General features: G+C 74.4%; 109 protein-coding genes and 1 pseudogene (1 of these 110 cut by a window edge). 28 read left to right on the top strand and 82 right to left on the bottom strand.

The window, feature by feature from the left end:
- Both yczR and DT076_RS04405 read left to right on the top strand, forming a co-directional pair.
- Positions 1 to 562, top strand: partial view of a MocR-like transcription factor YczR gene (gene yczR / locus DT076_RS04400; protein WP_199538956.1) — the final stretch only. The gene continues 881 nt to the left of window position 1, outside the view; the window shows 562 of its 1,443 coding nt (coding positions 882–1,443); the start codon falls outside the window, past its left edge; its stop codon occupies positions 560 to 562.
- 76 nt (positions 563 to 638) lie between these two features.
- A complete protein-coding gene (locus tag DT076_RS04405; RefSeq protein ID WP_199538957.1) occupies positions 639 to 2,993 on the top strand; it encodes a beta-N-acetylglucosaminidase domain-containing protein in 2,355 nt (784 codons plus the stop codon).
- 18 nt (positions 2,994 to 3,011) lie between these two features.
- On the opposite strand, the gene DT076_RS04410 is transcribed toward DT076_RS04405, so the two are convergent.
- Both DT076_RS04410 and DT076_RS04415 read right to left on the bottom strand, forming a co-directional pair.
- Positions 3,012 to 3,725 carry a GntR family transcriptional regulator gene (locus tag DT076_RS04410; RefSeq protein ID WP_158548038.1) on the bottom strand — a complete coding sequence of 238 codons (714 nt, stop codon included), beginning with the start codon at positions 3,723 to 3,725 and terminating at the stop codon, positions 3,012 to 3,014.
- Positions 3,726 to 3,774: 49 nt separating this feature from the next.
- Positions 3,775 to 4,566 (bottom strand): sulfite exporter TauE/SafE family protein, encoded by a 792-nt coding sequence (locus DT076_RS04415; protein ID WP_114125433.1) that lies wholly within the window; start codon positions 4,564 to 4,566, stop codon positions 3,775 to 3,777.
- Between the two features lie 155 nt (positions 4,567 to 4,721).
- Between DT076_RS04415 and DT076_RS04420 the strand changes: the two genes are divergently transcribed.
- Positions 4,722 to 6,164: a glycine hydroxymethyltransferase gene (locus DT076_RS04420; RefSeq protein WP_114125434.1), complete on the top strand. Its 1,443-nt coding sequence runs from the start codon at positions 4,722 to 4,724 to the stop codon at positions 6,162 to 6,164.
- 7 nt (positions 6,165 to 6,171) lie between these two features.
- Here the strand turns inward: DT076_RS04420 and DT076_RS04425 are convergent, their stop codons facing one another.
- The gene (locus DT076_RS04425; protein ID WP_114125435.1) at positions 6,172 to 7,074 is read right to left on the bottom strand and encodes a helix-turn-helix transcriptional regulator; all 903 of its coding nucleotides are present in this window, start codon (positions 7,072 to 7,074) and stop codon (positions 6,172 to 6,174) included.
- Positions 7,075 to 7,163: 89 nt separating this feature from the next.
- On the opposite strand from DT076_RS04425, the gene DT076_RS04430 reads away from it, so the two are divergent.
- Together DT076_RS04430 and DT076_RS04435 are read left to right on the top strand one after the other, a co-directional pair.
- The gene (locus DT076_RS04430) at positions 7,164 to 8,069 is read left to right on the top strand and encodes a phytanoyl-CoA dioxygenase family protein (protein ID WP_114125436.1); all 906 of its coding nucleotides are present in this window, start codon (positions 7,164 to 7,166) and stop codon (positions 8,067 to 8,069) included.
- A gap of 76 nt (positions 8,070 to 8,145) precedes the next feature.
- Positions 8,146 to 8,577 carry a hypothetical protein gene (locus DT076_RS04435; protein WP_147264047.1) on the top strand — a complete coding sequence of 144 codons (432 nt, stop codon included), beginning with the start codon at positions 8,146 to 8,148 and terminating at the stop codon, positions 8,575 to 8,577.
- Here the strand turns inward: DT076_RS04435 and DT076_RS04440 are convergent.
- Entirely contained in the window at positions 8,543 to 11,020 is a 2,478-nt protein-coding gene (locus tag DT076_RS04440) for a glycoside hydrolase family 2 protein (RefSeq protein ID WP_114125438.1), read from the bottom strand. The two genes, DT076_RS04435 and DT076_RS04440, sit on opposite strands and share 35 nt — an antisense overlap.
- A gap of 58 nt (positions 11,021 to 11,078) precedes the next feature.
- Positions 11,079 to 12,764, bottom strand: a complete 1,686-nt coding sequence (locus DT076_RS04445; protein WP_147264048.1) for a DUF2207 family protein — start codon at positions 12,762 to 12,764, stop codon at positions 11,079 to 11,081.
- 119 nt (positions 12,765 to 12,883) lie between these two features.
- Between DT076_RS04445 and DT076_RS04450 the strand changes: the two genes are divergently transcribed.
- A complete protein-coding gene (locus tag DT076_RS04450; RefSeq protein ID WP_114125440.1) occupies positions 12,884 to 13,972 on the top strand; it encodes a neutral zinc metallopeptidase in 1,089 nt (362 codons plus the stop codon).
- Positions 13,973 to 13,992: 20 nt separating this feature from the next.
- On the opposite strand, the gene ispF is transcribed toward DT076_RS04450, so the two are convergent.
- The 3 genes and pseudogenes from ispF to DT076_RS04460 form a co-directional block, all read right to left on the bottom strand.
- On the bottom strand, positions 13,993 to 14,457 hold the full coding sequence (ispF, locus tag DT076_RS19560; protein WP_199538984.1) for a 2-C-methyl-D-erythritol 2,4-cyclodiphosphate synthase: 465 nt from the start codon (positions 14,455 to 14,457) through the stop codon (positions 13,993 to 13,995).
- A gap of 30 nt (positions 14,458 to 14,487) precedes the next feature.
- Positions 14,488 to 15,144: pseudogene (gene ispD / locus DT076_RS19565) on the bottom strand (2-C-methyl-D-erythritol 4-phosphate cytidylyltransferase); the annotation flags it as partial.
- A 41-nt stretch (positions 15,145 to 15,185) separates the two neighbouring features.
- The gene (locus DT076_RS04460; protein WP_114125442.1) at positions 15,186 to 15,671 is read right to left on the bottom strand and encodes a CarD family transcriptional regulator; all 486 of its coding nucleotides are present in this window, start codon (positions 15,669 to 15,671) and stop codon (positions 15,186 to 15,188) included.
- Positions 15,672 to 15,882: 211 nt separating this feature from the next.
- Between DT076_RS04460 and DT076_RS04465 the strand changes: the two genes are divergently transcribed.
- Positions 15,883 to 16,446: a hypothetical protein gene (locus DT076_RS04465; RefSeq protein ID WP_147264049.1), complete on the top strand. Its 564-nt coding sequence runs from the start codon at positions 15,883 to 15,885 to the stop codon at positions 16,444 to 16,446.
- Between the two features lie 48 nt (positions 16,447 to 16,494).
- Here DT076_RS04465 and DT076_RS04470 read toward each other — a convergent pair whose 3' ends face one another.
- Genes DT076_RS04470 through DT076_RS04480 form a run of 3 tightly spaced genes read right to left on the bottom strand, consistent with a single transcriptional unit; the run spans position 16,495 to position 19,264 of the window.
- The gene (locus DT076_RS04470) at positions 16,495 to 17,451 is read right to left on the bottom strand and encodes a ribose-phosphate diphosphokinase (RefSeq protein ID WP_114125444.1); all 957 of its coding nucleotides are present in this window, start codon (positions 17,449 to 17,451) and stop codon (positions 16,495 to 16,497) included.
- On the bottom strand, positions 17,451 to 18,128 hold the full coding sequence (locus DT076_RS04475; RefSeq protein WP_114125445.1) for a response regulator transcription factor: 678 nt from the start codon (positions 18,126 to 18,128) through the stop codon (positions 17,451 to 17,453). Before DT076_RS04475 ends, DT076_RS04470 begins: the two co-directional genes overlap by 1 nt.
- The gene (locus DT076_RS04480) at positions 18,125 to 19,264 is read right to left on the bottom strand and encodes a sensor histidine kinase (RefSeq protein ID WP_114125655.1); all 1,140 of its coding nucleotides are present in this window, start codon (positions 19,262 to 19,264) and stop codon (positions 18,125 to 18,127) included. Before DT076_RS04480 ends, DT076_RS04475 begins: the two co-directional genes overlap by 4 nt.
- 292 nt (positions 19,265 to 19,556) lie before the next feature.
- Between DT076_RS04480 and phoU the strand changes: the two genes are divergently transcribed.
- On the top strand, positions 19,557 to 20,219 hold the full coding sequence (phoU, locus tag DT076_RS04485) for a phosphate signaling complex protein PhoU (RefSeq protein ID WP_114125446.1): 663 nt from the start codon (positions 19,557 to 19,559) through the stop codon (positions 20,217 to 20,219).
- Between the two features lie 20 nt (positions 20,220 to 20,239).
- Here phoU and DT076_RS04490 read toward each other — a convergent pair whose 3' ends face one another.
- The 10 genes from DT076_RS04490 to DT076_RS04535 form a co-directional block, all read right to left on the bottom strand.
- Positions 20,240 to 20,674, bottom strand: coding sequence for a hypothetical protein (locus tag DT076_RS04490; protein WP_114125447.1), 435 nt, complete (start codon positions 20,672 to 20,674; stop codon positions 20,240 to 20,242).
- Between the two features lie 28 nt (positions 20,675 to 20,702).
- Positions 20,703 to 21,716 carry an ABC transporter ATP-binding protein gene (locus tag DT076_RS04495; protein ID WP_114125448.1) on the bottom strand — a complete coding sequence of 338 codons (1,014 nt, stop codon included), beginning with the start codon at positions 21,714 to 21,716 and terminating at the stop codon, positions 20,703 to 20,705.
- Between the two features lie 13 nt (positions 21,717 to 21,729).
- Positions 21,730 to 22,530, bottom strand: coding sequence for an ABC transporter permease (locus tag DT076_RS04500; protein WP_114125449.1), 801 nt, complete (start codon positions 22,528 to 22,530; stop codon positions 21,730 to 21,732).
- Complete coding sequence (locus DT076_RS04505) at positions 22,523 to 23,350, bottom strand: ABC transporter permease (RefSeq protein ID WP_233493633.1); 828 nt, start codon at positions 23,348 to 23,350, stop codon at positions 22,523 to 22,525. The genes DT076_RS04500 and DT076_RS04505 overlap by 8 nt, the downstream gene beginning before the upstream one ends.
- Positions 23,351 to 23,392: 42 nt before the next feature.
- Positions 23,393 to 24,049, bottom strand: a complete 657-nt coding sequence (gene pyrE / locus DT076_RS04510; protein ID WP_233493634.1) for an orotate phosphoribosyltransferase — start codon at positions 24,047 to 24,049, stop codon at positions 23,393 to 23,395.
- Complete coding sequence (locus tag DT076_RS04515) at positions 24,049 to 24,807, bottom strand: phosphoglyceromutase (RefSeq protein WP_114125450.1); 759 nt, start codon at positions 24,805 to 24,807, stop codon at positions 24,049 to 24,051. The genes pyrE and DT076_RS04515 overlap by 1 nt, the downstream gene beginning before the upstream one ends.
- A 43-nt stretch (positions 24,808 to 24,850) precedes the next feature.
- Positions 24,851 to 26,074 carry a 4-alpha-glucanotransferase gene (locus DT076_RS04520; protein WP_199538959.1) on the bottom strand — a complete coding sequence of 408 codons (1,224 nt, stop codon included), beginning with the start codon at positions 26,072 to 26,074 and terminating at the stop codon, positions 24,851 to 24,853.
- A 33-nt stretch (positions 26,075 to 26,107) separates the two neighbouring features.
- Complete coding sequence (locus DT076_RS04525) at positions 26,108 to 26,596, bottom strand: ribose-5-phosphate isomerase (RefSeq protein WP_114125451.1); 489 nt, start codon at positions 26,594 to 26,596, stop codon at positions 26,108 to 26,110.
- Positions 26,597 to 26,674: 78 nt separating this feature from the next.
- A complete protein-coding gene (locus tag DT076_RS04530; protein WP_199538960.1) occupies positions 26,675 to 28,009 on the bottom strand; it encodes an MFS transporter in 1,335 nt (444 codons plus the stop codon).
- 4 nt (positions 28,010 to 28,013) lie between these two features.
- On the bottom strand, positions 28,014 to 29,111 hold the full coding sequence (locus DT076_RS04535; RefSeq protein WP_114125452.1) for an alcohol dehydrogenase catalytic domain-containing protein: 1,098 nt from the start codon (positions 29,109 to 29,111) through the stop codon (positions 28,014 to 28,016).
- Between the two features lie 152 nt (positions 29,112 to 29,263).
- Here DT076_RS04535 and DT076_RS04540 point away from each other — a divergent pair, with 152 nt between their 5' ends.
- Together DT076_RS04540 and DT076_RS04545 are read left to right on the top strand one after the other, a co-directional pair.
- Positions 29,264 to 30,238, top strand: coding sequence for a sugar-binding transcriptional regulator (locus tag DT076_RS04540; protein WP_114125453.1), 975 nt, complete (start codon positions 29,264 to 29,266; stop codon positions 30,236 to 30,238).
- The gene (locus tag DT076_RS04545) at positions 30,231 to 31,010 is read left to right on the top strand and encodes a GolD/DthD family dehydrogenase (protein WP_114125454.1); all 780 of its coding nucleotides are present in this window, start codon (positions 30,231 to 30,233) and stop codon (positions 31,008 to 31,010) included. Before DT076_RS04540 ends, DT076_RS04545 begins: the two co-directional genes overlap by 8 nt.
- Before the next feature lie 13 nt (positions 31,011 to 31,023).
- Here DT076_RS04545 and DT076_RS04550 read toward each other — a convergent pair whose 3' ends face one another.
- Entirely contained in the window at positions 31,024 to 31,512 is a 489-nt protein-coding gene (locus DT076_RS04550; RefSeq protein ID WP_114125455.1) for a type III secretion system chaperone family protein, read from the bottom strand.
- A 75-nt stretch (positions 31,513 to 31,587) separates the two neighbouring features.
- Here DT076_RS04550 and DT076_RS04555 point away from each other — a divergent pair, with 75 nt between their 5' ends.
- Positions 31,588 to 33,396 (top strand): glycoside hydrolase family 35 protein, encoded by a 1,809-nt coding sequence (locus DT076_RS04555; RefSeq protein WP_114125456.1) that lies wholly within the window; start codon positions 31,588 to 31,590, stop codon positions 33,394 to 33,396.
- Between the two features lie 241 nt (positions 33,397 to 33,637).
- The gene (locus tag DT076_RS04560) at positions 33,638 to 34,045 is read left to right on the top strand and encodes a VOC family protein (protein WP_114125457.1); all 408 of its coding nucleotides are present in this window, start codon (positions 33,638 to 33,640) and stop codon (positions 34,043 to 34,045) included.
- A 14-nt stretch (positions 34,046 to 34,059) separates the two neighbouring features.
- Here DT076_RS04560 and DT076_RS04565 read toward each other — a convergent pair whose 3' ends face one another.
- From DT076_RS04565 to clpS, 11 genes are read right to left on the bottom strand one after another with little or no spacing between them, the layout of a single operon-like run.
- A complete protein-coding gene (locus DT076_RS04565) occupies positions 34,060 to 36,003 on the bottom strand; it encodes a penicillin-binding transpeptidase domain-containing protein (RefSeq protein WP_199538963.1) in 1,944 nt (647 codons plus the stop codon).
- Positions 36,000 to 37,127: a GTPase family protein gene (locus DT076_RS04570; protein WP_114125458.1), complete on the bottom strand. Its 1,128-nt coding sequence runs from the start codon at positions 37,125 to 37,127 to the stop codon at positions 36,000 to 36,002. The genes DT076_RS04565 and DT076_RS04570 overlap by 4 nt, the downstream gene beginning before the upstream one ends.
- An 11-nt stretch (positions 37,128 to 37,138) precedes the next feature.
- Entirely contained in the window at positions 37,139 to 37,993 is an 855-nt protein-coding gene (locus DT076_RS04575) for a class II fructose-bisphosphate aldolase (RefSeq protein WP_114125459.1), read from the bottom strand.
- Positions 37,990 to 39,435 (bottom strand): dihydrofolate reductase, encoded by a 1,446-nt coding sequence (locus DT076_RS04580; protein ID WP_158548039.1) that lies wholly within the window; start codon positions 39,433 to 39,435, stop codon positions 37,990 to 37,992. The genes DT076_RS04575 and DT076_RS04580 overlap by 4 nt, the downstream gene beginning before the upstream one ends.
- Before the next feature lie 2 nt (positions 39,436 to 39,437).
- Positions 39,438 to 40,247, bottom strand: a complete 810-nt coding sequence (locus DT076_RS04585) for a thymidylate synthase (RefSeq protein WP_114125461.1) — start codon at positions 40,245 to 40,247, stop codon at positions 39,438 to 39,440.
- Positions 40,244 to 40,882, bottom strand: coding sequence for an RdgB/HAM1 family non-canonical purine NTP pyrophosphatase (gene rdgB / locus DT076_RS04590; RefSeq protein WP_114125462.1), 639 nt, complete (start codon positions 40,880 to 40,882; stop codon positions 40,244 to 40,246). Before rdgB ends, DT076_RS04585 begins: the two co-directional genes overlap by 4 nt.
- Positions 40,883 to 40,885: 3 nt before the next feature.
- The gene (gene rph / locus DT076_RS04595; RefSeq protein WP_114125463.1) at positions 40,886 to 41,632 is read right to left on the bottom strand and encodes a ribonuclease PH; all 747 of its coding nucleotides are present in this window, start codon (positions 41,630 to 41,632) and stop codon (positions 40,886 to 40,888) included.
- A 10-nt stretch (positions 41,633 to 41,642) separates the two neighbouring features.
- Positions 41,643 to 42,467: an MBL fold metallo-hydrolase gene (locus tag DT076_RS04600; RefSeq protein WP_114125464.1), complete on the bottom strand. Its 825-nt coding sequence runs from the start codon at positions 42,465 to 42,467 to the stop codon at positions 41,643 to 41,645.
- Positions 42,448 to 43,299, bottom strand: a complete 852-nt coding sequence (gene murI / locus DT076_RS04605; RefSeq protein WP_233493635.1) for a glutamate racemase — start codon at positions 43,297 to 43,299, stop codon at positions 42,448 to 42,450. Before murI ends, DT076_RS04600 begins: the two co-directional genes overlap by 20 nt.
- Positions 43,296 to 43,877 carry a DUF2017 domain-containing protein gene (locus tag DT076_RS04610; RefSeq protein ID WP_158548040.1) on the bottom strand — a complete coding sequence of 194 codons (582 nt, stop codon included), beginning with the start codon at positions 43,875 to 43,877 and terminating at the stop codon, positions 43,296 to 43,298. Before DT076_RS04610 ends, murI begins: the two co-directional genes overlap by 4 nt.
- A complete protein-coding gene (clpS, locus tag DT076_RS04615) occupies positions 43,874 to 44,188 on the bottom strand; it encodes an ATP-dependent Clp protease adapter ClpS (protein ID WP_114125663.1) in 315 nt (104 codons plus the stop codon). Before clpS ends, DT076_RS04610 begins: the two co-directional genes overlap by 4 nt.
- A gap of 119 nt (positions 44,189 to 44,307) precedes the next feature.
- Here clpS and DT076_RS04620 point away from each other — a divergent pair, with 119 nt between their 5' ends.
- The 3 genes from DT076_RS04620 to DT076_RS04630 all read left to right on the top strand — a co-directional run bounded on the left by DT076_RS04620 (position 44,308) and on the right by DT076_RS04630 (position 47,565).
- Complete coding sequence (locus DT076_RS04620; RefSeq protein WP_114125662.1) at positions 44,308 to 45,606, top strand: nicotinate phosphoribosyltransferase; 1,299 nt, start codon at positions 44,308 to 44,310, stop codon at positions 45,604 to 45,606.
- Positions 45,603 to 46,190 carry an isochorismatase family protein gene (locus tag DT076_RS04625; protein WP_114125466.1) on the top strand — a complete coding sequence of 196 codons (588 nt, stop codon included), beginning with the start codon at positions 45,603 to 45,605 and terminating at the stop codon, positions 46,188 to 46,190. Before DT076_RS04620 ends, DT076_RS04625 begins: the two co-directional genes overlap by 4 nt.
- Positions 46,191 to 46,632: 442 nt before the next feature.
- Positions 46,633 to 47,565 (top strand): hypothetical protein, encoded by a 933-nt coding sequence (locus DT076_RS04630; protein ID WP_114125467.1) that lies wholly within the window; start codon positions 46,633 to 46,635, stop codon positions 47,563 to 47,565.
- Positions 47,566 to 47,860: 295 nt separating this feature from the next.
- On the opposite strand, the gene DT076_RS04635 is transcribed toward DT076_RS04630, so the two are convergent.
- The 13 genes from DT076_RS04635 to DT076_RS04690 form a co-directional block, all read right to left on the bottom strand.
- A complete protein-coding gene (locus DT076_RS04635) occupies positions 47,861 to 49,567 on the bottom strand; it encodes a hypothetical protein (protein ID WP_147264051.1) in 1,707 nt (568 codons plus the stop codon).
- On the bottom strand, positions 49,564 to 51,282 hold the full coding sequence (locus tag DT076_RS04640) for an outer membrane protein assembly factor BamB family protein (protein ID WP_147264052.1): 1,719 nt from the start codon (positions 51,280 to 51,282) through the stop codon (positions 49,564 to 49,566). Before DT076_RS04640 ends, DT076_RS04635 begins: the two co-directional genes overlap by 4 nt.
- A gap of 57 nt (positions 51,283 to 51,339) precedes the next feature.
- Positions 51,340 to 52,026 (bottom strand): GAF and ANTAR domain-containing protein, encoded by a 687-nt coding sequence (locus tag DT076_RS04645; RefSeq protein WP_114125470.1) that lies wholly within the window; start codon positions 52,024 to 52,026, stop codon positions 51,340 to 51,342.
- Positions 52,027 to 52,223: 197 nt separating this feature from the next.
- Complete coding sequence (locus tag DT076_RS04650; protein WP_114125471.1) at positions 52,224 to 52,949, bottom strand: RDD family protein; 726 nt, start codon at positions 52,947 to 52,949, stop codon at positions 52,224 to 52,226.
- 60 nt (positions 52,950 to 53,009) lie between these two features.
- Positions 53,010 to 53,264, bottom strand: a complete 255-nt coding sequence (locus tag DT076_RS20490) for a ribosomal protein L7/L12 (protein WP_114125472.1) — start codon at positions 53,262 to 53,264, stop codon at positions 53,010 to 53,012.
- Positions 53,265 to 53,273: 9 nt separating this feature from the next.
- The gene (gene cobA, locus DT076_RS04660) at positions 53,274 to 54,545 is read right to left on the bottom strand and encodes a uroporphyrinogen-III C-methyltransferase (protein ID WP_233493636.1); all 1,272 of its coding nucleotides are present in this window, start codon (positions 54,543 to 54,545) and stop codon (positions 53,274 to 53,276) included.
- Positions 54,546 to 54,659: 114 nt separating this feature from the next.
- Positions 54,660 to 56,027: a GTP-binding protein gene (locus DT076_RS04665; RefSeq protein ID WP_199538965.1), complete on the bottom strand. Its 1,368-nt coding sequence runs from the start codon at positions 56,025 to 56,027 to the stop codon at positions 54,660 to 54,662.
- Positions 56,027 to 56,959 carry a sulfate adenylyltransferase subunit CysD gene (gene cysD, locus DT076_RS04670; RefSeq protein ID WP_233493674.1) on the bottom strand — a complete coding sequence of 311 codons (933 nt, stop codon included), beginning with the start codon at positions 56,957 to 56,959 and terminating at the stop codon, positions 56,027 to 56,029. The genes DT076_RS04665 and cysD overlap by 1 nt, the downstream gene beginning before the upstream one ends.
- Positions 56,960 to 56,991: 32 nt before the next feature.
- Complete coding sequence (locus tag DT076_RS04675) at positions 56,992 to 57,717, bottom strand: phosphoadenylyl-sulfate reductase (RefSeq protein ID WP_114125474.1); 726 nt, start codon at positions 57,715 to 57,717, stop codon at positions 56,992 to 56,994.
- Positions 57,714 to 57,893 carry a hypothetical protein gene (locus tag DT076_RS04680; protein ID WP_114125475.1) on the bottom strand — a complete coding sequence of 60 codons (180 nt, stop codon included), beginning with the start codon at positions 57,891 to 57,893 and terminating at the stop codon, positions 57,714 to 57,716. The genes DT076_RS04675 and DT076_RS04680 overlap by 4 nt, the downstream gene beginning before the upstream one ends.
- The gene (locus DT076_RS04685) at positions 57,890 to 59,569 is read right to left on the bottom strand and encodes a nitrite/sulfite reductase (protein WP_114125476.1); all 1,680 of its coding nucleotides are present in this window, start codon (positions 59,567 to 59,569) and stop codon (positions 57,890 to 57,892) included. The genes DT076_RS04680 and DT076_RS04685 overlap by 4 nt, the downstream gene beginning before the upstream one ends.
- Before the next feature lie 135 nt (positions 59,570 to 59,704).
- Positions 59,705 to 59,791: a putative leader peptide gene (locus DT076_RS20410; protein WP_407642706.1), complete on the bottom strand. Its 87-nt coding sequence runs from the start codon at positions 59,789 to 59,791 to the stop codon at positions 59,705 to 59,707.
- Positions 59,792 to 59,859: 68 nt separating this feature from the next.
- Positions 59,860 to 60,780, bottom strand: coding sequence for an alpha/beta hydrolase (locus DT076_RS04690; protein ID WP_114125477.1), 921 nt, complete (start codon positions 60,778 to 60,780; stop codon positions 59,860 to 59,862).
- Between the two features lie 95 nt (positions 60,781 to 60,875).
- Here DT076_RS04690 and DT076_RS04695 point away from each other — a divergent pair, with 95 nt between their 5' ends.
- Positions 60,876 to 61,316 carry a MarR family winged helix-turn-helix transcriptional regulator gene (locus DT076_RS04695; RefSeq protein WP_114125478.1) on the top strand — a complete coding sequence of 147 codons (441 nt, stop codon included), beginning with the start codon at positions 60,876 to 60,878 and terminating at the stop codon, positions 61,314 to 61,316.
- A 66-nt stretch (positions 61,317 to 61,382) separates the two neighbouring features.
- Here the strand turns inward: DT076_RS04695 and DT076_RS04700 are convergent, their stop codons facing one another.
- Together DT076_RS04700 and hppD are read right to left on the bottom strand one after the other, a co-directional pair.
- Complete coding sequence (locus DT076_RS04700) at positions 61,383 to 61,943, bottom strand: hypothetical protein (protein WP_114125479.1); 561 nt, start codon at positions 61,941 to 61,943, stop codon at positions 61,383 to 61,385.
- 101 nt (positions 61,944 to 62,044) lie between these two features.
- On the bottom strand, positions 62,045 to 63,268 hold the full coding sequence (gene hppD / locus DT076_RS04705) for a 4-hydroxyphenylpyruvate dioxygenase (RefSeq protein WP_114125480.1): 1,224 nt from the start codon (positions 63,266 to 63,268) through the stop codon (positions 62,045 to 62,047).
- A gap of 103 nt (positions 63,269 to 63,371) precedes the next feature.
- On the opposite strand from hppD, the gene DT076_RS04710 reads away from it, so the two are divergent.
- The 3 genes from DT076_RS04710 to DT076_RS04720 are packed head-to-tail and all read left to right on the top strand — an operon-like array spanning position 63,372 to position 64,833.
- Entirely contained in the window at positions 63,372 to 63,857 is a 486-nt protein-coding gene (locus DT076_RS04710) for an Lrp/AsnC family transcriptional regulator (RefSeq protein ID WP_233493637.1), read from the top strand.
- Positions 63,854 to 64,570: a serine/threonine-protein kinase gene (locus tag DT076_RS04715; protein ID WP_114125482.1), complete on the top strand. Its 717-nt coding sequence runs from the start codon at positions 63,854 to 63,856 to the stop codon at positions 64,568 to 64,570. The genes DT076_RS04710 and DT076_RS04715 overlap by 4 nt, the downstream gene beginning before the upstream one ends.
- Before the next feature lie 23 nt (positions 64,571 to 64,593).
- Complete coding sequence (locus DT076_RS04720; RefSeq protein ID WP_158548041.1) at positions 64,594 to 64,833, top strand: hypothetical protein; 240 nt, start codon at positions 64,594 to 64,596, stop codon at positions 64,831 to 64,833.
- 154 nt (positions 64,834 to 64,987) lie between these two features.
- Here the strand turns inward: DT076_RS04720 and DT076_RS04725 are convergent, their stop codons facing one another.
- The 8 genes from DT076_RS04725 to DT076_RS04760 all read right to left on the bottom strand — a co-directional run bounded on the left by DT076_RS04725 (position 64,988) and on the right by DT076_RS04760 (position 77,184).
- Entirely contained in the window at positions 64,988 to 66,532 is a 1,545-nt protein-coding gene (locus DT076_RS04725; protein WP_233493638.1) for a sulfatase-like hydrolase/transferase, read from the bottom strand.
- Positions 66,529 to 68,178, bottom strand: coding sequence for an alpha-L-arabinofuranosidase C-terminal domain-containing protein (locus DT076_RS04730; protein ID WP_114125484.1), 1,650 nt, complete (start codon positions 68,176 to 68,178; stop codon positions 66,529 to 66,531). The genes DT076_RS04725 and DT076_RS04730 overlap by 4 nt, the downstream gene beginning before the upstream one ends.
- A 48-nt stretch (positions 68,179 to 68,226) precedes the next feature.
- The gene (locus tag DT076_RS04735) at positions 68,227 to 69,120 is read right to left on the bottom strand and encodes a carbohydrate ABC transporter permease (protein WP_233493640.1); all 894 of its coding nucleotides are present in this window, start codon (positions 69,118 to 69,120) and stop codon (positions 68,227 to 68,229) included.
- The gene (locus DT076_RS04740) at positions 69,117 to 70,091 is read right to left on the bottom strand and encodes a carbohydrate ABC transporter permease (RefSeq protein WP_158548042.1); all 975 of its coding nucleotides are present in this window, start codon (positions 70,089 to 70,091) and stop codon (positions 69,117 to 69,119) included. Before DT076_RS04740 ends, DT076_RS04735 begins: the two co-directional genes overlap by 4 nt.
- A complete protein-coding gene (locus DT076_RS04745; protein WP_158548043.1) occupies positions 70,088 to 71,584 on the bottom strand; it encodes an ABC transporter substrate-binding protein in 1,497 nt (498 codons plus the stop codon). Before DT076_RS04745 ends, DT076_RS04740 begins: the two co-directional genes overlap by 4 nt.
- Before the next feature lie 128 nt (positions 71,585 to 71,712).
- Positions 71,713 to 72,882, bottom strand: coding sequence for an ROK family transcriptional regulator (locus tag DT076_RS04750; RefSeq protein ID WP_114125486.1), 1,170 nt, complete (start codon positions 72,880 to 72,882; stop codon positions 71,713 to 71,715).
- Between the two features lie 254 nt (positions 72,883 to 73,136).
- Positions 73,137 to 74,915, bottom strand: coding sequence for a DEAD/DEAH box helicase (locus DT076_RS04755; protein WP_114125487.1), 1,779 nt, complete (start codon positions 74,913 to 74,915; stop codon positions 73,137 to 73,139).
- 40 nt (positions 74,916 to 74,955) lie between these two features.
- Positions 74,956 to 77,184 (bottom strand): outer membrane protein assembly factor BamB family protein, encoded by a 2,229-nt coding sequence (locus DT076_RS04760; protein ID WP_147264054.1) that lies wholly within the window; start codon positions 77,182 to 77,184, stop codon positions 74,956 to 74,958.
- A gap of 216 nt (positions 77,185 to 77,400) precedes the next feature.
- On the opposite strand from DT076_RS04760, the gene DT076_RS04765 reads away from it, so the two are divergent.
- A complete protein-coding gene (locus DT076_RS04765) occupies positions 77,401 to 77,931 on the top strand; it encodes an AMIN-like domain-containing (lipo)protein (protein ID WP_114125489.1) in 531 nt (176 codons plus the stop codon).
- 25 nt (positions 77,932 to 77,956) lie between these two features.
- On the opposite strand, the gene DT076_RS04770 is transcribed toward DT076_RS04765, so the two are convergent.
- The 6 genes from DT076_RS04770 to DT076_RS04795 are packed head-to-tail and all read right to left on the bottom strand — an operon-like array spanning position 77,957 to position 84,950.
- Positions 77,957 to 78,604: an SIS domain-containing protein gene (locus tag DT076_RS04770; protein ID WP_114125490.1), complete on the bottom strand. Its 648-nt coding sequence runs from the start codon at positions 78,602 to 78,604 to the stop codon at positions 77,957 to 77,959.
- Positions 78,601 to 79,533 (bottom strand): S66 peptidase family protein, encoded by a 933-nt coding sequence (locus DT076_RS04775; protein ID WP_114125491.1) that lies wholly within the window; start codon positions 79,531 to 79,533, stop codon positions 78,601 to 78,603. The genes DT076_RS04770 and DT076_RS04775 overlap by 4 nt, the downstream gene beginning before the upstream one ends.
- The gene (locus DT076_RS04780) at positions 79,530 to 81,224 is read right to left on the bottom strand and encodes a dipeptide ABC transporter ATP-binding protein (protein WP_114125492.1); all 1,695 of its coding nucleotides are present in this window, start codon (positions 81,222 to 81,224) and stop codon (positions 79,530 to 79,532) included. Before DT076_RS04780 ends, DT076_RS04775 begins: the two co-directional genes overlap by 4 nt.
- The gene (locus DT076_RS04785) at positions 81,224 to 82,123 is read right to left on the bottom strand and encodes an ABC transporter permease (RefSeq protein WP_114125493.1); all 900 of its coding nucleotides are present in this window, start codon (positions 82,121 to 82,123) and stop codon (positions 81,224 to 81,226) included. The genes DT076_RS04780 and DT076_RS04785 overlap by 1 nt, the downstream gene beginning before the upstream one ends.
- Positions 82,120 to 83,142, bottom strand: coding sequence for an ABC transporter permease (locus tag DT076_RS04790; protein WP_233493642.1), 1,023 nt, complete (start codon positions 83,140 to 83,142; stop codon positions 82,120 to 82,122). Before DT076_RS04790 ends, DT076_RS04785 begins: the two co-directional genes overlap by 4 nt.
- The gene (locus tag DT076_RS04795) at positions 83,139 to 84,950 is read right to left on the bottom strand and encodes an ABC transporter substrate-binding protein (RefSeq protein WP_114125494.1); all 1,812 of its coding nucleotides are present in this window, start codon (positions 84,948 to 84,950) and stop codon (positions 83,139 to 83,141) included. The genes DT076_RS04790 and DT076_RS04795 overlap by 4 nt, the downstream gene beginning before the upstream one ends.
- 163 nt (positions 84,951 to 85,113) lie before the next feature.
- Between DT076_RS04795 and DT076_RS04800 the strand changes: the two genes are divergently transcribed.
- On the top strand, positions 85,114 to 86,472 hold the full coding sequence (locus DT076_RS04800) for a M20/M25/M40 family metallo-hydrolase (protein ID WP_114125670.1): 1,359 nt from the start codon (positions 85,114 to 85,116) through the stop codon (positions 86,470 to 86,472).
- Here DT076_RS04800 and DT076_RS04805 read toward each other — a convergent pair.
- Complete coding sequence (locus DT076_RS04805; protein ID WP_158548044.1) at positions 86,447 to 87,301, bottom strand: serine hydrolase; 855 nt, start codon at positions 87,299 to 87,301, stop codon at positions 86,447 to 86,449. The genes DT076_RS04800 and DT076_RS04805 overlap by 26 nt on opposite strands.
- A 132-nt stretch (positions 87,302 to 87,433) precedes the next feature.
- Here DT076_RS04805 and DT076_RS04810 point away from each other — a divergent pair, with 132 nt between their 5' ends.
- Entirely contained in the window at positions 87,434 to 88,480 is a 1,047-nt protein-coding gene (locus DT076_RS04810; protein WP_114125496.1) for a glycoside hydrolase family 172 protein, read from the top strand.
- 13 nt (positions 88,481 to 88,493) lie between these two features.
- Here the strand turns inward: DT076_RS04810 and DT076_RS04815 are convergent, their stop codons facing one another.
- Together DT076_RS04815 and map (DT076_RS04820) are read right to left on the bottom strand one after the other, a co-directional pair.
- Entirely contained in the window at positions 88,494 to 89,882 is a 1,389-nt protein-coding gene (locus DT076_RS04815) for an MFS transporter (protein ID WP_158548045.1), read from the bottom strand.
- A 76-nt stretch (positions 89,883 to 89,958) separates the two neighbouring features.
- On the bottom strand, positions 89,959 to 90,726 hold the full coding sequence (map, locus tag DT076_RS04820) for a type I methionyl aminopeptidase (protein WP_114125498.1): 768 nt from the start codon (positions 90,724 to 90,726) through the stop codon (positions 89,959 to 89,961).
- Positions 90,727 to 90,844: 118 nt separating this feature from the next.
- Between map (DT076_RS04820) and DT076_RS04825 the strand changes: the two genes are divergently transcribed.
- Positions 90,845 to 91,078, top strand: a complete 234-nt coding sequence (locus tag DT076_RS04825) for a DUF3039 domain-containing protein (RefSeq protein ID WP_407642707.1) — start codon at positions 90,845 to 90,847, stop codon at positions 91,076 to 91,078.
- A gap of 5 nt (positions 91,079 to 91,083) precedes the next feature.
- Here the strand turns inward: DT076_RS04825 and map (DT076_RS04830) are convergent, their stop codons facing one another.
- Positions 91,084 to 91,860: a type I methionyl aminopeptidase gene (gene map / locus DT076_RS04830; RefSeq protein ID WP_114125500.1), complete on the bottom strand. Its 777-nt coding sequence runs from the start codon at positions 91,858 to 91,860 to the stop codon at positions 91,084 to 91,086.
- A 63-nt stretch (positions 91,861 to 91,923) separates the two neighbouring features.
- Between map (DT076_RS04830) and DT076_RS04835 the strand changes: the two genes are divergently transcribed.
- Complete coding sequence (locus tag DT076_RS04835) at positions 91,924 to 92,223, top strand: helix-turn-helix domain-containing protein (protein WP_114125501.1); 300 nt, start codon at positions 91,924 to 91,926, stop codon at positions 92,221 to 92,223.
- On the opposite strand, the gene DT076_RS04840 is transcribed toward DT076_RS04835, so the two are convergent.
- The gene (locus DT076_RS04840; protein WP_114125502.1) at positions 92,220 to 93,221 is read right to left on the bottom strand and encodes a stage II sporulation protein M; all 1,002 of its coding nucleotides are present in this window, start codon (positions 93,219 to 93,221) and stop codon (positions 92,220 to 92,222) included. The genes DT076_RS04835 and DT076_RS04840 overlap by 4 nt on opposite strands.
- Positions 93,222 to 93,276: 55 nt before the next feature.
- On the opposite strand from DT076_RS04840, the gene DT076_RS04845 reads away from it, so the two are divergent.
- On the top strand, positions 93,277 to 94,062 hold the full coding sequence (locus tag DT076_RS04845) for an RDD family protein (RefSeq protein WP_114125503.1): 786 nt from the start codon (positions 93,277 to 93,279) through the stop codon (positions 94,060 to 94,062).
- A gap of 18 nt (positions 94,063 to 94,080) precedes the next feature.
- Here DT076_RS04845 and ahcY read toward each other — a convergent pair whose 3' ends face one another.
- From ahcY to DT076_RS04905, 12 genes are all read right to left on the bottom strand, one after another.
- Positions 94,081 to 95,502 (bottom strand): adenosylhomocysteinase, encoded by a 1,422-nt coding sequence (ahcY, locus tag DT076_RS04850; protein ID WP_114125504.1) that lies wholly within the window; start codon positions 95,500 to 95,502, stop codon positions 94,081 to 94,083.
- 103 nt (positions 95,503 to 95,605) lie between these two features.
- On the bottom strand, positions 95,606 to 96,469 hold the full coding sequence (locus DT076_RS04855) for an endonuclease domain-containing protein (protein ID WP_114125505.1): 864 nt from the start codon (positions 96,467 to 96,469) through the stop codon (positions 95,606 to 95,608).
- 172 nt (positions 96,470 to 96,641) lie between these two features.
- Positions 96,642 to 97,586: a cation diffusion facilitator family transporter gene (locus DT076_RS04860; protein WP_114125506.1), complete on the bottom strand. Its 945-nt coding sequence runs from the start codon at positions 97,584 to 97,586 to the stop codon at positions 96,642 to 96,644.
- Positions 97,587 to 97,598: 12 nt separating this feature from the next.
- Positions 97,599 to 98,648: an SIS domain-containing protein gene (locus tag DT076_RS04865; RefSeq protein WP_114125507.1), complete on the bottom strand. Its 1,050-nt coding sequence runs from the start codon at positions 98,646 to 98,648 to the stop codon at positions 97,599 to 97,601.
- 6 nt (positions 98,649 to 98,654) lie between these two features.
- On the bottom strand, positions 98,655 to 98,852 hold the full coding sequence (locus tag DT076_RS04870) for a Trm112 family protein (protein WP_114125508.1): 198 nt from the start codon (positions 98,850 to 98,852) through the stop codon (positions 98,655 to 98,657).
- 71 nt (positions 98,853 to 98,923) lie between these two features.
- On the bottom strand, positions 98,924 to 100,288 hold the full coding sequence (gene manB, locus DT076_RS04875; protein ID WP_114125509.1) for a phosphohexomutase domain-containing protein: 1,365 nt from the start codon (positions 100,286 to 100,288) through the stop codon (positions 98,924 to 98,926).
- Entirely contained in the window at positions 100,288 to 100,659 is a 372-nt protein-coding gene (locus DT076_RS04880) for a DUF3499 domain-containing protein (RefSeq protein WP_114125510.1), read from the bottom strand. The genes manB and DT076_RS04880 overlap by 1 nt, the downstream gene beginning before the upstream one ends.
- A 59-nt stretch (positions 100,660 to 100,718) precedes the next feature.
- Complete coding sequence (locus DT076_RS04885; RefSeq protein ID WP_114125511.1) at positions 100,719 to 101,156, bottom strand: metallopeptidase family protein; 438 nt, start codon at positions 101,154 to 101,156, stop codon at positions 100,719 to 100,721.
- Between the two features lie 35 nt (positions 101,157 to 101,191).
- Complete coding sequence (locus DT076_RS04890; protein WP_147264055.1) at positions 101,192 to 102,565, bottom strand: DUF5719 family protein; 1,374 nt, start codon at positions 102,563 to 102,565, stop codon at positions 101,192 to 101,194.
- A complete protein-coding gene (locus DT076_RS04895) occupies positions 102,562 to 105,519 on the bottom strand; it encodes a glycosyltransferase (protein ID WP_158548046.1) in 2,958 nt (985 codons plus the stop codon). Before DT076_RS04895 ends, DT076_RS04890 begins: the two co-directional genes overlap by 4 nt.
- A gap of 107 nt (positions 105,520 to 105,626) precedes the next feature.
- On the bottom strand, positions 105,627 to 105,890 hold the full coding sequence (locus DT076_RS04900; RefSeq protein WP_114125514.1) for a WhiB family transcriptional regulator: 264 nt from the start codon (positions 105,888 to 105,890) through the stop codon (positions 105,627 to 105,629).
- Between the two features lie 101 nt (positions 105,891 to 105,991).
- Positions 105,992 to 106,654, bottom strand: coding sequence for a hypothetical protein (locus tag DT076_RS04905; RefSeq protein ID WP_114125515.1), 663 nt, complete (start codon positions 106,652 to 106,654; stop codon positions 105,992 to 105,994).
- A 56-nt stretch (positions 106,655 to 106,710) separates the two neighbouring features.
- Between DT076_RS04905 and cofD the strand changes: the two genes are divergently transcribed.
- Both cofD and cofE read left to right on the top strand, forming a co-directional pair.
- Positions 106,711 to 107,709, top strand: a complete 999-nt coding sequence (gene cofD / locus DT076_RS04910; protein ID WP_114125516.1) for a 2-phospho-L-lactate transferase — start codon at positions 106,711 to 106,713, stop codon at positions 107,707 to 107,709.
- A gap of 73 nt (positions 107,710 to 107,782) precedes the next feature.
- Positions 107,783 to 108,685: a coenzyme F420-0:L-glutamate ligase gene (gene cofE / locus DT076_RS04915; protein ID WP_114125517.1), complete on the top strand. Its 903-nt coding sequence runs from the start codon at positions 107,783 to 107,785 to the stop codon at positions 108,683 to 108,685.
- Here cofE and DT076_RS04920 read toward each other — a convergent pair.
- Positions 108,676 to 109,749, bottom strand: a complete 1,074-nt coding sequence (locus DT076_RS04920; protein ID WP_114125518.1) for a mannose-1-phosphate guanylyltransferase — start codon at positions 109,747 to 109,749, stop codon at positions 108,676 to 108,678. The genes cofE and DT076_RS04920 overlap by 10 nt on opposite strands.
- A 65-nt stretch (positions 109,750 to 109,814) precedes the next feature.
- Here DT076_RS04920 and DT076_RS04925 point away from each other — a divergent pair, with 65 nt between their 5' ends.
- The gene (locus DT076_RS04925) at positions 109,815 to 110,519 is read left to right on the top strand and encodes a TIGR03089 family protein (RefSeq protein WP_158548047.1); all 705 of its coding nucleotides are present in this window, start codon (positions 109,815 to 109,817) and stop codon (positions 110,517 to 110,519) included.
- 46 nt (positions 110,520 to 110,565) lie between these two features.
- Here DT076_RS04925 and DT076_RS04930 read toward each other — a convergent pair whose 3' ends face one another.
- Complete coding sequence (locus DT076_RS04930; protein ID WP_267896807.1) at positions 110,566 to 111,603, bottom strand: glycosyltransferase family 2 protein; 1,038 nt, start codon at positions 111,601 to 111,603, stop codon at positions 110,566 to 110,568.
- A gap of 18 nt (positions 111,604 to 111,621) precedes the next feature.
- Positions 111,622 to 113,061: an LCP family protein gene (locus DT076_RS04935; RefSeq protein ID WP_114125520.1), complete on the bottom strand. Its 1,440-nt coding sequence runs from the start codon at positions 113,059 to 113,061 to the stop codon at positions 111,622 to 111,624.
- Positions 113,062 to 113,215: the final 154 nt, after the last annotated feature.

Raw genomic sequence — 113,215 nt, forward strand, 5'->3', positions numbered from 1 at the left:
GGTCCCCGCCCCGCTCGCGGCCTGGGTGCCCGACGCGATCACCGTGGGCAGCGCCAGCAAGAGCTTCTGGGGCGGGCTGCGGGTCGGCTGGCTGCGCGCCCCCGATGCCCGCCTGGCTGAGCTGGCGAGCACCCGGCTCCGCCTCGACCTGGGCGCGCCGGTGCTGGAGCAGCTGGTGGTCGCCGACCTGCTGGGCCGGGCCGAGGAGGTGCTCACGGTGCAGCGGGCGCGGCTGCGCGAGGGCCGCGACGTGCTGCTGGCCGGACTGGCCGAGCACCTGCCGGACTGGCGCTGCACCGTCCCCGGCGGTGGGATGGCGCTGTGGTGCGAGCTGCCGGGCGGGTCGTCCACCGTGCTGGTCCGCGCCGCCCACCGCCACGGCGTCGCGCTCGCCGCCGGGCCCCGGTTCGCCCCCGGCGGTGGTCACGACCGCCGCCTCCGGCTGCCTCACTGCCTGCCGGTCGAGCAGCTGGCCGAGGTGGCGCCGCGGCTCGCGCGGGCCTGGGCGGAGGCGCGCGGGACGGCCGGGACCGACGCCGCGGACGTCCCACTGATCGCCTAGGACCCTTGACGGTCGTCTGATGACCGTCCACGCTGTCGTCTAGACCACACCCCACCCCCACCCCGGAGGTCCCCCCGTGCGACGACGTCGGCTGCTCCCGACCGCCACCCTCACCGCCACCGGCCTGGTCGCCGCGCTGGTGCTCGCCTGGACGCCGCCGGCCGCCCCGGCCGCCGCCGTCCCCGAGCTGCCGGTGGTCTCGCCGACGCCGCAGCAGATGACCCGGGAGGGCCGCGACCTGGTGCTCACCCCGCGCGCCCGGGTGGTCACCGACGCCGGCACCGACCCGGCCGCCCGCGACCTGCTGGTGGAGGTGCTGCAGCAGGCCGACGTCACCGTCGACGTGGGCCCCGACCCGCGGCGGGGCGGCACCACCTTCCTGCTCGGCGACGCCGACCGGCCCGACGTGGCCGCCGCCCTCGGCGACGTCGCGGTGCCCGAGCAGGCCGAGGGCTACGCGCTGCGGGTCAGCCCGCGCGGCGGACCGACGGTCGCCCTCGGCGGGGTCGACGGGGCCGGTCAGTACTACGCCGTGCAGACCCTGCGCCAGCTCATCGAGCCGGAGCGCGGACGGGCCCGGATCGCCGGCGTCGCGGTCAGCGACTTCCCCTCCATGCCGCTGCGCGGCACCATCGAGGGCTTCTACGGCGAGCCGTGGACCCCGGCGGAGCGGCTGGACCAGATGGCCTTCCACGGTGACCTCAAGGCCAACACCTACATCTACGCCCCCAAGGACGACCCCTACCACCGCGAGCGCTGGCGCGAGCCCTACCCCGCCGAGCAGCTGGCCGGGCTGCGCGAGCTGGTCGGGGCCGCCACCGACCACCACGTCCGGTTCACCTTCGCCCTCTCCCCCGGCAACACCGTCTGCTACTCCAGCGAGGACGACTACCGGGCACTGGTGGCCAAGCTGCAGGAGATGTACGACATCGGCGTCCGGGCCTTCTCGGTGCCGCTGGACGACATCGCCTACGGGCAGTGGAACTGCGCGGCCGACGAGGAGGAGTTCGGCGCGGCGGGCCCGGGTGCCGCCGGACGGGCCCAGACCGAGCTGCTCAACCGGATCCAGACCGAGTTCATCGAGACGCACGAGGGCGCCCACCCGCTGCAGATGGTGCCGACCGAGTACTACGACACCGTGGACTCGCCCTACAAGGCCGCGCTGCGCACCCTCGACGAGGACGTCGTGGTGATGTGGACCGGTGAGGGCGTCGTGCCGCCCGAGGTCACCGTGGAGCAGGCCGACGCCGCCGACGCGGCCTTCGGCGGACAGGTGTTCCTGTGGGACAACTACCCCGTCAACGACTACGGCCAGTCCAGCGGACGGCTGCTGCTGGCCCCCTACGCCGAGCGCGAGGCGGGGCTCTCGGAGCACCTGGTCGGCATCGTCTCCAACCCGATGAACCAGGCCTCGGCCAGCAAGGTGGCCGTGTTCGGGATCTTCGACTTCACCTGGAACGACCGCGACTACGACCCGGCCACCAGCTGGGAGCAGGCCATGCGCCACCTGGCCGGGGACGACCCCGCGACCGTCGAGGCGCTGCTGCTCTTCGGCGACCTCAACCACCTCGCCCCCAGCTTCGGCGACCCGTGGCAGCCGCAGGCCCCGGTGCTGCAGCAGCACGTCGAGCGGTTCTGGCAGCGCTGGGACGCCGGCGAGCGGGCCGCCGCGGTGGCCGACCTGCGGGTCCGTGCCGAGGAGATGGCCGCCGCCCCGCAGACCATCCGCGCCGGCGTGGTCGACCCGATGTTCGTCTCCGACGCCGCCCCCTGGCTGACCGCCACCGAGCGGTGGGCCGCGGCGACGCTGACCATGCTCGACGCCCTGGACGCCCGGCTGGCCGGGGACGCCGACGCGGCCGCCGCGCTGGCGGAGCGCTCGACGCAGGAGCAGCAGCAGGCCGCCGCGGTGCTGGTCGACCCGCCGGACAACCGGTGGGGACGGGCCCCGGTGAAGATCGCCGACGGGGTGCTCGACCGGTTCCTGGTCGAGGCCGCGCTGACCCTGCAGCTGTGGGAGCTGGGCGAGGCCGGGAACGTGGCCCCCGCCGGCACCGCCACCGCCTCCAGCGTGGAGCAGGACCTCGACCGCCTCGACGTCCGCTTCGTCAACGACGGCGACCTCAACACCCGCTGGGCCTCGGGCTACACCGACACCGAGTGGGTGCAGGTGGAGCTCGCCGAGCCGACCGTGGTCAGCGCCGTCACGCTGCACTGGGAGGCCGCCTGCGCCGAGGCCTACACGTTGCAGACCTCGACCGACGGGCAGACCTGGACGACGGTCCGCGACGTCACCGACAGCACCTGCGCGCTGGACGTGCTCGAGCTCGACGGCAGCGAGCCGGTGCGGTTCGTGCGGATGCAGGGCGTGCAGCGGGTCGGCGACTGGGGCTACTCGCTGTACGAGCTGGGCGTCTACACCGCCCGCTGAGGCGGTCCGGCCGACCGCTCAGCGGGTGCGTTCCAGCGGGAACCACAGCTCGTAGCGGTCGGCCGGCAGCACGGCCTCGGCGTACTCCACCGGACGCCCACCGGCCCGGCCGCGACGGGTCAGCCGGACCACCGGGCGGGTGGGTGAGATGTCGAGCAGCCGCGCCTCCTCGGCGTCGGGCAGGTCGGCCACCACGCTCTCCTCGCCCTCGTCGGGACGCAGCGAGCGCGCCTCCAGCAGCCCGTACAGGCTGCCTCGCAGCTGCTCCTCGGTGAGGTCGGGCAGCAGCGCCACCGGCAGCCAGGTGCGCTCCAGGGCCAGCGGGACCTCGTCGCCGAGCCGCAGCCGGCGCAGCCGCCAGACCGGCTCCTCGCCCAGCTCGAGGAAAGCCGCCACCGCGGCCAGCGGCTCGGGCTCGCGGGTGAACTCCAGCAACCGGGTCACCGGGTCGAGGTGCTGCTCGCGCAGCGCGTCGGCGAAGGAGCCGAGCCGGACCCGCAGCTGCACGTGCTCGGCCGCCCGCAGGTTGCCCCGCCCCTGCACCGAGCGGATCAGCCCCTCCCGGGCCAGCGCGGCGATGGCCTGGCGCACCGTCATCCGGGCCACCCCCCAGCGTTCGGCCAGCTCCCGCTCGGCGGGCAGCGCGGTGCCGGGAGTCATGGCGAGGACCATCTGGCGCAAGGAGTCGCGGATGGCCTCGTGCTTGGACAGGCCGGGGGGTCGGCTGGTCATGATCGTCATCGTGCCCCATCGCCGCGCACGGCGGGGTCGCACCCGCCGGTCACGTGAGCACCAGGGCGACCGCGCTGAGCGCCGCCGCCCCGAGCACGGCCAGCTCGAAGGCCTGCTGGCGGATCCGGTTGATCACGCTGATCCCGAGCCAGGCCCCCAGCCCGACCGCGGGCGCCAGCACCAGCGCCAGCAGCACGTGGCGGGGCTCCATCAGCCCCAGGCCGATGCTGAACGGCACCTTGCACAGGTTGAGCCCGAAGAAGAACCAGGCGTTGGTGCCGACGAAACGGTGCTTGGGCACGCCCTGGCCGAGCAGGTAGAGCGTCATCACCGGTCCGCCGGCGTTGGCCACCATGGTGGTGGTGCCGGCGGCGGTGCCCACCCCCAGGCGGGCCGGCCACGACCAGGGCCGCGGCTCGGCGGGTGCGGCGCCCCGGCGGCGCAGCCACAGCTGCAGGCCCACCAGCAGCAGCACGATGATGCCGATCCCCCGCTGCACGACGTCGTCGCTGAGCAGGGCCAGCAGGCCGGTGCCGACGAGCAGCCCCGGCAGCAGGCCCGGCAGCAGCCCGCGGATCAGCGCCCAGTCGACGTGCTTGCGGTAGCGGGTGACGGCGATGACGTCGCCGACCAGCAGCACCAGCAGCAGCGCCGCGGTGGACTCCCGGGCCGGCAGCACGAAGGCGAACAGCGCCACGGCCACGGTGCCCAGGCCACCGATGGCGGTCTTGGCGAAGCCGACGCCGAAGGCCGCCAGCAGCAGCACGGCGGCGGCGAGGACGGCATCGGTGCCGGTGAGGTCGCGACCCAGCAGGTCGGCCAGCAGCTGCTCCACGGGCATCAGCGCACGGCGAGGGGGCGGACCATGGCGGGCACGCTACACAGTGCCCGACCGCCCTGCCGGCGGCGTCCACGACCGTGCCGGGCGCGCGTCGCAGCCGGTAGATTGACCGGGCCCGTGCTCCGACGGGTCCGCGCCCACGACCAGGAGATCCGGTGACCGATCCGCAGACCCCCGCCGTCAACGACGCCTACCGCGCCACCCTGCAGGTGGTGGAGTCGGTCGAGCCCCGCATCGCCGGCGCGATCCGCAGCGAGCTCACCGACCAGCGCGCCTCGCTCAAGCTCATCGCCTCGGAGAACTACGCCTCCCCCGCGGTGCTGCTGACCATGGGCAACTGGCTCAGCGACAAGTACGCCGAGGGCACCGTCGGGCACCGCTTCTACGCCGGCTGCCAGAACGTCGACACCGTGGAGTCGGTGGCCACCGAGCACGCCCGCGAGCTGTTCGGCGCCGAGTACGCCTACGCCCAGCCGCACTCCGGCATCGACGCCAACCTGGTGGCGTTCTGGGCGATCCTGGCCCACCGCATCGAGCAGCCCGAGCTGGCCGAGGCGGGCGTCCGGCAGGTCAACGAGCTGTCCGAGGACGCCTGGGAGACGCTGCGCCGCAAGTTCGGGGAGCAGCGGATGCTCGGCATGTCGCTGGACGCCGGCGGCCACCTCACCCACGGCTTCCGGCCCAACATCTCGGGCAAGATGTTCCACCAGCGCTCCTACGGCACCGACCCCACCACCGGCCGGGTCGACTACGACCAGGTGGCCGCGGCGGCCCGGGAGTTCAAGCCGCTCATCCTCATCGCCGGCTACTCCGCCTACCCGCGCCGGATCGACTTCGCCCGGATGCGCGAGATCGCCGACGAGGTGGGCGCCACCTTCATGGTCGACATGGCCCACTTCGCCGGTCTGGTGGCCGGCAAGGTGTTCACCGGCGACGAGGACCCGGTGCCGCACGCCCACGTCGTCACCACCACCACCCACAAGTCGCTGCGCGGTCCGCGGGGCGGTCTGGTGCTGGCGACCGAGGAGTACGCCCCCAGCGTCGACCGCGGCTGCCCGATGGTGCTCGGCGGCCCGCTGTCGCACATGATGGCGGCCAAGGCCGTCGCGCTGGCCGAGGCCCGTCAGCCCGCGTTCCGCACGTACGCCGCCCAGGTCGCCGACAACGCCAAGGCGCTGGCCGAGGGGCTGATGCGCCGCGGGGCGAAGCTCGTCACCGACGGCACCGACAACCACCTGGTGCTCATCGACGTCTCCAGCTACGGCCTCACCGGCCGCCAGGCCGAGTCGGCCCTGCTCGAGGCGGGCGTGGTCACCAACCGCAACGCCGTGCCCGCCGACCCGAACGGGGCGTGGTACACCTCCGGGGTCCGCCTCGGCACCCCCGCCCTCACCTCGCGCGGCTTCGACGCCGCCGACTTCGACGTGGTGGCCGACCTCATCACCGGGGTGCTGTCGGCCACCACCCCGGCGACCGCCAGCACGGGCCAGCCCGGCAAGGCGAAGTACGTGCTGGCCGACGGGGTGGCCGAGCGCACCCGCGCCCGGATCGCGGAGCTGCTGGAGGCCAACCCGCTCTACCCCGGTCTGGAGCTCTGAGCCGGCCTCAGCCGATCGTCGACACCTGGAGCAGCCGCCGGGCCACCGGCAGCAGCCCGTGCTCGCGGACCGGCCCGTAGGGGTCGGGACGCGGCTCGGTGCGGCGGAACCGTCCGGGCGGCATCCCGTAGACGTGGCGGAACCGGTGGGAGAAGTGGAACGGCGTCGCGTAGCCGCAGCTCCGCGCCACCTCCTCCACGGTGGCGTTGCTGCGGTGCAGCGCGACCGCGCCGTGCGCCAGCCGGACCAGCTCGACCAGCTGGGCCGGGCCGCAGCCGAACTGCCGTGACACCAGGGCGGTGAGGTAGCCCCGCGACACCCCGACCGCCTCGGCCAGCTGGTCGGTGGTGATCCGGCAGATCCCGGTGTCGGCCCAGCGGACGGCGACGGAGTCGACCAGGCCCTCGAGCCAGGCCGGTGCGCCCTCCCCCGTCCCCGGCCCCGGGCGGACGAAGATGTCGAGCAGCAGGGCCAGGGCGTCCCCGGTGGCCTCCTGGGCGGCCGCGTCCTCGGTGCTGCCCAGGTCGAGCAGGTGCTGGCACAGCCCGCCGAGCACCGGGCTGACGGTGAGGTCGCGCACCGCGGGCCACCGCGCGGGCGGGGGCAGCGTGCCGGGGTCGACCAGGTCGAAGTGCAGGTAGGCATGCGTGGACGGGGTCTGCTCGTCCCAGAGGTAGCAGTCGACCGTGCCCTCCCGGGAGAGGTTGAGCAGCCCCGGACGCAGCGGCACCGTCCGCAGCGGCTCGTCCCGGGCCTGGTAGCGCAGCCGCGCCGAGCCGGTGAGCAGCCAGGTCAGCTCGAAGTCGGCGAGCCGTCGCGGCCCGAACACCGCACCGGGCCGGTAGCGCGCCACCCGAGTCCCGGTGGCGACCCGCACCCGCGGCAGCCGGAGCGTCGCGGCAGATGACATCCTGACATGTTCCTCCGGCACCACGACATGGTCAAGCACCGGTCCCACCGACCACGATGGCAGCGACCCGATCTCGACGAGGAGAACCGATGACCACCGCCACCGCCCCCGCTGCGACCTCCGGCGCCCTGCGCCGCTTCGACACGGCCGGTGAGGACTTCGTCCACCACTTCGACCAGCACGGCTTCGGCGTCGTCGCCGGTGCCCTCACCCCGGCCCAGGTCGAGGCCCTGACCGCGGAGGCGGTCGAGCTGTGCGCCGGCGAGCGCGGGCAGATCGCGGGCTCCGACCCGCGGCGCCCGGGTGAGAGCGACGAGGACCTGCTGCGCCGCTTCCTCTGCATCCACCACCCGCACAAGGTCTCCGACGTGGCGATGGACGCGCTCACCGAGCCGCGGATCGTCGACTTCCTCACCGCGGTGATCGGGCCCAACGTCAAGGCGATGCAGTCGATGCTGTTCATCAAGTCCGAGGGCAAGCCGGGCCAGGCCTGGCACCAGGACGAGTTCTTCATCCCGACCCGGGACCGCTCGCTCACCGCGGTGTGGATCGCGCTGGACGACGCCACGGTGGAGAACGGCTGCCTGTGGGTGCTGCCCGGCTCGCACCGACGCGGTGTCATCTACCCCGACCGGGAGCACGACGACCCCGACTTCGACTGCTCGGTCGAGCTCTACGACTTCCCCTACGAGGAGTCCGACGCCGTACCGGTCGAGCTCGTGGCGGGCGAGGCGGTGGTCTTCAACGGCTACCTGCTGCACCGCTCGTTGCGCAACTCCGGGCGGCACGGCTACCGCCGGGCGCTGACCAACCACTACATGAGCGCGGAGTCCCTGCTGCCCTGGCAGGCGCCGCCGCAGGGGGTGCACATCGCCAAGCACGACTGGCGCGACATCGTCCTGGTGGCCGGTGAGGACCCCTACGCCTGGAAGGGCACCGTGGACCTCACCCGGCCCCACACCCGGCCCGACCGCGACGGCGGGTGCGACCGCTGACCCCCCGCTGCCAGCCGCCTCGGCTCCCGTGGTGGACTGGGGTGATCTGCCCGTACGACCCTGGTGAGGGATGGACATGGAGCTCCAGATCTGCACGGCCCGCTGGGAGGTCGAGTGCTACCGCCGCACCGTGCGGCCCGGCACCCGGCTGCAGGCCAGCCTCACCGCCTGGCACGAGCCCGCGCTCGCCCAGCTCGTCGGGCGCACCGGCGTCCCGGACTCAGACCTGATCCGCTGGGACGAGCCGGCCCCGGAAGAGCGGGCCGACTGGGTCGTCTACGGGGGGCTGCACGGCCCGCACCACAGCCGTCTGGTGGCCGTGGAGGTGCTGAGCACCGCCGAGGTGCGCGGCCCGGACGACGACCTGCGGCTGCAGCGCACCGACGCCGCCGGGACGGACGGCTCGGAGCCGCCCGCGCCCGCGACGACGGAGGAGGACGAGCTCTTCGGCTACGTGCTCGAGGTGCGGGTGCTCACCGGTGACCCGGCCCGGCCACCAGCTGGTTGACGCTGCGCAGCACCCCGGGCGCGGTCAGCCGCTCCAGGTCGGGCTCGGCGGCCGAGCGGACGACGAAGGTCGCGCTCTCCCCCGGCAACAGGGTCACCAGGCCGTCGTCGACCACGGCGGCCGGGTCGACCTTGTCGACCAGCAGCGTCAGGTCCTTGACCAGGACGCGGGCGGTCACCTCCAGCCGGTAGCCGTCGTCGGTGCGCTCCAGCCGGGCGTCCAGCTCGGGTCGACGCAGGGCGCTGTCGCGGTCCTCGACCAGCAGGCTGCTGGTGCGCACGGCGCCGACGGCGGCCAGCACCAGCTCCTCGCGCGCCTCCCCGGCCGTGGCCACCGCCGCCGGCACGGCGACGGCGAGCGTCTGCCGCGGGGCGACCCGCACCGGCTCGCGGTGCTCGGCCAGCACGTCACCGACCAGCCGCCGCCGGCTGAGGACGAGCTCGTCCACCCACGGCTCGTCGGTGTCGTTGACCAGCCGCACCTCGGGCCCGTCGTCGGTGCCGGCCGGGTCGAGGGCGAGCACCACCAGCCGGTCGGCGTGGGCCCGGCGGAGGGCGAAGAAGGCGGGTTTGCGTCGGTTCTCCCCGTCGACCACGGCCCACGAGGTCACCGGCCAGCAGTCGTTGAGCTGCCAGTACACGCTGCCGGCGCACCGCGGCCACTGCGAGCGGAAGTGCTCCAGCCCCGCCCGCAGCGCGAAGGCCTGGTTGAGCTGCATCGCCCAGTGCCAGTCCTCCATGTCGTCGGGCACCCGCAGGTGCGGCACCAGGCCGCGGGTGAGCTTGCGATCACCTTCGGCCGCCTTCTGGTGCACCTGCATGCCCGGGGAGACCGGGGTGAGCGGGTCGTCGTGCACGCTGCCGGTCAGCGTGGCCCAGGTCGGCGGGGCCTGCCAGCCCCACTCGGCCACGAACCGCGGCCGGTACCCGCGATAGGCGCTCCAGTCGCGGGCGTTCCAGACGTCCCAGACGTGCACGGTGCCGTGCGCCGGGTCGTTGGGGTGGCCGGTGGCCGAGGCGGAGCCCTGCGGGGTGAACGGGCTGCCGGGGGTGTAGGGCCGGTGCGGGTCGAGCTCGGCCAGCAGCGCGGGCAGCAGCTCGTGGTAGTAGCCGGCACCCCAGGTGCGACCATCCAGCCGCTCCTGCCACTCCCAGTCCTCGAAGCCCCAGAGGTTCTCGTTGTTGCCGTTCCACAGCACCAGGCTGGGGTGGCCGACCAGCCGGGTGACGTTGTCGCGCACCTCGGCCTCCACCTCGCTGCGCAGCGGCTCCTCCTCGGCGTAGGCGGCGCAGGCGAAGAGGAAGTCCTGCCACACCATCAGCCCGCGGCGGTCGCACTCGGCGTAGAAGTCGTCGGACTCGTACAGCCCACCGCCCCAGACCCGCAGCAGGTTCACCCCGGCGTCCTCGGCGGCGTCCAGGATGGTGGCCAGCCGGGCCCGGTCCACCCGGTGCGGGAAGGCGTCGTCGGGGATCCAGTTGACGCCCTTGACGAACACCGGACGGCCGTTGACGACCAGCGTGAACGGGGTGCCGTCGGCGTCGGGCGCGGTCTCGGTCTGCACGGTGCGGAAGCCCACCGCGCCGTCCCAGCGGTCGAGCACCGTCCCGGCGGCGTCGAGCAGCTCGACCGTGACCTCGTAGCGGGCCTGCTCGCCGTGCCCGCGCGGCCACCACCGCCGCACCGTGCCGGCGTCGAGCTCGAGGGCGGCGGGACCGTCGGCGGGGACGTCGACGGTCTCGGTGCGGCCGTCCAGCCGGGCCCGCAGCCGCAGCCCCTCCCGCTCGCCGGCGACCTCGGCGTGCACCTGCAGGGTGCCGTGGTCGGCGTCGTCGACCAGCGCGTGCGGGCGGACGCCGTCCAGCCGGGCGGTGCTCCAGCCGTGCAGCTCGAGCGGACGCCAGATGCCGCAGGAGGCGAAGTCCGGGCCCCAGTCCCACCCGAACCCGCACGCCATCTTGCGCAGCGCGTTGTAGGGGTGGTGGTTGGTGTGCGGGCGGGCGCCGAGCTCCAGGCTGGCCCGGTCGGCCTCGCGGACCGCGGAGGCGAAGGTGACCTCCAGCGTGCTGCCGACCCGGACCCGTCCGGTGAGGTCGACGCCGAAGGTCCGGTGCATGTCGCGCGACTCCAGCACCACCTCGCCGTCCACCTCGACCCGCGCCACCGTGTCCAGACCGTGGGCCACCAGGGTGACCCGGTCCCCGGCCGGCAGCTCCTCCACCGTGGTGCGGTAGCGCCAGGTGCACAACCCCACCCAGCCGAGCAGGCGCTCGTGCGCGTCCTCGAACGGCTCGGGCACCAGCCCGGCGGCCAGCAGGTCGGTGTGCACGCTGCCGGGGACGGTGGCCGGCACCGGGCCGGCCGCGGCGACCTCGGCCGGCACCGGACCGGCGACGGGCTGCACGCTCCAGCCGGTGCTCAGCGGGACGACGACCAGACTCATCAGCGGGTCCTCCGGGACAGGGCCCCGTCGGCGTCGGTGCCGGCCGGGGCGGGGTGGCTCAGCGGGCGAAGAGGTTGCCCGAGGTGGCCGAGATGAAGTTCTTCAACGACTCGGGCAGGTGGTGCAGGTGCCAGCGGTCGGGGCCGTGGTACCAGGCGAGGTCGGTCGGGTCGGCGTGCTCGTCGTCGTCGGCGGTGACGATGGCATCGATCCACCGGTCCCTCCCGCCCAGCACGATGGCGTAGGGCAGCACCTCCGACAGCTCGTGCAGCTCCCGCCCCGGCGGCATCTCCTCGGTGGGGTGGGTCAGCAGCTCGGCGCGCAGCGCGTCCAGCCCGGCCAGCAGGCTGGAGCCGGCGGTCGTCCGCGCGGGCATCTCCTGGCCCACGAAGACCAGGCCGAGGGCGACGGCGAGCAGCGCCAGCCCGAGCAGGCCGAAGGTGGTCAGCGCGACCAGCAGCCCGGTGGCCACCACGGCCACCACCAGCGCCACGGTGCCGATGGTGCCCCAGCGGTTGCGGGTGCTGTCGGGGCGGCGCTCGAACCAGCCGTTGCGGACGACGTCGTCGTAGAGCGCGGACTGCACGTCGGCGATGTGGGCGGCGATGGCCGGGCCGATCTCGGAGACCAGCAGCCCGTCACGACCCTCGGGCGGCGTGAGCGCATCCAGCAGCCGCTGCTCCCACCCGGCCAGCTGCGACGGGTCGCCGTCGGAGCGGCGGACGAGCTTCCAGTCGGTGCGGGCGAACTCGTCGGCGCGAGGCAGCTCGATGATGCGCAGGTGGCCGCGGACGGCCAGGTCGATCAGGCTGGCGGTGACGTCGATCGGGTCGACCCGCTCGTCCACGACGGTGCCGACCTGGCCGGGCCGGACCGCGGCCAGCACCGAGAACTCCGAGCGGCCCTCGGCCACCGGGCGGAACTCGGCCACCCGGATGGGTCGGCCCGGGGCGGCGTCGCGGCCGGCGCGGCGGTGCAGCAGGAAGATCGCCAGGCCGCCGAGCACCAGCACGCCGAGGGCCAGCCCGAGCGGCAGCGGGTCGACCGAGAAGGCACCACCCAGGGTCCAGCGGCGGTTCTCCACCGAGGTCACCTCGACCACCCCGGCGGGGACGGTGAGCAGCAGCTCGACCATCTCGCCCTGGCCGCGCGCGCCGTCGCCGAAGACCGGCACCGGGTTGTCGTCGGTGCCGGCCGCGGAGAACCGGCAGACCCCGGGGTTGGCGGCGTCCGGGGCGCCCGAACGGCACTGGAAGTCGGTGGGCAGGCCGGGCAGCGTGACCTCCCCGGTCACCTCCGAGACGCTGACCGACAGCCCCTGCAGCACCCGCCAGCGGAACTGGGTGCCCTCCGGCGAGGCGAAGGTGGCGCCGCTGACGCTGTAGCTGATGCTGACCGGCCCGCTGACGCCCGCGGTGGGGACGGTGACGGTGACCGCGTCGGCGCCCTGCTCCACCTCGGGGGTGAGCGGCTGGTCGGCCTCGACCCGGACGTCGGTGACCTCGTAGACGTGCTCGCGGTCGCCCAGGACGTTCTCGCGCACCGCGATCCGCTGGGTGATCTCCTCCGGCACCTCGCCGTCGAAGGTGAGCGTCTGGGTCACGCGGGCCACGCCGGAGCGCTCGAGCTCGACCTGGATGTCGAGCAGGGAGGCGTTCCCCTCCGCCCGCGCCGGCACGGCGACCGCCGCGAGCACCAGGGCCAGCAGACCCATCAGGACCGCTCGGGACAGGGGTCGGGTCACGGGTGCCTCCACGGACGGGTCGGGGCCGACGGGTGCACCGGTGGCGGTGCAGGCCACACGATAGTGGGTCACGGTCCGGGCCGGGCGGGCTCGACACCGGGCCGGATACGCTGTCGCCCGTGACGCAGCAGCCCTGGGGTCCGCCCCGCCAGCAGCAGCCGTGGGGTCAGGCCCAGTCCGGGTGGCAGCAGCCGCAGTGGCCGCAGTCCGGCGGCTGGCCGGCGGCGCCGCAGCGCCACACCCGCCCGGTGCCCGCGGGTGGCTACTTCGCCCCGCCACCGCCGCGCCGGGGCAACCCGCTGCGCACCCTGTTCCTCGTGCTCTCGGGGCTGGCCGCCGCCGCGGTGCTCGCGCTCGTGGTGGTCGGCCTGTCCACCTCGACCGGTGAGTCGGCGTATGAGAACGAGGACTACCAGGTGCCGCCGGAGTCCGCCAGCCCGCCGCCGCTGCCGGAGTACCCGACCACGGTCGAGGAGGCCCTCGACGCGCTGGAGAACAACCCGCTCTACGCCTCGACGATGCCGGTGCCGATCCGCTGCGAGCTGCCCGAGGGCAACACCTGGGAGATGAGCGAGGACGAGCTCGACGCCTTCCTCACCGAGCAGATGGCCTGCCTCACCCGGGCCTGGCAGCCGCCGCTGACCGAGGCCGGCTGGACCGAGGTGCGTCCGCCCGTCACCGTCTACCGCGACCAGGTCACCTCGGCCTGCGGCAGCCTCGAGGGCGCGGAGGCCGTCAACGCGTTCTACTGCCCCGCCGACCAGGCGGTCTACTTCTCGACGCTGATGTTCGAGTACCTGCCCGACCTGCGCCAGCCGCGGGTGACCGAGCTGGTGATGGCCCACGAGTACGGCCACAACGTCCAGGCCCGGGCCAACATCCTGGTGCCGGGCTCGCTGCTGCAGGCCAACATCGACGACGAGGAGGTGGCGCTGGAGATCTCCCGGCGCACCGAGGTGCAGGCCGACTGCCTGGCCGGGCTGTTCCTGCACTCCACCGCCCAGTCGCTGGAGCTGACCGAGGCCGAGCTCGCCAGCGTCGACCAGGCGCTGTTCAACATCGGCGACGACGCGCTCAGCGGCGACCCCGACGTGGTCGGCAACCACGGCCGCGGCGCCAGCCGTCAGCTCTGGGGTGGGCGCGGCTACGCGAGCTCCGACGTCGGCGTCTGCAACACCTTCGTGGCCCCGGCCTCGGAGGTCGAGTAGCGCCTCGGAGGTCGAGTAGCTCAGCCGCGCACGAGGGCGGTCGCGATCGCGGCCAGGCCCTCACCGCGCCCGGTCAGCCCGAGCCCGTCGGTGGTGGTGGCCGAGAGGCTGACCGGCGCCCCGAGCGCCGCGCCCATCACCGCCTCGGCCTCGGCCCGGCGGGCTGCGAAGCGGGGCCGCTGACCGACCAGCTGGACCGACACGTTGACCGGGTGGAACCCGGCCGCGGCGAGCCGCCGCGCGGTCTCGACCAGGAACGCCCGCCCGGACGCCCCCGCCCAGGCCGGGTCGGAGGTGCCGTAGTTGCTGCCGAGATCGCCCAGCCCCGCCGCGGCCAGCAGCGCGTCGCAGGCGGCGTGGGCGACGACGTCGCCGTCGGAGTGCCCGACCGGCCCCATCTCCTCGTCGGGGAAGTCCAGGCAGGCCACCCGCATCGGGCGCCCGGGCGCCAGCCGGTGCACGTCGATGCCGGTGCCGGTGCGCAGCGTCGCAGCGGCCGCCCCGAGCAGCCCCTCGGCCAGCTGCAGGTCGTGCTCGGTGGTGACCTTGAGCGAGCGCGGCGAGCCCTCCACGAGCACCGCCCGGTGCCCGGCCAGCTCGCAGGCGCCGGCGTCGTCGGTGACGGTGGTGCCGTCGGCTCGCAGCCGGTCGTGGCCCTCGCGCAGCACGTCGGGCCGGAAGCCCTGCGGGGTCTGCACCGCCCGCAGCCGGGAGCGGTCGACCCCGGTGGAGCCGCTCTCGTCGAGGCGACGGACGGTGTCGACCACCGGCACCACGGGCACCACCACCGGGTCCCCGGCGAGCACCCGGTCGGCCACCCGTCGGACCACCTCGGGCGGCACCAGCGGCCGGGCGGCGTCGTGCACCAGCACCACCGCGGGCGGACGGCTGGTGCGGGGGCCGGTGGTGAGGGCGTCCAGGGCGGCGTCCACCGACTCCTGCCGCTCCCGTCCGCCGGGGACGAAGCGGAGCGGCACCCGCTCGGCGAGGTCGGCCAGGGCGGCGGAGAACTGCTCAACCAGCTCGGGCCGGATGGCGACCACGACCTCGTCTGCGCCGCCCTCGACCAGGGCGGCGACGCTGTGCCACACCAGCGGTCGGCCGGCCAGCAGCCGCAGCGCCTTCGCCGGGCTGCCGGCACCCATCCGGACGCCAGAACCGGCCGCCACCACGATGGCGGCGACCGGTTCGGCAGCTGGTGCTGGGGTGGTGCTCAGGAGGCGAGCACCTCGTCGAGCAGCACCTCGGCCCGGTCCTCCTCGACGCGCTCGGCCAGGGCGAGCTCGGAGACCAGGATCTGACGGGCCTTGGCGAGCATCCGCTTCTCACCGGCCGACAGCCCGCGGCCCTTCTCGCGGCGCCACAGGTCGCGGACGACCTCGGCCACCTTCATCACGTTGCCGCTGTGCAGCTTCTCGAGGTTGGCCTTGTAGCGGCGCGACCAGTTGGTCGGCTCCTCGGTGTGCGGCGCCCGCAGGACGCTGAACACCTTCTCCAGCCCCTCGGCGTCCACCACGTTGCGGACACCGACGAGGTCGAGGTTCGACGCCGGCACCTGGATCACGAGGTCGTTCTGGCCGAGGATCTTCAGCTTGAGGTACTGGGTGTCCTCGCCCTTGATCTTGCGGGTCTGGATGTCTTCGATGACGGCCGCCCCGTGATTCGGGTAGACCACCGTTTCTCCGACCGTGAAAGTCATCTGTTGTGCCCCTTTCGCCTTGACGAGTCTATCACGGCTGGTTCCACCGCTCCGGGGCGTTTGGCCTAGCCAGAGGCCGGTGCGGGCCAGTCAAGGGACTTGACAAGTACGACCGGGTGTGTATCGCGGAGGCTCCGGCGGGCTCGGGTGGCGGCCCCGGCGGCAGATGTCGGTAGGCTGCTCGCAGCCGAGCAGGAGGAGCAGGACAGCCGTGCCGAACACCGTCCCCACCCGAGTCCCGTCGGGCCCCCGCCCCGCCTCTGGAGCGCGTCGGGGCCCGCGCCGCTGGTCGCGCGCCGTCGCGGCGGGTGTGCTGGCCCTGGGGCTGGCGACCGGGGTGTCCGCGTGCGGGTTCGGCGCCCAGACGCTGCAGCCGTACACCCCGGCGGCCGGGGTGAACGTGGACGTCCCGGAGGACGCCCGGATGCCGTTGGTGAACGTGCGCGACCTGCGGATCATCTCCCAGGCGGAGGGCTCGGGGTTCCTGTCGGCCACCCTGGTGGCCAGCGACGTCGACCAGCTGGTCTCGGTCAGCGGGCAGACCTTCGGGCCCGACGGCCAGCCGACCGGCCCGCTCGGGATCGAGCTCGCGCAGCCGGTGGACCTCGGCCCGGCGCAGAACCCGCTGGTGCTGGCTGACCAGCAGCCCCGGCTCGCGGCCACCGGCGACGGGGTGGTGCCGGGTCTGACCGCCGAGGTGACGTTGACCTTCGCCTCGGCCGGCGAGGCCACGCTGACCATCCCGATCACCAACGCCGAGGACCTGACGGGCTGACCCGTCCGGGGCCCGGCGCCGCGCCGGGCCCCAGCCCGCGGCGAGGGCTCACCCCTCGGTGAGCTCCGGCGGGAAGAGGCTGCTGACCGACTCCCCGACGTGGATCCGCCGGACCGCCTCGGCGAAGAGCGGGGCCACCGACCGGACCTCCAGGTTCGCCACCCGGCGCTCGGGCGGCAGCGGCACGGTGTTGGTGCAGACCACCTCGCTGATACCGGTCTCCGCACCCAGCCGCTGCACCGCCGGACCGGTGAACAGCCCGTGCGTGCAGGCCAGCGCCACCCGCTCCACCCCGTCGCGGCGCAGGCACGCCAGCAGCTCCACCATCGAGCCGGCGGTGGCGATCTCGTCGTCGAGCACGATCACGTCGCGCCCGCGGACGTCGCCGACGATGGCGTCGATGACGACCGTGTCGTCGGCCTGGCGGCGCTTGGACCCGGCCGCCACCGGCACCCCGAGCAGCCGGCCCAGCTTGCCCGCGGACTTCACCCCGCCGAAGTCGGGCGAGACCACCACGGTGTTCGACAGATCGCGGCCGGCGAAGTGGGCGGCCAGCTCCTGCAGCGCGGTGAGGTGGTCGACCGGCACCGAGAAGAAGCCGTGCACCTGCTCCGAGTGCAGCGCCATCGTCACCACCCGGTCCGCGCCGGCGGCGACCAGCTGGTCGGCCACCAGCCGCGCGCCGATCGAGATGCGCGGCGCGTCCTTCTTGTCGGAGCGGGCGTAGGCGAAGTGCGGGATGACGGCGGTGATGGAGGCCGCCGAGGCGCCGCGGGCGGCGTCCAGCATCAGCAGCAGCTCCATCAGGTGCTCCTGGACCGGCGGGACGAGCGGCTGCACGACGAAGACGTCGCGGCGCCGGCAGTTGGCGCGCAGCTGCACCTGCAGGCAGTCGTTGCTGAAGCGGGTGGTCAGCGAGGGCGACAGCTCGACGCCGAGGATGTCGCACATCTCCTGCGCGAACTCCCGGTGGGCGGCGCCGGAGAAGACGGTGATCCCCGGCATCAGGCCTCGAACTTGTAGCCGAGCCCGCGCACGGTGATGAGGTGGACGGGGTTGGCCGGGTCCTGCTCGACCTTGGAGCGCAGCCGCTTGACGTGCACGTCGAGGGTCTTGGTGTCGCCCACGTAGTCCGCGCCCCAGATCCGGTCGATCAGCTGGCCACGGGTCATCACCCGCCCGGAGTTGCGCAGCAGCATCTCCAGCAGCTCGAACTCCTTGAGCGCCAGCTTCACCCGCTGCCCCTGCACCGACACCTCGTGGCGCTCCACGTCCATCCGCACGCCGCCGGCCTCGACCACGTCGGGCAGCAGCTCGACGTCCTGGCCGCGGCGCAGCACCGCCCGGATGCGGGCCACCAGCTCGCGGTGGCTGAACGGCTTGGTGACGTAGTCGTCGGCGCCCAGCTCGAGCCCGACCACCTTGTCCACCTCGGTGTCCCGGGCGGTCACCATGATGACCGGGACCGGGCCACGGGCCCGCAGCTGGCGGCACACCTCGGTGCCGGGCAGCCCCGGCATCATCAGGTCGAGCAGCACGATGTCGGCGCCGACCCGGTCGTACTCGGCCAGCCCGGCGGTGCCGTCGGCGGCCTCCACCACCTCGAAGCCCTCCTTGCGGAGCATGAAGGCCAACGCCTCGCGGTAGGAGTCCTCGTCCTCCACCACCAGTACTCGGGTCATCGTTCCAGCTCCTTCTCGCTGTCGGGATCGGCAGGGTCCGGGCGCGCACTCTTCGGAGCGGCTGGCGCCGGGGGCGGGGGCTCGGGGTCGGCGAAGCCCGGCGCAGGCTCGGACTCGTCGACGCTGTGCTCGGGGAGGCTGATGGTGAACGTGGAGCCCTGGCCGGGTTTGCTCCACACGTCGACCACGCCCCGGTGGGCCGCGGCGATGTGCTTGACGATGGACAGCCCGAGGCCGTTGCCGCCGTTGGCGCGGCTGCGGGCGTAGTCCACGCGGTAGAAGCGCTCGAAGATCCGCTTGAGGTCGGCCTGGGCGATGCCGATGCCGTTGTCGGTGACCCGGATCTCCACCAGGGAGTCGTCCTCCTCCTGCCGGCGGCGGGCCGAGACCACCACCCGGCCACCCGGCTCGGAGTACAGCACCGCGTTGCGGACGAGGTTGCTCACCGCCATCGCCAGCTGGGTCTCGTCGCCCACCACCGCGAGGTCCTCCCCCGGCACCACGGTGAGGGTGATGCCGCGGTCGTCGGCGTCCACCCGGCAGACGTCGACCGCCTCGGCCAGCACCTCCCCGACCTCGACCCGGCGCGGTGAGAGCAGCGGGTCGTCGGCCTGCACCCCGGAGAGCTGGATGATCTGGGCCACCAGCCCGGTCAGCCGGGCGGACTCGTGCTGCATCCGACCGGCGAAGGACCGCACGGTGTCGGGGTCGTCGGCCGCCTCGACCACGGCCTCCGACAGCAGCGAGATCGCCCCGATCGGCGTCTTCAGCTCATGGCTCACGTTGGTGACGAAGTCGCGCCGGATCGCCTCCAGCCGCACCGCGGTGGTGCGGTCCTCGGCGAGGATCACGCACAGCTCCTCGGTCAGCGGGGCGACCCGGACGGCGAAGTGGCCCTCCTGGTCCTGCCCGCGGGGCAGCGTGAGGTCGAGGGAGTGGACCCGGCGCTCGGTGCGCACCTGGCGGACCAGCTCGAGCAGCTCGCGGTGCGCCACCCGGCTGCCCCGCACCAGCCCCAGCACCCGGGCCTCCTCGGTGGACTGGAGCACCTCGTCCAGCGGCCCCACCACCACACCGGCCGAGCGGAGCACCCCCAGCATCTGCGACACCCCGTCGGGCACTGCTACCTGGGGCATCTCCAACCGTTCATCCGCTGTAGGTCGCCGGCCGAACCTGGTGCCGAGGACGATCCAGGTCGCGAGTGTGGCACCCAGCAGGAAGCCGAGTCCAGCCGCGAGAAGGAGGTCCACAGACGTTCACTCTAGGGGCACCGCGCATTCGCCCCGACTCCGCTGGAGGGCCATCCCGGGCGGAGTTCGGCCGTCGTTCATGTGTCGTTCACCTCTCTCGACGCGGTGGCCACCGGGTAGCCGTAGGCTCGACCTGGCCCAGTGCCAGACGACTACTCCCCCTGCTGAGGATGTGCCCATGCGTGAGACGTACCGCGAACAGCTCGAGTCGGTCACCAGCGACCTGGTGATCATGGCGCAGATCGTGCGCGGAGCCGTCCGCGACAGCACCCGTGCCCTGCTGCAGGCCGACGACGCGATCGCCGAACGCGTGATCAGCGGCGACGAGGAGCTCGACCGGATGAGCGAGGAGGTCGAGCACCGCTGCTTCTCACTGCTCTCGCTGCAGGCCCCGGTCGCCGGCGAGCTGCGCATCGTCGTCTCCGCCCTGCGGATGGCCGCCGAGCTGGCCCGGATGGGCGACCTCGCCGTGCACGTGGCCAAGGTGGCCCGGCTGCGCTACCCCGACATCGCCGTCCCGGAGTCCCTGCGCGGCAACTTCGAGCGGATGGCCTCGATCTCGGAGCAGATGGTCGAGACCGCCGGGCGCACCCTGCAGTCCCGCGACGTGGAGATGGCCGAGCAGCTGCAGCACAACGACGAGGAGATGGACGACCTGCGGCGCAGCCAGTTCCGCCTGATGCTGGGCGACAGCTGGACCCACGGCGTGGAGGCCGCCGTCGACTGCGCGCTGCTGGGCCGCTACTACGAGCGGATCTCCGACCACGCCGTCTCGATGGGCGCCCGGGTGGTCTACCTGGTCACCGGCGAGGCCCCGGCCGGCGCCTCGCACTGGCCGTGACCGGCTGACCGCATCGGCGGTCAGCGGGTGAGCAGCGACGGCGTCCCCGGCCCGACCACGTCGGGGGCGTAGCTGACCCGCCCGCCGAAGCGACGCCGGGTGTAGGGGCGGCGGACCGCCACCGGCGGGGAGCCGAGGTGCTCACACATCACCTCCACGACGTCGGAGCCGAGGTCGGGCGCGTGCACGTCCAGCACGAGCGCGGCCGCCCGCAGCGGGTCACCCTCGCGCAGGGAGCGGCGCAGCGCCGCCAGCACCTCCCCGGGGCCGGGACGGTTGCGGTCGGGCTCGAACCGTGCCAGCCGCTGCGCGCCCTCCAGGTCGACCACCACCGCGAAGGGCCAGAACTCCCCGTACGTGGCCAGCCCGTGGTGGGCCACCTTGAACGCCTCGGGGAGCATCCGCTCGAAGTCGTCCCGGGCCTGCCGGCTGGCCCCTTCCGGCCACTGCACCACACCGCCTCCTCGTCCTCGGACCGGACAGTCAAGCAGATCCGGGGCGCCCGCCGGCCCCGACCGCTCGGTTGCGGGCCCACAGCCGGCGCACCACGTCCTCGACGTCGGGCTCGGCCACCGACAGGTCGCGCACCTCGGCCCGGGTCTGCACCGCCGTCAGCACGGCGGCCGCCGTGGTGGTGGCCGGGTCGAAGGCGAGCCGCTGGCGCACCCCCTCCCCCTCGCTGCCGAGGTGGCGGGTGCCGGGCACCTGCAGGTCGGCGACCGGCTCGGCCAGGTCCACCACGAGGATCCGCTCGGCCGCCACCGTCGCCCCCAGCCCGCTCAGCGTGCCGTCGTAGGCCAGCCGTCCGTGGTCGACCACCAGCACCCGCTCGCACAGCCGCTCGACGTCGCCCATGTCGTGGGTGGTGAGCAGCAGGGTGGTGCCGCGGGTGCGCCGCTCGTGCACGAGGAACTCCCGCAGCCGCTGCTTGCTGAGCACGTCCAGACCGATGGTGGGCTCGTCCAGCACCACCAGCTCGGGCCGGTGCAGCAGCGCGGCAGCCACCTCCGCCCGCCTCCGCTGGCCCAGTGAGAGCTGACGCACCGGGGTGGACCAGAAGTCGGCCAGCTCGAGCTCCTCCACCAGCTCCGCGCGCCGGGACGCCAGCGCGTCCGGCTCCAGGCGGTGGATGGCGCCGAGGATGGCGAAGGACTCCGACAGCGGCAGGTCCCACCACAGCTGGGACCGCTGCCCGAAGACGACGCCGATCCGCCGCGACAGCGTCCGCCGCTCCCCGATCGGCTCCAGGCCGCAGGTGCGCACGCTGCCGGAGGTGGGCACCAGGATCCCGGCCAGCATCTTGATGGTGGTCGACTTGCCGGCGCCGTTGGCCCCGATGTAGCCGACGGCCTCCCCCGGACCGACCGTGAACGTCATCTCGTCCACCGCCCGGACCCGTCGGGCGCGCCGCCGCAGCCGGCGTCCGGGGACGGGTTCGCGCACCGTGAACTCGCGGACCAGCCGGTCCACCTCGACCACCGCACCGGGCACCGTCATCTCCTCGCTCCCCTCATCCGCCCGCTCCCTGGTAGTGACGCACCCCGGCCCGCCAGAGCAGCCCGGCCAGCAGGCAGGACCACAGCGCGGCCACCGGCAGGAACCAGGCCAGCCACGCCGGCAGCAGCGCCGGGCCGGGCTGGCCGAGCACGACCAGCGTCGGGAGGTAGCCGACGAAGGCCGCCGGCACCACGAACCCGAAGGTGATCTTCAACCCGGTGCCGAACACCGAGGTCGGCTGGCTGGCCGCGTAGGACCCGCCGTAGGTGAAGGCGTTGGTGAACTCCGCGCCGTTGACCAGCCAGAACTGGCAGCCGGCCGCGCTGACGAACAGCGCGCAGAAGATCAGGGTGCCGAACACCAGCGCGAGCCCGACCACGGCCGCCGCCCGGAGCGGGTCGGGGATCTCGTTGGCCACCAGACCGGCGACCAGCGCGGCCACCCCGACCCCGATCCGGGTGAGCCGACGCAGGCTGATCTCGGAGGTGACCAGCTGGGCCAGCAACGGCTGGGGGCGCAGGTAGAAGACGTCGATGGTGCCCTCGCGGATGTAGCGGGGCAGCCGGTCCAGGTGCCCGACCAGCAGGTCGGCGACGGAGAAGCAGATGTTGGCCAGCCCGAAGACCAGCAGCACCCCGCCGAAGTCGAGCCCGCCGAGGACGTCCACCTGGGAGAAGACCACCCAGGTCTCGGCCAGCTCGACCAGCCCGACCAGCAGCGCCCCGAGGAGGTCGAGGCCGAAGGAGAGCCGGTAGGTGGTCTGCGCGCGCACCCGGGAGGCGAGGACCGCGCGGTAGGCGGTGAGGTCAGCCACCCTGCACCTCCAGGTGGCGACGGCCGAGCCGCTCCAGCAGCAGCGCGAGCGCCAGCAGCGCCAGCCCCCAGGCCAGCTGCACGCCGAGGTGCTGCCAGGCCGCGGCCCCGAGGACGCGCCCGCTGAGGACGTCCACCGGGTACTGCAGGAAGGTCGGGAACGGGGTGAAGCCGGCGAGGGTGCGCAACCACCCCGGGAACAGGTCCACCGGGACGAACAGACCGGCCAGGAAGGTGCCGAGGATGCCGTAGAACGCCTTGATGCCGCGGGTGTCGACCACCCAGAAGCCGAGCAGCCCGATGCAGTGCACGCCGAGGTAGGAGGCGACCACGGCGACCGCCACGCTGAGCACGCCGACCAGGTACGGACCGGGGGTGGGAGGCAGGAACCAGCCGGTGGTCAGCAGCCCGACCACCACCGCCGGGACGCCGCGCGGCAGCAGCGTGTAGGCCGCGCGGCCGACCGCGGGCAGGGCGAAGGCCGCCACCAGCGGCACCGGACGCAGGTAGTCCACCGCGATGTCGCCGTTCTTGATCCGCTCCTCCACCGAGGAGATCGGCGCCATCAGCGTGATCGCGCCGAGCAGGGCCTGGGAGATCCAGACGTAGCCGCCCAGGGTGTCGCGGTCGTAGCCGGCGAAGGCGGTGGTGGAGGCGTCCAGGGCGGCGAAGAGCACCGCGGCCCGGATGAACCCGAAGACGACGTTGGTGAAGAGCCCGGCCGCGACCGCCAGCCGGTAGTGGGCCTGCTCGGCGAACCCGGCCCGGACCAACGACCACAGCAGGCCGGCGCGCAGCCGGGACTCTGTGACCGGGGACACAAGCGCGGGAACTTACTCCTGCCCGGCGGGCCCGTCAACGGATCAGGACGCGGAGACCCCGAACTCGCTGCGGTAGCGGCGCACGGCCTCCAGGTGCCCGCCCAGGCCGCCGGTCTCCTCGAGGTGGGCGACCACGTCGTCGAGGGTGACGATGGCCCGCACCGGGCAGCCGTGGTCGCGGCTGACCTGCTGGACCGCCGACAGCTCTCCGCTGCCCCGCTCCTGCCGGTCGATCGCCACCACGATCCCGGCCAGCTCGGCCCCGTGCGCGCGGACGATCTCGACGGCCTCGCCGATCGCGGTGCCGGCGGTGATGACGTCGTCGACCAGCACCACCCGGCCGGCCAGCGGGGAGCCGACGAGCGTCCCGCCCTCGCCGTGGTCCTTGGCCTCCTTGCGGTTGAAGCACCACCGCACGTCGCGCCCGTGCTGCTCGGCCAGCTGGACGGCCGTCGCCGCCACCAGCGGGATCCCCTTGTACGCCGGGCCGAAGAGCACGTCGACCTCCCAGCCGGCTTCGACCACGGTGGCCGCGTAGTGGCGGGCCAGCGCGGCCAGCCGGGCCCCGGTGCCGAAGGCGCCGGCGTTGAAGAAGTACGGCGAGCGCCGGCCCGACTTGAGGGTGAAGTCGCCGAAGCGCAGCACCCCGTGCTCGATGGCGTAGGAGAGGAACTCCCGCTGGTGCGGCTGCAGCGGCACTACTTCTTCTTCCCCTGGTTCTTGACCGCCTCGATCGAGGCCCGGGCGGCCTCGGGGTCGAGGTAGCGACCACCCTCGGTGGTGGGACGCAGGTCCTCGTCGAGCTCGTAGAGCAGCGGGATGCCGGTGGGGATGTTGAGCCCGACCACGGCCTCGTCGCTCATCCCGTCCAGGTGCTTGACCAGGGCGCGCAGCGAGTTGCCGTGGGCGGCGACCAGCACGGTCTTCCCGGCGCGGAGGTCGGGCACGATGGCGTCGTACCAGTAGGGCAGCATCCGCACCACCACGTCGGCCAGGCACTCGGTGCGCGGACGGGCCTCGGTGGGCAGCGCGATGTAGCGCGGGTCGTCGAACTGGGAGTACTCGTCGTCGGGCTCGATCGGCGGCGGCGGGGTGTCGTAGGAGCGGCGCCAGATCATGAACTGCTCCTCGCCGAACTGCTCCAGCGTGGCTGCCTTGTCCTTGCCCTGCAGGGCGCCGTAGTGGCGCTCGTTGAGCCGCCAGGAGCGCTTGGTCTCGATCCAGGAGCGGCCGCACTCGGCCAGCGCGAGGTTGGCGGTGTGGATGGCGCGCAGCAGCACCGAGGTGTGCACCACGTCGGGGAGCAGGCCCTGCTCGGCCAGCAGCCGGCCACCGCGGACGGCCTCGCCGCGGCCCTTCTCGTTGATGTCGACGTCCACCCAGCCGGTGAACAGGTTCTTGGCGTTCCACTCGCTCTCGCCGTGACGGAGCAGGATCAGGGTGCCTCGTTCGCTCATGGACGGGAGCCTATCGGCCGCGACGTCGCCGCCCCGGGGCCGTTCAGGCGCGGCCGGCGGCTTCGGTCAGGGCCCGCAGCCGGGCGGCGTGCGCGGACGTCAGCGCCCCGGGCTCCAGCCGCCAGGACCAGCCGCCGGCCACCCCGGGCAGGTTCATCCGGGCCTCGGTGCCGAGGCCGAGGACGTCCTGGGCCTGGGTCATCGCCAGCCGGCAGGGGGCCGCCAGCGCGAGCTCGACCATCGCCCACGACGGCTCGGCCTCGCCGTCGGTGGTGACGGCGGCGGCCCGCCAGGCCCTCCGCACCTGGGCGCGGCGCACCTCGGGCAGGGTGTCCCACCAGCCCACGACGGTGTCGTTGTCGTGGGTGCCGGTGTAGACGACCTGGTCGGCCTCGAGGTTCTCCGGCTCGTGGGACTTGTCCGGGTCGTCGGGGTTGAAGGCGAACTGCAGCACCGCCATCCCGGGCAGCCCCAGCTCGCGGCGCAGTGCGTCGGTGGCGGCGTCGATGTCGCCGAGGTCCTCAGCCACCACCGGCAGCGGGCCGAGCTCGCGGGTGGCGGCGTCGAAGACGGCGCGCCCCGGGCCGGGCACCCAGCGCCCGTTCTCGGCGGTGGTGTCGCCGACCGGGACCGCCCAGTAGGCGGAGAAGCCGCGGAAGTGGTCGATCCGCACCAGGTCGAACAGGTCGAAGGTGCGGCGCAGCCGCTCTACCCACCAGCGCATCCCGTCGGCGGCGAGGGCGTCCCAGTCGTAGAGCGGGTTGCCCCACAGCTGGCCGGTCTCGGAGAAGGCGTCCGGCGGGACGCCCGCCACGGCGTCGGTGCGGAAGATCTCCGGCCAGGCCCGGTGGTCGGCCCCGTCGGCGGCGACGTAGATGGGGACGTCGCCCATCACCTGCACGCCCCGGTCGGCGGCGTAGCGGCGCAGCTCGCCCCACTCGCGGTCGAAGCGGACCTGGCCAGCGAGGTCGCCGCCGACGGCCGTCCAGGAGTCGACCCAGTAGGCGTGCTTGGCGGCGAAGGCGGCCAGCTCGTCCTCCCCGACCGGGGCGTCGGGGTGCTCGAGCAGGGCCGGCGAGGCGGCGAAGGCCGAGGGCGAGGAGTAGGGCGAGCCGAACTCCCCCGGCACCGAGACCGGCAGCACCTGCCACACCGTCTGCCCGGCCTCGGCGAGCCAGTCGACGAACTTCCGGGCCGAGGGCCCCATCCGTCCGTCGGGCAGGGAGGTCAGGTGGAGCTGGACGCCGGCGGCGCGGGTGGGGAGCACGTCCTCGAGCCTGTCACACCGTCCGGGCGGCGCTCAGCAGGCCTGGACGCTCGCGGCCTCGCGGGTGGTGGTGTTCTCGTACTCACCGATCGCGGCGACCTTGGCCGCCGAGGCGCTGCTCTCGTCGAAGGTGTAGGTCAGCCACTCCTTCGCCAGCCGACGGGCCAGCTCGAGCCCGACCACCCGCTGGCCGAAGCACAGCACCTGGGCGTTGTTGCTCAGCACCGCGCGCTCCACCGAGAACGGGTCGTGCGCGGTGACCGCGCGCACACCCGGCACCTTGTTGGCCGCGATCGCCACCCCGAGCCCGGTGCCGCAGACGAGCAGGGCCCGGTCGGCCTTGCCCTCGGCGACCATCCGGGCGGCCGCCGCGGCGATGTGCGGGTAGGCGGTGTCACCGTCGGCGTCCACGCCCACGTCGATGACCTCGCTCACCTGGTCCGAGGCCTCGAGGTCGCCCTTGAGCTTCTCCTTGTAGTCGAAACCCGCGTCGTCGCTGCCGACCACCACTCGCCACGCCATGTCCGTCTCCTCCGTCGTCCGCGCGGGCCCTCCGGCCACGCGCTCTCTCCCAGTTGTACCCGCTCGGTCGAACCGGTCTCAGCCCGCACCCGCCTCCACCGGCGTCCCCTGCCGGTGTCCCCGCTCGTCCTGGGGCACCTTGAGGAAGCCGACCATGACGAACGCCGCGGCGTAGAGCAGCACGAAGGCCCACACCACCCCGACGTCGCCCAGCCCCAGCGTGAGCACCAGCGAGACCACCCCGGAGCCGAGGAAGGCCGCGCCCCCGGCGGCGGTCGTGTACATCGCCATCGCCGCGCCCTTGTGGTCGGGGGTGAGCGCCGGCATGATCGCGCCCATCGGCACGAACCCGGCCAGCAGGCAGCCGAACAGGCAGCCCGCCGCCACGCTCAGCCAGTAGCCCCAGTCCGAGCCGGCCGGCACCCACTGCGGCACGTACCACCACAGCAGCAGCCCGACCGCCGACCCGAACACCCCGAACCAGCGGACGGTGTTCCGCCAGCCCCAGCGGTCGCCGACCGCGCCGAAGACGGCGTTGACGAGGATGTTGGTGGCATAGACCAGCGTGGTCATCGTCAGGTAGCGCGCCTGGCCCCACCCGCGGTCGTCGGCGATCACCGCCGGCAGCACCAGGAACATCCCGTACTGGGGGGCGGTGTTGATCAGCCGCACCAGGAAGCCCATCGCGATCTTCGGCCGGGTGACGGTGAGCCGCAGCCCCGACAGCAGCACCTGGCTGGTGCTCTCCCCCGCCGGCGCGATCCGGCCGCGGCCGTTGTCGGCGCGGACGCCGAACCAGCTGATGGCGAAGCCGGCGACCACCAGCGCGATCGAGACCACCATGGCACCGGTCTCGCCGGACGTCCCGCCGCCGAAGGCCGGGATCGCCCCGACCGCCACCAGCGAGCCGAGGGTCGGCAGACCGCCGGTGAACATCACGTAGAACCAGCCCACGGCGACGCCGTTGCGCTGCACCGGGGTGGTGATGTTGATCCAGACCAGCATCGCGAAGGCGAACAGCGGGTAGCCGAAGCCCCGCAGGAAGTAGGTCACCGCCACCAGGGGCAGGCTGCCCAGCTGCAGGCTGAGCAGGAACAGCACCTCGAAGACCACCCAGACGGCGAAGCCCAGCGCCATCACCCGGCGCGGGCCCCACAGGTCCGACAGCGCCCCGGCCAGGTAGCTGCCGACCAGCACGGCCAGGCTGTAACCGGTGACCACGGTCGCCACCACGGCCTCCGGGCGGCCCAGGACGGCCTCCATGTGCGGCTGGATGAAGTTCGACTCGGTGCCGTTGCCGGTCATGAACACCAGCAGCCCCAGGAACCCCCAGCGCAGGCTGTGCGGGATCCCGATGCGGTCGAGGAAGCGCTCCTCGCGACCGGTGCCGACCTCGCTGTGCAGCGACGTCACAGGCTCAGCCCCGGCGTCCCGGCAGCAGCGACACCTTCACCGACGCGCCGCTCGTGTCGCCCACCAGGTCGAGGGCCTGCTGGAAGTCGGCCAGCGCGAACTGGTGGGTGCAGATCTGCTCCACCGGCACCTTGCCGTCCTCCAGCATCTTGATCGCCGCCGGCCAGCAGTGCGGGCCGAGGTGGGCGCCGAGGACGTCGAGCTCCTTGTCGTCGGAGATGATCGACCAGTCGACGGTGACGTCGGAGCCGAAGACGGAGTACTCGACGTAGGTGCCGAGCTTGCGCAGCAGGTTGAGACCCTGCCCGACCGCCGAGGGGTGCCCGGTGCCCTCGAGGTAGACGTCGGCACCGTAGCCGTCGGTCAGCTCCTTGATGCGGGCGACGGCGTCCTCCTCGCGGATGTTGATGGTGAGGTCGGCCCCGCAGGCCTTGCCGAGGGCGAGCTTGTCGTCGTCGAGGTCGAGGGCGATGAGGTTCATCGGGTTCTTCTCCCGCGCGCCGAGGATGAGCCCCAGCCCGATCGGGCCGCAGCCGGCCACCACCACGGTGTCCTCGAAGGAGATGTTCGCCCGCTCGACCGCGTGCAGCGCGCACGACAGCGGCTCGGCGAAGGCGGCGTGGTGCGGCTCGAGCTGCTTGGACACCTGGTGCACCCGGGCCCGGATCGGGACCAGCACGTACTCGGCCATCGCGCCGTCGAAGTTCTTGAACCCGAACATGTCGTGCGGCCCGCACATCCAGTACTGCCCGCGCCGGCAGTAGCGGCACTCCTCGCACGGCACGATCTGCTCGCAGGCGACGCGGTCGCCGATCGCGACCCGGTGGTGGGCGAAGGCCTCCTCGTCCCCGGCGACGACCTCGCCGACGAACTCGTGACCGGGGCTGCGGCCGACCTGCACGTAGGGCTCGCGGTGCTCGTCGCCCCAGAACTTGGCCGCCCCGTGGTAGCACTTCAGGTCGCTGGCGCAGACGCCGACCGCCTCGACCCGCAGCAGCATCTCCCCCGGGCCCGGGCGCGGGACGTCCTTCTCCTCCAGCCGGTAGTCCTCCGGCCCGTGGACCACCACGGCCTGCATCCGGTCGGGAAGGGGCTCAGACATCCGTGGTACCTCCGTTGGTCGTGCGGCGAACCGGTCGGCCCCAGTCGAGCACGGCGTCGGAAGCGATGTCAAGAACACATGTTCACACCGGAACCAATGTGCGTTACGGTGCTGGGCAGTGCCACCGAGCCGACGGGAAGCAGGTGAGAGGCATGGACGCGCCGCCGCAGCGCCCGCGCTTCGACCCCGACCTGGTGCACCGCGCCGCCCGGATGTACTACCTCGACGAGGTGAACCAGGCCGAGATCGCCGCCGCCCTGCAGGTGTCGCGTCCCACCGTCAGCCGCCTGCTGGCCGAGGCCCGGCGCAGCGGCATGGTGCAGATCACCGTGCACCCGCCGCAGCAGCCCGAGGCCGGCCTGGCCGGGCGGCTGGCCACGGCGCTCGGGCTGCGGCGCGCCTGGGTGGTGCCCGCCGCCGGTGCGGACCTGGCTGGGCTGGTGCCGGCCGTCGGTGAGGCGCTGAGCTCCTGCGCCCTGCGGCCCGGTGACGTCCTGCTGGTCTCCTCGGGACGGACGCTGCACCAGCTCAGCGAGCACCGGCTGCCGTCGCTCACGGGGGTGGAGGTGGCTCCGACGTCCGGCGGGGTCGCCGAGCCGGAGGCCTGGCACCAGACCAACGAGATCGTGCGCCGTTGGGCCGAGCGGGTGGGCGGACGTCCGCACTTCCTCTTCGCCCAGGCCCGGCCCAGCCCCGCGATGCGCGCCACCCTGGAGGCCGATCCCGACTTCCGACGCACCACCGGTCTGTGGGATCGCGCCGCGGTGGCGCTGGTGGGGGTGGGGGCCCCGCTGGTGGGCCGCCGCTCGGTGTCGGCCTCGGTGCCGGTCGACGACCCGCGGCTGCGCGCCACCGTCGGTGACATCAGCCTCAACTTCTACGGCGCCGACGGCGCCGAGGCCGACTTCGAGGGCCGCGCGGACATGGTGCGGATCGGCACCGACCAGCTGCGGGCCGTCCCGTGCTCGATCGCCGTCGCGGTCGGCGCGGAGAAGGTGCACAGCGTCGTCGGTGGGGCCCGCGCCGGCCTGTTCAACCACCTCGTCACCGATGCCGCCACCGCCCGCCTCGTGGTCGCTGCGCTGCCACCCGACCTCCCCGACGACAGGAGCCCCGACGATGCCTGATCCAACCGCAGCCGACCCCGCGGCCGTCCCGACCGGCGTGGGCACGCCCCGGGTGACCGTCGTCACCGGCGCCGCCAGCGGCATCGGCCGCACGGTCGCCCAGACCTGCGCCGCCCGCGGCGACCGGGTGGTCGGGGTCGACCTGGCCGAGTCCGTGGTCGAGGTGGTGGCCGGGCTGCCCGGCACCGGCCACCTGCCGGTGGTGGCCGACCTCACCGTCGACGGACGGGCCGAGCAGGTCGTCGCCCGCGTCGTCGAGGAGGTCGGCACCCCGCAGGTGCTGGTCAACTCCGCCGGTGTGGTCCGGCTGGGCAAGGCGGTCGACCTGCCGGCCGGGCACTGGCACCAGACCCTGGACGTCAACCTCGGCGCCAGCTTCTTCATGGCCCAGGCGGTCGGGCGGCGGATGGTGGCCGCCGGCTACGGCCGGATCGTCAACCTCGCCTCCCAGGCCGCCGTGGTGGGTCTGGACGAGCACGTGGCCTACTGCGCCAGCAAGGCCGGCGTGCTGGGGATGACCCGGGCGCTGTCGCTGGAGTGGGCTCCGCACGGGGTGACGGTCAACGCGGTCTCCCCCACCGTGGTCGAGACGCCGCTGGGCCGGGAGGCCTGGGCCGGGGAGAAGGGTGAGGCCGCACGGCGGGCGATCCCGGTGGGGCGGTTCGCCCAGCCCTCGGAGGTGGCCGCGCTGATCGCCTTCCTCGCCAGCGACGAGGCGGCCATGATCACCGGCGAGAACGTGGTGATGGACGGCGGCTACACCACCGTCTGAGTCGCGGGGCCGGTCAGCCCGGCGGGCGCAGGTGCTCGAAGGCGGCCAGGTTGGCCGTCGGCTCCCCGCGGGCCAGCCGCCAGCGCCACTCCCGCTCGATGGCCGTGCGGAACCCGGTGCCGACGATGGTGTCGAAGGACTCGTCGGCGACCCGGGCGACCTCGCCCAGCAGCCGGTCCAGCTCGGCGGCGGTGACGACCTCCAGCGACAGCCGGCCGGTCAGGTGGATGTCGCCGTGGTGGTCCAGGCTGAACGCGACGCCGTAGCCGGACAGGTTGCGCTGCAGCAGCCAGCGGTGCACCTCGGCGGCGTGCTCGTCGGGCCGCCGGGCCACGAAGGCGCGCACCTGCAGGGTGTGGTCGGCCACCACCAGCGCGCACTCGGTGCTGAGCTTGTGCTCCCCGGGCAGGGTGACGGTGAACGTCCCGGGCGCGGTCTCGGCCCAGCGCAGCCCGCTGCCGTCGAGGTGGCCGCGCACCAGCGCGATGACCCGTTCCCGCACGCGGCCAGCATAGGGAGGACGCCGGTGGCATGATGCGGCGAGCACGTCGTCCCCCACCCGTCGGAAGGCCCGCCCGTGAGCGTCCTCACCCCCGTCCCCTCCGCCGATCCCGGCCGCCCCGGCGGGTTCCGGCGGGACGGGCAGCCGCACACGGTCGTGTCCGGGGCGCTGCACTACTTCCGCGTGCCCCATGCCCTGTGGGAGGACCGGCTGAGGCGGCTGCTGGCGCTGGGCTGCACCACGGTGGAGACGTACGTGGCGTGGAACTTCCACGCGCCGCGCGCCGACCGCGAGCCCGACTTCACCGGTGACCGCGACCTCGGCGCCTTCCTCGACCTCGCCGGCCGGCTGGGGCTGGACGTCCTGGTGCGGCCCGGGCCCTACATCTGCGCGGAGTGGGAGCTGGGCGGGCTGCCCGCCTGGCTGCTGGCCGACCCGCGGTTGCGCACCGGCGCCCGGGGCACCAACCTGCGCAGCTCCGACCCGGCGTGGCTGAAGCACGTGGACGCCTGGTTCGACGTGCTCATCCCGGTGGTGGCCGAACGCCAGGCCGCGCACGGCGGGCCGGTGGTGGGCGTCCAGGTGGAGAACGAGTACGGCAGCTTCGGCGACGACCGGGACTACCTGCAGCACCTCGCCGACGGGCTGCGCCGGCGCGGGATCACCGAGCTGCTGTTCACCTCCGACGGCCCGACGGCGCTGATGCTGCAGGGCGGCACCCTGCCCGACGTGCTCGCCACCGCGAACTTCGGCTCGCGCACCGAGGAGGCCTTCGCCACCCTGCTCGAGCACCGTCCCGGCACGCCGACGATGTGCCTGGAGTTCTGGAACGGCTGGTTCGACCACTGGGGTGCCGAGCACCACACCCGACCGGCCGAGGACGCCGCCGCCGAGCTGCGGACCATGCTGGAGGGTGGGCACTCGGTCAACCTCTACATGGCCCACGGCGGCACCAGCTTCGGCGTGTGGGCCGGCGCCAACGCCAGCCCCGAGGGCCGGCTGCAGCCGACCGTCACCAGCTACGACTACGACGCCGCCATCGCCGAGGACGGCACCTGCACGCCCAAGTTCTGGGCGTTCCGCGAGGTGGTCACCGCCGTCCTGGGCACCGAGCCGCCGCAGCCCCCGCCGCCGTCGCGCCGGCTGCCGGTGCAGACGGTCGAGGTGGAGGCGTCCGGGCTGGCCCTGGACACCGTGCTCGACGGGGTCGACCCGGTGCGCGGCGTCGCGCCGTCCTCGCTGGAGGACCTCGGGCTCCTGCACGGCGCCGTGCGCTACCGGACCACCGTCCGCGGCCCGGTGCGGGCGCCGCTGCGACTGCCCGGGGTGGGTGACCTGGCGCGCGTCCGCCTGCACACCCCCGACGGCGACCAGACCGGGCTGGTCTCCGAGCTGGACGTCGACCCCGCCTTCGGCACCGAGGTCGAGCTGGACGTCCCGGCCGGCGAGCACCGGCTGGACGTGGTGGTGAGCAGCCTCGGCCGGGTGAACTTCGGCCCGTTCCTGGGTGAGCGCAAGGGCCTGCGCAGCGCCCGCCTGGACCACCAGCACCTGTTCGGCTGGGAGCAGCGGGGCATCGACCTGACCGAGCAGCCGGAGCTGGACTGGTCCGCCGCCGGGGACGCGACAGGTCCCGGGTTCTTCCGGGCGGAGCTGACGGTGGACGAGCCGGCCGACGGCTTCCTCGCCCTGCCGGGGTGGCACCACGGCTACGTGTACCTCAACGGCTTCAACCTGGGCCGCTACTGGAACCCGGCCGGCCCCCAGCAGACCCTCTACGCCCCCGCGCCGCTGTGGCGCGCCGGCGCCAACGAGGTCGTCGTCTGCGAGCTGGTCGCCCCGGGGACACGGGTGGAGCTGGTCGCGGAGCCCGTGCTCGGCTGACGTTGGACAGCTCGGGGCGCTCGCCCTTCGACAGGCTCAGGGCGGTTGGGTCAGGTTGGGCGCCGAGGTGCGGCCGGGCAGGAACCCCCAGCGACAGCGGGCTGAGCCTGTCGAAGCCCGAGAGACGCCCTTCGACAGGCTCAGGGCGCTCGGAGGTAGCGGGGCGCGATGAGTGGTGGGTGGTTGCGGGGTCTTTCCAGCAGCGTGGCGTTCGGGCTGCGCGGTGACGAGGAGGACGGACGTGAACTGGACGCTCGAGGTGGTGGTGGTCCCGGTCAGCGACCTGGACCGGGCCGTGGGGTTCTACGCCGACCAGCTGGGCTTCGTGCTCGACCACGACGTCGAGGTCGGCCCCGGGCAGCGGATGGTGCAGCTGACCCCGCCCGGGTCGGGGTGCTCGGTCGTGCTGAGCAGCCCGGAGGCCTCGCAGATGCCGGCCGGCTCGCTCAAGGGCCTGCAGCTGGTGGTCCCCGACGTCCGTGCCGCCCGGGAGGAGCTGCTGGGCCGCGGGGTGGAGGTCGGTGACGTCCAGGTGCTCGGGGAGAACCCGTCGCCGCAGCCCGACCCGCTCGACAACATCGGCTTCCTCTTCTTCTCCGACCCCGACGGCAACGGCTGGGCGGTGCAGCAGATCTCCAGCCGCGGCTGAGCCCAGGATCGACCTCAGCGCCAGTCGCGGAGGAACTCCTCGAGCAGCGGCCCGGCCGAGCCGCTGCCGCTCTCGCCGTCCTCGACCAGGACGGCCACCGCCAGGTCGCCCTGCACCGCCACCATCCAGCCGTGGGTGCCCGGCTCCTCGTCCGGGCCGCCGCCGTGCTCGGCCGTGCCGGTCTTCGACAGCACCGGGTCACCCCCGAGGTCGCGCAGGAACCGGCCGCTGCCCTCGGTCGTGACCGCGCGCATCAGCTGCTGCAGGTCGGCCTGCTCCTGCTCGGTGAGCGGCTGCTCCACCTCCTCGGGGTTCTCCCCGCCGTCGACCACCAGCATCGGCGTCACCCGGTGCCCGGCCGACACCGACGCGGCGACCGTGGCCACCCCGAGGGCGTTGGTGGTGACCGTGCCCTGGCCGATCATCATCGCGGCCTGCTCGACGGGGTCGTCGCTGTCGGGCACGGTGCCGAGGGTGAAGGGGTAGCCCAGGTCGGCGTCGGTGTTGATGCCGAGACTCTTCGCCGCCGTCTGCAGACCCTCCGCACCCACCTGCTCCCACAGCCGGATGAAGGCGGTGTTGCAGGAGTGGGCGAACGCCTCCGCGAAGCTGATCTCGCCCAGCGCCGAGGACGGGTAGTCGTCGTAGTTCTCGAAGGTGCGCCCGTTCACAGTCACCGTCCGCGAGCAGCTCACGGTGTCGTCGGGCCGCACCCCGCTGCGCAGCAGGGCCAGCGCGGAGACGATCTTGAACGTCGATCCCGGCGGGTAGAGCCCCTCGGTGGCGTTGGAGAAGCCGCCGCCGGCCGGGCCGGAGGCCGCCGCCAGCACCTCGCCGGTGGACGGCTGGATCGCCACCAGGGCGGCCGGCGTCTTGACCTCGGTGAGCAGGCTGTCGGCCACCGACTGGGCGCGCTCGTCCAGGGTCAGCCGCAGCGGCGTCCCGTCGGTCGCCGGGACGGTGTGCAGCACCTCGTCCTCGGTGTCGGCGTCGGGGGCGCCGTCGGCGGGGTCGACGGGCTCGATGACGACCGCCGTCCCGGGCGTGCCGCGGAGCTGGTCGTCGTAGCGGGCCTGCAGGCCGGTCAACCCGGCGAAGTCGCCCGCGACCAGATCGCCCTCGGAGGCCTGGACGACCTCCTCGGTCGCCGGGCCGGCCACCCCGAGCACCGGTCCGGCGAACTCCCGGCTGGGCGCCAGCGGACGCTCGTCGGGCACCAGGCGGGCGCCGTCGATCTCCCCGGCCCCGGAGCGGATCTCCTCGATGGTCTCGGTCTCCGAGCCACGGACCACCAGGCCCTCGACGAAGGCCTGGTCACCGGCCGCCTCGACCCGCTCGACGAAGGCGTCGGCGTCGATGTCGAGCAGCTCGGCCAGCTCGCGGGCGGAGTCCTCCTGGCGTTCGGGGCGGACCTGGGTCTTGTCCAGACCGACCCGCTCGACCTCGCGCATCCGCACCAGCGGCTCGTCCCCGGCGCCGAGCACGTCGGCCCGGCGGGCGGGGACGCGGCGGGTGTCCAGCACCTCGCCGGGGTCGAGACCGGGGGCGAGCGCCGACGGCGTCCACACCACCTGCCAGTCGGTCTCGGCGTCCTTGACCAGCTCGACGTCGCGGGAGTAGGTCCACGGCTCGGCCTCGGGGACGGGGTGCCAGGTGTACTCCACCACCGCCCGGGTGCGGGTGCGGCCGCGGTCGACCTGCTCGCTGGGGGTGGCACGCACCGTCGGGCGCAGCCCGTCCAGCTGCTCCAGCACCTGCGGCAGCCGCTGCGCCTCGGCACGGGTCTCCGGCGTGACCGGCACCGCGGTCAGGTCGCCCCGCTGCAGCCCGTCGGCCAGCAGCGCCAGGGTCTCCTCCGGCGGCGTCCGGTCGGCCAGCAGGGAGCACCCGCTGAGCGACAGCCCGAGCGCCAGCAGACCCGCCAGCGCCGCCCGTCCCCGGTGTCCCGCCCGGCTCACCGGCGCTCCCGGATCTTCGGCAGGTGCTTGGTGAACTCCTCGCGGAACAGCGCCTGCAGCGCCTCGGACTGGATCGCCCCGTCGACCACCGGCAGCCGTCCGGCCGCGGCCCGCTGGCAGACCACCAGCCACGCCTCGCCCATGGCGAGGGTGAACCCGCTGGCCACCCCGGCACCGACCACACCGCCGACCAGGCTCCCGGCCCCGGGCACGAACTTCAGCAGGTTGGTCGCCAGCGCCCGACCGCCGGCGGTCGCCGCCGCGGAGGAGGCCAGTGCCAGCATCGCCGCCCGCTCGACCCGGATGCCGTAGATCTGGCTGATCCGCGCCATCATGCCGAGCTGGATCGGCACCAGCACGGCCGCGTCGCTGAACGGGATCGGGATGGCCGCCGCGCCCGCGGCAGCGCTCACCGCCGCGCCCACGTGGGCCTGGGCCAGCCGCGCCTTGCGGGCCGTGTCGATCTGCTGCGCCGCGGTGAGCGCTCCCTCGACACCTTCGGGAGCAGCTTGAAAGGTCGCCTCCAAGAGCTCCATCAAGCCGTGGGACGGCTGACCGGTGAACTGGTCCCTCAGGGCTTGGACGAGGAAGGGGTGGCCGGCCACGATGGGCAGCTCGCGGTCGGCGATCTGGTGCGCCAGCTCGACGGCGTCCGGGTGGTACTGCCCGTCGCGCATCGGCACCTGGGTGAGCACCACCACGACCGGCAGCCCGACCGAGTGCAGGTGCTGGATGAACTCGGCCTCGGAGTCCTCGAAGCGGCGGTCGAGCCCGCGCAGGCAGTACCAGGCGACGTGCACCTGCTCCGACAGCTCCTGCTTGCGCCCGGCCTTCATCATCTGGTCGACGTCGCGCAGCAGCGCCTTGTCGTCGCGGCCCAGCTCCAGGCCCTTGGTGTCGACCAGGCCGAGGAAGCCCTCGGTGTGCAGGTAGAGGTGGGAGCCCTGGGTGACCGGGCGGCCGATCCCGGTCTCGGCGACCTCCGAGCCGAAGATCGCGTTGATCAGCGTGGACTTGCCCACCCCGGTCTTGCCGAACAGCGCCAGGTTGAACCGGCCGAGCGCGAGCGCCTCCTCGGCGTACCGGCTGCGGAAGGACTCGGTGAAGAAGTCGCTGGCGGGCACGGTCGAGGAGTCTATGCGGGCCGCTGGCCCGCCGTGGCTGCCGCGCCGTAGAGGCTGAGCAGCCGGGCCACCTCGTCGGCGACGGCCTGGCGGGCCGGCGCCATCCACTTCCGCGGGTCGACCGGCGGGTTCTCCCCCTCCAGCACCCGGCGGACCGCCCCGGTCATCACCTGGTTGAGGTGGGTGGAGACGTTGATCTTGGTCATCCCGGCCGCGATCGCCGCCTGCATGCCGGCGTCGCTCACCCCCGAGGAGCCGTGCAGCACCAGCGGGACGTCCAGCCGGTCGGCCAGCGCGCCGATCAGCTCGACGTCGAGGACGGCGTCGCGGGTGGTCATGGCGTGGGAGGACCCGACGGCCACCGCGAGGAGGTCGACCCCGGTGGCCCCGACGAAGGCGGCCGCCTCCTCGGGGTCGGTGCGGGCGCCGGGGGCGTGCACGCCGTCCTTGCCGCCCACCTCGCCGAGCTCGGCCTCGACCACCACCCCGGCGTCGTGGCAGAAGCGCACCATCTCCGCGGTGGTGGCGACGTTGGCCTCGTAGTCCAGGTGGGAGCCGTCGTACATCACCGAGTGCACGCCGAGCTCGACCGCACGACGGATCAGGTCGGTGTCCTCGGCGTGGTCGAGGTGGACCACCACCGGCACCGACGCGCCCCGGGCGACGGCGAGGGTGGCGGCGAGCACCGGCTCGAGCGCGCCGTGGTACTTCACCGCGTTCTGGCTGATCTGCAGCACCACGGGTCGTCCGGCCCGCTCCGCGCCCTGCACCAGCGCGGTGGCGTGCTCGAGCTGGATGACGTTGAAGGCGCCGAGCCCGACGTGGTCGGCGGCGGCCTCACGGGCCAGGGTGCGCAAGTCGGTCACGGGGTCTCCTCCGGTTCGGTGGGTGCGTGGGCGGGCTCGGGCGCGGTGGGGCCGGAGCCGCTGACGGCGACCGAGCTGGCGCCGTGCCGGGCCAGGGCGGCGTCGGCGCTGCCCATGGCGCCGGCCCAGGAGCCGAGCTGGGCCGCCCGCAGCGGCGGCGGCCCGGAGAGCACCAGCCGGCGGCGCAGCCCCTCGGTGAGCGGTCCGAGGACGGCCTCGCCGGCCCGGCTGAGCCCGCCGCCGAGGACGACCGGCACCGGTCCCACCAGGCTCATCTGCACCGCGAGCACGTCGGCCAGGGTCTCCAGGGCCTCGGTGATCACCGCGCGGGCGTCGGGGTCGCCGGCGTCGGCGGCGGTGAACACGTCCAGGCTGCCGGTGGCCGGCCGGCCGCTGCGGGCCGACCAGCGGCGCGCGATCGCCGCGGCCGAGGAGATCCGCTCCATCAGCTCGAGCTCGCCGGTGGCCGGGTCGGGCACCAGTGCGTGCCCGGTCTCGCCGGCGTAGCCGCCGCTGACCACCGCCCGGCCGTCGAGGTAGAGCGCGGTGGCGATCCCGGTGCCGACCGCGACGAACATCACCGAGGACTCCCCGGCGGCCGCACCCCAGCGCAGCTCGGCCCGGCCACCCGCGCGGACGTCGTGGCCCAGCACCGCCGGACGCCCCAGCCTCCGGGCCAGGTCGTCGGCCAGCCGGGCGTCGCGCCAGCCCAGGTTCGTCGAGTGCACCGCCACCTGCCGGTCGTCGTCGACGATGCCGGGCACCGACAGCCCGACGGTGGGCACGCAGGCCAGTCCGGCGACCTGGGCCTCGAGCCCGGTGACCACCCCGGCCAGCACGTCCAGCAGGCCCTCGGCCCCCGCCGGGGTGGCGGTCTCGGAGCGGGCCAGCACGGTGCCGTCCTCGCGGCAGACCACCGCCTTCACCGCGGTGCCGCCGACGTCCAGCCCGATCGCGGCCCGGCTGCGGCGCAGGTGCAGCTCCGTCCAGCCCGGCTGCGGCACGCGGGCCACCTCCACCCACTCCCGCGGGTCCACCTCGGGGAAGGTGACGTCGCCGGCCGGATCGGCCTGCACCTCGGTGAGGCGCAGCTCGTCCAGCCAGGGCCACAGCAGCCGGTACACCTCACCGCCGCCGACCACGAACACCTCGCCGGGACGCTCCGCGGCCAGCGCGAGCGCCTGCTCGGGCCCCGCGGCGACCGCGACCCGGTCGGCGTGCCCGGGCGCCGGCGTCCAGCCGCTCCGGGTGAGCACGACGGTCTGCCGGCCGGGCAGCGGGCGCCCGATCGACTCGTACGTGCGGCGTCCCATCACCAGGGTGCCGCCGGTGGTCAGCTCCTTGAACCGGGCCTGCTCCCCGGGCAGGTGCCAGGGGATGTCCGGACCGTCGCCGATCACGCGGTTACGGGCGTAGGCCGCCACCCCGATCACCCTCGTCACGCTCAGACGGCGATCGGCGCCTTGATGGCGGGGTGGGGGTCGTAGCCCTCGACGCGGATCGAGTCGAGGGTGAAGCCGTCGAGGTCGCGGACGTCCGGGTCGAGCCACAGCGTCGGCAGCGGGCGCGGCTCGCGGGTGAGCTGCAGCTCGGCCTGCTCGACGTGGTTGAGGTAGAGGTGGGCGTCGCCCAGGGTGTGCACGAAGTCGCCGACCCGCAGCCCGGTCACCTGGGCCACCATCGCGGTGAGCAGGGCGTAGGAGGCGATGTTGAAGGGCACGCCGAGGAAGACGTCGCCGGAGCGCTGGTAGAGCTGGCAGCTGAGCCGTCCCGGCCCGTCGTCGGCGGGGGCGACGTAGAACTGGAACATCGTGTGGCAGGGCGGCAGCGCCATCTCGTCGAGCTGGGCGACGTTCCAGGCGCTGACCAGGTGCCGGCGGGAGTCGGGGTTGGTGCGGATCTGCTCCACCACCCGGGCCAGCTGGTCGACGGTGCCGCCGTCGGGGGTGGGCCAGCTGCGCCACTGGTAGCCGTAGACGGGCCCGAGCTCGCCGTCGGCGTCGGCCCACTCGTCCCAGATCGAGATCTTGTTCTCGTGCAGCCAGGCGACGTTGGTGTCCCCGCGCAGGAACCACAGCAGCTCGCCGAACACCGAGCGGGTGTGCACCTTCTTGGTGGTGACCAGCGGGAAGCCGGCGGAGAGGTCGAAGCGCATCTGGTGGCCGAACACGCTGCGGGTGCCGGTGCCGGTGCGGTCGGTCTTCACCACGCCCTCGTCGAGCACCCGCCGCAGCAGGTCGAGGTAGGCCCTCACTCCTCCTCCTCCGAGCTGGTCGCCTGCACCCCGAGCAGCCCGAGCAGCACCGGGACGGCCGCCCGCACCGCCTGACCGCGGTGGCTGAGGGTGTCCTTCTCCTCCGGGCTGAGCTGGGCGGAGGTGCGCGTGTGGCCCTGGGGCACGAACACCGGGTCGTAGCCGAAGCCGTTCTCCCCGGCCGGCGCGGTGGTCAGACGCCCCTCCCACTCCCGGCGCACCACCTCGGTGCGACCGTCGGGCAGCGCGATGGCGACCGCGCAGACGAAGCGGGCGGTGCGCCGGGCCTCCTCCACGTCCTCGACCTGGCGCAGCAGCAGCTCGAGGTTGTCGCGGTCGCTGGCCCCCGGCCCGGCCCAGCGGGCCGAGCGCACCCCCGGCATCCGGTTGAGCACGTCGACCTCCAGCCCGGAGTCGTCGGCCAGGCAGGCCAGCCCGGTGGCGGCCACCCCGGCGCGGGCCTTGATCAGCGCGTTGCCCTCGAAGGTGCTCTCGGTCTCGGCCGGCTCGGGGTAGGCCGGCAGGTCGGCCAGGCCGAGCACCTCCAGCCGGTCGCCGACCAGCCGGCGCAGCTCGGCCAGCTTGCCCGGGTTGCCGGTGGCCAGCACCACCCGCGCGGTCGTCCCCGAGGTCACCGCTCAGGCCTCCAGCGCGGCGCGCTGCCGCTCGGCCAGCCGGCCGCAGCCGACCACCGCGAGGTCGAGCAGGGCGTCCATCATGGCCCGGTCGAAGGGGCGTCCCTCGGCGGTGCCCTGCACCTCGATGAAGCGGCCCTCGCCGTCGGTGACGACGTTGAGGTCGACCTCCGCGGTGCTGTCCTCGGCGTAGTTCAGGTCGAGCGCCGGGCGTCCGTCGACGATGCCGACCGAGACCGCCTGGACCGAGCCGGTCAGCGGCTCACCGGCCAGCGCGCCGAGCCCGGAGAGGTGGGTGCAGGCGTCGTGCAGCGCGACCCAGGCGCCGGTGATGGCGGCGGTGCGGGTGCCGCCGTCGGCCTGCAGCACGTCGCAGTCGAGCTGGATGGTGTTCTCCCCCAGCGCCTTATAGTCGATGACGGCGCGCAGGCTCCGCCCGATCAGCCGGCTGATCTCTTGGGTGCGCCCGCCGATCCGGCCCTTGACCGACTCGCGGTCCGAGCGGGTGTGGGTGGCCCGCGGCAGCATCGCGTACTCGGCGGTCACCCAGCCGAGCCCGGTGCCGCGCCGCCAGCGCGGGACGCCCTCGCTGACGCTGGCCGCCACCAGCACCCGGGTGGCGCCGAACTCCACCAGCACCGACCCCTCGGCGTGGTCGAGCCAGCCACGGGTGATCCGCACCTCGCGCAGCTCGTCGGCGGCCCGTCCGTCGGCGCGGGTCGGCGGCTGGTCGGTGGCGGGTGAGGTCATGGCCGTGACCCTAGCGGAGGACGCTGACGGATCCGGCCGTCGCGTGCACGGTGAGCCCCGGCTCGGCGCGGAGCACGGGCTGGTCCCCGCCGGCCGCGCGCAGCGTCGCCTCGGCCTCGTCCCGGAAGGCCGCGGCGTCGAACCAGGGCGAGACGTGGGTGAGCACCAGCGCCCCCGCCCCGGCGTCCCGGGCCGCCTCGGCCGCCTCGACCGGGGTGAGGTGCACGCCGGGGGTGGCGGCCACACCGGTCGGGTGCCCGGCCTCGGCGAGCAGCAGGTCGGTGCCGCGGGCCAGGTCGACCAGCGCCGCGCAGGGAGCGGTGTCGCCGCTGAAGGTGAGGCTGGCGCCGCCGAGCTCGACCCGGACCGCGTAGGCCTCCACCGGGTGGTGCACGCGTGCGGTGCGGACAGTGAGGGGCCCGACCTGCTGCACCGGCTGCCAGGTGCGGGCCGGCCAGCGGGCGGCGAAGGCCCCGACGTCGGCCGGGTCGACCTCGTAGGCCCGTCCCAGCCGCTCCGACGTCCCGGCGGGGCCGTACAGCTCGACGTCGAAGGGGGCTCCGGGTGAGTAGTGCGCGGCGACGTGGAAGGAGCCGAAGTCCAGGCAGTGGTCGGCGTGCAGGTGGCTGAAGCCGATCGCGTCCGCCTCCGACGGGTCGACGACGCGGCACAGCGCCCCGAACGCGCCCGGGCCGAGGTCGAGCACCAGGCTGAACCGCCGGCCCTCGTGCGGGGCCTGCACCAGGTAGCAGGACGCCGGGGCGTCCGGCCCGGACGCCGAGCCGGTGCACCCGACGACGGTCAGCGTCAGACCCTCAGCTGAACTGGCGGACATCGCCCACCCACTCCCCCACCAGCCGGCGACCGATCCCGGCGAACGCGTCCGGCGACCCCGTGGTGATGAACTCGATGCGGGCCGGACGGAGGTCCCGACCAGGTCGGGGGGCGCCGGCGGCGGACCCACCGCGCAGCAGCCCCTCGCGGGTGAGTGTCGCGTAGGTGGCGGTCGCGCACTCCTCGGCGCTGGAGACCAGCGTGACCCCCGGCCCGAGCAGGTAGCTGATCACCCCGGTCAGCAGCGGGTAGTGCGTGCAGCCCAGCACCAGGGTGTCCACGTCGGCGGCGCGCACCGGGGCCAGGTACTCCTCGGCGGCGGCCATCAGCTCCGGCCCGCCGGTGACCCCGGCCTCGACGAACTCCACGAACCGCGGACAGGCCTGCACGGTGACCTCCACCGGAGCCACCCCGAGGGCGTCGGCGTAGGCGCCGGAGGAGGCGGTGGCCTCGGTGCAGATCACCCCCACCCGGCCGTTGCGGGTGGTCCGGGCGGCGCGCCGGGCGGCGGGCAGGATGACGTCGACCACGGGGACGTCGTAGCGCTGGCGGGCGTCGCGCAGCATCGCCGAGGACGCCGAGTTGCAGGCGATCACCAGCGCCTTCACCCCCTGCGCGGCCAGGTGGTCCAGGCACTCCAGGGCGTACTCACGGACGACGTCGATCGGCAGCGGGCCGTAGGGCGCGCGGGCGGTGTCACCGAGGTAGAGCAGCCGCTCACCGGGCAGCTGGTCGCTCATCGCCCGGGCCACCGTGAGCCCGCCGAACCCGGAGTCGAAGACGCCGATCGGGGCCTCGGGGTCGGGCCCGGAGTGCGGCACCGCTCCGTTCACAGGCTCTGCACCAGCGTCTCCTGGGCGAAGGCCAGCCACTCGTAGACGCCGTAGAGGAAGGCCCGCGGGTCGTCCTCGGGCAGCTCAGACAGCAGCTCCGCGCTCTCGGCGTCGGTGATCTGCAACCGGGTGGCGAGGCTGAGCCGGAGGTTGGTCAGCGTCTTCAGCCAGGCGTCGGCCTGGTCCAGGGGCACCTTGAGGTCGCGTCCGTCCCGGCAGGAGGCCAGCCCGTCCAGCACCACCTGGGCCGCGGCCAGCTTGGCGGCGCGGGCGTCCTGCTCGGTGAAGCGGCGGAAGTCGGAGGAGGCACGCGGGTCGTGCGGGTAGGCGTCGGGGAACAGCCGCTGCAGCACCGGGTCCTCCGGCACCTCGGGCTGGTCGGGGTGCTCGCGCAGATCGCGCTCCCAGAAGGCGAACGGGTCGTCGGGCTGCGCCGGCGCCGGGGTGGACTCCTCGACGCGTCGCCCGTGCTCGGTGATCAGCTCCACCAGCTGCTGCACCAGCGACTGCAGCAGCTGCACCTCCTCGGGCTCGAAGGAGGTGACGAGCTTCTTGCCCCGCCGCTCGAACCGCTTCACTCCGACCGGTCCAGGGTCGCCCACAGCCCGAAGTCGTGCATGGCGTTGACGTCACGCTCCATCGCCTCGCGGCTGCCGCTGGAGACCACCGCCTTGCCCTTGGTGTGGACCTCCATCATCAGCTTCTCCGCCTTCGCCCGCGGGTAGTGGAAGTACTGGGTGAAGACGTGCGCGACGTAGGACATCAGGTTGACCGGGTCGTCCCACACGATCGTCACCCACGGGGTCTGGGTGAGGCTGTCGGCGTCGGGACGTTCGACGACTGCTGTGCCGCCTGAGGGTGCGGCGGGAGCGCCACCGGGTGCGGACATGCGGCCCATTCTGGCGCACCGACCCCGGCCGTCCAACCGTTCGCGCCGGTTGCCACCCGGCGTCACCGGAGATGGGCAGCGGCCTCGCGACCCGGTGGCCGTGGGAAGGTGAGCGCGTGCTGACCACCGCGCTGCTCACCGACATGTACGAGCTGACCATGGTGCGCGCCGCCCGGGCCGCGGGGACCGCCGAGCGCCGTTCGGTGTTCGAGCTGTTCGCCCGCCGGCTGCCCGACGGCCGCCGCTACGGCGTGGTGGCCGGGGTGGGCCGGGCGCTGGAGGCGCTGGAGCGGTTCTGCTTCGACGACGAGGCGGTCGACTTCCTGCTCGGGCGCGGGGTGGTGGACGAGGGCACCGCGGAGTGGCTGCGCGGCTACCGCTTCACCGGCGACGTCTGGGGCTACCCCGAGGGCGAGGTGTACTTCCCCTACTCCCCGCTGCTGGTGGTGGAGGGCACCTTCGCCGAGGCGGTGGTGCTGGAGACGCTGCTGCTCAGCATCTACAACCACGACAGCGCGATCGCCTCGGCGGCCTCCCGGATGACGGTGGTCGCCGAGGACCGGCCCTGCATCGAGATGGGTTCACGCCGCACCCACGAGCGGGCGGCCGTCGCCTCGGCGCGCGCCGCCTACGTCGGCGGCTTCGCCTCCACCTCCAACCTCGAGGCCGGACGCCGCTGGGGCGTCCCGACCGTCGGCACCGCCGCCCACTCCTTCACCCTGCTGCACGACAGCGAGCGGGACGCCTTCGCCGCCCAGCTGGGCGCGCTCGGGGAGGACACCACCCTGCTGGTCGACACCTACGACGTCGAGGCGGCCATCCGCACCGGGGTGGAGCTGACCGGTGGACGGCTGGGAGCGGTCCGGCTCGACTCCGGCGACCTGCCGCTGGTGGCGCGCCGCACCCGGGAGCTGCTCGACTCCCTCGGCGCGACCCGGACCAAGATCGTCGTCACCTCCGACCTCGACGAGTGGACGATCGCCGCGCTGGCCGGGGCGCCGGTCGACGGCTACGGCGTCGGGACGTCCCTGGTCACCGGCAGCGGCCACCCCACCAGCGGGTTCGTCTACAAGCTGGTGGCCCGCAGCGCCGGCGGCCCGGACACCCCGCTGGAGCCGGTGGCGAAGAAGAGCCAGGACAAGATCTCGGTGGGCGGGCGGAAGTACGCGCTGCGCAGGCTCGACGAGCAGGGGGTCGCGGAGGCCGAGGTGATCGGAGTCGGACGGCGCAGCGAGGCCGACCGCAACGACCGGCAGCTGCTGGTGCCACTGGTCCGCGAGGGTGAGGTGGTCGGCGCCGAACCGCTGGCGGCGGCCCGGGAACGGCACCTGCGCAGCCGTGCCGAGCTGCCGCTGGACGCGCTGAAGATGTCGCGCGGGGAACCGGCGGTCGAGACGATCTGGGAGGGCCGCCCGTGAGCCAGGACCAGACGGCGACCACCGGCGGCCGGGCGCTGGTCGTGGTGGACGTGCAGAACGACTTCTGCGAGGGCGGCGCGCTCGGCGTGGAGGGCGGCAACAGCGTCGCCGCCGCGGTGGCCGCCCTGCTGGCCGGCGACCACGGCTACGACCTGGTCGTCGCCACCCGCGACCACCACATCGACCCGGGCTCGCACTTCTCCGACACCCCCGACTACGTCGACAGCTGGCCGCCGCACTGCGTGGTCGGCACCATCGGCGTCGAGCTGCACCCGGCGTTGGCCGGTTTCCCGTTCGCGGCGGTCTTCGACAAGGGCGAGTACAGCGCCGCCTACTCCGGGTTCGAGGGCCGCAGCGCCGAGGGCGAGACCCTGACGGAGTGGCTGACCACCCGCGGGGTCGCCGCGGTCGACGTCGTCGGGATCGCCACCGACTACTGCGTGCGGGCCACCGCCCTGGACGCCGCGGCCGCCGGCTTCGCCACCGGCGTCCGGCTCCCCCTCACCGCCGCCGTGCACCCCGACGGCGTGGCGCGGACGGCCGAGGAGCTCACCGACGCCGGGGTCGCGGTCCGCAGCAGCTGACCGCTGGCACGTCCGGCTGAGCAGCGCCCGGTCGCGGCGCTCGTGACCGCCGAGCGTCCGGACGAGGCTGGGGAGTGCCCGTTCGCAGCGCGCCTGTGCCGAGCCGTCCCAGCGTTCCTGACGGTCCGCCCACTGTGCCGGACCTTCCGTGTCGACCGTCCGCGCCACCTGAGTACCGCCCTCTCGTGTCGGGCGTCCCGTGTCGGCCGTCCGCGCCACCTGAGCACCGCCCTCTCGCGTCGCGCGTCTGGCGTCGACCGCCCGCGCCACCTGAGCACCGCCCACTCGCGTCGTGTGTTCTGCGCCGCTCACGCTGCTCTCCTGAGCACCGCCCGCTCGCGACAGCCCTCCGCGACCGGCGTCGAACTTTGAGCGCCCAGTCGCTCCGCACGGCCTGTGGATAACCCCGGGACCGACCGGCCGGGTGCTCCAGGCTGGCCGCATGACGAGCGAGCCCTTCGACCTCCGGCGACCGTTCCGGCGACGGGCCGGCCTCCGGGCCGGGTACACCGACCACCAGCTGCGCGGTCCGGCGTTCCGGCGGCTGTTCGTCGACTGCTTCGTGGCCGCTGGCGTCCCGCTCACGCCCAGCCTGCTGGCCAGGGCTGCGCTGCTGGTCCGGCCGGGCGCACGGTTCGCCTCGCACCACACGGCCGCCCTCCTGCTCGACGCGGCGGTACCCGCGTGCCCGGACGTCCACGTCGGCACCACCGGGACGGCGCAGTCCCGCCGCGGCGGCGTCGTGGAGCACCGCTACACACGCAGACCAGAGCTGGTGCGCCGCTACGGGGTGCTGGCCACGTCAGCGTCGCGGACCTTCCTCGACCTGGCTGCCTCGCTGAGCCTCGTCGAGCTGGTCGTCCTCGGCGACTCCCTGGTCCGGAAGGGCCACACCAGCCCGGGCGCCCTGGTCGAGGCCGCCACCTCCCACTCCGGCCGCGGCGCACGGCGTGCTCGGGAGGCCGCCCGGCTGGTGCGGAGCGGCGTCGACTCACCACGCGAGACCCAGACGCGGTTGCTGCTCGTCCTCGCCGGTCTGCCCGAGCCGGCCGTCGACGTCCGGATCCGCGACGACGACGGCGAGGTCGTCCGGCGCCTCGACCTGGCCTACGAGCACGTCCTGCTCGCGATCGAGTACGACGGCCGCCAGCACATCGAGCGGCAGCAGTCCTGGCGCGAGGACATCGGTCGGCGTGAGGAGCTGCAGAACACCGGCTGGCGCTTCGTCATCGTGGTGTCCGACGACCTCACGGCGGTTCCCGGCGCCACCCTCGCCCGGGTGGTGGCCGCCATGAGAGCAGCCGGGATGCGCGTGCCCCGGCTGCGCGACGACTGGATGCGCCACTTCCCCGGACGTCCCGCCCTCGCCGCCTGAGCACCGCCCGTTCGCGGCGCCGTTCAGCACCACAGCGCCGCATCGACCCGATGACCGCCCGCTGGGCGCGCTGCTCAGCGCCGCACGCAAGCACCGCCCACCCGACGCGCTCCTCAGCGTCGCAGGGTCTTGCCCCGGAGCACCGCCCACTCGCGGCGGCGGTCGGCCCCGCAGGGTCTCACCGGCGCGAGCATCGCCCACTCGGCGCACTCCTCGGCCCCGGAGCGGTCCGCCGGCCCGAGCAGCGCCCGATCGCGGCGCTGCTCAGCACCGCGCCGCCCCCGAGAGGACTGGATCAGTCGGCCAGCTCCTCGGCGATGTCGGGCACCACCGCGGCCCCGCGGTGGACGCACTGCCACAGGCAGCCCAGCACGGCGGCGAGGAAGACCGGGGTGCCGAACAGGTGGTCGCCGAGCACGGTGAACGGGGTGACGTCGGCGGGGCCGCCGAGCTGGCGTCCGAGGGCCACGAAGGCCAGCGAGGTCACCGCCAGCAGCGCGTAGCCCCAGAACAGCAGCACCCGCGCCGGCCGCGGGAAGGCGGGGGTGTCGGCGCGGGTCCAGGTCGCGTCGCTGAGCAGCCGCCAGACCAGGCCGAACAGGGTCAGCGCCAGCGCGGAGAAGCCGAGCAGCCAGCTGATCGGGTCGGCCAGCACCTGACGCAGCGCGAAGCAGGCCGACAGCGCCGCCATCAGCACGCACGCGGTGGCCCGCCGGCTGGTGAGCGAGCGGGTGAGGGCGAACCCGGCGAGCAGCAGCACCGCCACCAGCGCGACCGCGGCGGCCAGGCGGTCGCCGCTCCAGGAGACCGGCAGCGCCGCGAACAGCCCCGAGCTGTTGAGCATCACCGCGGCGAAGGCCACCAGCAGCGTGGGCCGCACCCGCTCCCCCGCCCCGGACCACGCCACGGCCAGCACCAGGCCCACCCCCGCCACCGCCAGCCGGGAGAAGGTCAGGGTGGGCAGGTCACCCAGCGGGGACCACCGGCCGAGACCCAGCCCCTCGGCCACCGGGCCCAGCGAGGCGGCCCAGCCGCCGAGCACCGTGACGACCGCCAGCGGGGTGAGCAGCCGCGGCCACTCCTCCACCAGGTCCTCCGGGCCGACCGGGTCGCCGCGCCGGCGCAGGGCCTGCATGGCGAGCAGCGCCAGCACCCCGACCGCCAGCGGCAGCGCGGAGAAGGCCACCGACAGCGGCTCCTGCAGCACCAGCCAGACCGCCCACGCCGCTGCCGCGACGACCACCGCGGACGCCGGCAGCACCCACCAGCGGCGCGGGGTCTCGGTGCGCACCACCGAGACGCCCCACGCGCCGGCCCGCACGGCGAGCTCGGCCAGCGCCGCCCCGCCGATGACGACCGCCGGCAGCGCCACCTGGGCCACCAGGGTGAACACGAGGTTGACCTGCAGCGCGCGGACGTCGGGGCCGATGCTGCGGATGCTCTGCTGCTGCAGCACCAGCGGCACCAGCACCCCCAGCGCCACCAGCCCGCCGACCCAGAGCACCTCCGGCCACGCGAAACGCCGTCGGCGGCGCACCAGCATCAGCACCGCCAGCCCGACCAGGGCGAGCAGGGCCGGCAGCAGCGCGGAGAGCCCGAGCCCCGGGAAGGCCAGCACGCCGATCAGGAGGCTCGGGACGGCGAACAGCAGGTAGGCGCCGGTGCGCAGCAGCCAGTGCGTGTGCAGGGCGGCGGTGACCAGCAGGATGAGGGCGAGCACGAGGACCAGCAGCAGCGGCGCCAGGCTCAGCTCGGGCAGCACCACCAGCCCGTCCGCCTCGGTGACCAGCGCCCCGGCGTCGCGGATCGGACGGGCCAGCAGCACCAGCATGCCGGCGACGAGGTAGCCCACCGCGGCGACGGCGGTGATCGCGGCCAACCCCGGCGGTCCGTCACGGACGTGCACCCGGCCGTCGCGGACCGGTTCCACCACCACCAGCCACACCCAGCCGACCACGATGGCCGTCAGCCGGCGCCACCAGGGACGTCCCGGCGGGGTCACGGGCCCACCCGGGTCAGGGTGCCGGCCGCGGTCAGCACCCACAGGCCGTCCTCGACGGCGCTCAGCCGGGCGGAGCCGCCCAGTCCGGCGAGGTCCACCGGCACCTCCGCCACCCGTTGCCCGTCCGGGGTGAGCACGTCCAGGCCGGCGGGCCGGGCCAGCACGAGGTGCCCGCCCGCCTCGAGCAGCGTCAGCGGCGCCTCCGGCTGGGACCAGCGGCTCTCGCCGGTGGCGGCGTCCAGGGCCTCCACACCGTCGGCGGTGCCGAGCACCACCAGCCCGGAGACGACGGCGACGGTGCGGACCGTGCTCGGTCCGGCGACCCGCCAGCGGGTCGTGCCGTCGCCGGCGTCGATGCCGTGCCGGTCGCCCTCGAGATCGGTCAGCACCACGAGGCCGGCATCGCAGCCCACCGTCTGGACCGGCTCCGGCGGCGTCCAGCGCCAGCGCTCGGCCCCGGTGGCGGCGTCGAAGGCGTGCAGCCCGGGGACGGCGTCGGCCGCCACCACGACGTCGCCGCACACCACCGGCGTCCCGGTGAGGTCGGAGTCGAGGGCGGCCCGCCAGCGCTCCGCACCGGTGGCGACGTCGAGCGCGGTGACGGTGCCGGAGAGGTCGGCGACCACCAACGTGGTGGCGTCCAGGGCCAGCGGTCCGGCCTGGCTGACGTCGTCGAGCCGGTGGGTCCACAGCCGGCGGCCGCGGTCGTCGTAGGCCACCAGCTCACGGGTGGTGGTGGCGGCCACCGTCACCTGCCCGAAGGTGCGTACCGCGGTCAGCACCCCGCCGGGGTGGGCGTACCAGAGCACCGGCGACCCCGGCGTGGCGGTGTCCAGCGCGACCAGGTCGCCGGCGGCGTCCAGCGCGAGCACCAGCCGCTCGGGGTCGGAGCCGGCCACCGGCGGCTGTGCCGAGGTCAGCACGGCCTCGGTCCCGTGCCGGAGCAGCGGGCGCTCCTCGGCCCGCCAGCGGCCCGGCTCCCAGCGGGGCGCGGGGTTGGCGGTGCCGAGGCCGGCGGACGGCCCGGGCGCTGCGGCCGGCGTCCAGCGGCGGCCGTCCCGCTCCCGGGCGACGACCCCGCGGCCGGGGCACCAGGTGTCGACCCCGGTCTCGGCCCGACCGGCCACCACCAGCTCCTGGCGGACGTCCAGGCAGCCCGCCTCGTCGGCGTCCTCGGCGGCCAGGTCGACGCGGTAGGACCCGATGTCGGCGCCGGACCCGTCGGAGACGGTGCCCTCGGCCGACCACCGCGACCCCGGCGCGACATCGGCGACCAGGGTGGGCAGCGGCGGGGAGAACACCCGGTCCCCGGCGGGCGAGACCTCCACCCAGGTCTCCAGACCGGCCTCGGTCACCGTCTGCAGCCGGTGCGTGGCGGCGGTGCGGCCGTCCTCCTCGTGCCGCTCGCTCTGCCGCACCCAGCGCTGGTCCGACAGCTCCCAGCCGAGGGCGAGCGCTCCGGACAGGAAGGCCTCCGGGGCGGAGGTCAGGGCGCCGGCGCCGGTCTGGTGGGCGGTCTCCACGTCCAGCCGGCTGCCGTCGGCGGCCGCCATCGTCGCGTACCCGCCGTCGACGGCGACCAGCCGGGCGGCAGCGTGCTCGAACCCCCGCGGCCGCGCCATCGCGGCGACGCTGAGCAGCGCCAGCACGAGCAGCAGGATGCCGGTGCCCACCCACGGGGTGACGGAGCGGCGCCTCGCGCCGGAAGTGCCCACGGCACGCAGCGTAGGGCCGGGACGGGCCGCCGCGGGGTGGGTCCGGGCCGGGTACAGCTAGCCGCCGTCGGAGCCGTCGAGGGCGGGCAGCCGGCGCGTGGTGACGATCTCGTGCGCGACCGCACTGAGCTTGCGGTTGCTGCTCTGGGAGACGCGGCGCAGGTAGGAGAAGGCGATGTCGGCGTCCACGTCGAGGCGTTCCATCACGATGCCCTGCGCCTGGCCGATGACGGTGCGGTTGGCCAGGGCGAGCTTGTGGTGGTGCAGCTCGCGGTCGGTCTGCACCACCACCGCGACCTGAGCGGCGAGCTCCTCGACGCTCAGCAGGGTCTCCCGGTCGTAGACGTCGGTGGTCGAGGAGTACAGGTTGAGCGCACCGAGGGAGTGCGTGGCCTCGTCGGTGTAGAGCAGCACCGACAGCATCGCCCGGACGCCGAGCTCCTGGACGGCCGCCGGGGCCCACCGCGGCCAGCGCCGCTCGGTGGTGAGGTCGTTGCTCACCACGGTGTGCTCCACCCGCAGTGCGTCCAGGCACGGGCCCTCGCCCAGGTCGTACTGCAGGGCGTCGCCGCGGCGGACCACGTCGCTGGTGGCGGCGTGCGTGGACAACCCGGTCCGCACCACCATGGTGACCCCGGCGTGGTCGACCCCCGGCACCAGCTCGGTGACCAGGTGCACGGCCGCGTCCAGGGTGGCCGGCTCGTCGGGCTGGCGGCCCAGCTGGCGGACGAAGTCAGAGCTCATCGGGGCACCTCCGTCCTCCAGCCCGCTGCTCCGGGACGAGGGCTCCGACGCGCACCGGACGCGCTCGACGACGGGACACACGACATGGCGACCTCCGACGTCCGGTGCGCTGCGGGCATGACGGGATACCAGCGGGCCGCGCTCTGACCTGCGCTCAACCTAGACAGGACGAAGCCGGGTCCGCAACGGGTTCCCGGTCAGCGCCGCCGGACCACCTGCGTCCGGGCGAGCAGGTCGTGCAGGGCCTGCTTGCGCGGGTTGGTCAGCGGCAGGATGACGTCGACCACCGTCACGACGAACATCCAGGTGGCCGTGGTCGGCAGCACCCAGGTCGCGGCCCGCACCAGGACGGTGCGCCACGGCAGCCGCCCGGTGGCGGTGCCCCGGTCGACCGGGACCACCCGCAGGCCCGTGATGAGCTTGCCGGGGGTGGCGCCGCGGAAGCGGAGGAACAGCGTGTGCCAGGCCATCCCGACCCCCAGCGACACCAGGGCCAGCCCGAGCTGGTCGGCCACGGTGTAGAAGGCGGTCGGGTCCGGCTGAGGGGGCGGCGGGGCGCCGATCCGGGCGGCCTCGAGGCTCCGGTCGAGGTAGTCGGTGAAGACGCCCCAGAAGGTCTGCAGGAACGGCAGGCTGAGCGGGATGGTGAGCAGCCCGGTCATGATCGAGTCGAGGACGACGGCCAGCGCCCGCCACCACCAGCCGGCCAGCGGGACGCCGTCGGCCGTGGTCGCGCCGCCCGCCGGGCCGCTCCCGCTGCGGACGGGCGCCACGGGTGCCTGCCGTTCGCGGACGTCCCGGCTCCACTGCCAGCCGTCCCACCACCGCTCACGGCGCTGGTCGACCGGGTCGGGGTACCACCCGCCGGGTGCTGCGTGCCGTCCGGGCGGGGGCTGCGGGCTGCCGACGGGGATCTCGCTCACCCGGACATCGTAGTGAGACCCGACCCCGGCTGCCGGGGTCGTGCGGGCCCCGGGACGGGCTCAGAGCGACTCGACGAGCCGCTTCGCCTCGGCCAGACCCAGCCCGGTCTCCTCGCGCACCACCTTGATCGCCTCGATCGTGCGGCCCAGCCCGGCCAGCTCGCGGGCGCGGGCGCTGACGGGCGAGGCCTGGTCGGCGAGCTCGGACGGGTCGACGCCGGCGCGGCGGGCCAGCTCCTGCACCATGCGCTCGAGCTGGGACACGCGGAACCGCAGGGCGTCCACCTCACGTCGGGAGGCCGAGTCGAAGAACATGGCCGGACCCTAGCGGTCGAGGGGGACAGCGGCCACGTCCCCGACCACCACCACGGCGGGGTTGGTGACGCCGACCTCGCGGGCCCGCTCGGCCAGGTCGGAGAGCGACGTGTGCGTGACCCGCTGCCGGGGTGTCCAGCCCTGCTCGACCACCGCCACCGGGGTCGCGGGCGGACGTCCCGCGGCCACCAGGGCGTCGGCGATCTCGGCCAGGCGCCCCACGGCCATCAGCAGCACCAGGGTGGAGCCGGTGGCGTGCAGCAGCGGCCCGAGACCGGCCGGGCCGTCGTGGCCGGAGGCCACCACGAAGGAGGTGCTGAGACCGCGGTGGGTGACCGGGATGCCGACCGCGGCGGGCACCGACGTCGCGGAGGTGATGCCGGGCACCACCTCGACCGGGACGCCGCGCGCCGCGCAGTAGGCGACCTCCTCACCGCCCCGGCCGAGCACGAACGGGTCGCCGCCCTTGAGCCGCACCACCCGCCGGCCGGCCCGGGCGTGGCTGACCAGCAGCTCGTGGATGGTGTCCTGGATGCTGCCGTGCCGGCCGGGATGCTTGCCCACGTCGACCACCTCGACGTCCTCGGGCAGCAGGGCCAGGTGCTCCTCGGTGCCGAGCCGGTCGGCCACCACCACGTCGGCCGACGCCAGCAGTGCCCGGCCGCGGACGCTGATCAGCCCGGCGTCCCCCGGTCCGGCGCCGACCAGCCACACCCTCCCTGCGACAGGCTCAGGGAGGGAGGAGCCGTGCTCGGGCAGAGAGGAGCCGGGCTCCGCGTGGGTGGCGCCGGGCTCGGCGGCCGGGCGCCGGCGACGCACCGGCAGGGTGCCGGAGTCCAGTCCGGCCAGCACGGCGTCGCGGACGGCGACGGCCCGGCGCGGGTCGCGGTCGCCGGAGACGGCCACCGTGATCCCCTCCGCCGGGCTGCCCGGAGCGCCCCGGGCGACCGAGGGGCGGTGCACCGGGGAGGCGTCGGCGTCGTCGGCGCGCAGGCACCACACCCGCTCGCGCTCGCAGGCGGTGGCCACCGCGGCGTCGACCGTCCCGGTGGCGGTGAGCACGAACCAGGCGGGGGTGGGACACAGCAGGTCGTCCTCGGCGAACGGCCGGCGGTGCAGGACCAGGCGTCCCTCCGCGGCCAGGGCGACCACCCGCTCGCTCGGCTCCGGGGCCACCACCTCGACCAGGGCGCCCTCGGCCAGCAGGTCGTCGACCCGCCGGCTGGCGACGGCACCGCCGCCGACGACGAGGACGCGGCGGTCGCGCAGGCGGAGGCTCACCGGGTACACGATCGCCTCAGCCCACCCGGAGGGCCGGGCGCAGGGCACGCGTCGCCCGGGCGGCGGCTCGCCCTTCGACAGCCTCGGGGCGCTCGTGGTCGCGGCGGCGCGCGGTCAGATCAGCCACGAGTCGGCGTCGACGAGGTCGCCGGTGAGCTGGACCATGCCGGCGGCCAGGGTGGCGCCGTCGTCGGGGCTGATCAGCAGGAACGAGCCGGTGCGGCGGGCGGCGGCGTAGTCGTCGACCGCGACCGGACGTCCCAGCCGCAGCCGGATGGTGCCGATCCCGTTGAGCGGCAGCTCCGACGGGGCCGGGCCGCGCTCCAGGGTGGTCATGTCGAGGGTGTCGACGAGGTCGGTCACCAGGCCCTTGACCGTGGCCGTCCCCACCCGGACGTAGACCATGTCGCGGGGACGGATCGGACGGCTGGAGAGCACCGCCACGGTGGCCTCCAGGTCCTTCACCTCCGTCGCCGGGCGGGCGGCCTCGCTGATCAGGTCACCCCGGGAGATGTCGAGGTCGTCGGCCAGCCGCAGCACCACCGACTGCGGGGCGTGGGCCCGTTCGCGCTCGACCGGCTCCCCCGGACGTCCCACCCGGTCGATGCCGACCACGGTGGTGGCGAAACCCTCGGGCTGCACCTGGACCCGCGTGCCCACCTCGACCACGCCGCTGGTGATCCGGCCGGCGTAGCCGCGGTAGTCGGGGTGCTCCGCGCTCTGCGGGCGGATGACGTACTGCACCGGCATCCGGAACGCCTCGTCCTGCGGGGACGCGCCGACCTCCACGGTCTCCAGGTGCTCGAGCATGGTCGGCCCGTCGTACCAGGGGGTGTGCGCCGAACGGGTCACCACGTTGTCCCCGAGCAGGGCCGAGACCGGGACGGCGGTGACCGCGTCGATGCCGACGTGACCGGCCAGCCGCTGCAGCTCGGCCACGATGCCGGTGAAGACCGGCTCGGAGAAGTCGACCAGGTCCATCTTGTTCACCGCGACCGCGACGTGGCGGATGCCGAGCAGCCCGGTGACGGCCAGGTGGCGTCGGGTCTGCTCCAGCACGCCGTGCCGGGCGTCGACCAGGATCAGCGCCAGCTCGGCCGTGGACGCCCCGGTGACCATGTTGCGGGTGTACTGCACGTGGCCGGGGGTGTCGGCGAGGATGTAGGACCGCGTCGGGGTGGAGAAGTAGCGGTAGGCCACGTCGATGGTGATGCCCTGCTCGCGCTCGGCGCGCAGGCCGTCGGTGAGCAGCGCCAGGTCCGGGTGCTGCAGCCCGCGCTCGCGGCTGACCCGCTCGACGGCGTCCAGCTGGTCGGCCAGCACCGACTTGGTGTCGAACAGCAGCCGGCCCACCAGGGTGGACTTGCCGTCGTCGACGCTGCCGGCCGTGGCCAGCCGGAGCAGGTCGCGGCCGGCCTCGGGGTCGACCAGCATCCGGTCGGACTCGCTCAGGGCATCGGGGTCGATCGTCTCGGTGGCCATCAGAAGTAGCCCTCCTTCTTGCGGTCCTCCATGGCGGCCTCGCTGAGCCGGTCGTCGGCGCGGGTGGCGCCGCGCTCGGTGAGCCGGCTGCCGGCCACCTCGAGGATGACGGCCTCGACGTCGCCGGCGGTGGAGTCGACCGCGCCGGTGCACGACATGTCGCCGACGGTGCGGTAGCGGACGGTGCGGGTCTCGACCTCCTCGCCCTCGCGGGGACCGCCCCAGTCTCCGGCGCACAGCCACATCCCGTCGCGGCGGAACACCTCGCGGGAGTGGGCGTAGTACAGGCTGGGCAGCTCGATCTGCTCCCGGGCGATGTAGCGCCAGACGTCGAGCTCGGTCCAGTTCGACAGCGGGAACACCCGGACGTGCTCACCCGGGGAGTGCCGGCCGTTGTACAGCTCCCACAGCTCGGGCCGCTGCCGGCGCGGGTCCCAGGCGCCGAAGGAGTCGCGCAGGCTGAACACCCGCTCCTTGGCGCGGGCCTTCTCCTCGTCGCGCCGGCCGCCGCCGAAGACGGCGTCGAACTTGTGCTCGACGATGCCGTCGAGCAGCGGCCGGGTCTGCAGCGGGTTGCGGGTGCCGTCGGGACGCTCGACCAGCCGGCCGTCGTCGATGTAGTCCTGCACCTTCTGCACCACCAGCCGCAGTCCGAGCCGCTCGACGGTCTCGTCGCGGAAGGTCAGCACCTCGGGGAAGTTGTGGCCGGTGTCCACGTGCATCAGCGTGAACGGCGGCTTGGCCGGCGCGAACGCCTTCACCGCCAGGTGCAGCATCAGCACCGAGTCCTTGCCGCCGGAGAACAGCAGCACGGGACGCTCGAACTCCCCGGCCACCTCCCGGAAGATGTGGATGGACTCGGCCTCGAGATCGTCGAGGTGGTCGAGCCGGAGGTCGGCGGCGGCGCTGCTGGCCACGCTGGCGCGGTCGATCGTCGTCACGGTTCCTGCCTGGTCGATGGGGCTCACGTGTGCAACCCGCACTCGGTCTTGGCCTGGCCGGCCCAGCGGCCGGCGCGGGCGTCCTCGCCGGGGAGGACGGGTCGGGTGCAGGGGGCGCAGCCGATGGAGGCGTAGCCCTGCTCCCGCAGCGGGTTGAGGTGCACGTCGTAGTGGAAGACGTAGGTCTCGAGGTCCTCGTCGGTCCAGGCGGCCAGCGGGTTGATCTTCACCATCTGCCGCTTCTCGTCGAAGGAGACGACCTCGATGTCGGTGCGGGTGGGGGCGTCGACCCGGCGCATCCCGGTCACCCAGGCGTTGCGTCCGGCCACGGCCTGGTTCAGCTGCTCCACCTTGCGCGGCCCGCAGCAACGCTCCGGCGACCAGTCCCGCAGGGCGGCCTCCCGCTCCTCCAGGCTCTGCAGCGGCAGGATGGTGCGGATGCTCACCGGGGTGTTCTCGGCGTAGTGGTCGCGGGTGGCCAGCGTCTCGGGGAAGTGGTAGCCGGTGTCGAGGAAGAACACGTCGGCCCCGGGCAGGGTGCGCCCGACCAGGTCGACCAGCGCCTCGTCCCCCATCGAGGAGGCGGTGGTGAGGCCGTCGCCGAAGGTGTTGTGGGCCCAGCGCAGCACGGCCTCGCTGAGCTCCACCTTGCGCAGGTAGTCCTCGCCCTCGCCGTGGGCCGCGACCAGGGCGGCCCCGTCCCGGACCGCCTCCCGCAGGCGTGGCTCGTCCCAGGTGATCGTGCTCATCGAGGTCCTCCCGAGGTGCGTGAGTGGTTGACGTCGTGCAGGGTGACGCTGAACAGCCGGTCGCAGCTGCGGCAGTGCCAGCCCCCGACGGTGTCGTCGGCGTAACGCTCGGCGGGCACCAGGTCTTCCTCCCCGCAGAAGGGGCAGTGGAAGACCGGGCTGCGCAGGGTGCTCACCGCAGGTCGTCCTCGTCGGCGCGGCGCGCCCAGCGGGCGAAGGTCTCGCCGTCGGTGCGCTGCTCCAGGTAGCGCCCGGTGACGCGGGCGACGTACTCCCCCAGCTCCTCGGCGGTGACCTTGAGGTTGCGGGTCTTGCGGGCCAGCCCGGCGTCCACCCCGAGGCTGCCGCCCAGGTGCACCTGGAAGCCCTCGACCTGCTCGCCGTCCGGGCCCGGGACGAGCATCCCCTTCAGCCCGATGTCGGCCACCTGGGTGCGGGCGCAGGCGTTCGGGCAGCCGTTGACGTGCAGGCTCAGCGGGGAGTCGAAGTCGGGCAGCCGCTCCTCCAGCTCGGCGACCACCGAGGCCGCGCGGGCCTTGGTCTCGACGATGGCGAGCTTGCAGTACTCGATGCCGGTGCAGGCCATCACGCCGCGGCGGAACTCGCTCGGCCGGGCGGTCAGCCCGAGGGCCTCCAGCGCGGTGACGGCGGCCTCGACCTGCTCGTCGGGGACGTCGAGGACGAGCAGCTTCTGGTGCGGGGTGAGCCGCACCCGACCCGAGCCGTGCTGCTCGGCCACCGCGCCCACGGCGTTCAGCACGTCACCGCTGACCCGCCCGGCGATCGGCGCGACGCCGACCCAGTTGCGCCCGTCCTTCTGCCGGTGCACGCCGACGTGGTCGACCCGGCGCTCGGACAGCTCGATGGCGGGGCCGTCGACCAGCGGGCGTCCGAGGTAGTCCTGCTCGAGCACCTCGCGGAACTTCTCCGGACCCCAGTCGGCCATCAGGAACTTCAGGCGGGCCTTGTTCCGCAACCGGCGGTAGCCGTGGTCGCGGAAGATGCCGACCACTCCCGCCCACACGTCGGGGACGTCCTCCAGCGGTACCCAGACGCCGAGCCGCTGGGCCAGCATCGGGTTGGTGCTCAGCCCGCCGCCGACCCACAGGTCGAAGCCGGGGCCGTGCTCGGGGTGCACCACGCCGACGAAGGAGATGTCGTTGATCTCGTGGGCGATGTCGGGCAGCCCGGAGATGGCGGACTTGAACTTGCGCGGCAGGTTCGAGAACTGGGGGTCGCCGATGTACTTCTCGACGATGGCCTCGATCGCCGGGGTGCCGTCGATCACCTCGTCGGCGGCGATCCCGGCCACCGGCGAGCCGAGCACCACCCGCGGGCAGTCGCCGCAGGCCTCGGTGGTACGCAGCCCGACGGCCTCGAGCCGGCGCCAGATCTCGGGCACCGACTCGATCTCGACCCAGTGCAGCTGGATGTTCTGCCGATCGGAGATGTCGGCGGTGCCGCGGGCGAAGTCGTTGCTGATCGAGGCGATGGTGTTGAGCTGCTCCAGGCTGAGCGCGCCGCCGTCGGAGCGGACCCGCAGCATGAAGTAGGAGTCCTCGAGCTCCTCCGGCTCCAGGGTGGCGGTCTTGCCGCCGTCGATGCCCTGCTTGCGCTGGGTGTAGAGCCCCCACCAGCGCATCCGCCCGCGCAGGTCGTCCCCGGGGATGGAGTCGAAGCCCTCCTTGGCGTAGGTGCTCTCGATCCGGGCCCGGACGTTGAGGGCGTCGTCGGCCTGCTTGAACTCCTCGTTGTGGTTGAGCGGGGTCCGGTCGCCCGCGGCCCACTGGCCGTGGGACTTCTGGGGGCGGGCGGACTTCGCGCGGGCGGGCGCGGTCGGGCTCTGGGTCACGGTCGACCTTCCGTCGAGGCTGCGGAGTGGAGCGGGATGGTCCTGGGCGGCTCAACGCGGGCGTCGCGGCCGCTGTTCCCGCAGGGTGCGGGCTGCGCGGGCGCGGGGTGGCCGGTCGGCGGGGCCCGGGCGGGGTCAGCGACAGAGGGCGCTGCTGGTGCGCAGCAGGTCCACGTGGTGGCGCACGGTGAGACCACCGCGCACGAGCTCGACCCTGGTCACCGGAGCAGTGTGGGTGAGGAAGGGTGGGTTAGGACGACCTCAGTCCAGAGGGTGGACGCCGGCCGGGCTCACAGGTGGCGGTCGAAGAAGGTGGCGATCCGCTCCACCGCCGGGTCGACGTAGCGGGGCTCGTCGTACATCTCGTAGTGCCCGGCACCCTCGACGACGTACAGGTCGACCGGGTTCGGGGCGAGCTCCCACAGCCGCAGCCCGGCCTCGCACTGCCCGGTGCTGCCGCGCCGTCCGGCCACGACGACCTGCAGCGGTTGGGTGAGCAGCTCGGGCACGAGGTGGAACGCGTCGTAGCCGAGCAGCAGGGCGTCCCCGCGCAGCAGGCGGCGGTTGGTGGAGCGCTCGTGCTGCCCCCGCGGCGTGCGGTAGTAGGTGACGGCCTGCAGCGTGTCGGGGTCGGTGGTCCCGGCGGCACGGGCCTCCTCGGGGGTGTCGGGGAGCCAGCCGACCCGCTCCAGGGTGCCCTCGGCCACCTCCCGGGTGCGCTGCTCGGCCAGCGCGTCCAGTGCGGCGGCCGGGCCGTCGGGGGCGAAGGCGGGCGAGCGCCAGGAGGTGCCCATGTTGCCCGCGACCACGGTGGACAGCGCGCGGATCCGGTGGTCGGTGCGGGCGGTGTGGACGGCGTAGCCGCCGCCGGCGCAGATGCCGAGGGCGCCGAGGCGGGCGGGGTCGACGCCGGGGACGCGGGCGAGGGCGTCGAGGGCGGCGGAGAGGTCGGCGCCGCGGCGGTAGGGGTCCTCCAGGTCGCGGGGCTCGCCGCCGCTGGCGCCCTGGTGGGCGGGGTCGAAGGCCAGGGCGACGAGGCCGCGGCGGGCCAGCCGGGAGGCGTAGTTCGCCCCGATCTGCTCCTTGACGCTGCTCCCGGGGGTGGACAGCACCACGGCGGGGTGGGGCGTGGTGGCGTCGAAGCCGTCGGGGAGGTGGAGCTCGGCGGCCAGGTGGAGACCGCCGGCGGGGATCGTGAGCTGCTGGAGCATGGTGTCGTCCGTCCTCTAGTGTGATTCTGTTCAACGCACAACTTGTACCAAGCCGTACTTGTTCCACACTGTACGAAACCGCGAGGAGGTGCGGCATGTCCGCGAGCCAGGACGCCGCCCAGCTCTGGAAGCTCAACCAGCGGCTGCTGACCCGGGTGATGAACGCCGCCGAACCGCAGCTGGCGGCGCTGGGCATCGGGACCAAGGAGTTCTTCGTCCTCGACGAGGTGGACGCCTGCCGCTACCCCGCCGAGCTGGCGGCGAAGCTCCTGCTGCCGAAGGCCAGCGTCACCACGTACCTGCGCACCCTCGTGGCGGCGGGGCTGGTGCGGCGCGAGATCGACGAGGACGACCTGCGCCGGCACCGGCTGACGACGACGGAGCGGGGCGCGCAGGTGAGGGCGCGGGCGCTGGACGCGCTGGCCGCCGAGTTCGCCGCGATGACGGAGCAGCTGGACGAGCGGGAGCGGTCGGAGCTGCGCCGGATCCTGGACAAGCTGCTCAGCCAGCCCTCCGCCGCCGGCTCGGAGGACTGAGCTGCCTCGCGCCCGGGCGTTCCGGTCGGGCCGCGCCGGTCGGCCCGGCACGGCCCCGGGCCGACCTCAGCGTCCGCCCAGCACGCCCTCCTCGACCGCCTTGCGGACGGCGTCGGCCTCGGTTTGGGTGAGGGTGCCGTCCTCCACCGCCCGGGTCAGCCGCTCCTCGACACGCGCGGCGCGCTCGGCCTGCCGCTCGCTGCGCAGCTCCTCCACCGCGTCGGTGACGACCGACTCCTCGATGCCGAGCTTCTCGGCCAGGGCGGAGGCGAGCTCGGCGATGCGCTCGTCCGGCGTGGGACGCTCGCCGTCGGCGTCCTCGCGGGCCTGGCGCTGCTCCTCGCGCAGCTCCTGCAGCGCCGTGACCAGCGCCTCCTCCTCCACCCCGAGCCGCTCGGCCAGCGCGGCGGTGTCGAACCCGCCGGGGCCGTGCCCACCCCCGCGGGGGCCGCGCTCGCCGTCGGCCGGGGCCTGCTCCTCGCCGGCGCCCGGGCTGGCCGGGGCGCTCGGGCTGGCCGTCGGGGACGGCGTCGGCTCGGCCACCGCGACCTGGCCCAGGCCGAGGCCCATCCCGGCCGTGGCGGCCACCGCCGCCGCGCCGGCCACCCACTTCGCTCTGCTGCTCATCTGCTGCTCCTCCCTGCCCGCCGAGCGGTTCGACGGTGCGACCGACGCTAGGAAGAGCGGCTGTCAGCGCGGTGTGAGCCGGCCGTCAGCCCGCTGGCAGCTCAGAGGTTGCCGCGGCGCTCCTGCTCCCGCTCGATCGCCTCGAAGAGGGCCTTGAAGTTGCCCTTGCCGAAGCCGAGCGAGCCGTGGCGCTCGATCAGCTCGAAGAAGACCGTCGGACGGTCGCCCAGCGGCTTGGTGAAGATCTGCAGCAGGTAGCCGTCCTCGTCGCGGTCGACGAGGATGCCGCGGCGCTGCAGCTCCTCGACCGGCACCCGCACCTCACCGATCCGCTCCCGCAGCGCGGGGTCGGTGTAGTAGGAGTCGGGGGTCTGCAGGAACTCCACGCCCTCGGCGCGCAGGTGGTCGACCGCGGCGAGGATGTCGTGGGTCGCCAGCGCGAGGTGCTGGGCACCGGGGCCGTCGTAGAACTCGAGGAACTCGTCGATCTGGCTGCGCCGCTTGGCGACCGCCGGCTCGTTGAGCGGGAACTTCACCCGGTGGTTGCCGTTGGCGACCACCTTGCTCATCAGCGCGGAGTAGTCGGTGGCGATGTCGTCACCGATGAACTCGGCCATGTTGGTGAAGCCCATCACCTCGGTGTAGAAGCGCACCCACTCATCCATCTTCCCCAGCTCGACGTTGCCGACCACGTGGTCGAGGGCCTGGAACACCCGCGTCGGCGCGCCCTCGCGCGGGACGTGGCCGGAGGTGCGGGCGACGAAGCCGGGCAGGAACGGGCCGGTGTAGCGGCTGCGGTCGACCAGGGTGTGCACGGTGTCGCCGTAGGCGGCCAGGGTCGCGGTGCGGACCGTGCCGTGCTCGTCGCTCAGGTCGTGCGGCTCCACCAGGACGGTCGCCCCGACCGACCGGGCGTGGGCGACGCAGCGGTCGACGTCGGGCACCTCGAGGCTGATGTCGACCACCCCGTCGCCGTGGCGGCGGTGGTGGTCGAGCAGCGGGCTGTCCGGGGCGACGCCGCCGGTGACCACGAACCGGCAGGAGCCGCTGCGCAGCACGTAGGCGACGGAGTCGCGGCGGCCGGTCTCGGGGCCGGCGTAGGCCTCCAGGCGCATGCCGAAGGCGGACTGGTAGTGCTTCGCGGTCTGGGTGGCGTTGCCGACCACCCAGTGCACGGCGTCCCAGCCGGTGACGGGGAAGACGTCGCCGGCGGCGTCGTAGTCGACGAGGCCGACGAGCTGGCGCAGCTGCTCGGCGCTGAGCGAGGCCAGCTTCTCGTCGGCGGTGAGGATGGAGGAGGTGAGCACGTCGGTGGACTCGGTCATGGGGTCAGTGCAGTGCCGGCTGTCAGGTTGTGCAACAGTCGGTCGGGCAGGTGGACAACCTGACCACCTGCCCGTCGGACGGCGCCGTCGACCTGGAGGCAACGTGACCAGCAGCCACCACACCCTCGACGACCTGGACCGCCGGCTGCTGGCGCTGTTCGCGGCCCGTCCACGCCTCGGCGTGCTGGAGGCGAGCCGGCAGCTGAAGGTGGCCCGGGGAACCGTGCAGGCGCGGCTGGACCGGCTCACCGCGGCCGGCGTCATCACCGGGTGGGGGCCGGAGATCTCACCGGAGGCGCTCGGCTACGGGGTGACCGCCTTCGTCAGCCTGGAGATCGACCAGGCGCTGCGGCAGCGGATCACCGCCCACCTCGAGCGCATCCCGCAGGTGCTGGAGTGCTGGACGGTGACCGGCAACGGCGACCTGTGGTGCCGGCTGGTGGCGCGCTCGAACGCCGACCTGCAGGACGTCATCAACGTGCTGGTGGCCGATCCGGGCATCCTGCGCACCTCGACGGTGATCGGGCTGAGCACCGAGATCGCCATGCGCACCCAGCCGCTGGTCCAGCACCGCGAGCCGCGCCGGTGACGCAGGTCGGCCGCTACCGGCTCGTCCGACGCCTGGGGGTGGGCTCGTTCGCCACCGTCTGGCTGGCGGCGGGCCCCGGAGGCGAGGTGGCGGTGAAGGTGCTGGCCGAGAACTGGGCGGTGGACGCCGACGTCCGGGCTCGGTTCCTGGCCGAGGCGCGGCTGCTGCAGCGGATCGCCGACCCGCGGCTGGTCGCGGTGCACGAGATCGGCACGCTGCCCGACGGTCGGCCCTGGTTCGCGATGGACCACTGCCCCGGCGGTTCGCTGGACGACCTGCGCCGGCAGCGCCTGCCCGCCGATCGCGCGCTGCGGCTGACCGCCGAGGCCGCCCGCTGCCTGCACGTGCTGCACGAGCACGGGGTGGTGCACCGCGACGTCACCCCGGGCAACCTGCTGCTGGACGCCGACGGCCGGGTCCGGCTGGCCGACCTCGGGGTGGCCAAGGACCTGTCGGTGGGCACCGGCTCGACGATGACCGCCGGTACCCCCGCCTACATGGCCTGGGAGCAGGCCACCGGCGGCGCGCTGGACCGCCGCTGCGACGTGTACTCGCTGGCCTGCGTCGGCTACGCCCTGCTCACCGGCCGGCCGCCGTTCCCCGTGCGCACGCTGGCTGACCTGGTGGCCCGCGGCCCGGACGCCCGCCCGCCGGCGGTCGCGGAGGCGGTCGCATGCCGGCCGGGCTGGACGACGTGCTGGGAGCCGCGCTGAGCTCGGATCCGCGGGAGCGTCCGGTGACCGCCGCCACTCTGGCCGACGCCCTCGACGCGATCGCCTCCGCCGGCCTCGGGCGTCCGGGCTCCGACAGGCTCAGCCCGCGGGGATCCGGTGAGCGCGGGACGCCACCACCGCGCCCTGAGCCGGCCGAAGGGCGGGTGCCGGCCGGGCTCGGGCGGTTCGGGCTGGTGCTCGGCGCGGTGGTGCTCGGGCTGCTCGTCGTGCTGGTCGTCTCGGTCGGGGTGCTGCTGACCTGAGACCACGCCCGCCCGGGGTCGAGGCCGGGTGCGGGCGAGGAAGCCGAAGACCACGGGATCGTCGTGCAGCGGGATGACGCAGAGCCGTGGGATGCGATCGCCCTTCGACAGGCTCAGGACGTCGGGGTCAGGTCGGGCTCAGGGGTCGGGTCGGTCAGTGGGTGGCGTGGCGATCGGTCTCGAAGGAGCTGAGGGTGGCGTCGTAGTCGGCCTCACCGACGGCGTACATCGGTGTCATCCAGTGGTAGAAGTTGTCGCCACGCTCGCGCAGCTGGCGGTAGAGCTCGCTCACCAGCTCGCGCTCCACGACGGCCAGCTCGGGGTCGCCGATGCGGTTGACCAGCTCGTGCGGGTCGGTCACCAGGTCGTACAGCTCGTTCACCGACTCCGGGTTGACCACCAGCTTGTGGGTGCGGGTCCGCAGCATCCGCTGCGGGTAGGGGAAGTGGTGACCGTGGTACTCGCACAGCACCGTCGGCGACCACGGCACCGACTCCCCGCGCACCAGCGGCAGCAGCGAGCGGCTGTCGACGGCCGGGGACGCGTCCAGCCCGGCCAGCTCGAGCACCGTGGCGGTCATGTCGGTCAGGGTGACCAGCTCCTCACGCACCTGCGGCGCCTCCCCCGGCACCCGCACCAGCGCCGGGATCCGGTAGATGTCGTCGTACATGGCCGGGCCCTTGTCGTGCAGGCGGTGGGCGCCGGTGAACTCGCCGTGGTCGGCGGTGAACAGCACCGCCGTCGACCCGGTCAGCCCGAGCCGGTCGACGGCGTCGAGGATGCGTCCGATCTCGAGGTCGATCATCGCCACGTAGCCCCAGTAGGCCGCGATCAGCTCCCGGCTGGTCCGCTCCCCCAGCGTGTCGTGGGTCCACAGCCCGGAGTAGTTGGCCTGCACCGGCGGCTTGTTCTCGAAGGTCTCGGCCACCGAGGCCGGCAGCTCCATGGCGTCGGGGTCGTAGCGGTCGTACCACTCCGCGGGGAGGATGTAGGGCAGGTGCGGGCCGAAGAAGTGGGTGGCCAGGAAGAACGGTGGGCGCCCGTCCGGCCCCTCCTCCGGCGCGGAGCGCTGTCCCTCGCCCTGCGCGAAGCGCTCCAGCATCTCGATGGTCCGGGTGGCGAGGTAGTGCTCGAAGGTCGCCTCCAGCGGCTGGTGCAGCCGGGCCGCCAGCAGGTTGCCCTCGCCACCGTTGGGCGTCGTGCCGCGGACGAGGTCGCTGATCCGGTACGGCGGCAGGTCGTGCTCGTCGAGGTAGGCCAGGTAGTCGGGGTGGTCGACCTGGTTGTGCCAGCCCTCGAAGTGCGGGCCGGCGAAGCCGTAGTCGGCGGCCGTCCGCTGCACCCCGCCGTGCCACTTGCCGAGCAGGCCCAGGTTCCAGCCGGCGTCGCGCAGCGCCTCGGCGAAGGTGAACTGGTGCGGGTCGAGGTCCTCCATGTAGCCGACGTTGCGCTCGTAGTTGGCCAGCAGCTTGTGCCGGAACGGGGCCGCCCCGGTGAGCAGGCTGGCCCGCGCCGGGGTGCAGATGGCGGTCGGGGTGAAGCAGTCGGTGAACCGGGTGCCGGTAGCAGCCAGCCGGTCCAGGTTCGGCGTCTCCACCACCGGGTTGTCGTAGCAGCCCAGGGTGCTGACCGTGTGCTGGTCGGTCATCAGGAAGAGGATGTCGCGGGCCGGGCGCGCCACGCCGTCGCTCGAGCTCACAGGGCCACCTCCAGGACGGTCACGGAGTGGGCGGGGAAGGTGTGCACGCCGTCGGCCAGCGGCACCTCCGTCGGGGAGGAGAGGCTGATCCGCTCCGGGTCGCTGAGCGTGTTGTGCGCGAACAGGTCCGACTCCCCCGCGCCGATGCTGCGGGCCACCGCGGTGGCGGGCAGCCGGCGTCCGGGCAGGACGAGCTCGGCGGTCAGGTCGCGGTCGGCGGAGCGGTTGATGACCGCCAGGTAGAGGGTGCTGCCGGTCTCGTCGGTGGTGGCCGACACGTCGAGCAGCGAGACCGTGGCCGGACGGTGCACGTAGCCGCCCTCGGCGTGCTCGGCGCCCTGGCGGACCCGGCCGTGCCGGGCCGGGGCGAGCACCTCGGCGGGGACGGCCCGGCGTCCGGTGTGGTTCTGGTAGAGGTCCCAGACGTGGTAGGTCGCGGTCCGCACCACCCCGCCGGGACGCACCGCGAGCAGGCCGTTGGCGTTGACCAGGTTGACCGTGTTGGCCATCCCGACCGGCACCGGCAGGGCGGCGGCGCGGTGCATGGCGTGGAAGGCGCCGGAGTAGAACAGCACGTCGGCCAGGGTGCGGGGGCTGTAGCGGTTGACCCGCTGGCGCTGCACCCGGCCCTCGGCCGAGACCGCCGAGCCCGGCCCGTCCCCGGTCAGCTCGCGGGAGGCGATGCCGCCGTCCTCACCCGGCTCGGGGTCGGGCCAGCCGGCCGGCTCGTGGTGGCGGATGTTCCACTCGTCCAGTGCGATGGCCAGCGGGCGCTCGTGCCCGGCCTCGCGCTGGAACCGTCGCAGCTGGTGCGCGCAGTCCTGCACCGCCTGCTCGAACCACACCGGCTGGGCGACCACCGCCTCGAACTCCTCCCGGGTCGGTGCGGTGAGGTGCTCGTCGCCGCCGTAGAGGTGCAGCGAGACGTAGTCGACGACGTCGCCGAGCCCGTGCACCACGGCCCGGTTCCACTCCGGGTGCTGGTCGCCGACGGCCACGAAGGCGAGCCCCGGCGTCACCAGGCTCATGAAGCGGGCGTGCTCGCGGGCGTCGGCCACGTACTGCTCGACCGGGCGGTGGCCCATCTGCCAGGCGCCGTAGACCTCGTTGCCGAGCCCCCAGTACCGCACCGGCACCGGCTCGGGCAGCCCGTCGGCGGCGCGCTGCCGGGTCAGCTCGGTGTTCCCGGGGTAGCTGGTGTACTCCACCCAGCGCACGGCGTCGTCGACGCTGCGGGCGCTGTGGGCCAGGTAGGGCTCGGTGCCCACCGCCGCGCACCAGGCGAGGAACTCCGGCGTCCCGAACCGGTTGCTCTCCTCGCTGCCCCAGGCCAGCTCCAGCCGGCGCGGACGGCCGTCCCGCGGTCCGGTGCCGTCGCGCCACCAGTAGGCGGAGGTGAAGTTGCCGCCCGGCCAGCGCACCACCGGCAGCCCCAGGTCGCGGCAGGCCTCGATGACGTCGGCCCGGCAGCCCTGCAGCGGTCCCGGCTCGCGCACCGAGAGCGGCGACCCCTCGTCGAAGACGCCGCCCTCGACGTTGCCGAAGAAGGCCTGCTCGAGGAAGTGGCCGTAGACCAGGTCGTCGATCCGCGCGCCGGGGCCGGCGAGGTCGACCTGGACCCGGGCCTGGGGGTCGGGTGCGGGCATGGGTGCTCCTCCTGGGGAGATGGGGACGGATGGGACGCTGGGGACGGGCTACTGCTTGACGGCGCCGGCGATGCTGTCGACGAAGTGGCGCTGCATGGAGATGAACACCAGCATCACCGGCAGCAGGGAGATCACCGCCGCGGCCGCGAGCCCGGTGTAGTCGGTGCTGTACTCGCCGACGAAGCTGGTCATGCCGACGGCCAGCGTGCGCAGCTCGGGCTGGCTGAGGGTGAACACCAGCGGCAGCAGGTAGGCGTTCCAGGCGGTGAGGAACTGCAGGATGATGACGGTCGCGGTGACCGGCCAGGCCAGCGGCAGCATCACCCGGAAGAAGATCGTGATGGGGCCGGCGCCGTCCACCCGGGCGCTCTCCTCCAGCTCGCCGGGCAGGCTGCGGAAGTAGCCGGCGTACAGCAGGGTGGCGGCCACGTGGCCGCCGGCGCCGAGCCCGAGCACCACCCCGGCGTGGGTGTTGAGCAGGCCGAGGGAGTCGGTCAGCTGGGTGATCGGGATGATGGTGTAGCCCTCGGGCAGGAAGAAGGTCACCAGGAAGATCCCGATCACCAGCTTCTTGCCCGGGAAGCTGCACCGGCCCAGCACGTAGCCGGCCAACGCGCTGCGCACCACGATCAGGGCCACCGTCGCCACGGTGATCAGCACCGAGTTGGCGAAGTAGGTGCTGAAGCCCACCTGCTCCCAGGCCCGGACGTAGTTGTCCCAGACCAGGGTCTCGGGCAGCAGCGACAGCCCGTTGCCGAAGATCTCGCCCTGCTCCTTGAACGAGGCCGACAGCACCCACAGGAAGGGGTACACCCAGACCAGGCAGAACAGACCGAGCCCGATCCCGACCAGCAGCCGCGCCCGGCGGCTGCGGCGTCCGGGCCCGCCGGAGACCGGACCGGCGCTGATGCTGAGGCGGCCGGCGTCCTGCACGGTGCTCACGTCAGGCTCCGGCGGCGGATGGCGCGGACGCCGAGGGCCTGCCCGAGCGCCAGGCCGATGGTCAGCAGCCCGAAGAGGACCGCGGCGGCCGAGGCGTAGCCCAGCTGGGGCACGGTGGCCTCGAAGGCCGTCCGGTAGATGAAGATCTCGATCACCTCCGAGGAGTAGGCCGGCCCGCCGCCGGTGAGGGTGTTGGCGAGGTCGAACACGTTGAGCGCGCCCACCATGTCGATCAGCGTGATGATCACCAGGAACGGCACCAGCAGCGGCAGGGTGACGTGGCGGAACTCCTGCCACGGCCCGGCCCGGTCGACCCGGGCCGCCTCGCCCAGCTCGGGCGGGATGGTCTGCAGGGCGGCCAGCCAGTAGATCATCGTGATACCGAGCCACTTCCACACCCAGACCCCGATCACCGCCCCGAGGGAGGTGTCGGCGTTGGCAGCGAAGTTGACCGGCGAGTCCAGCAGCGCCAGCCGCACCAGCGCCGCGTTCACCGGGCCGCCGGCGTCGAGGATCAGGGTGAACACCACGCCGATCACGGCTCCGGTGGTCACCACCGGCAGGAAGATCAGGGTGCGGAACAGCCCGCGCAGCGGCGTCAGCCGGCTGTTGAGCAGCAGCGCCAGCAGCAGCGCCCCACCCACCCGCAGCGGCACCGCCACCACGAGGAACAGCAGCGAGTTGCCGAAGGCGTTCCAGAACAGGTCGTCGGCGAGCAGCTCGGTGAAGTTGTCCAGCCCGACGAACTCCCCGCGCACCGCGAACCCGGGCCAGTCGAGGAAGGCGTACCACCAGCTCGCCGCCAGCGGGTAGACGGTGTAGGCGCCGTAGCCGAGGAAGGTCGGCAGCAGGAACAGGTAGACCCACCAGTTCCGCCGCAGCCAGCGCAGCGGCGGCTCGCGGCGTCGCCGGGACGCCGCGGGCGCGGGCGGCGGGGCGGCCGCCTCGGGCAGCCGGGTGGGGGCGCTCACTGCTGGTGGTCCTCGCCGGGCGTCCAGTCCTCGAACCGCCAGTCCTCCACGCCGACCTCTGCGCCGTCGCCGGCGACGGACTCGATGGCCCGCTCCCGCTCGGCCGTCATCTGCTCGGCGAAGGTGGTCAGCGCCGAGCGCCAGTCCGAGGAGCCGTCGGTGAGCGCGGCCTGCACGATCTGGCCCAGGCCGGGGGTGACCTCGCCCATCTCGGCCAGCACCGCCGACACCGCGGGGTTGCGGACCTGCGGCACCGGGGCCATCCGGACGTCGGCGGCCATGTACTCGACGTTGGTCCGGTAGGTGGGGTGCACCTCGGCGTCGGCCACCACCTCGGTGAGCACCGGCGGCTGGTCCATCGCCGAGGCGAGGCTGCGCTGGAACTCCGGGTCGACCAGCCGCAGCATCAGCTCGGCGCCGAGCTGGGCGCGCTGGGCCTGGCTGGAGACCCAGAAGGTGCCGCCCGGCGGCTCGCTGTAGAGCACCGGGTCGCTGCCGTCGACGGTGGGGATGTGCCACACCCCCACTCCGCGCTCGACCGCCTCGGGCTCCTGCACCTTGAGCCCGCCGATGAACCACGGCCCCCACGGGTAGACCGCCGCCTCACCGGCGGCCCAGCGGGCCCGGGCGTCGCGGGTGTCCATCGAGGCCGAGGACGGGTGCAGCAGGCCGTCGGTCTGCAGCGAGAGCAGCCACTCCATCGCCTGCAGGTAGGGCTCGCTGGCGTAGGCGTACTCCCCCGTGCGGGGGTCGACCGCGCCCGCGGCCCCGGCCGTCTGGGCCAGGCGGTTGAGCAGCGAGGCCAGGTAGGACGGGTCCTTCGCCCCGATCACCATCGGGTGCACGTCGTCGCCGCCGGCACCGCGCAGCTGCTGGAGGGCGGCGCGGAAGGCGTCCCAGCTGCCGGGTGAGGTCTCGGGGTCGACGTCGGCCCGCTCGCACAGCTCGGTGTTGAGCCACGGGATGGCGTCGTGCCAGCGGCTGCTGAACACCGGCACGGTGTAGACCCGGCCGTCGAAGCGGTGGATGCCGTCGAGCAGCAGCTCACCCACCGGGGAGCCCTCGACGTCGACGAACTCGTCGATCGGCTGGAACCAGCCGGCGCCGACCAGCGAGGCCGGCGAGCCGTCCAGCCCGGCCAGGGAGTGCACGTCGGGCAGCTGGTTGCTGCGGCGTCCGAGCTGCAGCGCCTGACCCATCGACGGGCCATCCATCTCGCGCCGCTCGACCGTGACACCCGGGTGGGCCGCGGTGAAGGGGGCGAACAGCTCCTCCTCGAACAGGGTGGTCAGGGGGCGGAACTGGTCCCACCAGGTGACCGCACCGGTGGTCTCGCCGCCGCCGGAGGCGACACCCTGGCCGGGCTCCTGGCTGCCGGTGCACCCGGTCAGCCAGGGTGCGGCGACCGTCCCGCCGGCCGTGGCGAACGCCGCTCCGATCAGCCGCCGCCGGCTGATCGTTCCTGCGGCCGAGGCCGTCGTCGACCTGCTCATGGTGGACCCCTTCGTCATCGACTCTGATGTGGCGATGACCGTAGGAAGGCACCGCGGACGCGGCAACGGTTCTGTCGGAAAGCGGGCCGGACCCGGCAGAACGTCGACCGGGCGCCGGCGGCGTCGGCTCAGACCCCGGTGCCGGCGGGGGTCAGGTCGATCCCGGGGTCGCCGAGCAGCAGGGCGATCGCCCCCAGCGCGCCGGCCTGGTCGCCGAGCTGGGCCGGCACCACCTGCGCCGCGGACGTGCCCTGGCCGTCCTGCTGCGCGCTCGCGCCCAGCCCGAGCTGGGCGCGCAGGGTGTCGCGGACCGGCTCCAGCAGCGCCTCGCCGAGGACGACGAGCTCTCCCGCGAGCACGAAGTGGTGCAGGTCGAGCGCGGTGCCGACCGCGGCCAGCACCCCGCCCACCCGGCGGCCCGCCCGCGCCACCACGGCGCAGACGGCCTCCTCGCCGGCCGCCACCCGGCTGCGCAGCTCGGGCAGCGAGTGGCAGCCGGTGTCGGCGAGCACCTGCTCGAGCCGGACGTGGGCCTCCAGGCAGCCGCGCTTGGTGCAGCGGCAGACCGGGCCGGCGGGGTCGACGCAGACGTGGCCGAGCTCACCGCCCAGGTCGTGACTGCCGGTGCGGATCCGTCCGCCGAGCACCAGCGCCCCACCCACCCCCGCTGACAGCCGCAGGTAGGCGACGTCGGCGATCCCCCGCGCCGCACCCCAGGTGGCCTCGGCCAGCCCCGCCAGCCGGGCGTTGTTGTCGGTGCGCACCGGGACGTCCAGCGCCGCGCTCACCCGGGCGCGGATGGTGGCCAGCACGTCGGCGCGCTGCACCGTGCCCCCGGGCACCCCGACGCCGCAGCCGGCGAGCGGGCGTCCGGCGGGATCCTCGGCCAGCAGCTCCTCCACCGCGGTCAGCGCCACCGTGCAGCGCTCGGGCCAGCTGGTCCCCGGGGGGTAGGTGCGCCGCCGCCAGCCGACCACCTCGTGGGCCGCGTCGACCAGCACCATCAGCACCCGCCGGTGGCCGAAGTCCAGCCCGAGCAGCACGCCGGCGGCGGGGTTGAGCGTGAGGTGCTGCGGCGGCCGCCCGCCGCCGGCGTCGGTGCGCGGCTGCCCCGGGGCCACCACCACCTCACCGTCGGCCAGCAGCTCGGCGACCAGCCCGGAGACGGTGTCGCGGGAGAGCCCGGTGGCCTCGACCAGCTCGGCCCGGCTGGTCCGGCCACGGTGGCGCAGCCGCTCGACCACCTGCGCGCGGTGCAGCTCCCTGGGCGACGCCCCGCTGCGGCGGTCGGCTGGCACCAGGAGAGGACAGCAGCAGGGGTCGGAGGTGTCAATCTCCCGGCCCGGGGCGCCGGCGTCGACCGTCCTGAAGGGATCGGCGCCGGATCCGGCAGAACGCTGCCGCGCCGTCCCCCGGGACCCGGTGCCCGGTCGAACCTGCTGCTGCTGTGCACCGACCAGCAGCGCTGGGACGCCCTGGGTGGGTGATCGCCCTTCGACAGGCTCAGGGCGTTGCGGGTGGGCAGCGCGTCGGGGTCAGGGCTTCGGGCGGGTCAGCTGGCGCGGGTGACGGCCCACTGGCGGATGCGGTCGATGCGGGCCTGCAGCTGGTCGGCGTCGGCGGTGGCGGTGAGCGGACCGCCGCAGGCCTCGCGCAGGGCGTTGTGGATGACCCCGTGCGGCTCGCCGGTGCGGTGGTGCCAGGCACCGACCAGGCCGTTGAGCTCCTTGCGCAGCTCGCGCAGCCTCTGGTGGGTGGCCTGGGCCTGCTGGCGCTCCTGCTCCTGGGGGCTGGCGCCGCGGGCCAGCTGCTCGGCCTGGCGGCGCTGCAGCAGGTCGCGCACCTGCTCGGGCTCGAGCAGCCCGGGCAGGCCCAGGTAGTCGGCCTCGTCGACCGAGCCGGACGCCCCGCCCAGGCCGTACTCGCCGCCGTCGAATAGCACCCGGTCGAAGTCGGCCTCGCTGGCCAGCGCGGCGAACTCGCCGGCCTCGAGGTCGGCGTCCGGCTCGTCGTGCACCGCCTCGTCGATCTCGTCGAGCTCGATCTCCTCGGTGCGGGTGGCCACCTTGAGGGCGTGGTCGCGCTCGACCTCCATCTCGGCGGCGTAGCCGAGCAGTGCGGAGACGCTGGGCACGAACACCGAGGCGGTCTCGCCCTTGGCCCGGGCGCGGACGAAGCGGCCCACGGCCTGGGCGAAGAACAGCGGGGTCATCGTGGTGGTGGCGTACACCCCGACCGCCAGCCGGGGGACGTCCACGCCTTCGGAGACCATCCGCACCGCCACCATCCAGCGCTGGCGGCCGGCGGCGAAATCGCTGATCCGCTCGCTGCTGCCCGGCTCGTCGCTGAGCACGACCACCGGCTCCTCGCCCGAGATCTGGCGCAGCATGGCGGCGTAGGCCCGCGCGCTGGTCTGGTCGGTGGCGATCACCAGACCCCCGGCGTCCGGGACGCCGGAGCGGACCTCGGTGAGGCGGGTGTCGGCGGCCTGCAGCACCGCCGGCACCCAGGAGCCGTGCGGGTCGAGCGCGGTGCGCAGCGCCTGCGCGGCGAGGTCCTTGGTGAGCGGGCCGCCGAGCCGGGCGGCGATCTCGTCCCCGGCCCGGGTCCGCCACGACATCTCACCGCTGTAGGCCATGAACAGCACCGGCCGGACGATGCCGTCGGCCAGCGCCTCGCCGTAGCCGTAGGTGTAGTCCGCGCGTGAGCGCAGGTGGCCGGTGCCGTCGTGCTCGTAGCGCACGAACGGGATCGGGGTGCTGTCGGAGCGGAACGGGGTGCCGGTCAGGGCGAGTCGGCGGGTGGCCGGGTCGAAGGCCTCACGGACCGCCTCACCCCAGCTGCGGGCGTCCCCGGCGTGGTGGATCTCGTCGAGCACGACCAGGGTCTTGGTGCGCTCCACCCGGATCCGCAGCGCGTTGGGGTTGACCGCCACCCCCGCGTAGGTGAGCGCGAAGCCCTGGTACTCGCTGCTGGTGCCGCCCTGCCGGGTGCCGAAGGCCGGGTCGATGGCCAGTCCGATCCGCGCTGCGGCCTCGGCCCACTGCGTCTTCAGGTGCTCGGTCGGGGCCACCACCACGACCTGGTTGACCACCCGCCGGTTGATGAGGTCGGCGGCCAGGTGCAGGGCGAAGGAGGTCTTGCCCGCGCCGGGGGTGGCGACGGCGAGGAAGTCCTTGGGCTCGTCGCGGTGGTAGAGGTCGAGCGCGGCCTGCTGCCAGGCCCGCAGCTTGGTGACGGTGCCCCACGCGGCCCGGTCGGGGAAGGCCGGGGGCAGCCGGTCGGGGTGGGCGCGCTCGACGTTCCTGGGGTCGGGGTGCCGGGGTGTCACTGGCCCCACTGTAGTGCCGGGGACGGACGGCGCCGGACGCTCAGCCGAGGTCGACCGCGTGCACCGACCCGTCCTGGGCCCCGACCAGCAGCAGCTCCCCCACCCGGACCGGGGTGGAGAAGGTGTTGGCGGTGAACAGCTGACGCCGGCGGGTGGCCGTCCCGGTGGTCAGGTCGATCTCGGTGAGCAGCCCGGCGACCCCGACCAGCCACGCGGTGCGGCCGTCCTCCGACAGCACCGGTCCGGCGTTGAACGCCCGCGGCGCGGTCGCCAGCGTCCAGCGGACCGTGCCGTCGGCCGGGTCGAGCAGAGCGGCCAGCCCGCGCTCGTCGACCACCAGCAGCGCGTCGTCGCCGAGCAGCAGCGACGGGGTGTAGACGTGGCTGCCGGCGCGACGCCAGCGTTCGACGCCGGTGCGGCGGTCCAGCGCGATGGCCGCGGCCACGGTGGAGACCAGCACGCCGCCGTCGGGCAGCAGCTCGACCGTGTCGTCCCAGGGGCCGTAGATCAGCCGGGTGTAGGCGGTGGTGCGGGTGGTGGTGTCGAAGGACCAGCGCCGCTCACCGGTGCGGGCGTCGTGGGCGTACGCGCGCCCGTCACCGGCGCCGACCACGACCAGCTCGCCGTCGCAGGCCACCCGGCCGGCCGACATCACCGGCACCGGGGCCTGCCAGCGGACGCGGCCTCCCGGGTCGAGGCAGAACAGCGTCGGTCCGGCGGCGATGAGCACCGTCTCGGCGCCGTCGACCTCGGCCACCAGCGGCGCGGAGAGCACCGGCACGCCGAGGTCGGCCCGCCAGCGCTCCTCGCCGGTGGCGGCGTCGAGGGCGTGCAGGGCGGCGTCGGCCGAGGGCACCAGCAGGGTCGACTGGTCGGCGCTGGGGGCCGGCCCGCGGTAGACCGGGCCGAGGCGGCGGCGCCAGACCGGGTGGGGGCCGTCGGCGGTGGGCCGCAGCGCCTCCACCGCGCCGGAGCTGCTGGCGGCGACGACGAGGTCGCCGACCAGGGCGAGCGCCCCCTGCACGCGGCCGCCGACCCGGTGCGACCAGAGCACCGGGAGGTCCTCCTGGCCGCCCCGCTCGACCGGGACGGTGGTCTCCCACAGCCGCCCGTCGGCGGCCCGGGCCTGCACCTGCACCCGGTGCGTCCCGGCGGGCAGGGCGCCGGCGGCCAGCTCGCCGGAGAACAGCCCGCGGCCGCGACGCCGCAGCGGGGTGGGCGGGGTGTCGTCGGTGCCGCCGAAGACGCCCTGCGGGTAGATCCGCGCACCCACCTCCTGCACGCCGCGCAGCGCCGGCACGGTGAGGGTGAACCGGTCGCCGTCCGCGCGGACGCGGGGCCGCAGCGGGCCGAGGTCGGCGGCCGGGTCGGCGAGCGGGATGACGGCGTAGGCGGTGGCGCGGGTGCTGCCGTCGGGGGCCACCTCCACCCGGGCCACCCGCAGCACCGGGCCGGTGGCGTCCTCGACCCGCTCGACGCGGTAGTAGACCGGGTTGCCCTTGGTGGCGCGTCCGGTCACCTGGGTCAGCCCGTTGAACCGGGTGACCTCCTCGCGGTGCACGTGCCCGGCGAAGACGCCGCGGACGTCGAACGGCTCGATCGTCTTAAGCAGCGCCTCGGTGTCGTTGACGTAGAGGTTGCGCCCACCCAGCGGGTAGTGCAGGAAGAGCAGGCTGGGGGTGCCGGCGGGGACGGCGGCCAGGTCGTCGGCGAGCCACCGCAGCAGGTCCGGGCCGAACAGCCCCGGCTCCTGCAGCACCTGGGTCGGGTCGAGACCGACCACGTGCAGCCCCCCTCTCTCCGGACCGCCCGCGGTGAAGGAGAAGCTGGGCGGACCGAAGACCGCCCGGTAGGCCGCCCCGGCGGTGGGGTCCCAGCGGGCCTCGTGGTTGCCGGGCACGTGCTGCAGCAGCGGCCACAGCGTGTCGGGCACGGTGGCGCGGTAGGCGTCGTACTCCGAGACGGCGCCGTACTCGGTGATGTCGCCGCAGTTGAGCACGAACGCCGGCTGCTCGGCCTCGACCGCGGTGAACACCCGGCGCAGGTTGTCGAGGTTGGTCGGCACGTCGACGTCGGCGTGGGTGTCGGTGAGCACCACGAACCGCAGCGACCCGGTCTCGGCGTGGGCGGCGGCCGGAGCCGTGCCGAGCCCACCGGCCAGACCGAGCAGACCGCCGGCGCCGGCCAGGCCGAGGAAGCCACGGCGGCCCAGCCGGGCACCGGCGGGCTCGAGCGGGGTGGACGTCGCGGGGGCGGGGTCGGTGCTCACCCGCCACACCCTGCTCCGCTCAGGTGACTCCCGACCGGGCCGTGGCGGACGACGGCGCCAACGCCGGCTGACACCGAGGTGAACGGCCCGGGCTGCGCGCGCCGCGCCGGGCTCAGCCTGTTCTTCGTCGTTGCTTCTCCCGTTCCCAGCCGCGCCCGCGGCGACACGGCTTAGCGTGATCTACGTCACATCCTAGGGAGTGCGGGGGTGGTTCGGATGGGGACGAGGACGCTGCGTCGGCTCGCAGCAGCAGGAGCGTGTGCGGCGGTGCTGGGGCTGGCCCCGGCGGGGGTCGCCCTGGAGACGGCGGAGGCCGCGGGGTGCTCGGTCACCTGGGGCTCGCTGCCGGAGGTGGACCGCACCTTCACGCCCAACGACATCGAGCAGGTCCGCACGGGGCGGCACGCCTGCTTCGACCGGCTGGTGCTCGACCTGGACCGCCGCGGCGTCGGCTACGACGTGCGCTACGGCACCGTCCACGCGCCGGGCAGCGGGTCCGTCGTCCCGCTGCGGGGAGCCGCCGACATCGAGGTCGACGTCGCCGCCTGGGGACGCTCGTTCCGGGTCGGTGCCCTGGCCGACGTCAGCGGCTACGACACCTTCCGCCAGGTCCGCTTCGCCGGCACCTTCGAGGGGCGCACGACCATCGGGCTCGGCGTCCGGGCGCGGCTGCCCATGCGGGTGTTCGAGCTGGACGGTCCGGGCACCGGCAGCCGGCTGGTGATCGACGTCGCGCACCGGTGGTGAGCCGCGGGTCGGGCCGTCGGCCCGGTCACTCCAGGTAGAGACCGAGCTCCGAGGCCAGCCGTTCGCGCTCGGCGAGCCGGCGGTTCGACCCCTTCGCGCTGGCGCTGGCCAGGGTGGCCAGCACGTCGATCACCAGGCTGACCACCACCGGGGAGACCTCCGGCGACTCCGGGTGGGCGCGGACGTCCGCGCTCAGCCCGGCGAACGGGTCACCGGCGCCGGTGTCGATGACGACCGCCTCGGCGGCGGAGGCCAGCAGCGGGTGGTCGGCGGCGTCGGTGATGACCAGCAGCGAGCCGCCGGCCCGGGCGAAGGGCAGCGCGTTGTCGACGGTGTAGCGGCGCCAGCGGCGCAGCGAGACCACGATCAGCACGTCGCTGTCGCGGACGTCGCTGAGGATGTCGAGCGGGCGCACGATGGTGCCGTCGACCAGGGTGACCTGGGCCAGCGCGGCGCTGAGCTTGGCCGCCAGCAGCGAGGCGTGGGTGAAGGAGGTCGCCGCACCGAGCACGAACCGGCGGCGGGCGCCGGTGATCCGGGCGGCCACCGCCTCCAGGGACGGGTCCTCGGCCAGCCAGTCCAGACCGGCGGCAACGTCGCGCCGGTAGGCCTGCACCAGCCGCTGCTTGAGCAGCCGGGAGGACCGCGGGGCCCGGACCGGTTCGGTGGTCACCGCGACCCGTCCCCGACGTCCACCTCGAGCCGGGGGCGGTCGTCGGCCACCAGCCGGCCGGCGACGCCCAGCGGCAGGGTGTGCGCGCCGGGGCCGTGGCCGAAGCCGAGCTCCTCCACCAGCGGCACCCCGAGCGGGGCCAGCAGCTCCAGCGCCAGCGCGCGGATCTCGGCCAGCGGGCTGCAGGCGTACCAGCCGCCCAGCGCGATCCCGGCGACGCGGGAGAACCAGCCGGCGCGCAGCAGCGCCTGCAGGTAGCCGTCGAGGCGGTAGGTCTCCTCGGTGACGTCCTCGAGCAGGACGATGCACCCGGTGTGGTCGGGGACGGGCCGGCCGCGGGCGCCAAGCGTCATCGCCAGCAGGCTGAGGTTGCCGCCGACCAGCCTGCCCTCGGCCACCCCGGGCACCAGCGTCGCCGCGGCCGGGGACGTCCAGGTGCGCGGGCCGGCGGGGCCGACCACCGCCCGGCGCAGGTCGGCGGTGGCCGCCTCGTCGTCCAGCAGCGCGCCGGTGGCGACCATCGGCGAGAACCAGGTGGGCACGCCGAGCCGCTCGGCGAACCACTCGTGCAGGGCGGTGACGTCGGAGCTGCCGAACAGCGGTTTCGGCTCCGCGGCGCGCATCGCCCCGACGTCCAGCCGGTCCAGGACGCGGACCGCGCCGTAGCCGCCGCGCACGCAGAACACCGCGGCGTACCCGGGGTCGCACCAGGCCTGCTGCAGGTCGGCGGCGCGCTGCTCGTCGCTGCCGGCCAGGTAGGACGCCCGCGGGTGGGCGGCGGTGGTGCTGGGGAACGGCACCGGCTCCAGCCCCCAGCCGCGCAGCAGCCCGACCGCGCGTTCCAGGCGTCCGGGCTCCAGAGGGCCGGACGGGGCCACCAGCGCCACCCGCGACCCCGGACGCAGCGGGGCCAGCACGCGCGCGTTCACGGCCGGCTGCCCAGCCGGGACGGCACCACCCGCAGCAGGCTCTGGGTGTAGGCGTGCCGGGGGTCGAGCAGCACCTGCTCGACGGAGCCCTCCTCGACCAGCCGGCCCTGGTGCATCACCACCACCCGGTCGGCGATGTTCCAGGCCAGCCCCAGGTCGTGGGTGATCACCAGCGCACCGAGGTCGAGGTCGCGCTGCAGCTCCAGCAGCAGGGCCAGCACCTCACCGCGCACCGAGGCGTCCAGGCTGGCCACCGGCTCGTCGGCCACCAGGAAGGTCGGCTGCAGGGCCAGCGCGCCGGCGATCACCACCCGCTGCCGCTGCCCGCCGGAGAGCTCCTGGGGCAGCCGGCCGAAGAACGCCTCCGGCGGGTTCAGCTCGGCCCGGCGCAGCGCCTCGGCCACGTGCTCGGCCTCGTCCCCGGGCAGCCGGTGGATCTGCACCCCCTCGGCCACCGCCTGGTAGACGGTGTGCTTGGGGTTGAGCGAGGCCGAGGGGTCCTGCAGCACGAACTGCACGGCCCGGCGGTAGGCCTTGAGCCCGGCCCGGTCGGTCGGCAGCGGGTGACCGCGGTGCAGCACCGTGCCCGAGGTGGGGCGCTGCAGGCCGAGCACGCTGCGGGCCAGGGTGGTCTTGCCCGACCCGGACTGCCCGACCAGCGCGACGATCTCGCCGCGGCGGCACTGCAGCGACACCGAGTCGACCGCGCGCACCGCGCGGCCGCGGGAGCGGAAGTCGACCACCAGGTCGCGGACCTCGAGCAGGGGTGGGTCGGCGGGGTCGGGTGATCGCCCTTCGACAGGCTCAGGGCGCTGGGGGGTGGGCTCGGTGCGCTGGGCGTCGAGGGCGTCGCGGCTGGCGACGCGGCCGACCACCCGGCGGGAGGCCGGGTCGCCGATGACGGGGAAGGCGGCGGCCAGCTCACGGGTGTGCTCGTGCTCGGGGGCGGTGAGGATGCGCTCCGACGGGCCCTGCTCGACGACCCGGCCGTGACGCATCACCACGATGCGCTCGCAGACCGCGGCCAGCACCGACAGGTCGTGGCTGATCATCACCAGCGTCAGCCCGCGCTCGCGGACCAGGGCGCTGAGGACGTCCAGCACCTGCGCCTGGACCACCACGTCGAGGGCGGTGGTCGGCTCGTCGGCGATGATGACGTCGGGGTCGCAGGCCAGCGCCATCGCGATCATCACCCGCTGCTTCTGCCCACCGGACAGCTCGTGGGGGTAGGCGTCGGCGCGGGCCACCGGCAGGTCGACCAGGCCGAGCAGCTCGGCCACCCGGGCCTGCCGGCTCTCCGCGCTGCCGCCGCGGTCGGCGTGCAGCTCCAGCGCCTCGAGGATCTGCCAGCGCACCGTGCGCACCGGGTTGAGCGAGTGCATCGCCCCCTGGAAGACGATCGCCGCCTCGGTCCAGCGCACCGCGCGCAACCGGCCCCACGACATCGCGGCGACGTCCTCGCCGTGCACCAGCACCTCCCCCTCCAGCCGGGAGGAACGCGGCAGCAGCCGGAGCACCGACATCGCCAGGGTGGACTTGCCGCAGCCGGACTCCCCCGCCAGCCCGAGGGTCTCCCCGCGGCCGACCCGCAGGCTGACGTCGTCCACCGCCACCAGCTCCGGCTCACCGGGACGCCGGTAGCCGATCGTCACCCCGCGCCACTCCAGCGCGGGCGCCGCCGTCGGCGTCATCAGCGCCCCCTCAGTGTCGGGTTGAGCACGGCCTCCAGGGCCCGGCCGACCAGCGTGAAGCACAGCACCACGAGCACGATCGCCAGCCCGGGCGGCAGCACGAACCACCAGAACCCGGCCGTCGCGGCGCCGGTGTCGAGGGCCCGCTTGAGCATCGAGCCCCAGGAGAACTGGGTGGCGTCACCCAGCCCGAGGAAGGACAGCGTCGACTCCGCGATCACCGCCGAGCCGACGGTCAGGGTGGTGTTGGCCAACACCAGCGGCATCACCGCGGGCAGCACGTGGCGGCCCAGCACGTGCAGGTGCCCGCCGCCCAGCGCCCGGGCCCGCTCGATGTAGGGCCGGGCCTCGATGGTCAGCGTCTGGGAGCGCACCACCCGGGCGGTGGCGGCCCAGCTGGTGACGCCGATCGCGATGACGATCGTCCACAGCCCCCGCGAGAGCACCGCCGACAGCACGATCGCCAGCACCAGGCTGGGCACCACCAGGAAGAAGTCGATCACCCGCATGATCACGGCCTGGGTGAGACCGGAGAAGTGCCCGGCCGCCATCCCGACCGCGGTGCCGATGAGCATCGAGACCGCGGTCGCGGAGAAGCCGACCAGCAGCGAGACCCGGGCGCCCCACAGCAGCATCCCGAGCACGTCGCGGCCCGAGGGGTCGGTGCCCAGCGGGTGGGCCGCGCTCGGCGGCTCGTTGATCCCGGCGGTGACCCGGGTGACGTCGAGGGTCTCGATCGGCACCAGCAGCGGGGCCAGCAGCGCCAGCACGATGACGACCGCCAGCACCAGCAGCCCGACCAGCCCGGACCGGGTGGCCACGAACTCGCGCCACAGCCCGGCCGCGCGGGCCCGTCGACGGGCCCGGACCACCGAGACCGGGGAGGCGGGGGCCGTCACGACGACCTCAGCCGCGGGTCGAGGACCCGGTAGACCAGCTCGGCGACGAAGTTCATCACGATGACGATCGAGGAGAAGACCACGAAGGTGCCCTGCAGCAGCGGCAGGTCGGGGGCGCTGAGGCCCTGGAAGGTGAGGTAGCCCAGCCCCGGCCAGGAGAACACCGTCTCCACCGTGACCGCGCCACCGACCAGCCCGCCGATGGTGAGGAAGATCAGGGTGACCGTGGGCAGCAGGGCGTTGGGCACCGCGTGCCGGGTGCGCACCAGGTCCTCCCGCAGGCCCTTGGCCCGTGCGGTGGTCAGGTAGTCCGAGGTCATCTCCTCCAGCACCGAGGCCCGCATCACCATCAGGTACTGGGCGTAGACCACTGCGACCATGGTGAGCACGGGCAGCACCAGGTGGTGGGCCACGTCGAGCACCAGCGCCAGCCCGCGCAGGTCGGTGCCGGCGGTGACCATGCCGCCGCTGGGGAACCAGCCGAACCCGCCGCTGAAGACCAGCAGCAGGATCAGCCCCAGCCAGAAGGTCGGCACCGACCAGAACACCAGCGCCAGCCCGGTCTGGGACCGGTCGAACAGGCTGCCCCGCGTCCAGGCCGCCTTCTGCCCCAGCCACAGCCCGAGCACGATCGAGACCAGCGCCGCCGACCCGGTGAGCAGGACGGTCGGGCCGAGACCCTCGAGGATCAGCGCGCCGACGCTGCGGTTGTAGACGTAGGAGACGCCCAGGTCGCCGCGCAGCAGGTCGCCGAGGTAGGAGACGAACTGCCACGGCAGCGGGTCGTTCAGCCCCAGCTCCTCGCGCAGCCGCTCGACCTCCGCGGCGCTGACCCGGCGGCCGCGGGTGAGGTTGATCGCCGGGTCACCGGGCAGCACCCGGAAGGCGAAGAACCCGAGCACCACCACCATCACCAGGCTGATCGCGGCCCCGCCGCCCTTCCAGGCCAGGTAGCGGCCCAGGGTCGAGCCGCGGGGCTGCTCCTCCTCCAGCGCCGGCGTCGACTCCGCGAGCGTCACTCGCGGTCGTCGGCGCCGCCGCGGCGCCGGATCGCGATCAGGACACCCGCAGCCCCGGCCACCACGACCACCGCGATGGCCACCCAGGCACCAGCCGGCAGACCGCCGTCCTCAGCGCCGGCCTCCTCGGCGACCACCGGCTCGGCGCCGTACAGACCCCAGTAGGCGTTCTGGCTGAGGATGACCCCGCCCTCGGTGGGCTGGGTGACGAACCCGGTGAACCGGTCGCTGCGGTAGGCCTCCAGCGTGTCGGCGTAGTAGATCGGCATGTTGACCGCCGCCGCGTACAGCACCGAGAAGGCCTCCTTGACCAGCTCGGCGCGGCGTCCGGGGTCGAGCTCGGCGTGCTGGGCGGCGTAGAGCTCGTCGAACTCCGGGCTGCACCAGTTGTTCTCACTCGTCGCCCCCGAGCCGTCGGCGTTGGGCCGGGAGGCGCAGGTGTTGATGGAGAGCTGGAAGTCGGGGTCGGGCCCGATCCCCCAGCCGGTGAAGTACAGGTCGTAGTTGCCGAGGGTGGAGTCGTCGTTGACCTGGTTCGGCTGCACCATCATCACGTCGGTGGCGATGCCGATGTCGGCCAGCCACGGCCCGATGAAGTCGGCCATCTGCTGGTGCGAGGCGTCGGTGTTGCGGCCCATCAGCCGCAGCCGCAGCGGCTCACCGTCCTGGTCGAGCCGGATGCCGTCCGGGCCCCGCTCGTAGCCGGCCTCGTCCAGCATCTGGTTGGCCGCGGCCGGGTCGAAGGGCCAGGCCTGGTAGCCGGGGGCGAAGCCGAAGTAGTCGGCGTAGACGCTGGGCACCTCGGTCTGGCCGGGCACGCCGAGGCCCTGGCGGACGGTGTCGAGCAGCGCCTGCCGGTCGATGGCGGTGAAGATCGCCTCCCGCAGCACCGGGTCGCGCAGGGCGGGGTTGCCGTCGCCCATCGGGTTGCCCTCGGCGTCGATGGCGCCGGGGTTGATGGCGATCGACTGGTAGCGGCGTCCCGCGCCGGAGTTGGTGGTGATGCCCGGCTGGCCCTCCAGGGACTGGAACTGCGCCGGGGTGAGGCCGTTGAGGACGTCGATCTCACCGGCCCGCAGCCCCTGCACCGCGGCGTCGCTGTTGCGGTAGACCACCCAGGTGATCCCCGACACCTTCGGCGCCCCGCGCCAGAAGTGCGGGTTGGCCGCCATCTCCACCGACTGCCCGGTGGTGGCGGACTCGATGACGAACGGGCCCGAGCCCACCGTGTCGGTGTCGTTGGCGTAGGTGGCGGCGTCGACGCCCTCCCAGACGTGGCGCGGGACGATCGGCAGCTCGGCGCCGGGGTTGGACGCCTGGGGCGCGGTGAGCTGGATCTGCACGGTCTGCGGGTCCGGGGCGGTGACGCTCTCCACGTTCTCCACCAGACCGCCGTTGGCCTGCTGCAGCGCGTCGTTGTCGATCACCTGCTGGAAGGTCCAGGCCACGTCGTCCGACGTCAGCGGCTGGCCGTCGGACCACAGCCGCCCCTCGGGGACGGTGAAGGTCCAGGTGCGGGCGTCCTCCGAGGACTCCCAGCTCTCGGCCAGCCCGGGCGCGATCTCGTTGTCGGGACCCCACACCACCAGCGGCTCGTACTGGAAGCGCAGGATGTCGGTGCTCGAGGCGAGGATGGCCAGGAACGGGTTGAAGGTGTCGATGTCGCTGGTCAGCGCCACCTTGATCCGCGGGGCGGCGGCGGGCTCGGCGGAGGCCGGGGCCGGCGCCACCAGCACCCCGAGCGCCAGCACGGCGGCCACCAGCACACCCATCGCGCCGCGGACGCGACGCACCATCGAGCTGCCCATCTCTCCTCGTTCCGTCGGGGTTCCCGGACGGCACGAACCAAGCAGCCCGGTCCTGACGTGTCAATGACCACAACGGGATACGTAACCCAACCTTGACATTCATCTCGCCGCCGGACGCCACTGCTCGCCAACGGGGCGGATCTGCAGCACAGTGGCCCGCGACATGTGTTCCGCATCGCTCCCGCGCGTCCCCGACGCCTCCGCCGAGCCGGAGGTGGTCGGGCTGCTCCGCCGGCTGATCGCCTTCGACACCACCAACCGCTCCCCCGGCGACGCCGAAGGTGAGCTGGACTGCGCCCGCTGGCTGGTCGGGCGGCTCCAGGAGGTCGGCTGGGAGCCGCTGCTGATCGCCCCCGACGACGCGCCGGAGCGGGCCAGCGTGGTGCTGCGGGTGACCGGGCGGGACCGCACCCTGCCCGCCCTGCTGGTGCACGCCCACCTCGACGTGGTCCCCGCCGAGCCCGAGCAGTGGAGCGTGCCGCCCTTCGCCGGCGTCGTCGCCGACGGCCATGTGTGGGGCCGGGGTGCGGCCGACATGAAGGACATGGCCGCGGCCACCCTGGCGGTGCTGCTGGACTGGGGCCGCAGCGGCCGGCGTCCGCGCCGCGACGTGGTGGTGGCCTTCGTCGCCGACGAGGAGACCGACGGCCGCTTCGGGGCCCGCTGGCTGGTCGAGCAGCACGCCGGGCTCTTCACCGGGGTGGAGGCGGCGATCGGCGAGTCCGGCGGGATGGTCGAGGAGTGGCCGCACCGTGACGGGCACCGGGTGCGGCTGGCCCGGGTGGCCGCCGGGGAACGGGGCACCCTGCACGTCCGGCTGACCGCCCGCGGGACGTCCGGGCACGGCTCACGCCCGCACGAGGACAACGCGGTGCTCGCCCTCGTCGACGCCCTGCACCGGATCGGGCACCACCGGTGGCCGATCCACCTCTCGCCGCTGGTGCGGGCCCAGCTGGCCGGCACCGCCGAGGCGCTCGGGCACCCGGTCGACCTGGACGACGACGCCGGGGTGGAGCGGGCGCTGGAGCTGCTCGGGCCCGCGGTCGACGCCGCCCGCTACACCGTCCGGGCCGCCACCACCCCGACGGTGCTGCAGGCCGGCTACAAGGTCAACGTCATCCCGGGCACCGCCAGCGCGGAGGTGGACGTGCGCTGCCCGCCGGGCTACCTCGACCAGGTGGTGGCGCGGCTGCCCGAGCTGGTCGGCGACCGGGTCGAGCTGGAGCACACCGTCTTCGAGCCGCCGGTGCAGGCCCCGTTGGACGGGCCGTGGTTCGCGGCCATGGTCGAGGCCGTGACCGCGGAGACGCCGGGCACGGTGGTCGTGCCCGGGTGCCTGGGCGGTGGCACCGACGCCAAGGCGTTCAGCAGCCTCGGCATCGCCTGCTACGGCTTCTCCCCGCTCACCCTCGACCCCGCCGGTCGTACTCCCGGCGGGGTGCACGGGGTGGACGAGCGGGTGCCGGTGGCCTCCCTGGTCGGCGGGACGCGGGTGCTCACCCGCTTCCTCGAGCGGGTCTGAGCCCGGCGGGCACGGCCGGGACGCCGACGAGGTCGGCCACCCGGCGTCCGATCTCGGCCATCACCGCCAGCACCTCTCCGCGCGGGTCACGGGGGGCTTCCTGCCAGTCGGCCTGCACCGCCCAGGCCACCGACCCCTCCGGTCCGGTGACCACGCCGACGTCGACGCGGACGGTGGAGATGGTGCCGGTCTTGTTGACCAGCAGGACCCCGCGGTCGGGCTCGCCGTGGGCCAGCGGGTCCAGCCCGAAGGCCGAGGCCACCATGGACAGGTCGGCGTTGGCCGCCAGCCAGCCGCGCACCCGGGCGCTGACCGCCGCCGAGACGAGCTCACCACGGTGCAGCCGGGCCAGCAGCTCCGAGAGCTCCTCGGCACACCCCACCGACAGCGTCGGCGGGTGCTGCGGGCCGCGGTCCTCCCGCACCCGGTCGAGCAGGGCGCTGCGGTGCACGCCCAGCGAGCGGGTGAGGGTGGTGACGGCGTCCAGGCCGACCCGGCGGAGCAGCACGTTGGTGGCGAGGTTGTCGCTGAAGCCGCCGACCAGCCAGCACAGGTCGTCGACGCCGAGGGTGTCGGTGCGCATCAGGTACCACAGCCCGGAGTCGGCGACGGTCTCGTCGGGTGCCGGGCTGAGCGGTTCGTCGGGGTCGAGCTCGCCGGCCTCCAGCCGGCGGGCCACCTCGAGCAGCAGGAACACCTTGCCGACGCTCGCGGTCCGCAGCACCTGCTCCGGCGCGTGCGCTGCGAGCACCCGCGAGGTCGCGACCTCGCGGAGGCACACCGACCAGCGGACGTCCTCGGGCAGCGGTGGCAGCGTTCCGGTGGTCACCGGCCCAGCCTGGCAGGTCCGGCCGGCGTCCGCAGGCGGCCCGGGTGCTGGCGGTGTCGTCCGGGGTCTGGTCTGCTGGGGGTCGGCACCGGCGCCGACCGCGGTCCCGGGCCGTCCACCGAAGGAGCTGGAGTGTTCCCCGACGTCGCGCGGCTGCGCCGCACCCGGTCCCGCTCGATCTGCCCCGAGAACCCCGACGGCGCCAAGGGCGGCGCCGCCCGGGCCACCGAGGGCACCGGCGCTCACGCGGCCCGCGAGCTGGGCCGGGGCTGGAAGGTGTCACCGTCGGTCGAGATCGCGGCCGGGCAGACCCACGAGCTGGGCCGCATCGACGAGCCGGGCCGGATCACCCACATCTGGATGACCACCCACACCCGCCACTGGCGCTCGCTGGTGCTGCGCGCGTACTGGGACGGCGCCGACGAGCCGGCGGTGGAGACCCCGGTGGGCGACTTCTTCGCCCAGGGCTGGGGCCGCTTCGCCCAGGTGTCCTCGCAGATGGTGGCGACCAACCCCCACGGCGGGTTCAACTCCTACTGGCCGATGCCCTTCGCCGGCTCGGCGCGGCTGACGCTGGAGAACCTCGGCACCGAGCCGGCGGTCGTCTACTACCAGCTCGACTACGAGGTCGGCGGCGACGTCGAGGGCACCGGCTACCTGCACGCCCAGTTCCGGCGCAGCAACCCGCTGCCCGAGCTGACCACCCACCCGATCCTCGAGGTCACCGGCCGCGGGCACTACGTCGGCACCTACCTGGCCTGGGGCGTCAACTCCAACGGCTGGTGGGGCGAGGGCGAGGTGAAGTTCCACCTGGACGGCGACACCGACCCGACCATCGCCAGCACCGGCACCGAGGACTACTTCGGCGGCGCCTGGAACTTCGACGTGCCCGGCCGGGGCTACACCGAGTTCAGCACCCCCTTCCTCGGGATGCCGCAGGTGATCCGTCCCGACGGGCTCTACGACAGCCAGCAGCGGTTCGGGATGTACCGCTGGCACGTGCCCGACCCGATCACCTTCGAGAGCGACCTGCGGGTCGACATCCAGGCGCTCGGGTGGAAGTCGGGCCACCGCTACCTGCCGCTGCGCGACGACATCGCCTCGCTGGCCCTGTGCTACCTCGACGTACCCACGACCACCCGCCCCGAGCTGCCCGACGTGGACGCCCTGGCGGTCTGAGCGGACCGGCGCGTCAGGAGGAGGCGGGCGGGCGGATCGCACCGATCCGCAGCGACAGCACCGCGCCGACGCCGGCGGCCACCGTCATCACGGTGAAGACGGCCCCGAAGGCGGTCGGCTCGGCACCGGGCGCCAGCAGCAGCGCGAAGACGGTGCCGGCCGTGCCCGCCAGCACCGCGTTGCCGACCGCCTCCCCCACCTGCAGGGAGGAGGAGTTGCGGCCCTGCTCCACGACCGGGCTGAGGGTCATCATCGCCACCGAGGTGCTCGACATCATCAGCCCCATGCCGAGCCCGACCACCACCCAGGCCGGTCCGACCAGCCCGAACCAGAGCTCGGTGCGGGCGCCGACGAGCGCGGTGACACCCAGACCGGCCACCACGCACAGCGCGCCGGTGGTGATGAGCTGGTGGCGGGCCAGCCGCACCCACGAGCGCGACTGCAGCCAGGAGCCGGTGAACCAACCCACCGCGCCCACCGTCAGCGCCGCCCCGGCGAGCACCAGGTCGAGCTCGCGGGTGCGGACCAGCATCAGCGGCACGAACGCCTCGGCGCCGAAGAAGGAGCCCGCCACCAGCAGCCGGGCCCAGACCACCGTCGGCAGCCCGGTGCGGAAGCGCCAGAAGCCGGTCGGCATCAGCGCCGGCAGGGCCAGCCCGAGACCGACCAGACCCGCCAGCGCGACCGCCACCGTGATCCAGTCGCGGTCACCGTCGGCCGCGCGCTGCCCCGCCAGCTGCACCGCCGCCGCGGCCAGCGCCACCACCCCGGCCGCCCACAGCGGCACCGGACGCGCATCCGGGTCACCGTCGAGGACGCCGCTGGCCTGCAGCCGGAGCAGCGTCGGCAACCCGAGCACGGCCGCCAGCACCACCAGCGGCAGCACCCCGAAGAACACCCAGTGCCAGCTCAGGGTGGTGGTCACCCAGGCCGCCACCGGAGGGCCGACGAAGGCCGGCACCACCCACGCCGAGGAGATCCAGGTCATCATCCGGGCCCGGCCGCGGTCGTCGTAGGCGCGGGCGATGACGACGAACAGCCCGAGGTTGAGCGCCCCGGCGCCGAGTCCCTGCACCAGCCGGCCCGCGGCGAGCTGGACGAAGGTCGGCGCGGCTCCGGCCACCACCAGCCCGATCGCGAAGACGACCATGCCGCCGGCCAGCGGCCGCAGCGGACCGACCCGGTCGGCCAGCCGGCCGGCGACCACGGTGGCCAGCAGCATGCCGATGACGAAGAGGGAGAAGGTCCAGGCGTAGTAGCGCACGCCGTCGAGGTCCTCCGCGGCCCGCGGCATGGCGGTGGCCACCGAGACCGACTCGAAGGCGATCGCGACCACGCCGATGCAGAGCCCGACGCCGAGGGCGCGGCGGTCCAGGGCGGGGCGGGTGAGCTGGTCGGTCATGCGGGATCCGTTCGGGGGTTCGTGCGGTGCGGGGCCCATCGCAGCACCTCCAGCGCACTGGAGGTCAACCGGACGCTCACACGGGGCGGGTGAGCACCAGCGGCTCACCCCGGGTGACGGCGACGGTGTGCTCGGAGTGGGCCGAGCGGCTGCCGTCGGCGCTGCGCAGGGTCCAGCCGTCGGGGTCGACCACCAGCTCGTCGGTGCCGGACATGAACCAGGGCTCGATCGCGATCACGAGCCCCGGCCGCAGCGTCATCCCGGTGCCGGGCTCGCCCACGTTCGGCACGTGCGGCTCCTGGTGCATGGTGCGCCCCACCCCGTGCCCGCCGAACTGCCCGTTGACCGGGTAGCCGAAGCGGGCGGCGACCGCGGCCACGGCCGCCGACACGTCACCCATCCGGCGTCCGGGACGGGCGGTGGCGATCGCGGCCTCCAGCGCCTCCTCCGTCGCCCGGACCAGCCGCGCGTCCTCGGGGCTGGTGCGGCCGATGCCGAAGGTCACCGCGGAGTGGGCCACCCAGCCGTCCACCGCCACGGCCAGGTCGAGGGTGAGCAGGTCGCCGTCGGCGAGGGTGTGGTCGTGCGGCAGCCCGTGCAGCGCGGCGTCGTTGACCGAGGTGCAGATGTAGTGCCCGAACGGCGAGGCACCGAAGGACGGGTGGTAGTCGACGTAGCAGCTCTGCGCGCCGCGGGCCTCCACCCGCCGGCGCACCAGGTCGTCGATCTCGAGCAGGTTCGTCCCCACCCGGACGCTCTCGCGCAGCTCGGCCAGCACCTCGGCGACGAACGCACCCGCCGGACGCATCCGCTCCACCGTCCGGGCGCTGTGCAGCTCGACCATGGGCCCAACCTAGTGCCGGCGACTACAGTGGCGGGATCAGGAGCGGCGACCGACTCGTTCCAGGGAGGGACCAGTGAGCCAGCAGACGACCCAGGAGCTCAGCCCCGGCGCGGAGACGATCCTCGACGAGCGCACCGACCAGCGTCTGGACGACGGCGACCACGAGCGCTTCTCCCACTACGTCCCCAAGGCGCCCCTCACCGAGGCGATGGTGATGGGGACGCCGGTGGTGGCGCTGTGCGGCAAGGTGTGGGTGCCCAGCCGCAACCCCGACAAGTTCCCGGTCTGCCCGGAGTGCAAGGAGATCTGGGAGTCGCTGCGCGACGGCGGCGAGGGCGGCGACGAGGGCTGAGCCGCTCACGCCGCCCGGGGCAGGGTGAGCACCTCCGGGCCGTCCTCGGTGATGGCCACGGTGTGCTCGCTGTGCGCCGTGCGGCACCCGGTGGCGCTGCGCAGCGTCCAGCCGTCGGCGTCGGTGACCAGCTGGTCGGTGTCGGCCATCACCCACGGCTCGAGCGCCAGCAGCAGCCCCGGACGCAGCGGGTAGCCCCGCCCGGGACGTCCGGTGTTGGCCACGTGCGGGTCCTGGTGCATCGTCGAGCCGATGCCGTGCCCGCCGAACTCGGTGTTGACGCGGTAGCCCGCCCCGGTGAGCACCGCCCCGATGGCGGCGGAGATGTCACCGGTGCGCGCACCCGGCTGGGCCGCCGCGATGCCGGCGGCGAGGGCGCGCTCGGTGACCTCGACCAGCGCCACGCTCTCGGCCGGACGGGCCTCGCCGACGACGAAGCTGATCGCGGCGTCGGCCGCGACCCCGTCGAGGGTGACGGCCAGGTCGAGGCTGAGCAGGTCGCCGTCGGCGAGCACCTGGTCGCGGGGCCGGCCGTGCAGCACGGCGTCGTTGACCCCGGTGCACAGGTGGTGGCCGAACGGCCCGCGGCCGAACGACGGCGCGTAGTCGACGTAGCAGGACGTCGCCCCGGCCTCCTCGATGAGCTCCTTCGTCCAGCGGTCGAGGGTGAGCAGGTTGGTGCCGACCTCGGTGCGGCGGCGCAGCGTCTGCAGGATGTCGCCGACCAGGGCGCCGGTGCGGCGGGCCCGGTCCACCCGGCTGGGGCTGAGGATCTCGATCATGGTGCCTCTCTGGCAGTCGGATAACTATCCCGGTCAGATTATCCCGGTATTAGAGTTGGCGTCATGGTCCGGTTGCCCCTCACCCCCGCCGAGGTCGAACGCGGTCGGCGTCTCGGTGCCCTGCTCCGGCGTGCCCGCGGGCCGCGCACGGTGCTCGAGACGGCACTGGCGGCCGGGGTCTCGCCCGAGACGCTGCGCAAGATCGAGTCCGGACGGGTCGCCACCCCGGCCTTCCCGACGATCGCCGCCGTCGCCGATGTCCTCGGGCTGTCCCTGGACGAGGTGTGGGCCGAGATCAACCCCTCCGCGGGCGCCAGCCGGGCGGCCCACCGGCGCCGGCAGCGGCTGACCGCCACGTCCTAGACGGCCGCCTCGTAGGGCTGCTCGGCCTCCCGCTCGGCCGGCTGCAGGTCGCCGGTCTCGCCGGCCCGCACGGCCCGGCGTCCGAACCAGGTGCAGTAACCCAGCACCGCCAGCCACACCAGCGCGCCGAGGAGCACCCGGGCCCAGACCGGCAGCGTGCTGGGGGTGAGGAACGCCTCCAGCCCGCCGCTGACCGCCAGCACCAGCACCAGCCCCATCGCCAGGGTGGCGGCCGCCCGTCCCTCGGCCACCAGGGCCCGTCCGCGGGTGCGGGGTCCGGGTGAGATCCAGGCCCAGGCCACCCGCAGGCCGCCGGCCGCGGCGATCCAGATGGCGGTCAGCTCCAGCAGCCCGTGCGGCAGGATCAGGCCGAAGAAGACGTCCGCGCGGTCGTGGGCGACCATGAACCCGGCGGCCACCCCGAGGCTCTCGGTGTTCGACCACAGCACCAGCAGCAGCGGTGCCAGCGCCACCCCCAGGAGCAGGCAGATCGCGGCCACGCGGGCGTTGTTGAGCCACACCTGGAAGGCGAAGTCGTGCGCCGGGTTCTCGCTGTAGTAGGCGGCGAAGTCGTGCTCGACGTAGGCCCGCTGCAGGTCCGGTGGCAGCAGGGCGTCGGCCAGGTCGGGGTTGCCGGCGACCCGGGCGGCCAGCACCCCACCGACGGCGACCATCGCCACCGCCACCCCCAGGGCCGGCCACCGGTTGCGGTAGACCGCGGCCGGGAAGGCGACGGTGAGGAAGCGGACCAGGGTGGCCGCCAGCACCGGGCCCGACCCGTGCTGCACCGCCCGTGCCCGCGCCAGCAGCCCGGTCAGCCGGGCCTCCAGCAGCGGGTCGTGGGCGCTGGCCCGGACCACCGACAGGTGGGTGGCGACGCGGGCGGTGAGGTCCACCAGCTCATCGACCTGCTCCCCGGTGAGCCGGCGTCGGGTGGTGAGCCGGTCGAGCCGGTCCCACTGCCCCTCGCGCTCGGCCACGAAGGAGTCGATGTCCATGGCCCGCACCCTACGAGGCGGGCGGCTCGGCACCGGCCGGCACTAGGCTCACGGCGTGCTGTACACCGGGGAGGCGGTCGGACTGGACCTGCGCCCCGCCCGGGTGCCGACCCGCGCCGTCTCCGCCGCGGTCGACCTCGCCTGCCTGCTGGGGCTGTCCCTGCTGTGGTCCCGGGCCACCGAGGAGCTCGGCGGCTCCCCCGCCGCGACCGCCGCCCTGGGCACCGCCGGCTACCTGCTGATCTGCTTCGTCGTCCCGGTGGCGGTGGAGACGCTGAGCCGCGGACGCACCCCCGGCCGGTGGGCGACCGGGCTGCGGGTGGTCCGCGACGACGGCGGTGTGGTCCGGCTGCGGCACGCGGTGACCCGGTGGCTCGCCTTCTGGCTGGTCGACTTCTCCCCGCTCACCCTCGGCCTGCTGGGGCTGGTGGTGGCCGGCGCGCACCCGCAGGGCAAGCGGGTCGGCGACCTGCTGGCCGGGACGGTGGTCGTCCGGGTGCGCTCTCCCCGCCAGCCGCCGCTGCCGCCCGAACCGGCGTCCGACCTGGACGGGTGGCGTCGCCGGCTGGAGCTCAGCGGGCTGCCCGACGACCTGCTCGCCGCCGCCCGCACCGTGGTGCGCCGCGGCGGCGAGATGCGCCGACCGCCGCGCCAGGCGCTGCTGGACGACCTGGCGCGTCAGGTCTACCCGCGGCTCAGCCCACCGCCGCCGCGTCCGCTGACCAGCGAGGAGCTGCTGGTCGCGGTGGTCGCCGAACGCCGCGACCGGGCGCGCGACCGCGTCCGCCGCAGCCGGGACGGCGTGCCGACCGGTGAGCAGCTGCCAGCCGGCTGGCGCTGAGCCGCGCGGGCCGTCCGCTCAGTAGCGGTAGTGGTCGGACTTGTAGGGGCCCTGCACCGGGACGCCGAGGTAGTCCGACTGCGCCGGGGTCAGCGTGGTCAGCCGGACGCCGAGCGCGTCCAGGTGCAGCCGGGCCACCTCCTCGTCCAGGTGCTTGGGCAGCGTGTGCACCCCGACCGGCAGGCGGTTCGCGTGCAGCTCGATCTGGGCCAGCACCTGGTTGGTGAAGGAGTTGCTCATCACGAAGCTCGGGTGGCCGGTGGCGTTGCCGAGGTTGAGCAGACGTCCCTCGCTGAGCACGATCACCGCGTGGCCGTCGGGGAAGCGCCACAGGTCGACCTGCGGCTTGACGGTGGTGCGCTCGATGCCGGGGACGGCGGCCAGCCCGGCCATGTCGATCTCGTTGTCGAAGTGGCCGATGTTGCCGACGATCGCCTGGTGCTTCATCTGCGCCATGTGGGCGGCGGTGATGACGTCGCGGTTGCCGGTGGCGGTGACGAAGATGTCGGCCTCACCGACCACGTCCTCCAGGGTGGCGACCCGGTAGCCGTCCATGGCGGCCTGGAGCGCGCAGATCGGGTCGATCTCGGTGACGACCACCCGGGCGCCCTGCCCGCGCAGCGACTCCGCGCAGCCCTTGCCGACGTCGCCGTAGCCGCAGACCACCGCCACCTTGCCGCCGATCAGCACGTCAGTGGCGCGGTTGATGCCGTCGACCAGGGAGTGCCGGCAGCCGTAGCGGTTGTCGAACTTCGACTTCGTCACCGAGTCGTTGACGTTGATCGCCGGGAACAGCAGCGTCTCCGCGCGGGCCATCTCGTAGAGCCGCATCACGCCGGTGGTGGTCTCCTCGCTCACCCCGACCACCGAGCTGGCCAGAGCGAGCCAGTCGGTGCGCTGCTCGGCGAGGTTGCGCTTGAGCAGGGCGAGGATGACGCGCAGCTCCTCCGGGTCGGTGTCGACGGCCTCGGTGACCTCGCCGGTCTTGAGCGCCTCCACGGCCTTGTGCACCAGCAGGGTGGCGTCTCCGCCGTCGTCGAGGATCGCGGTCGGCTGCTCGCCCTCGGGCCAGGTCAGCGCGAGCTCGGTGCACTCCCAGTACTCCTCCAGCGTCTCGCCCTTCCAGGCGAACACCGGCACCCCGGCCGGCTGCTCCGGCGTCCCGTCGCCGACCACCACCGCGGCAGCGGCGTGGTCCTGGGTGGAGAAGATGTTGCAGGAGGCCCAGCGCACCTCCGCACCGAGCGCGGTCAGCGTCTCGATCAGCACCGCGGTCTGCACCGTCATGTGCAGCGAGCCGGTGATCCGGGCGCCGGCCAGCGGCTTGGACTCGCCGTAGCGCGCCCGCATCGCCATCAGCCCCGGCATCTCGTGCTCGGCCAGCATGATCTCGGTGCGGCCGAACTCGGCCAGGCTCAGGTCGGCGACGCGGTAGTCCATGCCGGCCAGCGTAGTGCGCGGATCCTGCTCCACCGTCGCCTCTCCCGCGCACCCGCGCTGCCGCCGTTGCTGATGCGGCGGGCGTCGTGGCACCGACCCTGGATCAGGATCCCTGTGCCCGCTGCCCGGCCAGCCCCCGGCGGACCCAGTCGACCACCAGGTCGGGCTCGTCGGTGACCATCGCCCACGTCACCCGCAGCACGAGCCAGCGGGCGAGCTGGAGCTGGTTCTGGCGTCGTCGGTCCAGCTCGAAGGCCGCCCGGGTGCTGTGCACCTCGTACCCGTCCACCTCGAGCACGAGCCGCTCCCGCTCGAACACCACGTCCCCGTAGTAGGTGCACCCCTCGACCCGGAGCGGCAGGTTGCTCCGCCAGCCGGTCAGGCCGGCGCCCCGCAGGCACCGGTGCACCAGGCGCTCCGCGCGCGACCACGGCTCGTCGCGGGAGTCGAGCAGCACCTCCGCCCGCCGGACGTTGCCCGACCAGCGTGCGCAGACCTGCAGCGCCGCACGCATCCCGGCCAGCGTCGCGGTCCGGGTGCGGAGCACGAGGTCGATGGCCGACCCGTCGTCGGTGCTCGCCAGGTCGACCGCCACGAGCGCGGGCCGGCCGAACCTCGCTCCCGCCCGGTGCAGCACCAGCTCGGGCGGGATCCTGCGGCGGCAGAACCGGAAGCCCGGCTGCGCCCGGTGCCGGCTCGGGCTGGCCAGCAGGACGTCCCCGACCGGGTGCAGAGGGTCGACGAGGCGCAGCGCCGCGTCACCCAGCACCACGGCGTCGGGGTCCCAGGCGCACACGGCCCTGACCCGCTGCTCGAGGCTCAGGGCAGCGGGGTCGCTGGTGTAGACGCCCGGCAGTAGCCTCGTCAGCCGGCCCCGGCGCACCGCCCACTCCACCGACCTCCGCAGCTGGGGATGGTCATGCAGGGCGACGACGCCGTCGGACTCGAGCAGGTGCGCATATCTCATGGCCCCCAGATGGGCGCGCGAGAGCCGTCCCGCTGCCAGGGTGCGCGGGGTTGTGCACGGATCCTGGTCCACGGTGTCCCTGTGGACGACGGGCCGGCGCGTCGTTGCGCGGCTCGTCGGCCCGCGCCGCGCCACCGTGGAGCGAGATCCCCGCGTGCGCCGCGAGCCGGGCTCAGGCGGTGCGGGCGCGGTCGATGTCGGGCTCGAGGTAGAGCGCGGTGACCATAGGCTCGGCCTCGCGGATCGACGCCTCGGCGCGGTTGATGACGGCGGCCACCTCCGCGGCGCTGTCACCGGCATCCACGGCGATCTTGGCCGCGACGAGGATCTCCTCCGGGCCAAGGTGCAGCGTCTTCATGTGGATCAGCCGGTCCACGCCGTCGGTGCCGGTCAGCGCCTCGGTCATCCGCCGGATCGAGGCGGGGGTGGCCGACTCCCCCAGCAGCAGGCTCTTGGTCTCGATGGCCAGCACGACCGCGATCGCGACCAGCAGCACACCGATGGCCGCGGTGCCGGCGACGTCGAAGTAGCCGTTGCCGGTGAGCAGGCTGAGCCCGACCCCGATCAGGGCGAAGACGAGGCCGAGCAGGGCGCCCAGGTCCTCCAGCAGCACCACCGGCAGCTCGGGCGAGCGGGCCGAGCGGACGAACCGCACCCACGACTGGCGGCCCTTGCTGTGGCGGGACTCCCGGATGGCGGTCCGGAACGAGAACGACTCCGCCACGATCGCCGCCACCAGCACCACCAGCGGCACCCACCACCAGCGGCCCTCGAGCAGCTCGTTCGGGTGCCCGGCGTGCACCTCCTCGTACTTCTGGTAGGCCTCGTACAGCGCGAACAGCCCGCCCACGCTGAACAGCACGATGGCGACGATGAAGGCGAAGACGTAGCGCTCCCGGCCGTAGCCGAAGGGGTGCTCGGGAGTGGCCTCCCGCTTCGCCCGGCGCCCGCCGACCAGCAGCAGGGCCTGGTTGCCCGAGTCGGCCACCGAGTGGATCGCCTCGGCCAGCATCGAGGACGCCCCGGTCAGGGCCCAGGCCACGAACTTGGTGACGGCGATGAACAGGTTCGCGACCAGGGCGGCCACGACCGCCTTGGTCCCTCCGGATGCACTCACCCGAGCATCTTGTCAGGTGCCCAGCCAGCGCTCGTCGAAGCGGTCCAGCCCGACCGCCAGGTAGCCGGCGGCGAACAGCCCCTTCTGGTGCAGCACCGCGTAGCGCTGCAGCGGGTCGCCGTGGTCGGTGGCGACCTTGCAGACCCGGACGTCGGCCACCTCGGCGGCCCCTTCGAGGTGGCGCCGGGCGATGGTGACGAGCTCGTTGCCGTGCCCGTCGTCGAGCAGCAGCAGGGCCGGACGCCGGTCGGTGACGGTCTGGTCGAACGGGTCGGCGAAGGGGTCGCGGGGCTCGGTGCCCACGAGCAGCGGCAGCAGCGCGTCGGCGTCGGCGGCCAGCGCGGGACGTCCGCTGGCCGCGCGCAGCGCCTCGGCCACCCGCCGGCTGGCCCGGGCCGCCAGCACCGACCCGCCCCACACCAGCGGCTGGGCGTCGGCCAGTGCCAGCGCGAGGTCCTTGGCCGGGTTGGTGGACAGGTCGACGAAGGGCGAGCACTCCTCGGCCACCCGGTCCAGGGCGGTGGCCACCCCCTCCAGGTCGACCGGTGGCCCCATCTCCAGCTGGTGCAGGGCGGCAGCCACCACGGCGACCGCGGCCAGCGGGTCGGAGGTGGTGGTGGGCAGGACGGCGGTCGCCCGCGAGCCGGCTGCGTCCACCACCGCCGACCCCGCCGGTGCGGTGACCAGCAGCCGGGAGCCACGGCGGACGGCCTCGTGCGCCGCCCGCACCAGGGCCTGCTCACCGCCGTGCGCGGCGAGCACCACCACCAGGTCGAGGGGGCCGACCCAGCCGGGCAGGGTCGAGCCCGGCCAGGCCATCATCGGCACCGGGCACACCGGCTCCAGCAGCGAGCGCACCAGCCGGGCCTCGGTGCCGACGGCGATCACCGCCCGCGGACGCCCCTGGTCGGCGACCTCGGCCCGCAGCGTGGCGATCGGCTGCGCGGCCGCGCCGGCCTCGACCCGGATCCGCGCGCCCGCACCGGCCAGCCGGCGCAGCAGCGGGTCGGCCCGCTCGAGTGCGGCGCGGTCCTCCAGGCGGGCGTCCTCGAACTCGACCACCGACGGTCAGCCGCGGGCCGGGATCTCGGGGCTGCGGGCCTCGTCGACCAGCAGCACCGGGATCTGGTCGCGCACCGGGTAGGCCAGCCCGCACTCGCCGCTGGTGCAGACCAGCTCGTCGGCGTCGTGGTCCACGGCCAGCGCGGCGTGGCAGTTGGGGCAGGCCAGGATCTCCAGCAGCTCCGGCGGCAGCTCGACGGCCATCGCGGTCCTCCGTTCCTCTCGCGGGCGGGTCCTCAGTCTGGCGCGTCCGGGCACGGGAGGCCAGCGGGCGCTCAGCCCGCCCGCACCAGCGCCAGCACCTGGTCGCGCACCTGCGCCATGGTCGCGGTGTCGGTGGCCTCCACGTTGAGCCGCAGCAGCGGTTCGGTGTTGCTGGGACGCAGGTTGAACCACCAGTCCTCGGCGCGGACGGTCAGCCCGTCCACCCGGTCGGCGCGGCCGCGGTCGGCGAAGGCGGCGGCGACGGCGTCCAGGGTCGCGGCCTGGTCGACCACGGTCGAGTTGAGCTCGCCCGAGGCGGCGTAGCGGTCGTAGTCGGCCACCAGCTGCGAGACCGGACGTCCGTCGCGGGCCCGCAGCGCGAGCACGTGCAGCGCGGCCAGCATGCCGGTGTCGGCGCGCCAGAAGTCGCGGAAGTAGTAGTGCGCGGAGTGCTCGCCGCCGAAGACCGCGTGGTGCTCGGCCATCAGCGTCTTGACGTAGGTGTGGCCCACCGGGGAGACCACGCACCGCCCGCCGTGCTCCGCCACCACCTCGGCGACGCTGCGGCTGGTGATGGTGTTGACCACGATGGTGGCGCCGGGCTCGCGCGCCAGCTCCGCGGCCGCGATCAGCGCGGTGACCGCCGACGGGGGCACCACCTCGCCGCGCTCGTCGATGATGAAGCAGCGGTCGGCGTCGCCGTCGAAGACCAGAGCCAGGTCCGCCCGGTGCTCGCGGACCGCCCGCTGGGCGTCGCGCAGGTTCTCCGGCTCCAGCGGGTTGGGCTGGTGGTTCGGGAAGGTGCCGTCGAGCTCGGTGTACAGCCCGACCAGCTCCACCGGCAGCACCCCGAGCACCCTCGGCAGGGTGTGCCCGGCCATCCCGTTGCCGGCGTCGGCCACCACCCGCAGCCGCGGGCCGGAGCCGAGGGCGGACAGGTCGACCAGGGAGTGCAGGTGGGCGGCGTAGGCGCCGAGCAGGTCACGCTGCTCCAGGGCGCCGCGCGGACCGCCCGGCGGGGTCGGCTCGGCCAGCAGCGCGTCGGTGCGCTCGGCCAGCTCGGTGAGCATCCGTGCGGTGACGGGCCGCGCGCCGGCCAGGCAGAACTTCATCCCGTTGTCGGCGGCGGGGTTGTGGCTGGCGGTGAGCATGATCCCGGGCAGGTCGAGGTGGCCGGAGGCGAACCAGAGGCCGTCGGTGCTGGCCAGCCCCATGTCGACGACGTCGACCCCGGCGTCGCGGACGCCGTCGGCGACCGCGCGGGCCAGCTCGGCGCCGGTGGTGCGCATGTCGCGGCCGAGCACCAGCGCGCTGCCGGGGGCCAGCCCGAGCACCTGGGTCCAGGCGCGGCCGATCGCCCGGGCGTCGTCGGCGTCCCACTGCACGCCGACGCGGCCCCGGATGTCGTTGGCCTTGAAGATCGCGCGGTCGGGCATCAGTCCGGTCGGCGGTCCCGGTCGGCCAGCACCGTGAGGTGCCCGCGACGGGCCAGCTCGACCACCTCGGCGGGCCCGTGCAACGCCGGTGCGGGCGGCTCGGCCAGCCCGACCTCGCGGACGGCGTCGGCCAGCGCCAGCAGGTCGTCGGTGCTGTGCTCGGGCTGCTCCTCCATCGAGAGCCGGATGACCTCCCAGCCCAGCGGCACGCTCAGCCCCTGCGCGTGGCGGGCGCACAGGTCGTAGGCGCCGGGCTCGGCCCGCAGCGCCAACGGCCCGAGGACCGCGGTGGAGTCGGCGTAGACGTAGGTCATGGTGGCCACCGCCGACGCCGAGCAGCCGGTGCGCGAGCAGCGCCTGGACGACCTCATGGGAGGGACCGTACCGCCCCGGGGACGGTCGGCGCGATCAACCCGCCGGAGGCCCGTCCTCAGTCCTCCTCGTCGGCGTCGGGGTCGATCTGGTGCACGCTCAGCCCGGTCAGCGCGGCCAGCTGCTCCACCAGCGTCTGGTGCACCAGCTCGCGCAGCAGCAGGGTGTCCTCCGCGCGCAGCTCCAGCGGGCGGCGGTAGAGCACCACCCGCCCCGGGACGTCCACGGTGGCCTCCACCGCGGCCGCCAGCGGCACCTGGTCCCCGCTCCAGGCGCTGGCCAGCAGGGGGACGTCCTCGACCCCGATCTCGACCCGTTCCACCGCCTCGGGGCAGCTGTGCCGGACCCGCTGGACGGCCTCGTGCACGGCCCGGTCGAAGACCTCCGCACGCGGCAGGGTGCGGCGCAGCCGGACCGGCTGACGGCTGAAGCGGTTGGGCAGCGCCATCGGGCCGCGGATCCCGCGCTGGTGACGGTCGCGTCGGCGGCTGGGCATGGGAACAGCCTAGTGACGACGGCGACGGTCCGGGCTCACCACAGGTGCTCGTCGGGCCGCGGCAGCAGCGCCCCCGCCCCGGCGCCGGTCGGCTGCAGCGGCACGCTCGCCACCCCGCCGTCACCGCTGAGCACCGTGCCGGCCGAGACGGCCCCACCGGTGAGCACCTCGACGGCGACCAGCCCGTCGCCCGGCCGGACCAGACTCGTCCCGGCGGGCACCTCCAGCTCCTCCTGGGTGGCCCCCGGACCGGTGAGGCGGACCCGGGCCGGCTCGGCACCGGCGTTGGCCAGCACCAGCTCACCCTCGGCGTCGGGGACCGTGCCCACCACCCCGGCGGCCGTGCCGGTGAGCGGGTCGCGGGCCGGCACCAGCGCGAGGTCGCCGTCGGGGTCCTCGGCCTCGACGGTGGCGGCCACGGGCTGGCTGGCGGTCAGCCGGAGCGCGGTGGCCTCGTCGCTGAACCCCTCGTCGAGCTCGACCACCGCCGTCCCGACCGGCGGCACGTCGACCTGGCCCTGCACCCCGGCCGGCACGTACGGCCCGTCGCCGAGCGCCTCGACGCCCACCTGGGCGCGGCGCTCACCGGGGTTGAACAGCACCAGCCGGCGGGCGCCGTCCCCGCCGGGCAGGGCGGGCAGCACCTGGCTGGTCGCCGGCTGGGCACCGGGGTCGAGCCACTCCGAGCTGCGGGGGCGGCTGTCGGTGTAGCCGCGCTGGCGGCCGACGGCGGTGACCCGTCCGGTGGTGGTCTCCACCTGCACTGCCAGCGCGCCGGTGGGACGGACCAGCGGGCCCAGCTCGACCACCACGCTCTGGCGCCCCGGCACCGCGATGTCGCGCGACCCGGGCGCGGCCAGCAACCCGGTCTCGTCGTGCAGCTCGAGGTTGACCACGGCCTGGCGGTCGTCGGGGTTGGTCAGCACCACCGCGGCCCGGTCGTCGCCGCCCTCGCGCAGCCCGACCAGCCACTGCCCGGAGCCGGCACCGCGGCAGGTCACCTGGCTGAGCCCGGGGTCCTCCCCCTCGGTGCTGGCGCGGGTGGTGGTGGCGACGACCTGCCCGGAGGCCTCGTCGCGCGCGGTCAGCAGGGCGGTGCCGTCGACGTCGGCGCTGAGCACCCCGTCGGTGACGGTGCTCTCGACCGGCGCCTGGTCGAGGGTCTGCAGCTCGAGCAGGGAGGTCTCGCCGCCGGGGACGCCGGCGCGCACCGAGGCCGACTCGTCCGCCGGCACCGGGCAGACCAGCCGGGACACCCCGCTCACCGGGACGGGGGCGGGCTGCGGCAGCGGACGTGCCGGCAGCAGCGTCCCGCCGACGACCACCGCCGCCACCGCGAGCGCCACCAGCAGCAGCCGCGCCCAGACCGGACGCCAGACGGCCCCGAGGGCCCGACCGACCGCGCTCACCGACCCGCCTCCTGCTCCAGCACCGCGCGACCGCGTCGGGCCACCGGTTCGTCCTCCTCCTCGCGCCGCAGCGCCGGCGCGGCCATCACCACCACACCGAGCAGCAGCACCAGCTGGGCCACCGCCAGCGCGCGCAGCACCGGGTCGGGCGCGGGCGCCGGGGGCGCGGGCGCCTCCGCGGTGACCGTCCAGACCCGTCCGCCGGGGCTGTCGCTGCCCACCTGCAGACCCGGCGTGGAGCCGATCGTCGTCACCTCGACGGGTTCGGCGCCGCGCACCCAGACGAAGCCGACCTGCAGCTCGGCCAGTCGACGGGTGGCCTCGTCGTCGCCGCCGGTGGCGACCAGCCGGGTGACCAGCGCCCCCAGCTCCGCCCGCTCGGCGGCGCCGACCGGCAGCCCGCGCTCGGCGTCCCCGAGCCGGGGACCGTCGGCGGTGAGCAGGTTCCAGCGGGTCTGCTCCCCGGTGAGGTCGACCGCGAGCGTGCGCACCGGCTGGTCGGCCATCGCCGAGGTGATGAACGGCGGCAGCCGGCTGGCGCGGCGCTCGGCCGGGCCGGTGACGCCGTCGAAGACCCACCAGGCGGTGCCGACCGTCAGCAGCACCAGCACCAGCAGCACCGACACCGCGCGGCGCAGCGCGCCCGGCAGCCGGGAGGCGGGCAGCCCGCGGGCGCCGGCGACCAGCAGCGCGCCGAGGGCGACCAGCAGCCAGCCCGAGGTCTCGGGCCGGACCGCCTCGTCGTAGGGCGGCACGGTGACCACCAGCCGGCTGGTCAGCACCGCGGCGGCCAGCCCGAGGACGGCGACCAGCCAGGCGGTGCGGACGACCGGCTGCCGGCCCCGGCGGACCAGCCCGAGGAGGCCGAGCGCCAGGCATCCCAGCACCACCGGCGCGGTGACCGCGAGCGGCACCGGTCCGCCGTCGAACCAGGCGGGTCCGGGGGTCTGGCCGAGCAGCAGCCGCCAGGGGGCGGCGGGCTCGTCGGGGGCGAGGGTGGGCGAGGGCCCGGTCAGCCACCGGCCGGGATGGCGGACCAGGGTCGGCCACCACGGCCCCAGCAGCAGCACCGGGACGCCGACCGCCACCGCCACCTGCGCGCGCAGCCGGGGCCGCAGCAGCAGCGCCAGCAGACCGGCCGGCACCAGCAGCACCAGCAGCGCCGGCTGCAGCGCCAGCAGCACGGTGGCGGCCAGCGCGACGCCGAACGCGCCGCGGACCGACTCCAGCCCGGGACGTCCGACCAGCCGGGTGGCGGCGCGCAGCAGCAGCGGCAGCACCACCGCGAAGCCGACCGCGAGCAGGGAGCCGCGCTGGGCCGCGCCGAGCACGGTGGGCAGCAGCGCCCACACCGCCGACACCCAGACCGCGGTCACCGGGTCGACGTCGAGGGCTCGCAGCGCGGCGCGGGCGGTGAGGAAGGCGAGCCCGACCGCACCGGCCAGCACCCCCACCAGCACCCAGTCGGTGTGCCCGGCCAGCGGGGTGGCGAGCAGCGCGGCCAGCCCGACCCACGGCGGGGCGACGACGCCGTCGGCGGCGGTCACCGGGTCGAGGTAGCGGCCCCAGCTGGTGGTGAGGGTGGTGGCCCCGGGCAGCAGCTGGGGGGCGGTGAGCAGGCCCGGGGAGAGCATCCGGCCGAAGACGCCGGCGACGAGCACCACGCCCACCAGCAGCGCCAGCGGGGCGTGCCACCAGGGCGCCCCGGCGTCCTCCCGGCCGGCGAAGTCGTCGCCGGTGAGCTCGTCGAGGGAGGTGTCCTGGCGGCGTCCGCCGAGGTCGCGCCAGGCGTCGGAGACGGCCCCGGCCACCCACTCGACGCCGAGCCGCAGGCTGTACCACCAGCGAGGGCGCAGCCGGTGCGCGGTGGCTCTGCCCTGGTCGGTGGCCGGGGCGGCGCCGACCCGCTCGCGGAGCCGGGAGCGGGTGCGCCCGCCGGCCAGGTAGCGGCGCAGCGCGCGCCACTCGTCGGCGGCCCGGTCCGGGGCCTTGCCGAGGACGAAGCCGACCATCCGCAGCAGGCAGCCCAGCACCAGCCGGAGCGAGGTGAGCAGCGCGGCCGGGCCGGTGCGGTGCGCGGCGACCAGGGTCATCCCCAGCGCGCGGTCGACGGCGGACGGGTGGGCGCCGGTGTGCGAGCGGGCCCGCAGCCCGGCCCGGCCCACCCGGCGGTGCACCAGGTGGGCGGTCGGGGTGGTGGCGACCCGGTAGCCGGCGCGGGTGGCGCGCCAGCCCAGCTCGACGCCGTCGCGGAAGACGGGCAGCTCCGGGGCCAGCCCGCCGAGGGCGTCCCAGACGTCGCGGCGCACCAGCAGCCCGCAGGTGGACAGCCCGAGGACGTCGGCGGGCCGGTCGAGCTGGCCCTGCAGCACCTCCCCCGGCTCGGCCTGCGGCACCGGACGCCCGGAGCCGGCCACCCCGACGGCGGAGTCGGTCAGCCGCCGCGGCTGGTTGGCCCGCGAGGGCACCAGCAGGGTGGGTCCGGTGAGGTCGAGGTCGGGCTCGGTGGCGACGTGGCGCAGCAGCTCGCCGAGGACGTCCGGCTCGGCCACCACGTCGTCGTGCAGCAGCCACACCCAGCGCCGGGGCGGGGCGGTCGCGCCGCGGCGCGGCACCACCGTCTGCTCCAGCAGGTCGGCGTCGGCAGCCGCCAGCCCGGCCTCGACCGCCTCGGCGAAGCCGTGCTCGCGGCGTCCGGGCACCACCAGGTCGAGGGTGCCCTCGCGCCGGGCGGCCTCCAGCAGCACGTCGGCCTCGTCGCCGGGGGTGTTGTTGACCGCGACCAGGTAGTCCGGGGCGGGGTCGAGGGCGGCGAGAGAGGCCAGCGCGCTGGGCAACCAGGTGGTGGAGTCGTGGCAGACGAGGACGGCGGTGACCTGCTCCCCCGACAGGTCGACGGGGTCGGTCCCGGGCTCCTCGTCGTCGACCTCCCAGGTCGCCTCGGGCTCCGACACCCCCGCTTCCGTCACGTCACCCCAGCGGCAGGTCGAGGCCGGGACGCGGTCTGCCGCTCACACCGGCCCCGGAAAGCACGAAGGCGCCCCGCAGGGCGCCCCCGATGCTATACGGCTCGCTTCTTCAGCTTGCGGCGTTCGCGTTCGCTCAGCCCGCCCCAGATGCCGAACCGTTCGTCGTGGGCCAGGGCGTACTCGAGGCACTCGCCCCTGACCTCGCACGACAGGCACACCTTCTTGGCCTCGCGCGTCGACCCGCCCTTCTCGGGGAAGAACGCCTCGGGATCGGTCTGTGCGCACAGCGCCCGCTCCTGCCAGCCCAGCACACCTTCGTCGTCGTCGGCGCCGAACGCCTCCAACAGCTCGTGCATGTTCTCCTCCTCGACCCGTCCGCGAGTGGGGATCCCGAGGACTTGCCAAGAATTACACGCGTGTAGTCCACCCGGCGTCAAGCGCTGACGGGTGACCGATCTCACCCCGGGCGTGTCGGACCCTCCGGGGCTTGGTCCTGGTCGGTACTGTGCGCCGCCCCGCCCTCGCCCCAGTCCCGCTCGGGCTGGTCCCCGCGGGCGGCGTCGGTGGCCCGTCGCCACACCGCGCCGGTGGCCTCGTCGGGCTCCCAGGTGGGGCGCCGCTCGACCTCCTCCGACGACTCCGTCCGTGCTTCGGGCCCGGTGACCTCTCGGGTCGTCGGCTCCGTGGCGACCGCCGCGGCCGACTCATGCCGCCGCCCGCGGGCCAGCAGGACCGCCAGAACCGCCACCACCAGGCAGACGGCCGGGCTGACCCACGTCACCGGGCCACCGGTGGACGAGATCTCCGTCCAGACCCCGGCCCCGAGCTCGTACTGCACCTGCGCCGCCGAGAGCGCCCACTCCGCACCCGTCAGCAGTGTCGCGAGGAGGCACACGACCGCGGCCGTCACCAGCAGCGGCCCGGCCCTGCGCGAGCCCCGCACCACGACGAGCAGCAGGGCGAGGACCAGCACCAGCTCGACCGGCACCGTGGGCGGCAGGTAGGCCCGCGGCAGCGCGGGGAGCAGGACGCCGGCCACCGTCAGCGCCACCAGCACCAGCGCCACCCAGGCCAGGACCAGCAGCCCGCGGGGCTCGCGTCCGGCGCTCGACGTCGCCATCGCAGCCTCCTCCCGGCCGCCCGCCGCGGTCGGCGGGCCGGTGGCAGACTATCCGGGTGCAGATCGTGGTGCTGGCCGGCGGCGTCGGCGGGTCGAGGTTCGTCCGGGGCGTGCTCGCCGCCTACCCGGGAGCGCAGGTGACGGTGGTCGGCAACACCGCCGACGACATCACCCTGCACGGGCTGCGGATCTGCCCCGACCTCGACACCATGACCTACGCCCTGGGCGGCGCGATCGACCCCGAGCGCGGCTGGGGGCTGGCCGACGAGGGCTGGCGGGTGATGGAGGAGCTGCGGGCGCACGCGGCCGAGCCGACCTGGTTCAACCTCGGCGACCGCGACATCGCCACCCACCTCATCCGCACCCAGATGCTCGCCGCCGGCTACCCACTGAGCGACGTCACCCGGGCGCTCACCCAGCGCTGGTTGGGCGCCGACTCCCCCGTCACCCTGCTGCCGATGAGCGACGACCGGGTCGAGACCCACGTGGTCATCGCCGACGACGACGCCCCCGGCGGTCGGCGGGCCGTGCACTTCCAGGAGTTCTGGGTGCGGATGCACGCCGAGCCGCCGGTGCTCGAGGTGGTCCAGGTCGGCATCGAGGAGGCCCGCCCGGCTCCCGGTGTGCTGGAGGCCCTGGCCGGGGCCGACCTGGTGCTGGTGGCGCCGAGCAACCCGGTGGTCTCGATCGGTCCGGTGCTCGCCACCCCCGGCGTCCGCGACGCGGTGCGGGCGACGCCCGCGCCGGTGGTCGGCTTCTCCGGCATCCTGTCGGGCCGCCCGGTGCTGGGCATGGCCGACAAGCTGCTGCCGGCGATCGGGGTCGAGGTGGACGCCGCCGCCGTCGGGCTGCACTACGGCAGCCGGCGCGCCGGCGGGGTGCTCGACCGGTGGGTGGTCGACTCCGACGACGCGGCCGCGCTGGCCCGGCTGCGCGACGGCGGGCTGGAGGCGCTGGCCCACCCGCTGCTGATGACCGACCCCGATACCACCGCCGCCTTCATCCGCGCCGGCGTCTCCCCCGACCCCGACGACGGCCGGGCGCTGGCGTCGTGAGCGGAGCTCACGCCCAGCAGAGCATCGTGAGCGGCGCCCCCGCCCGCGGCCAGCGGCGGACCGGGAGCCGCGGGTGAGCCGGCTGCTGGTCTTCGCCCCCGACGGCATCGGTGACGTCGCGGCCGGGGACGACCTGGCCGCGATGCTGCACGAGGCGCTGGCCGCCGACCCCGACGGCCCGCTCCGCGACGGCGACGTCGTGGTGGTGACCTCGAAGGTGGTCTCCAAGGCCGAGGGACGCACGGTGGCCGCCGAGGACCGCGACCCGGTGGTCGCGGCCGAGACGGTGCGCACGGTGGCCCGCCGCGGGACGGTGCGGATCGTGGAGAACCGGCAGGGGCTGGTGCAGGCCGCCGCCGGGGTGGACGCCTCCAACGTCGCGCCGGGGACGGCGCTGCTGCTGCCGGCCGACCCCGACGCCAGCGCCCGCCGGCTGCGCGAGCGGCTGCAGCAGCTGTCCGGCGTCCGGCTCGGGGTGGTCGTCTCCGACACCTCCGGGCGGGCCTGGCGGCGCGGCCAGACCGACCTGGCGATCGGCGCGGCCGGGGTGCTGCCGGTGCTGGACTACGGCGGGCGCACCGACCCGTGGGGCAACGAGCTGGTGGTGACCCAGATGGCGGTGGCCGACGAGGTCGCCGCGGCCGGCGACCTGGTCAAGGCCAAGCTCGGACGGCGGCCGGTCGCGGTGGTGCGCGGGCTGGCGGCGCTGGTCGTCGACGAGGCACCCGGGGCCCGCAGCCTGACCCGCACCGGACCGGGCGACCTGTTCGCCCGCGGCACCCGCGAGGCGGTGCTGCACGCCGCGCTCGGCGCGCTGGCGGCGCCGGGGCGCTACGAGGAGCTGGTGGCGCTGGAGGGTGAGGAACTCACCGACGCCGTGGTGGCGCTGACCGACGACGCGTCGGTGGCGACCTTCCTCAGCGACCTGCTGGACGCCGCCCGCCACACCGAGCCGCCGGCACCGCCTCAGGCGTAGCGGCCGTCGTTGTCGGTCACCGCCGAGACCAGCTCCTTGACCCGCTCGGACTGGTCCAGCGGGCAGACCAGGGTGATCGTCCGGGTGGAGACGATGATCATGTCGTGCACCCCGATGGTGGCCACCAGGTGGTCGTCGTGGTCGTTGATCACCAGGTTGTTGCTGCCGTCGACCTGGACGCTGAGACCGCGGGTGGCGTTGCCGGAGGAGTCGCGCTGCAGCTGCTCCAGCAGGGAGGCGTAGCCACCGACGTCGTGCCAGCTGATCGGCAGCCGCACCATCAGCACCCGGGCGGTGCCACGGCCCGCGGCGACCGGCTCCATCACCGCGTAGTCGACGCTGATCCGCGGCAGCTGCGGGTACAGCTCGGCCAGCCGCTCGGGGTGTCGGGCGAGCTCGGTGACGATGGCGTGGCAGTCGGGCTGCAGCACCGCGAGCTGGTCGAGCAGGGTGCGGGCGCGCCAGACGAACATGCCGGAGTTCCAGAAGTGCTCACCCGAGGCCAGGTAGGCCTGCGCGGTGGCGGCGTCCGGCTTCTCCTTGAACTCCAGCGTGGTGTAGACGTCGTCGGTGCCGGGCAGCGCCTCGCCGCGGCGCAGGTAGCCGTAGCCGGTGTGGGCCTTGGTCGGCACCACGCCGAAGGTGACCAGCGCGTCGGGCTGGGTCTCGGCCACCTCGAAGGCCCGGGTCAGCGCGGCCACGAACCGGTCCACCGGCTCGATCAGGTGGTCGGCGGTGACCATCGCGACGACGGCGTCCGGGTCGGCCTCGGCGAGCAGGGCCGCCGGCCAGGCCACCGCGTTGAGCGAGTCGCGCCCGACCGGCTCGCCGAGGATGTTGGCGGTCGGGATCTCCGGCAGCTCGGCGGCGACCAGGTCGGTCCACTCCGCCCCGGTGCAGACGTAGACCTGCTCCTGCGGCACCGCCTGGCGGACCCGCTCGAAAGCGACCCGCAGGAGGCTCTGCTCCCCCAGCAGGGGCAGCAGCTGTTTCGGGGTGTCCTTGCGCGACAGCGGCCACAGCCGCTTGCCCGACCCCCCGGCCATGATGACCACGAAACGCATGGGCGGCACCCTAGCGGCGTCCGGTGACGGTAGGGCGGGAGGCGAGGCCTCGTTACGGTGGATCGGTGCTCATCACCGACCTGCTCACCGACCGTGTCCGCCGCGACGGCTCCGCGCCGCTGCTCACCTGCTACGACGTCGGCGCCGGCAGCCGCACCGAGCTGTCGGCCACCACCTTCGCCAACTGGGTGGCCAAGGCGTCCAACCTCGCGGTGGACGAGCTCGACCTCGACGCCGGGAACCCGGTGGCGGTGCCGCTGCTGCGGGAGGCGCCGGGGCACTGGATGAGCCTGGTGTGGGTGATGGCGCTGTGGGTGACCGGCGCGCACCCGCGGCTGGTCGCCCCGGGTGAGGACGCCGGTGCGGTCGCGGTGGTCGGTCCGGCGGCGGTGGCCGACCCCGACGCCGTGACCGCGGGCACCGTGCTCGCCTGCTCGCTGCACCCGCTCGGGCTCGGCTTCCGCGAGCCGCTGCCCGCGGGCTGGGTGGACTGGTCGACCGAGGTGCGCAGCCAGCCCGACCGGTTCGCCGGCGTCCCGCCCACCCCGGAGCTGCCCGCCTGGGCCGAGCCGGAGCTGGTGCTCACCCAGGACGAGCTGGTCACCCAGTCCGGGGTGGCCGACCGGGTGCTGGTGCGGCCCGGCGACCCGTGGCCGACCGTCGCCGCGGCGCTGGTGCGTCCGCTGATCGGCGGCGGGTCCGCGGTGGTGGTGACCGGGGGCACGGACGCCGACCTCGACCGGATCCGCGCGGAGGAGAACGTGGCCTGACGGCTCGACCACAGCGTCCTGAGCCGCACCGCAGCGTCGGTCGCGCTCAGGGCGCTCGGGTCGGGTCGTGCTCCTCGCCGGACTGCGGGCGGCCGACGAGGAAGCCGGTGCCCCAGCACAGGTGCATCACCGCGAACACCAGCGGCAGCCGGGCCCGCACGCCCGGGGGCAGGTCGCGGCGCAGCGCGGCCGCGCCACCGACCACCACCGCCAGGTAGCCCAGCGGCGCGAGGGCGGCCAGCCGCAGCCAGCGCGGGCCGACCGTGCCGCCGGCCAGCGCGAGCAGCAGCCCGCCGACCACCCCGGTGACGGCCACCGGCGGGGCCAGGTAGCGCGGGCTGGCGGTGTCGGGGTGGCGGCGCACCACCTCGCGCCGCCAGCGGCCGGTCTCGAAGAACTGGCGGGCCAGCGCGCGCAGCGTGGAGCGGGGCCGGTAGGTGACGCGCATGGTCGGTGAGAACCAGATCCGGTGCCCGGCCTGGCGCAGCCGGTAGTTGAGCTCCCAGTCCTGGGCCCGGTGCAGCGTCTCGTCGTAGCCGCCCACCTCGAGCAGGGCGTCCTTGCGGAACGAGCCGAGGAAGACCGTCTCGGCCTCCTGCTCGCGGCTGGTGGTGAGGTGGAAGGCCGAGCCGCCGAGCCCCAGCCGGCTGGTGTAGGCCACCGCGACGGCCTGCTCGAAGGCGGTCTCGCCCTGGGCGTCCATGATCCCGCCGACGTTGGCCGCCCCGGTGCGGCGCAGCAGCTCCACCGCGGTCCGCAGGTAGCCCGGGGTGAGCTCGCCGTGGCCGTCCACCCGGACGACGACGTCGAAGCGGGACGCCGCGATGGCCGCGTTCAGCGCGTGCGGGGTCCGTCCGGCCGGGTTGGGCACCACCCGGACGCGGGGGTCGGCGGCGGCCAGGTCGGCGGCGATCTGCTCGGTGCGGTCGGCGCTCGGGGCGACCGCCATCACCACCTCGAGCTCACCGGGGTAGTCCTGGGAGAGGATCCGCGACACCGCCCGGGCGAGGTGGCGCTCCTCCTCGCGGACCGGCATCACCACGCTCACCCCGGGCCACGGGTCGGCGGCGGGACGGGTGCTCAGGTCGGCCACCGGTGCACCCTAGTCGCCCTTCTTCTCGGCGGCCTCCACCTTCGCCTGCGCCTGCGCCAGGGGTTCGGGAGCCGGCGGCGGGGGCGTCTGGGCGTCCAGGGCCTCCGCGACCGCCAGCTCGTGGGCGACCGCCTGGCGGACCAGGCCGAAGTCCGGGCTGCCCGGGTAGACCAGCGGCGGCACGAAGGAGACGCTCTGGATGTCGTGCTGGCGGGCGCCCAGGGCCAGCTCGGCCAGGTCGCTGACCGCGCCGCCGTCGACGTCGGTGCGCACCACCTGCTTGCCGGCCGCGGCGATCTCGGAGAACCGGGTGAACACGGTCATCGGGTCGAGCTGGTCGAGCATGGCGTTCATCACCTGCTTCTGCCGCTCCATCCGCTCGAAGTCGCTGGAGCCGTGCCGGGAGCGGGCGTACCAGAGCGCGTGGTAGCCGTTGAGGTGCACCTGCTCACCGGGCTCGATGTAGCCCTTGACCTTGCTGGTGCCCCCGCCGATCGGCACCCGCCGCTCGATGTCGAGGGTGATCCCGCCGACGGCGTCGACCAGCGACTCGAAGCCCTTGAGGTCGACCATCGCGTAGTAGTTGATCTTCAGGCCGGTGATGCCCTCGACGGCCTCCTTGGTGGCCTGCGCCCCGGGGTCGCGGACGCCCGGGTAGAGCTCGGGGTGCTTGGTCGCCTCGGTGTAGACGGCGTTGAGCATGCACTCGTGGTCGGGGCAGGTGAAGCCGGCGGGGTACAGGGTGCGCATCGGGGAGCCCTCGGCGAAGGGGACGTCCTCCATGTTGCGCGGCAGGCTGAACAGCACCGTGCGCCCGGTCTCGGCGTCGACGCTGGCCACGATGAGGCTGTCCGGGCGCATCCCCACCCGCGACTCGCCGGCGTCGCCACCGAGCAGCAGCACGTTGTAGCGGCCGTCGACGGTCTCCTTCTCCCCACCGCCGGCGAAGACGTGCTCGACCAGGTGGCCCTGGCTGTCCAGGACGCCGGCGGAGGCGACGGCGCCGCTGCCGACGGTGAGCGCCAGCCCGAGGCTGAGGGCGGCGAAGCCCAGCCGGTGCGGACGGTGCATGTCGATCGGGCGGGCCAGCCGCCAGGCGTCGACCAGCAGCAGCACCAGCGCCACCCCGGCCAGCACCATGGTGGCCTGCAGGGCCGACCAGATGAAGTCCCCGCTGAGCAGGGCGACAGCCGTGCTGCGGTGCACCAGCGCGAGCACGACGAAGGCCAGCAGCAGCACCCAGCCACCGACCCACACGCGCAGGGCGGCCCGGCCGACGCGGCGGTTGCCCGCCACCAGCTGGGCCGAGCCCGGCAGCAGCAGCGTCATCGCCAGCAGCACCAGGCCGCGGCGCAGCGAGGCCCAGTCGGCGGATCGGCGGTGCGTGCGGGGGTGGTCGACGGGGGGCAGCAACGGGTGCGTGGCGGTCGTGGCCTCGGCTGCGGGCACGGCAGGTCCTCTCAATCTCGGCGAGCGGGGAAGGTCCCACCCAGATCGGGTCCCAGCGTGTACCACCACGGGCAGAGCTGCCCACTCAACACGCCGACCAGGGGCTCGCGGCTGCACCTCGGACGCCGACCCGGGGTCGCGACGTCCGCGTCGC

This window comes from Desertihabitans brevis, assembly GCF_003327535.1.
In the GTDB taxonomy this organism is placed as follows: Bacteria; Actinomycetota; Actinomycetes; order Propionibacteriales; family Propionibacteriaceae; genus Desertihabitans; species Desertihabitans brevis.

Excerpts from the sequence above, each read along its gene's own strand:
- DT076_RS04410 (WP_158548038.1), bottom strand. The coding sequence starts at position 3,725 with ATGACCAGCCGACCCCCCGGCCTGTCCAAGCACGAGGCCATCCGCGAC.
- DT076_RS04415 (WP_114125433.1), bottom strand. The coding sequence starts at position 4,566 with ATGCCCGTGGAGCAGCTGCTGGCCGACCTGCTGGGTCGCGACCTCACC.
- DT076_RS04425 (WP_114125435.1), bottom strand. The coding sequence starts at position 7,074 with ATGTCATCTGCCGCGACGCTCCGGCTGCCGCGGGTGCGGGTCGCCACC.
- DT076_RS04430 (WP_114125436.1), top strand. The coding sequence starts at position 7,164 with ATGACCACCGCCACCGCCCCCGCTGCGACCTCCGGCGCCCTGCGCCGC.
- DT076_RS04435 (WP_147264047.1), top strand. The coding sequence starts at position 8,146 with ATGGAGCTCCAGATCTGCACGGCCCGCTGGGAGGTCGAGTGCTACCGC.
- DT076_RS04440 (WP_114125438.1), bottom strand. The coding sequence starts at position 11,020 with ATGAGTCTGGTCGTCGTCCCGCTGAGCACCGGCTGGAGCGTGCAGCCC.
- DT076_RS04460 (WP_114125442.1), bottom strand. The coding sequence starts at position 15,671 with ATGACTTTCACGGTCGGAGAAACGGTGGTCTACCCGAATCACGGGGCG.
- DT076_RS04470 (WP_114125444.1), bottom strand. The coding sequence starts at position 17,451 with ATGCCGGGGATCACCGTCTTCTCCGGCGCCGCCCACCGGGAGTTCGCG.
- DT076_RS04475 (WP_114125445.1), bottom strand. The coding sequence starts at position 18,128 with ATGACCCGAGTACTGGTGGTGGAGGACGAGGACTCCTACCGCGAGGCG.
- DT076_RS04480 (WP_114125655.1), bottom strand. The coding sequence starts at position 19,264 with ATGCCCCAGGTAGCAGTGCCCGACGGGGTGTCGCAGATGCTGGGGGTG.
- phoU (WP_114125446.1), top strand. The coding sequence starts at position 19,557 with ATGCGTGAGACGTACCGCGAACAGCTCGAGTCGGTCACCAGCGACCTG.
- DT076_RS04495 (WP_114125448.1), bottom strand. The coding sequence starts at position 21,716 with ATGACGGTGCCCGGTGCGGTGGTCGAGGTGGACCGGCTGGTCCGCGAG.
- DT076_RS04515 (WP_114125450.1), bottom strand. The coding sequence starts at position 24,807 with ATGAGCGAACGAGGCACCCTGATCCTGCTCCGTCACGGCGAGAGCGAG.
- DT076_RS04525 (WP_114125451.1), bottom strand. The coding sequence starts at position 26,596 with ATGGCGTGGCGAGTGGTGGTCGGCAGCGACGACGCGGGTTTCGACTAC.
- DT076_RS04535 (WP_114125452.1), bottom strand. The coding sequence starts at position 29,111 with ATGTCTGAGCCCCTTCCCGACCGGATGCAGGCCGTGGTGGTCCACGGG.
- DT076_RS04540 (WP_114125453.1), top strand. The coding sequence starts at position 29,264 with ATGGACGCGCCGCCGCAGCGCCCGCGCTTCGACCCCGACCTGGTGCAC.
- DT076_RS04545 (WP_114125454.1), top strand. The coding sequence starts at position 30,231 with ATGCCTGATCCAACCGCAGCCGACCCCGCGGCCGTCCCGACCGGCGTG.
- rph (WP_114125463.1), bottom strand. The coding sequence starts at position 41,632 with ATGACCTCACCCGCCACCGACCAGCCGCCGACCCGCGCCGACGGACGG.
- DT076_RS04600 (WP_114125464.1), bottom strand. The coding sequence starts at position 42,467 with ATGTCCGCCAGTTCAGCTGAGGGTCTGACGCTGACCGTCGTCGGGTGC.
- clpS (WP_114125663.1), bottom strand. The coding sequence starts at position 44,188 with ATGTCCGCACCCGGTGGCGCTCCCGCCGCACCCTCAGGCGGCACAGCA.
- DT076_RS04630 (WP_114125467.1), top strand. The coding sequence starts at position 46,633 with ATGACGAGCGAGCCCTTCGACCTCCGGCGACCGTTCCGGCGACGGGCC.
- DT076_RS04645 (WP_114125470.1), bottom strand. The coding sequence starts at position 52,026 with ATGAGCTCTGACTTCGTCCGCCAGCTGGGCCGCCAGCCCGACGAGCCG.
- DT076_RS20490 (WP_114125472.1), bottom strand. The coding sequence starts at position 53,264 with ATGTTCTTCGACTCGGCCTCCCGACGTGAGGTGGACGCCCTGCGGTTC.
- DT076_RS04665 (WP_199538965.1), bottom strand. The coding sequence starts at position 56,027 with ATGGCCACCGAGACGATCGACCCCGATGCCCTGAGCGAGTCCGACCGG.
- DT076_RS04675 (WP_114125474.1), bottom strand. The coding sequence starts at position 57,717 with ATGAGCACGATCACCTGGGACGAGCCACGCCTGCGGGAGGCGGTCCGG.
- DT076_RS04690 (WP_114125477.1), bottom strand. The coding sequence starts at position 60,780 with ATGCTCCAGCAGCTCACGATCCCCGCCGGCGGTCTCCACCTGGCCGCC.
- DT076_RS04695 (WP_114125478.1), top strand. The coding sequence starts at position 60,876 with ATGTCCGCGAGCCAGGACGCCGCCCAGCTCTGGAAGCTCAACCAGCGG.
- DT076_RS04700 (WP_114125479.1), bottom strand. The coding sequence starts at position 61,943 with ATGAGCAGCAGAGCGAAGTGGGTGGCCGGCGCGGCGGCGGTGGCCGCC.
- hppD (WP_114125480.1), bottom strand. The coding sequence starts at position 63,268 with ATGACCGAGTCCACCGACGTGCTCACCTCCTCCATCCTCACCGCCGAC.
- DT076_RS04730 (WP_114125484.1), bottom strand. The coding sequence starts at position 68,178 with ATGCCCGCACCCGACCCCCAGGCCCGGGTCCAGGTCGACCTCGCCGGC.
- DT076_RS04745 (WP_158548043.1), bottom strand. The coding sequence starts at position 71,584 with ATGAGCAGGTCGACGACGGCCTCGGCCGCAGGAACGATCAGCCGGCGG.
- DT076_RS04765 (WP_114125489.1), top strand. The coding sequence starts at position 77,401 with ATGGGGACGAGGACGCTGCGTCGGCTCGCAGCAGCAGGAGCGTGTGCG.
- DT076_RS04780 (WP_114125492.1), bottom strand. The coding sequence starts at position 81,224 with ATGACGCCGACGGCGGCGCCCGCGCTGGAGTGGCGCGGGGTGACGATC.
- DT076_RS04795 (WP_114125494.1), bottom strand. The coding sequence starts at position 84,950 with ATGGGCAGCTCGATGGTGCGTCGCGTCCGCGGCGCGATGGGTGTGCTG.
- DT076_RS04800 (WP_114125670.1), top strand. The coding sequence starts at position 85,114 with ATGTGTTCCGCATCGCTCCCGCGCGTCCCCGACGCCTCCGCCGAGCCG.
- DT076_RS04815 (WP_158548045.1), bottom strand. The coding sequence starts at position 89,882 with ATGACCGACCAGCTCACCCGCCCCGCCCTGGACCGCCGCGCCCTCGGC.
- map (WP_114125498.1), bottom strand. The coding sequence starts at position 90,726 with ATGGTCGAGCTGCACAGCGCCCGGACGGTGGAGCGGATGCGTCCGGCG.
- map (WP_114125500.1), bottom strand. The coding sequence starts at position 91,860 with ATGATCGAGATCCTCAGCCCCAGCCGGGTGGACCGGGCCCGCCGCACC.
- DT076_RS04835 (WP_114125501.1), top strand. The coding sequence starts at position 91,924 with ATGGTCCGGTTGCCCCTCACCCCCGCCGAGGTCGAACGCGGTCGGCGT.
- DT076_RS04840 (WP_114125502.1), bottom strand. The coding sequence starts at position 93,221 with ATGGACATCGACTCCTTCGTGGCCGAGCGCGAGGGGCAGTGGGACCGG.
- ahcY (WP_114125504.1), bottom strand. The coding sequence starts at position 95,502 with ATGGACTACCGCGTCGCCGACCTGAGCCTGGCCGAGTTCGGCCGCACC.
- DT076_RS04855 (WP_114125505.1), bottom strand. The coding sequence starts at position 96,469 with ATGAGATATGCGCACCTGCTCGAGTCCGACGGCGTCGTCGCCCTGCAT.
- DT076_RS04870 (WP_114125508.1), bottom strand. The coding sequence starts at position 98,852 with ATGGCCGTCGAGCTGCCGCCGGAGCTGCTGGAGATCCTGGCCTGCCCC.
- manB (WP_114125509.1), bottom strand. The coding sequence starts at position 100,288 with ATGCCCGACCGCGCGATCTTCAAGGCCAACGACATCCGGGGCCGCGTC.
- DT076_RS04880 (WP_114125510.1), bottom strand. The coding sequence starts at position 100,659 with ATGAGGTCGTCCAGGCGCTGCTCGCGCACCGGCTGCTCGGCGTCGGCG.
- DT076_RS04885 (WP_114125511.1), bottom strand. The coding sequence starts at position 101,156 with ATGCCCAGCCGCCGACGCGACCGTCACCAGCGCGGGATCCGCGGCCCG.
- DT076_RS04900 (WP_114125514.1), bottom strand. The coding sequence starts at position 105,890 with ATGCACGAGCTGTTGGAGGCGTTCGGCGCCGACGACGACGAAGGTGTG.
- DT076_RS04905 (WP_114125515.1), bottom strand. The coding sequence starts at position 106,654 with ATGGCGACGTCGAGCGCCGGACGCGAGCCCCGCGGGCTGCTGGTCCTG.
- DT076_RS04920 (WP_114125518.1), bottom strand. The coding sequence starts at position 109,749 with ATGCGTTTCGTGGTCATCATGGCCGGGGGGTCGGGCAAGCGGCTGTGG.